106 protein-coding genes (2 of these 106 running past the window's edge) are annotated in these 115,343 nt (G+C 60.9%); 58 read left to right on the forward strand and 48 right to left on the reverse strand.

The features are described from left to right. A protein-coding gene (locus tag J5286_RS25635) for a heme ABC transporter permease (protein WP_209192798.1) crosses the window boundary here: on the reverse strand, nt 1-277 show its beginning. 482 nt of this gene lie to the left of the window's left edge; only the first 277 of its 759 coding nucleotides appear in the window; its start codon is at nt 275-277; its stop codon lies beyond the left edge, outside the window. Nucleotides 278-753: 476 nt separating this feature from the next. Between J5286_RS25635 and hemA the strand changes: the two genes are divergently transcribed. Further along, a complete protein-coding gene (gene hemA / locus J5286_RS25640) occupies nt 754-1,968 on the forward strand; it encodes a 5-aminolevulinate synthase (protein WP_209192799.1) in 1,215 nt (404 codons plus the stop codon). Between the two features lie 34 nt (nt 1,969-2,002). Here the strand turns inward: hemA and J5286_RS25645 are convergent, their stop codons facing one another. From J5286_RS25645 to J5286_RS25685, 9 genes are all read right to left on the reverse strand, one after another. After that, nucleotides 2,003-3,745 carry a putative bifunctional diguanylate cyclase/phosphodiesterase gene (locus J5286_RS25645; protein WP_209192801.1) on the reverse strand — a complete coding sequence of 581 codons (1,743 nt, stop codon included), beginning with the start codon at nt 3,743-3,745 and terminating at the stop codon, nt 2,003-2,005. A gap of 341 nt (nt 3,746-4,086) precedes the next feature. Next, nucleotides 4,087-4,521: a pseudoazurin gene (locus J5286_RS25650; RefSeq protein WP_209192802.1), complete on the reverse strand. Its 435-nt coding sequence runs from the start codon at nt 4,519-4,521 to the stop codon at nt 4,087-4,089. A gap of 114 nt (nt 4,522-4,635) precedes the next feature. Further along, nucleotides 4,636-5,634 carry an FAD:protein FMN transferase gene (locus tag J5286_RS25655; RefSeq protein ID WP_348529287.1) on the reverse strand — a complete coding sequence of 333 codons (999 nt, stop codon included), beginning with the start codon at nt 5,632-5,634 and terminating at the stop codon, nt 4,636-4,638. Beyond that, on the reverse strand, nt 5,621-6,187 hold the full coding sequence (locus J5286_RS25660; RefSeq protein WP_449090028.1) for a nitrous oxide reductase accessory protein NosL: 567 nt from the start codon (nt 6,185-6,187) through the stop codon (nt 5,621-5,623). Before J5286_RS25660 ends, J5286_RS25655 begins: the two co-directional genes overlap by 14 nt. Next, nucleotides 6,184-7,011, reverse strand: a complete 828-nt coding sequence (locus tag J5286_RS25665) for an ABC transporter permease (RefSeq protein WP_209192804.1) — start codon at nt 7,009-7,011, stop codon at nt 6,184-6,186. Before J5286_RS25665 ends, J5286_RS25660 begins: the two co-directional genes overlap by 4 nt. Then, nucleotides 7,008-7,928 (reverse strand): ABC transporter ATP-binding protein, encoded by a 921-nt coding sequence (locus tag J5286_RS25670; RefSeq protein WP_209192805.1) that lies wholly within the window; start codon nt 7,926-7,928, stop codon nt 7,008-7,010. The genes J5286_RS25665 and J5286_RS25670 overlap by 4 nt, the downstream gene beginning before the upstream one ends. Next, complete coding sequence (locus tag J5286_RS25675; protein ID WP_245206538.1) at nt 7,925-9,274, reverse strand: nitrous oxide reductase family maturation protein NosD; 1,350 nt, start codon at nt 9,272-9,274, stop codon at nt 7,925-7,927. Before J5286_RS25675 ends, J5286_RS25670 begins: the two co-directional genes overlap by 4 nt. Nucleotides 9,275-9,297: 23 nt before the next feature. Next, a complete protein-coding gene (gene nosZ / locus J5286_RS25680; RefSeq protein ID WP_209192808.1) occupies nt 9,298-11,217 on the reverse strand; it encodes a TAT-dependent nitrous-oxide reductase in 1,920 nt (639 codons plus the stop codon). Between the two features lie 48 nt (nt 11,218-11,265). Further along, complete coding sequence (locus tag J5286_RS25685) at nt 11,266-13,479, reverse strand: 4Fe-4S binding protein (protein WP_449090037.1); 2,214 nt, start codon at nt 13,477-13,479, stop codon at nt 11,266-11,268. A gap of 208 nt (nt 13,480-13,687) precedes the next feature. Here J5286_RS25685 and J5286_RS25690 point away from each other — a divergent pair, with 208 nt between their 5' ends. The 4 genes from J5286_RS25690 to J5286_RS25705 all read left to right on the forward strand — a co-directional run bounded on the left by J5286_RS25690 (nt 13,688) and on the right by J5286_RS25705 (nt 18,407). Then, entirely contained in the window at nt 13,688-14,554 is an 867-nt protein-coding gene (locus J5286_RS25690) for a ferritin-like domain-containing protein (RefSeq protein ID WP_245206539.1), read from the forward strand. A 285-nt stretch (nt 14,555-14,839) separates the two neighbouring features. Beyond that, nucleotides 14,840-16,633 (forward strand): ABC transporter transmembrane domain-containing protein, encoded by a 1,794-nt coding sequence (locus tag J5286_RS25695; RefSeq protein ID WP_245206569.1) that lies wholly within the window; start codon nt 14,840-14,842, stop codon nt 16,631-16,633. After that, nucleotides 16,633-17,589, forward strand: a complete 957-nt coding sequence (gene hemC, locus J5286_RS25700) for a hydroxymethylbilane synthase (RefSeq protein WP_209192809.1) — start codon at nt 16,633-16,635, stop codon at nt 17,587-17,589. Before J5286_RS25695 ends, hemC begins: the two co-directional genes overlap by 1 nt. Nucleotides 17,590-17,672: 83 nt before the next feature. After that, nucleotides 17,673-18,407: a helix-turn-helix transcriptional regulator gene (locus J5286_RS25705; protein WP_209192810.1), complete on the forward strand. Its 735-nt coding sequence runs from the start codon at nt 17,673-17,675 to the stop codon at nt 18,405-18,407. Between the two features lie 332 nt (nt 18,408-18,739). Here J5286_RS25705 and J5286_RS25710 read toward each other — a convergent pair whose 3' ends face one another. Beyond that, nucleotides 18,740-19,054 carry a hypothetical protein gene (locus tag J5286_RS25710; protein ID WP_209192811.1) on the reverse strand — a complete coding sequence of 105 codons (315 nt, stop codon included), beginning with the start codon at nt 19,052-19,054 and terminating at the stop codon, nt 18,740-18,742. Nucleotides 19,055-19,154: 100 nt separating this feature from the next. Here J5286_RS25710 and istA point away from each other — a divergent pair, with 100 nt between their 5' ends. The 4 genes from istA (at nt 19,155) to J5286_RS25730 (ending at nt 22,502) form a co-directional block, all read left to right on the forward strand. Further along, nucleotides 19,155-20,681, forward strand: coding sequence for an IS21 family transposase (gene istA / locus J5286_RS25715; RefSeq protein WP_209192990.1), 1,527 nt, complete (start codon nt 19,155-19,157; stop codon nt 20,679-20,681). Next, on the forward strand, nt 20,671-21,483 hold the full coding sequence (gene istB / locus J5286_RS25720; protein ID WP_209192812.1) for an IS21-like element helper ATPase IstB: 813 nt from the start codon (nt 20,671-20,673) through the stop codon (nt 21,481-21,483). Before istA ends, istB begins: the two co-directional genes overlap by 11 nt. A gap of 115 nt (nt 21,484-21,598) precedes the next feature. Continuing rightward, on the forward strand, nt 21,599-22,063 hold the full coding sequence (locus tag J5286_RS25725; RefSeq protein WP_209192813.1) for an NUDIX hydrolase: 465 nt from the start codon (nt 21,599-21,601) through the stop codon (nt 22,061-22,063). A 160-nt stretch (nt 22,064-22,223) separates the two neighbouring features. After that, on the forward strand, nt 22,224-22,502 hold the full coding sequence (locus J5286_RS25730) for a hypothetical protein (RefSeq protein ID WP_209192814.1): 279 nt from the start codon (nt 22,224-22,226) through the stop codon (nt 22,500-22,502). 12 nt (nt 22,503-22,514) lie between these two features. Here J5286_RS25730 and J5286_RS25735 read toward each other — a convergent pair whose 3' ends face one another. Genes J5286_RS25735 through J5286_RS25745 form a run of 3 tightly spaced genes read right to left on the reverse strand, consistent with a single transcriptional unit; the run spans nt 22,515 to nt 23,654 of the window. After that, on the reverse strand, nt 22,515-22,811 hold the full coding sequence (locus tag J5286_RS25735) for a hypothetical protein (RefSeq protein WP_209192816.1): 297 nt from the start codon (nt 22,809-22,811) through the stop codon (nt 22,515-22,517). Beyond that, nucleotides 22,808-23,482 (reverse strand): SOS response-associated peptidase, encoded by a 675-nt coding sequence (locus J5286_RS25740; protein ID WP_209192817.1) that lies wholly within the window; start codon nt 23,480-23,482, stop codon nt 22,808-22,810. Before J5286_RS25740 ends, J5286_RS25735 begins: the two co-directional genes overlap by 4 nt. A 13-nt stretch (nt 23,483-23,495) precedes the next feature. Then, on the reverse strand, nt 23,496-23,654 hold the full coding sequence (locus J5286_RS25745; protein WP_209192819.1) for a hypothetical protein: 159 nt from the start codon (nt 23,652-23,654) through the stop codon (nt 23,496-23,498). A gap of 163 nt (nt 23,655-23,817) precedes the next feature. Between J5286_RS25745 and J5286_RS25750 the strand changes: the two genes are divergently transcribed. Continuing rightward, the gene (locus J5286_RS25750; protein ID WP_209192820.1) at nt 23,818-23,988 is read left to right on the forward strand and encodes a hypothetical protein; all 171 of its coding nucleotides are present in this window, start codon (nt 23,818-23,820) and stop codon (nt 23,986-23,988) included. A gap of 433 nt (nt 23,989-24,421) precedes the next feature. Here J5286_RS25750 and J5286_RS31655 read toward each other — a convergent pair whose 3' ends face one another. Beyond that, a complete protein-coding gene (locus J5286_RS31655) occupies nt 24,422-25,222 on the reverse strand; it encodes a pentapeptide repeat-containing protein (protein ID WP_209215390.1) in 801 nt (266 codons plus the stop codon). Between the two features lie 524 nt (nt 25,223-25,746). On the opposite strand from J5286_RS31655, the gene J5286_RS25760 reads away from it, so the two are divergent. The 8 genes from J5286_RS25760 to J5286_RS25790 all read left to right on the forward strand — a co-directional run bounded on the left by J5286_RS25760 (nt 25,747) and on the right by J5286_RS25790 (nt 33,244). After that, nucleotides 25,747-26,130, forward strand: a complete 384-nt coding sequence (locus tag J5286_RS25760; RefSeq protein WP_209192824.1) for a hypothetical protein — start codon at nt 25,747-25,749, stop codon at nt 26,128-26,130. A 78-nt stretch (nt 26,131-26,208) separates the two neighbouring features. Then, complete coding sequence (locus tag J5286_RS31570; RefSeq protein WP_280638499.1) at nt 26,209-26,331, forward strand: hypothetical protein; 123 nt, start codon at nt 26,209-26,211, stop codon at nt 26,329-26,331. 711 nt (nt 26,332-27,042) lie between these two features. Then, nucleotides 27,043-27,765: a FadR/GntR family transcriptional regulator gene (locus tag J5286_RS25765; protein ID WP_209192825.1), complete on the forward strand. Its 723-nt coding sequence runs from the start codon at nt 27,043-27,045 to the stop codon at nt 27,763-27,765. Then, nucleotides 27,762-28,928, forward strand: coding sequence for a PLP-dependent transferase (locus tag J5286_RS25770; protein ID WP_209192826.1), 1,167 nt, complete (start codon nt 27,762-27,764; stop codon nt 28,926-28,928). Before J5286_RS25765 ends, J5286_RS25770 begins: the two co-directional genes overlap by 4 nt. Before the next feature lie 42 nt (nt 28,929-28,970). After that, complete coding sequence (locus tag J5286_RS25775) at nt 28,971-30,230, forward strand: ABC transporter substrate-binding protein (protein ID WP_018901262.1); 1,260 nt, start codon at nt 28,971-28,973, stop codon at nt 30,228-30,230. A 181-nt stretch (nt 30,231-30,411) separates the two neighbouring features. Then, nucleotides 30,412-31,347, forward strand: coding sequence for a carbohydrate ABC transporter permease (locus J5286_RS25780; RefSeq protein ID WP_018901263.1), 936 nt, complete (start codon nt 30,412-30,414; stop codon nt 31,345-31,347). A gap of 3 nt (nt 31,348-31,350) precedes the next feature. Continuing rightward, nucleotides 31,351-32,181: a carbohydrate ABC transporter permease gene (locus J5286_RS25785; RefSeq protein ID WP_047503993.1), complete on the forward strand. Its 831-nt coding sequence runs from the start codon at nt 31,351-31,353 to the stop codon at nt 32,179-32,181. Nucleotides 32,182-32,185: 4 nt separating this feature from the next. Further along, on the forward strand, nt 32,186-33,244 hold the full coding sequence (locus J5286_RS25790; RefSeq protein ID WP_209192828.1) for an ABC transporter ATP-binding protein: 1,059 nt from the start codon (nt 32,186-32,188) through the stop codon (nt 33,242-33,244). 6 nt (nt 33,245-33,250) lie between these two features. Here J5286_RS25790 and J5286_RS25795 read toward each other — a convergent pair whose 3' ends face one another. Both J5286_RS25795 and J5286_RS25800 read right to left on the reverse strand, forming a co-directional pair. Continuing rightward, the gene (locus tag J5286_RS25795; RefSeq protein ID WP_348529288.1) at nt 33,251-34,387 is read right to left on the reverse strand and encodes a calcium:cation antiporter; all 1,137 of its coding nucleotides are present in this window, start codon (nt 34,385-34,387) and stop codon (nt 33,251-33,253) included. A gap of 108 nt (nt 34,388-34,495) precedes the next feature. Further along, nucleotides 34,496-35,425, reverse strand: coding sequence for a LysR family transcriptional regulator (locus J5286_RS25800; protein ID WP_209192830.1), 930 nt, complete (start codon nt 35,423-35,425; stop codon nt 34,496-34,498). A 174-nt stretch (nt 35,426-35,599) separates the two neighbouring features. Between J5286_RS25800 and J5286_RS25805 the strand changes: the two genes are divergently transcribed. The 3 genes from J5286_RS25805 to fhuB are packed head-to-tail and all read left to right on the forward strand — an operon-like array spanning nt 35,600 to nt 40,619. Further along, the gene (locus J5286_RS25805; protein WP_209192992.1) at nt 35,600-37,729 is read left to right on the forward strand and encodes a TonB-dependent siderophore receptor; all 2,130 of its coding nucleotides are present in this window, start codon (nt 35,600-35,602) and stop codon (nt 37,727-37,729) included. A gap of 20 nt (nt 37,730-37,749) precedes the next feature. Beyond that, the gene (locus J5286_RS25810; RefSeq protein WP_209192831.1) at nt 37,750-38,655 is read left to right on the forward strand and encodes an iron-siderophore ABC transporter substrate-binding protein; all 906 of its coding nucleotides are present in this window, start codon (nt 37,750-37,752) and stop codon (nt 38,653-38,655) included. Next, nucleotides 38,652-40,619, forward strand: a complete 1,968-nt coding sequence (gene fhuB / locus J5286_RS25815; protein ID WP_209192833.1) for a Fe(3+)-hydroxamate ABC transporter permease FhuB — start codon at nt 38,652-38,654, stop codon at nt 40,617-40,619. The genes J5286_RS25810 and fhuB overlap by 4 nt, the downstream gene beginning before the upstream one ends. Nucleotides 40,620-40,622: 3 nt before the next feature. On the opposite strand, the gene J5286_RS25820 is transcribed toward fhuB, so the two are convergent. The 6 genes from J5286_RS25820 to J5286_RS25845 all read right to left on the reverse strand — a co-directional run bounded on the left by J5286_RS25820 (nt 40,623) and on the right by J5286_RS25845 (nt 47,363). Continuing rightward, nucleotides 40,623-41,684 carry an Ldh family oxidoreductase gene (locus tag J5286_RS25820; protein WP_209192834.1) on the reverse strand — a complete coding sequence of 354 codons (1,062 nt, stop codon included), beginning with the start codon at nt 41,682-41,684 and terminating at the stop codon, nt 40,623-40,625. A gap of 35 nt (nt 41,685-41,719) precedes the next feature. Further along, a complete protein-coding gene (locus tag J5286_RS25825) occupies nt 41,720-42,685 on the reverse strand; it encodes a hydroxyacid dehydrogenase (RefSeq protein WP_209192836.1) in 966 nt (321 codons plus the stop codon). Between the two features lie 74 nt (nt 42,686-42,759). Beyond that, nucleotides 42,760-43,749 carry a 4-hydroxythreonine-4-phosphate dehydrogenase PdxA gene (gene pdxA, locus J5286_RS25830; RefSeq protein ID WP_209192838.1) on the reverse strand — a complete coding sequence of 330 codons (990 nt, stop codon included), beginning with the start codon at nt 43,747-43,749 and terminating at the stop codon, nt 42,760-42,762. 30 nt (nt 43,750-43,779) lie between these two features. Then, the gene (locus tag J5286_RS25835) at nt 43,780-44,913 is read right to left on the reverse strand and encodes an iron-containing alcohol dehydrogenase (RefSeq protein WP_209192840.1); all 1,134 of its coding nucleotides are present in this window, start codon (nt 44,911-44,913) and stop codon (nt 43,780-43,782) included. Nucleotides 44,914-45,260: 347 nt separating this feature from the next. Next, the gene (locus J5286_RS25840) at nt 45,261-46,445 is read right to left on the reverse strand and encodes a sialidase family protein (protein WP_209192842.1); all 1,185 of its coding nucleotides are present in this window, start codon (nt 46,443-46,445) and stop codon (nt 45,261-45,263) included. 12 nt (nt 46,446-46,457) lie between these two features. Continuing rightward, the gene (locus J5286_RS25845; protein ID WP_209192845.1) at nt 46,458-47,363 is read right to left on the reverse strand and encodes a dihydrodipicolinate synthase family protein; all 906 of its coding nucleotides are present in this window, start codon (nt 47,361-47,363) and stop codon (nt 46,458-46,460) included. A 304-nt stretch (nt 47,364-47,667) separates the two neighbouring features. On the opposite strand from J5286_RS25845, the gene J5286_RS25850 reads away from it, so the two are divergent. The 7 genes from J5286_RS25850 to J5286_RS25880 all read left to right on the forward strand — a co-directional run bounded on the left by J5286_RS25850 (nt 47,668) and on the right by J5286_RS25880 (nt 55,229). Next, nucleotides 47,668-49,317 carry an ABC transporter substrate-binding protein gene (locus J5286_RS25850; RefSeq protein ID WP_209192847.1) on the forward strand — a complete coding sequence of 550 codons (1,650 nt, stop codon included), beginning with the start codon at nt 47,668-47,670 and terminating at the stop codon, nt 49,315-49,317. 158 nt (nt 49,318-49,475) lie between these two features. Beyond that, nucleotides 49,476-50,432, forward strand: coding sequence for an ABC transporter permease (locus J5286_RS25855; protein WP_209192848.1), 957 nt, complete (start codon nt 49,476-49,478; stop codon nt 50,430-50,432). A gap of 2 nt (nt 50,433-50,434) precedes the next feature. Further along, nucleotides 50,435-51,394: an ABC transporter permease gene (locus J5286_RS25860; RefSeq protein WP_209192850.1), complete on the forward strand. Its 960-nt coding sequence runs from the start codon at nt 50,435-50,437 to the stop codon at nt 51,392-51,394. Further along, a complete protein-coding gene (locus J5286_RS25865; protein ID WP_209192852.1) occupies nt 51,394-52,401 on the forward strand; it encodes an ABC transporter ATP-binding protein in 1,008 nt (335 codons plus the stop codon). The genes J5286_RS25860 and J5286_RS25865 overlap by 1 nt, the downstream gene beginning before the upstream one ends. Further along, nucleotides 52,401-53,393, forward strand: a complete 993-nt coding sequence (locus tag J5286_RS25870) for an ABC transporter ATP-binding protein (RefSeq protein ID WP_018901281.1) — start codon at nt 52,401-52,403, stop codon at nt 53,391-53,393. Before J5286_RS25865 ends, J5286_RS25870 begins: the two co-directional genes overlap by 1 nt. Next, nucleotides 53,390-54,451: a four-carbon acid sugar kinase family protein gene (locus J5286_RS25875; RefSeq protein ID WP_209192854.1), complete on the forward strand. Its 1,062-nt coding sequence runs from the start codon at nt 53,390-53,392 to the stop codon at nt 54,449-54,451. Before J5286_RS25870 ends, J5286_RS25875 begins: the two co-directional genes overlap by 4 nt. A gap of 19 nt (nt 54,452-54,470) precedes the next feature. After that, nucleotides 54,471-55,229: a FadR/GntR family transcriptional regulator gene (locus tag J5286_RS25880; RefSeq protein WP_018901283.1), complete on the forward strand. Its 759-nt coding sequence runs from the start codon at nt 54,471-54,473 to the stop codon at nt 55,227-55,229. Between the two features lie 56 nt (nt 55,230-55,285). Here the strand turns inward: J5286_RS25880 and uxuA are convergent, their stop codons facing one another. Further along, on the reverse strand, nt 55,286-56,473 hold the full coding sequence (uxuA, locus tag J5286_RS25885; RefSeq protein WP_209192856.1) for a mannonate dehydratase: 1,188 nt from the start codon (nt 56,471-56,473) through the stop codon (nt 55,286-55,288). A 43-nt stretch (nt 56,474-56,516) separates the two neighbouring features. Next, entirely contained in the window at nt 56,517-57,239 is a 723-nt protein-coding gene (locus tag J5286_RS25890; RefSeq protein ID WP_209192858.1) for a GntR family transcriptional regulator, read from the reverse strand. A gap of 212 nt (nt 57,240-57,451) precedes the next feature. On the opposite strand from J5286_RS25890, the gene J5286_RS25895 reads away from it, so the two are divergent. The 6 genes from J5286_RS25895 (at nt 57,452) to recX (ending at nt 62,497) form a co-directional block, all read left to right on the forward strand. Continuing rightward, entirely contained in the window at nt 57,452-58,627 is a 1,176-nt protein-coding gene (locus J5286_RS25895) for an extracellular solute-binding protein (RefSeq protein ID WP_209192860.1), read from the forward strand. Between the two features lie 57 nt (nt 58,628-58,684). After that, on the forward strand, nt 58,685-59,782 hold the full coding sequence (locus tag J5286_RS25900; RefSeq protein ID WP_209192861.1) for an ABC transporter ATP-binding protein: 1,098 nt from the start codon (nt 58,685-58,687) through the stop codon (nt 59,780-59,782). Next, nucleotides 59,779-60,657, forward strand: a complete 879-nt coding sequence (locus J5286_RS25905) for an ABC transporter permease (protein WP_047503937.1) — start codon at nt 59,779-59,781, stop codon at nt 60,655-60,657. The genes J5286_RS25900 and J5286_RS25905 overlap by 4 nt, the downstream gene beginning before the upstream one ends. 2 nt (nt 60,658-60,659) lie before the next feature. Continuing rightward, nucleotides 60,660-61,502 carry an ABC transporter permease gene (locus J5286_RS25910; protein ID WP_112981189.1) on the forward strand — a complete coding sequence of 281 codons (843 nt, stop codon included), beginning with the start codon at nt 60,660-60,662 and terminating at the stop codon, nt 61,500-61,502. Between the two features lie 129 nt (nt 61,503-61,631). Continuing rightward, on the forward strand, nt 61,632-61,847 hold the full coding sequence (locus tag J5286_RS25915; protein ID WP_112426971.1) for a hypothetical protein: 216 nt from the start codon (nt 61,632-61,634) through the stop codon (nt 61,845-61,847). 98 nt (nt 61,848-61,945) lie between these two features. Beyond that, nucleotides 61,946-62,497 (forward strand): recombination regulator RecX, encoded by a 552-nt coding sequence (gene recX, locus J5286_RS25920; protein WP_209192863.1) that lies wholly within the window; start codon nt 61,946-61,948, stop codon nt 62,495-62,497. 38 nt (nt 62,498-62,535) lie between these two features. On the opposite strand, the gene lpdA is transcribed toward recX, so the two are convergent. From lpdA to J5286_RS25955, 7 genes are all read right to left on the reverse strand, one after another. Continuing rightward, complete coding sequence (gene lpdA / locus J5286_RS25925) at nt 62,536-63,933, reverse strand: dihydrolipoyl dehydrogenase (protein WP_209192864.1); 1,398 nt, start codon at nt 63,931-63,933, stop codon at nt 62,536-62,538. Between the two features lie 5 nt (nt 63,934-63,938). Continuing rightward, nucleotides 63,939-65,198, reverse strand: coding sequence for a dihydrolipoamide acetyltransferase family protein (locus tag J5286_RS25930; protein ID WP_209192865.1), 1,260 nt, complete (start codon nt 65,196-65,198; stop codon nt 63,939-63,941). 2 nt (nt 65,199-65,200) lie between these two features. After that, nucleotides 65,201-66,214, reverse strand: coding sequence for an alpha-ketoacid dehydrogenase subunit beta (locus J5286_RS25935; protein WP_209192866.1), 1,014 nt, complete (start codon nt 66,212-66,214; stop codon nt 65,201-65,203). Between the two features lies 1 nt (nt 66,215). After that, nucleotides 66,216-67,448, reverse strand: a complete 1,233-nt coding sequence (locus J5286_RS25940) for a thiamine pyrophosphate-dependent enzyme (RefSeq protein ID WP_209192867.1) — start codon at nt 67,446-67,448, stop codon at nt 66,216-66,218. 60 nt (nt 67,449-67,508) lie between these two features. After that, the gene (locus J5286_RS25945) at nt 67,509-68,636 is read right to left on the reverse strand and encodes an acyl-CoA dehydrogenase family protein (protein ID WP_209192868.1); all 1,128 of its coding nucleotides are present in this window, start codon (nt 68,634-68,636) and stop codon (nt 67,509-67,511) included. Between the two features lie 21 nt (nt 68,637-68,657). Continuing rightward, nucleotides 68,658-69,845, reverse strand: coding sequence for an acetyl-CoA C-acyltransferase (locus J5286_RS25950; RefSeq protein ID WP_209192870.1), 1,188 nt, complete (start codon nt 69,843-69,845; stop codon nt 68,658-68,660). Nucleotides 69,846-70,205: 360 nt separating this feature from the next. Next, nucleotides 70,206-71,459, reverse strand: coding sequence for a D-amino acid dehydrogenase (locus J5286_RS25955; RefSeq protein WP_209192871.1), 1,254 nt, complete (start codon nt 71,457-71,459; stop codon nt 70,206-70,208). 184 nt (nt 71,460-71,643) lie between these two features. Between J5286_RS25955 and J5286_RS25960 the strand changes: the two genes are divergently transcribed. The 5 genes from J5286_RS25960 (at nt 71,644) to J5286_RS25980 (ending at nt 76,840) form a co-directional block, all read left to right on the forward strand. Next, complete coding sequence (locus J5286_RS25960) at nt 71,644-72,102, forward strand: Lrp/AsnC family transcriptional regulator (protein WP_209192873.1); 459 nt, start codon at nt 71,644-71,646, stop codon at nt 72,100-72,102. Nucleotides 72,103-72,464: 362 nt separating this feature from the next. Further along, nucleotides 72,465-73,283, forward strand: a complete 819-nt coding sequence (locus J5286_RS25965) for a glycosyltransferase family 25 protein (RefSeq protein ID WP_209192874.1) — start codon at nt 72,465-72,467, stop codon at nt 73,281-73,283. An 81-nt stretch (nt 73,284-73,364) separates the two neighbouring features. Then, complete coding sequence (locus J5286_RS25970) at nt 73,365-75,281, forward strand: polysaccharide biosynthesis protein (protein ID WP_209192875.1); 1,917 nt, start codon at nt 73,365-73,367, stop codon at nt 75,279-75,281. Between the two features lie 43 nt (nt 75,282-75,324). Then, nucleotides 75,325-76,260, forward strand: coding sequence for an NAD-dependent epimerase/dehydratase family protein (locus J5286_RS25975; RefSeq protein WP_209192876.1), 936 nt, complete (start codon nt 75,325-75,327; stop codon nt 76,258-76,260). Nucleotide 76,261: 1 nt separating this feature from the next. Continuing rightward, a complete protein-coding gene (locus J5286_RS25980) occupies nt 76,262-76,840 on the forward strand; it encodes a sugar transferase (RefSeq protein WP_209192877.1) in 579 nt (192 codons plus the stop codon). Between the two features lie 63 nt (nt 76,841-76,903). On the opposite strand, the gene J5286_RS25985 is transcribed toward J5286_RS25980, so the two are convergent. After that, on the reverse strand, nt 76,904-78,256 hold the full coding sequence (locus tag J5286_RS25985) for an O-antigen ligase family protein (RefSeq protein WP_245206542.1): 1,353 nt from the start codon (nt 78,254-78,256) through the stop codon (nt 76,904-76,906). Nucleotides 78,257-78,521: 265 nt separating this feature from the next. After that, nucleotides 78,522-78,722: a hypothetical protein gene (locus tag J5286_RS25990; protein WP_209192878.1), complete on the reverse strand. Its 201-nt coding sequence runs from the start codon at nt 78,720-78,722 to the stop codon at nt 78,522-78,524. 357 nt (nt 78,723-79,079) lie between these two features. On the opposite strand from J5286_RS25990, the gene J5286_RS25995 reads away from it, so the two are divergent. The 3 genes from J5286_RS25995 to J5286_RS26005 all read left to right on the forward strand — a co-directional run bounded on the left by J5286_RS25995 (nt 79,080) and on the right by J5286_RS26005 (nt 81,165). Beyond that, nucleotides 79,080-79,523 carry a helix-turn-helix domain-containing protein gene (locus J5286_RS25995; RefSeq protein WP_209192994.1) on the forward strand — a complete coding sequence of 148 codons (444 nt, stop codon included), beginning with the start codon at nt 79,080-79,082 and terminating at the stop codon, nt 79,521-79,523. Nucleotides 79,524-79,628: 105 nt separating this feature from the next. Then, entirely contained in the window at nt 79,629-80,783 is a 1,155-nt protein-coding gene (locus J5286_RS26000; RefSeq protein ID WP_209192995.1) for a YcaO-like family protein, read from the forward strand. A gap of 124 nt (nt 80,784-80,907) precedes the next feature. Beyond that, nucleotides 80,908-81,165: a hypothetical protein gene (locus J5286_RS26005; protein ID WP_209192880.1), complete on the forward strand. Its 258-nt coding sequence runs from the start codon at nt 80,908-80,910 to the stop codon at nt 81,163-81,165. 33 nt (nt 81,166-81,198) lie between these two features. On the opposite strand, the gene J5286_RS26010 is transcribed toward J5286_RS26005, so the two are convergent. Next, on the reverse strand, nt 81,199-81,666 hold the full coding sequence (locus J5286_RS26010; RefSeq protein WP_209192882.1) for a GNAT family N-acetyltransferase: 468 nt from the start codon (nt 81,664-81,666) through the stop codon (nt 81,199-81,201). 392 nt (nt 81,667-82,058) lie between these two features. Here J5286_RS26010 and J5286_RS26015 point away from each other — a divergent pair, with 392 nt between their 5' ends. The 4 genes from J5286_RS26015 (at nt 82,059) to J5286_RS26030 (ending at nt 86,071) form a co-directional block, all read left to right on the forward strand. Continuing rightward, nucleotides 82,059-82,757, forward strand: a complete 699-nt coding sequence (locus J5286_RS26015) for a glycosyltransferase (RefSeq protein ID WP_209192884.1) — start codon at nt 82,059-82,061, stop codon at nt 82,755-82,757. A 3-nt stretch (nt 82,758-82,760) separates the two neighbouring features. After that, complete coding sequence (locus tag J5286_RS26020) at nt 82,761-83,321, forward strand: acyltransferase (RefSeq protein WP_209192886.1); 561 nt, start codon at nt 82,761-82,763, stop codon at nt 83,319-83,321. After that, on the forward strand, nt 83,318-84,196 hold the full coding sequence (locus J5286_RS26025; protein ID WP_245206543.1) for a 3-deoxy-manno-octulosonate cytidylyltransferase: 879 nt from the start codon (nt 83,318-83,320) through the stop codon (nt 84,194-84,196). The genes J5286_RS26020 and J5286_RS26025 overlap by 4 nt, the downstream gene beginning before the upstream one ends. Nucleotides 84,197-84,385: 189 nt before the next feature. Beyond that, nucleotides 84,386-86,071, forward strand: a complete 1,686-nt coding sequence (locus tag J5286_RS26030; protein WP_245206544.1) for an FAD-dependent oxidoreductase — start codon at nt 84,386-84,388, stop codon at nt 86,069-86,071. Nucleotides 86,072-86,110: 39 nt separating this feature from the next. Here J5286_RS26030 and J5286_RS26035 read toward each other — a convergent pair whose 3' ends face one another. The 3 genes from J5286_RS26035 to J5286_RS26045 all read right to left on the reverse strand — a co-directional run bounded on the left by J5286_RS26035 (nt 86,111) and on the right by J5286_RS26045 (nt 89,028). Further along, nucleotides 86,111-88,024, reverse strand: a complete 1,914-nt coding sequence (locus J5286_RS26035; protein WP_209192889.1) for a monovalent cation:proton antiporter-2 (CPA2) family protein — start codon at nt 88,022-88,024, stop codon at nt 86,111-86,113. Further along, entirely contained in the window at nt 88,017-88,634 is a 618-nt protein-coding gene (locus J5286_RS26040) for an NAD(P)H-dependent oxidoreductase (RefSeq protein WP_209192890.1), read from the reverse strand. The genes J5286_RS26035 and J5286_RS26040 overlap by 8 nt, the downstream gene beginning before the upstream one ends. 88 nt (nt 88,635-88,722) lie before the next feature. After that, nucleotides 88,723-89,028, reverse strand: coding sequence for a UBP-type zinc finger domain-containing protein (locus tag J5286_RS26045; RefSeq protein WP_209192891.1), 306 nt, complete (start codon nt 89,026-89,028; stop codon nt 88,723-88,725). Nucleotides 89,029-89,312: 284 nt separating this feature from the next. Between J5286_RS26045 and J5286_RS26050 the strand changes: the two genes are divergently transcribed. Continuing rightward, a complete protein-coding gene (locus tag J5286_RS26050; RefSeq protein WP_209192892.1) occupies nt 89,313-89,921 on the forward strand; it encodes a helix-turn-helix domain-containing protein in 609 nt (202 codons plus the stop codon). 86 nt (nt 89,922-90,007) lie between these two features. Here J5286_RS26050 and J5286_RS26055 read toward each other — a convergent pair whose 3' ends face one another. Continuing rightward, nucleotides 90,008-90,904 carry a LysR family transcriptional regulator gene (locus tag J5286_RS26055; protein WP_209192893.1) on the reverse strand — a complete coding sequence of 299 codons (897 nt, stop codon included), beginning with the start codon at nt 90,902-90,904 and terminating at the stop codon, nt 90,008-90,010. Between the two features lie 104 nt (nt 90,905-91,008). On the opposite strand from J5286_RS26055, the gene J5286_RS26060 reads away from it, so the two are divergent. Continuing rightward, a complete protein-coding gene (locus J5286_RS26060; protein WP_209192894.1) occupies nt 91,009-92,226 on the forward strand; it encodes an MFS transporter in 1,218 nt (405 codons plus the stop codon). A 76-nt stretch (nt 92,227-92,302) separates the two neighbouring features. Here J5286_RS26060 and J5286_RS26065 read toward each other — a convergent pair whose 3' ends face one another. After that, nucleotides 92,303-92,548, reverse strand: a complete 246-nt coding sequence (locus J5286_RS26065; protein ID WP_209192895.1) for a DUF982 domain-containing protein — start codon at nt 92,546-92,548, stop codon at nt 92,303-92,305. A 218-nt stretch (nt 92,549-92,766) separates the two neighbouring features. Here J5286_RS26065 and J5286_RS26070 point away from each other — a divergent pair, with 218 nt between their 5' ends. The 4 genes from J5286_RS26070 (at nt 92,767) to J5286_RS26085 (ending at nt 98,083) form a co-directional block, all read left to right on the forward strand. Then, on the forward strand, nt 92,767-94,809 hold the full coding sequence (locus J5286_RS26070) for an NADH:flavin oxidoreductase (protein WP_209192896.1): 2,043 nt from the start codon (nt 92,767-92,769) through the stop codon (nt 94,807-94,809). Nucleotides 94,810-95,004: 195 nt separating this feature from the next. Next, complete coding sequence (locus tag J5286_RS26075) at nt 95,005-96,006, forward strand: ABC transporter substrate-binding protein (RefSeq protein WP_209192897.1); 1,002 nt, start codon at nt 95,005-95,007, stop codon at nt 96,004-96,006. Nucleotides 96,007-96,117: 111 nt separating this feature from the next. Next, the gene (locus J5286_RS26080; protein WP_209192898.1) at nt 96,118-97,005 is read left to right on the forward strand and encodes an ABC transporter permease; all 888 of its coding nucleotides are present in this window, start codon (nt 96,118-96,120) and stop codon (nt 97,003-97,005) included. Then, a complete protein-coding gene (locus J5286_RS26085) occupies nt 96,998-98,083 on the forward strand; it encodes a quaternary amine ABC transporter ATP-binding protein (protein WP_209192899.1) in 1,086 nt (361 codons plus the stop codon). Before J5286_RS26080 ends, J5286_RS26085 begins: the two co-directional genes overlap by 8 nt. A gap of 87 nt (nt 98,084-98,170) precedes the next feature. Here the strand turns inward: J5286_RS26085 and J5286_RS26090 are convergent, their stop codons facing one another. Further along, a complete protein-coding gene (locus J5286_RS26090) occupies nt 98,171-99,346 on the reverse strand; it encodes a hypothetical protein (RefSeq protein ID WP_245206545.1) in 1,176 nt (391 codons plus the stop codon). 370 nt (nt 99,347-99,716) lie between these two features. On the opposite strand from J5286_RS26090, the gene J5286_RS26095 reads away from it, so the two are divergent. Further along, nucleotides 99,717-100,790 (forward strand): ROK family transcriptional regulator, encoded by a 1,074-nt coding sequence (locus J5286_RS26095; protein ID WP_209192900.1) that lies wholly within the window; start codon nt 99,717-99,719, stop codon nt 100,788-100,790. Nucleotides 100,791-100,795: 5 nt separating this feature from the next. On the opposite strand, the gene J5286_RS26100 is transcribed toward J5286_RS26095, so the two are convergent. The 6 genes from J5286_RS26100 to J5286_RS26125 form a co-directional block, all read right to left on the reverse strand. Next, entirely contained in the window at nt 100,796-101,977 is a 1,182-nt protein-coding gene (locus J5286_RS26100) for an ROK family transcriptional regulator (RefSeq protein WP_245206575.1), read from the reverse strand. 183 nt (nt 101,978-102,160) lie between these two features. Beyond that, nucleotides 102,161-105,181: an alpha-mannosidase gene (locus J5286_RS26105; RefSeq protein WP_209192902.1), complete on the reverse strand. Its 3,021-nt coding sequence runs from the start codon at nt 105,179-105,181 to the stop codon at nt 102,161-102,163. A gap of 27 nt (nt 105,182-105,208) precedes the next feature. Further along, nucleotides 105,209-106,051, reverse strand: coding sequence for a carbohydrate ABC transporter permease (locus J5286_RS26110; protein ID WP_047503834.1), 843 nt, complete (start codon nt 106,049-106,051; stop codon nt 105,209-105,211). Beyond that, on the reverse strand, nt 106,048-106,980 hold the full coding sequence (locus J5286_RS26115; RefSeq protein ID WP_209192903.1) for a carbohydrate ABC transporter permease: 933 nt from the start codon (nt 106,978-106,980) through the stop codon (nt 106,048-106,050). The genes J5286_RS26110 and J5286_RS26115 overlap by 4 nt, the downstream gene beginning before the upstream one ends. An 85-nt stretch (nt 106,981-107,065) precedes the next feature. Beyond that, nucleotides 107,066-108,349 (reverse strand): extracellular solute-binding protein, encoded by a 1,284-nt coding sequence (locus J5286_RS26120; protein WP_209192997.1) that lies wholly within the window; start codon nt 108,347-108,349, stop codon nt 107,066-107,068. Nucleotides 108,350-108,839: 490 nt separating this feature from the next. Next, entirely contained in the window at nt 108,840-110,168 is a 1,329-nt protein-coding gene (locus tag J5286_RS26125; protein ID WP_209192904.1) for an aminotransferase-like domain-containing protein, read from the reverse strand. A gap of 101 nt (nt 110,169-110,269) precedes the next feature. On the opposite strand from J5286_RS26125, the gene J5286_RS26130 reads away from it, so the two are divergent. The 5 genes from J5286_RS26130 to J5286_RS26150 all read left to right on the forward strand — a co-directional run bounded on the left by J5286_RS26130 (nt 110,270) and on the right by J5286_RS26150 (nt 115,173). Further along, nucleotides 110,270-111,250 (forward strand): substrate-binding domain-containing protein, encoded by a 981-nt coding sequence (locus J5286_RS26130; protein ID WP_209192998.1) that lies wholly within the window; start codon nt 110,270-110,272, stop codon nt 111,248-111,250. A 40-nt stretch (nt 111,251-111,290) separates the two neighbouring features. Then, nucleotides 111,291-112,181: an ABC transporter substrate-binding protein gene (locus tag J5286_RS26135; protein ID WP_209192905.1), complete on the forward strand. Its 891-nt coding sequence runs from the start codon at nt 111,291-111,293 to the stop codon at nt 112,179-112,181. Next, the gene (locus tag J5286_RS26140) at nt 112,178-113,110 is read left to right on the forward strand and encodes an amino acid ABC transporter permease (RefSeq protein WP_209192906.1); all 933 of its coding nucleotides are present in this window, start codon (nt 112,178-112,180) and stop codon (nt 113,108-113,110) included. Before J5286_RS26135 ends, J5286_RS26140 begins: the two co-directional genes overlap by 4 nt. Next, nucleotides 113,107-113,886 (forward strand): amino acid ABC transporter ATP-binding protein, encoded by a 780-nt coding sequence (locus tag J5286_RS26145; RefSeq protein ID WP_112435666.1) that lies wholly within the window; start codon nt 113,107-113,109, stop codon nt 113,884-113,886. Before J5286_RS26140 ends, J5286_RS26145 begins: the two co-directional genes overlap by 4 nt. A gap of 105 nt (nt 113,887-113,991) precedes the next feature. Further along, nucleotides 113,992-115,173: a M20 aminoacylase family protein gene (locus J5286_RS26150; protein ID WP_018901630.1), complete on the forward strand. Its 1,182-nt coding sequence runs from the start codon at nt 113,992-113,994 to the stop codon at nt 115,171-115,173. A gap of 130 nt (nt 115,174-115,303) precedes the next feature. On the opposite strand, the gene J5286_RS26155 is transcribed toward J5286_RS26150, so the two are convergent. Next, nucleotides 115,304-115,343 carry the final stretch of a helix-turn-helix domain-containing protein gene (locus J5286_RS26155; protein ID WP_018901631.1) on the reverse strand. Its footprint extends 398 nt past the window's final position, so the window shows 40 of its 438 coding nt (coding positions 399-438); its start codon lies beyond the right edge, outside the window — the gene reads right to left on this strand; it ends in the stop codon at nt 115,304-115,306.

The raw sequence follows: 115,343 nt of genomic DNA on the forward strand, positions 1-115,343 counted from the left end.
CCGCAAGGGGATGCTTCCAGACAAGCGAGCCAATGGCGTTCATCGTCATGACGCTATAACAGAGCATAGCAATCCAGGCCGCCGGAACGTGGACGTACATGATCCTTACGGTTTCGCCTTGCTGATAGTCCACGTCGGTAGTGAAACTCAACCATAGCCCGAACGTGAAGGCAGCCAAAGTCGTCCCCGCCAACGCGGGGACAACACTGTCGGCAAGCGCGACGAAGCGAGAAGGCTGCGCAAGAGCGCTAAGAGATTTGGAGAACTGGAACTTCATGCAGAGACAACTAGCGTGCCTCGTCTCCGAGATAATTGACCCTGATCAAAGAAGACTGCGAAGCGCCAGTGGCCCGGAGGTTTGGACCTGCGGAAGACGGGAACGCCGCCTCCCGCTACTCATATCAGGCGGCCCGCGCCGCAGATGCAGTCATGCCTGGCCGGCGGTGCAAAGTTGAGGAATGCCGACATTAGGAGCTCAAGCCTGCTTGCCTCTTGCGAAAGAGATGCGGTCGCGCCAGTGGACTCTGCAACCATGACTGCGTTGTGCTGCGTATTGTGATCGAGCTCTGAGATCGGTTGATTCCACCGATGTTGATCCCCTTATTTAGGGTTCGGCTCCTAATTCTTCCTGGCGAGCTTTGGTGCCGCTAACGTCTTTGCGGAAGAGGAATGTTTTTTGTCTGACCTTGACGCAGATCAAATAAGATCGACGTTCAGGAGGATACTGCTGCATTAATAGCAAGGAGCACATGCATGGATTTCGAAGCGTTTTGCAAAAGCGAGCTGGATGGTCTTCACGCGGAAGGCCGCTATCGCGTTTTTGCCGATCTTGAGCGTCACCGCGGCGGTTTCCCTCGTGCGACGCGCCACACGGAAGACGGTCCGAAAGACGTGACAGTTTGGTGCTCCAACGACTATCTCGGCATGGGCCAGAACCCCAAGGTCATCGAGGCGATGAAGAACGCCATCGATCACTGTGGCGCGGGTGCGGGAGGCACCCGGAATATCTCTGGCACCAACCACTCACACGTTCTTCTCGAGCGTGAGCTTGCCGATTTGCACGGCAAGGAATCTGCGCTGATCTTCACCTCGGGCTACATTTCCAACTGGGCGGCCCTCGGCACGCTCGGCGCCAAGATCCGGGGCCTGATCATTTTCTCAGACGCGCTCAACCACGCCTCGATGATCGAAGGCATTCGCTATGCCAAGTGCGAGAAGGTGATCTGGAAGCACAACGACGTGCAAGATCTCGAAGCAAAGCTCGCGGCCGCCGATCCGAAGGCGCCGAAGCTGATCGCGTTCGAGTCCGTCTACTCAATGGATGGCGACATCGCTCCGATCAAGGAAATCTGCGACATCGCCGACAAGTATGGCGCGATGACCTATCTCGATGAAGTACATGCCGTCGGCATGTACGGCCCGCGCGGCGGCGGCATTGCCGAGCGCGAAGGCCTGATGGATCGACTGACTGTTATCGAAGGCACGCTCGGCAAGGCTTTCGGCGTCATGGGCGGCTATATAGCAGCGTCGACGGCGCTCTGCGACTTCATCCGTTCGTTTGCATCCGGCTTCATATTCACGACCGCACTGCCGCCGGCTCTTGCCGCAGGCGCGGTTGCTTCGATCCAGCACCTGAAGGTAAGCCCCTTCGAGCGTGCGCGGCATCAGGATCGCGTCCGCACGCTGCGGAACCTTCTCGACAAGCGCGGCATCCCGCATATGCCGAACCCCAGCCACATCGTGCCGGTCATGGTGGGCGATGCTGCAAAGTGCAAGTGGATCTCCGACCTGCTGCTCGACAACTGTGGTGTTTACGTGCAGCCGATCAATTATCCGACGGTTCCGAAGAAGACCGAGCGTCTGCGCATCACGCCGACGCCGCTGCATAGCGATGCCGATATCGAGCATCTGGTCGAGGCATTGCATTCGCTGTGGTCGCGCTGCGCACTCGCAAGGCAAGTAGCGTAAGCTCTCAGAAATCCGCAGCAGCGCTGCGGACTCTTCACGGTTTCGAGAGAATGTTGGCAAGGGCCTCGAAAGGCATCGGTCGCCCATACTTGTAGCCCTGCGCCGCGGAGCAGCCGAGCGATAGCAGGAACGCTTCTTGTTCAGAATTCTCGATACCTTCGGCTATCGTCTCGATCCCCATTTCGAGGCTCATCCTAATCATGGCTCGCGTGATGGCGGCGTCACGAGGCTTCGTCGATAGCTCGGAGACAAATCCACGGTCAATCTTCAAGGTTGTAAGCGGGTATCTTTGGAGCGAGCTGAGAGATGCGTAACCGGTGCCGAAGTCGTCAAAAGCGATGCCAACGCCGATGTCACGTAGCGTGTTCATCGCCTCAAGAGACCGGTCGTCGTCGGTGAGAGCGATCGTTTCCGTGACCTCTATCTCGAGCAGGTTAGCCTCGAGCCGATATTTTTCAAGAGCCTCAGAGACCTTGCGGCCAAGATATGGGGCGCGAAGCTGAGCAGGAAAGAGGTTGACGCCCATCTTGATCTGCTGCGGACTCAGGGCGTTCATCAGCGCTGCTGTTCTGCAAGCCTCATCAAGAGTCCACCATCCAATTTCAAGTGCGAGCGCGCTTTGCTCCAGCGCGGGAAGAAATGCACCAGGAAGGAGCAATCCTTTTTCAGGGTGCTGCCAACGGATCAGCGCCTCTACCCCGAAGATGGTCCCAGTTTCGATATTCACCTGCGGTTGGTAGTGAAGCGCGAGTTGGCCAGCGCGGAGGGCCAGACGGAGTTCATCTCTCATTGCGCGTCGAGCCCCAGCCTCGCTCCGCATGGCTGGTTCGTAAACCTGGAACGATCTGCCACCCATGCTTTTCGCCTTGGTAAGAGCTAGATCGGCGTTCGCGAGAAGCTCGTCTGCATCATCGCCGTCACGGGGGTATATGGCGCCTCCCACGCTTACGCTGACGTCCAACAGTTGTTCATTCACTTCGAAGGGCATTGAGAATGCCGTCATCACAATCCCGGCTAGTGACTCGACGGCCTTTTGTTCGCAGGTATTCTGCACAAAGACGGCGAACTCATCATTACCAAATCGGGCGACCTGGGCAGCGGGAGGCAGCCGATGACGGAGTCGGACTGCGATTGATTGCAGCAATGAATCTCCTGTCGTGTGGCCGTGGGTATCATTGACATCCTGAAACCCATCTATGTCGATCATCAGCACCATTGCCGATCGATGCGGAACGGTCTCTTTCAGGAATTCGACGAACCGACCCCTGTTATGCAAACCCGTAAGGGTATCCTGGCTGGCTAGTCTCAACAGCCGGCTCTCACGCTCGCGACGTTCAGAAATATCTTCTATGACGGCGCCGGCTCCCATTTCGACCCCATCGTGCCAGGCGCATAGTGTGAGCTCTATCGGGAACTCGCTTCCATCTTTGCGGATTGCGTAGACCTCTACAGCCTTTCCCCCCAGATTCAACTCGGCTCCTGCCATAGCGCGGGCGAACCCTCGCGCGTGGGCGCTACGAAGACGCTCGGGAATGATTATTTCAACCGGGCGGCCGATCATCGCCTCTCGTTCGTAGCCGAACAGATTCGCCGCAGCGCGATTGACAAACCTGATGTTGCCACGCGAGTCCACAGAGATGATAGTAAGTGTCGTGGCGTCGGCGAAGTTAGCTGCGGCGGTTGCGTCAAATCCGACGGTTCGCTTCGGTCGTGGAGGGGCCAGCGGTTCTGCGGCCGCCATTGCGTTATTGCCCAATTCCAAATCAACTAACGTCATCGTGCACCAATGCTAACTTCCGAAAATGATAGCGTGAAAGGATTAGCAAACCTTGAAATGCGGCTGCAAAAAAAGACATTGCGACAGGTGGCTACGCCCTGTTCGAAGTTCGGCCGGAAACGACTGTCACCAATCTGCAGGCATAGACACAGTGGTTTAATGGTCAGCCGACCCTGACGCCTACGACCAGCGGATGCCAAGAGTAGGCGGTGCTTCACCATAACTCACGTTTTCGCATCATCCAGTATGGACATGCGAAACCACGACAGGTCGAAATGTGAGCCGCCCAACACTGAAAAAGAACCGAGGATCCTGGGTCAGCTTGATCAAGGTGGGGAAAATCAAAGCTGCGACAGCGCCTTATCCACGCGCTCTCGAGCCTTATTGGGCAGCTTCCCCGTCTTTACGGCATCAAGATTTGTTGGGGCGTCGCCTACCGCGACCACTGCGACCATCCCCATCGGAAAGTGCGGCATGCATTTGATGACATAGACGCCCGGCGTCGAGAATGTCTCTTTGACGGTCTCGTTGGTCTTTCCCTTGAAGGCTTCAGCGCCATCTGGGATCATGCCCTTGACAGTTTCTGCATTATGACTCTTGTCGGTGGGAACAAACGTAACGGTGTCGCCAGGCTGGATTTTCGTCAGAAGTGGTTCGAACACCATGACGCCGTCGGCGCCTTTGTTTAGCATATGCACCTCGAAATCGGCAGCAGCAACCGAACCGGCAATCACTGCGATGGGCGCAGCTAAAATTACAGTTTTCAAAAAATTCATTTAGTTTTCCTCCGTGGCTTTCCTCTGCATCACCGACCGATGACTGGTTTCTTTGTGGCCACCGATCGAAACTTGGTACCCGGCTTCGAATGCAGGCTAGGTTGCGGGCAACGATTAGGCCGAGTTTCCGAACCGTGCGTGAGCGCCTTCATTACTTATAAGATCGACAATTAGGTCGGCTCCTTTTTCAAGGATCGCCCGAATTTCTCCTTCTGGCATAAGACAGAATGAGGTAGCCAAGGCGTCAGCGCGGGTCGCGTCATCTGCCACCACGGACACGCGCCGGTAGAGCCGCGGCGTGATCCCGTTCCGGGGATCGATAATGTGGCCGAAGCGGCCTGCCTCGTCGAACTCAAATCCGCTGCTGCTTGAGGTCGCAACCGCTTTGTCGACAATGCTGAGAACGTGATCGGGATGTTCGTCGTTCTCACTTTCTGCCAGACCCACCTGCCAGGCAGTCCCATCCGCACGGCTTCCGATTGCGCGATCCTCGCCCATGTCAACAAGGCAGCTCGTGACGCCAGCATTCCGCAGCAGGTCAACGATGCGATCTGTGATATACCCCTGCGCGATGCCGTTGAACGTTAACCCCGCGGCGGAGCCCAAAACGACACGGTCCCGATTGAACTTGATACGGTCGAAACCAACCACCGCGAGAACCCTGGCGATTTCGGTTTTGTCTGGACCGTTGGGAGCGGCCTCGTTAGAGGAGAAGTGATCGTAGTACAACCGCCAGATCGGTTGCACCGTCGGGTCGAACAGGCCGCCGGTGGTTTCCCAAATGCCGCGACTACTGTGAAGCAAACTTATAAGGTCCTGTGGAGGAGCAACGAGGACTCCGACCCTATTCAACTCTGACAGTGCCGAGTCGGCGCGACTGAGGCTGAATACTTTCTCTAGCCGTGCCACTTCCGCCACGACAAGCTCGATCAGGCGCGAGGCGGCAACCGGATCCGGATGGTTGAGAAGGAGACGCGCCGGCGCGCCGAGCGCTTGGCCCTCCCACGTCGTCGGAATAGCGGCTGCTTCTGCACCTCTTAGAAGAGGCAGGCCTGCCACCGCGGCGAAGATTGAAATTGCTCGACGTCGGCTGAACATCCTAACCATGGTCATGTGCCTCCGGTTTCACTGATGAGTCGCTTGGCGTCGGATCGCTTGTGTTTGATCCGTTTCCAAGTACGTAGTCGCGAGGAACGTCGTCGAATGTCACGACCTGACCACCATTTTTTCCCGCAAATTCGATAGCAGCGTCTTCCGACGAAAACGGCACCGCCTCCTCGGTTCCCATCCCTCCGCGGCGAGAGCTGCCAATCACGTAAAACGCCTTCCGGGCGTCCACCCAGTTCTCGGCACCCGGCTTTTCCCAACTCGGCGCTTTGCCCATGTCAGAGACGTAGATCGCGACAAAATCCTTCGGCTCTTCAGGAAGCATCGTGAAGGCAAGAGCATCACGTGCTGAAGAAAACCAAATGGGTTCTCCCACCTTGGCGTCCAGGATGACCTGGCCCTTTGGTCCCGCGTGTTCGAGCACGTTCATCCCGCAGTACCTGCCTATTGCGTCCTTCGTAAGCGCGAAGGGAGCCGGCGGCGGCGATTCCTTCTTTTCTTCGCAACCGCTCAGGAATAGCGACGAAAGGAAGATCATGACCGTGATGAGGTTCTTCACAGTTCTCTCCTAGAAAAGGTCAGGGAAGCCAGTGCCAGAGGACCAGCGATCCACACCGCAAGAGCAGCTACCAAGATGGTGGCGCCAAGTCCTGAGTTTTCGGCTACGCCACCCATACCCGACAATGCTCGGGCGCCTCCCGATCCGAGGTTGAGCATCCGGTAGGCGTCCGTGGGGTTAATGAGTAGAAGAGCGTCCAGTACCCCCGCTGGCAGAGCATGTCCTCCCGCGGCCACCAATGCCCCGAGCAACGCCATGTCGTAGATCACGACAAAGAGTAGCCAGACGCCAATGGCTACCCCGCCTGCAGTGCTTCGCTCGCTGACCAGACCGCTGATGAGATATCCCACCGCAATGAACACGCCGCCCAAGAGTATCGACGATCCTAGCAAAACCATGAACGCATACCAGCTTTCGGCATCAATAGTGTTTCCGGTCGCGACCAGCATGACCGCGGTCGCGCCGTAGCCGATCAGTGTTGCGAATGCGAGAATAGCGATGTGGCCGGCAAATTTTCCCAACAAGACCTGGTTTCGTCCGACGGGGTAGCTTAGGAGCAACAGCATGGTGCCTCTTTCCATCTCCCCGACTATGGCGTCGTGAGAGAGCAAGAGTGCGATCAGCGGCACGAGGAAGATCGTGAGGCTAGAAAGGCTTACGATCACGACGTCGAGACGTCCGCTGCCGACATTCCCGGTCGGAGCGCTTCCAAGCAGAGAGAGCGTCAAGGCCAGTGCGCCGAGAAGAAGCGTTGTCGCAAGGACCCATCTGTTGCGCAGCCCCTCGCGGATTTCCTTTGAGGCTATAATCAGGACGTTTCTCATGCCGCTCTCTTTCCAGCGCTCAGGAAATGAGCATAGAGGTCATCCAATGTGGGCTCGATTATGTGGAGTGCCGCGACGTCGCCAGGGACGACGGTTACGTGACGTAGAAGCTCAATCTTTTCTTCGTTGCTCACCATGGCCTCAAGCGTGCCCGGCACCGTTTCTTTCCAGCCAAAACTCTCGCTTTTAAGTCTTTCGAAAGCCCGACGGTTTGCAAGCGTGACGCGCACGTGCGTCGGCAAACGTGCCAGTCCTCGAAGATCGTCCATGGTTCCATCTGCAACGGCCACGCCCTCGTTGACGATTAACAACCGATCCGCGCGGTCTTCTAGCTCCGTAAGCGCGTGCGAGGAGAGAAGGATGGCCGCACCTTTCGATTTCAGTTCCGCCAACAGATCGTAGAACCTACGACGCGATGCCGGGTCGAGGCCGCTCGTCGGTTCGTCCAGGAGCAGAAGGCGAGGCTCGCCCAGGAGGGCTTGCGCCAGGCCCAGCCTTTGGCGCATTCCTTTCGAGTACGTCCGGACCGGTCGGGCCGCTGCCTCCGCACCAAGCCCGACGCGCTCCAGCAGACCTATGGGATCGGATCCCTGCACCTGCTTGAGCCTGCTATAGAATGCGAGAGTCTCCCGACCAGTCAACGCGTTGTGGAATGCGACGCTTTCTGGAAGGTACCCAAGTCTCTGACGCACAGCGACAGCGCCGGACGCTGGGTCTTCGCCCATCACCCTGATACTTCCGCTTGAGGGGCGAATGAGACCGAGCATCAATTTGATCAAGGTGGTTTTTCCAGCCCCATTATGGCCTACGAGCGCCACCATCTCGCCCTCGTTAAGCGCAAAAGAAACATCTCTTACCGCCTGCACTTTTCCGTAGTGCTTGGCGATTTTGGATACGACGACGGTCGGCTCTGTCATTTTACAGCTCCAGAAGGCGGGGGAGGCACCATCAAGGGGTGGTTGTCTATTACGCCGCCAGGAAGCAAGGCCGGGAACTGAGCTTGCGCCCACCGGATCAGTTGGACGGCAGGGCTGGTCGCGAGAAGCTTGGCCTGCGGCGATGTCCACAGAACCTTGTCCATCACGTCGTTGGGGCGGTAGGGATTGTCGCCAATGCCGTCGCCGTTGAGGTCGAACGCGGGATTGTCGCTCCAGTAATTGCCGCGACCGTTGGCCGACCAATCGAGGTAGCGTGTTCCGACATACTTCACCTGATTGCGATTGTTTATGAAGGAGTTACCACTCATGGTGTTCCCCTCCGAACCGGCCGTGAAGTGGATGCCGATCGCGCAGCCATTGAACTCGTTGTCGACGAGTTTGTTTTTGTTCGCATTGTAGATGAATACGCATTTTTCAGGGCCAAGGCGGAATCCCGAGATATCTCCCGCAGCAATGGGGCTCGCCGCCTCCGCAGGTATCTCGTCCGCAGACGCCCGCGCGCCTGCAGACGCCCAACGGCTTTCAGGCTGTGACCGTCCGCGTACGACGTTGCCTTCTACCAAGGAACTGTTGGCTGAATTCAGCAGGATACCGTGATCGCGATCACCATCGGAGACGTTGTCGATGATCTTAAGGCGGTTCGAAAACATGATCGCATAGCCGACAGTGTTGCCCGCCGAAACGTTGCCACTGATCTCGCTGTCGTTGGTGTACATGTAGTGAATTGCAAAACGTAGGTCGTGAAAGTTATTCTTGCTAAAGACATTCCGCTTGCTGGCGTTTGTCGCGATGCCGTCGCGCCCAAAACTGATGTCGTTCTCAACAACTTTCGCGCCAGGAGCGTTCCAGACCGTTACGCCGTTTCCAGACTCGCTGAGCCGGCCTTCCTTGATCCCGACGATCCGATTTCCGCGGGTAACGGAATCCTTCGCACCATGAATGTAAATCCCATAGAGATTCTCTGAGATCAGGTTGTTTTCAATGACAGCGCCGGTGGCCGCCTCGGTCGCAAAGACGCCAGAGTCCATCGTTTCCAGGTTCGAGCCGGATCCTCTTATCTCAAGACCGCGCAAGGTGACGTCCGCAGCATTTATGGTTACGACCGTTCCTTTGCCATTCCCGACCACGACCGCGCCTGGGGACCCTTGGAGGACCACCGGCTTGCTAAGAGTCAGAGGCCCTTCGTAGCTGCCTGATCGGAGGGTGATCGTATCGCCCGGCGCGGCCTGCGCGACAGCCTCGACTAGACTCGGACCGTCCGAGGGCGACACAAAGCGATCCGCGGCTGAGGCGGTGGCAGCGATGGCGGCCCAGAGGGCCGCCATCGTTAATGTCCTTGCTTGTCGCATCAGATCGTCTTCGGTTCCACCAGCATACGGCCCTTCATTTCCATGTGCATCGCGTGGCAGAACCACGAGCAATAATACCAGTAGACGCCTGGTTTGCTTGCCTTGAAGGTGACCGACGCAGTCGCTTGCGGCGCGACCTCCATGTTGATCCCGTAGTTGACGATCGCGAAACCGTGCGTCAGGTCTTCGACTTCGTCAATGTTCGTAACATAGACAGTGACCTCGTCTCCTTCCTTCACGGTAAAGGATTCCAAACCGTAGGCGGGGGCGGACGAGGTCATATAGACCCTCACCTTGTCGCCATCGCGGACGACCTGGGAGTCCGTCATGAGGTCGATGTTGTCTTTCTTCGCCTGCGCGACCGCGTCGGCAAAGAAGGGATCATCGCGGCTCCAGAGGCTGACTGGGTTGATCTTTGACGCATGAACAATCGTCGCATCGTGCGGTTCTGCGAAGGTCGGGTTGTCATGTACCAGAACCATCTCGTCCCCGGAGATGTCGATAAGCTGGTCGCTCTCGGGCTTGAGCGGACCTGCGTTGAGGTACCTATCCTTCGAGAACTTGTTCAGCGAAATGAGCCACTTGCCATCTGCTTCCTTGGTCTGGCCCATCGAGCTGTGGTTATGGCCCGGCTGGTAATGGACGTCGAGCTTCTGGCGGATCGGATTGACCTCTTCACCCTTGAAGGCACGCTTGGCATCTTCGATGTTCCATTTGCAAATCTGGCTGTCGATGAACAGCGTGGTATAGGCGTTGCCACGACCGTCATAGGCCGTGTGCAAAGGACCGAGACCGAGTTCCGGTTCCGCGACCACGGTGTCTCGGGGCTTGATCTTGTCGTCGAAAAGATCGTCGAACTTGCGGACGTCGAAGACTGTCACGGTTGGGGAGAGCTTGCCTGCAGCCACCGCATGGATTCCGTCGGGTGCCGTGTTCATGCCATGGGGCCCGTTCGAAACCGGAATATAGCGCGTGTACTTCGAACCATGCCGTCCATCGATAACCGGAACGCCGCTGATCTCCTTGTAATCACCGTTCTTTACGGCTTCCTCGATGCGTTTGATATTGAAGACGACCACCCAGTCCTGGTCCTTCGCCATCATCTGCTCGAGGTTCACGCCGTTTTCGGAATTGTAGCAGGTGGAGTAGCAGTATTTGCCCTGATAGTCGGCGTCGACGTTGTCGAGGTTACCGTCGACGATGACCTGCCATGCGACCTTCATGGTTTCGCCATCAACCGCGGTGAATACGGCCTGATAGGCCTTCGGATCGTCCAAGACCTTGCCGTCATTCGGAATCGGAACGCCGTCTTCACCGTTGCAGAATACGTAGCCGGTCTTCGGATACTTCTGAACACGAAGACCATGAACCGTGTGCTGGTTGGGCAGCTCGATGATCTTGTCGCACTTCATCACGTCGAGACGAATGCGGCATACGCGAGTGTTTGCCTTGTCGTTGGCGTATAGATACCGTCCATCATAGGTGCCGTCCGTTTGCGACGGATGCGGGTGGTGAAGATCTCCGTTGTGGTAGACGCCGCCCTGATCCTTCAGGAATTCCACCGTTTTGGGAAGTAGGCCTTCCGTCAGAACCTTCCGGCTTTCGTTGGTCTGTCCCCAACCTGTTGCGCTGCAGCGGTTGAATACCGGAATGCGCATGATTTCGCGCATGGAGGGCACCCCCACAATCCGAACTTCGCCGCACTGGCCGCTGGAGAAGAACGTGTAGTACTCGTCGAGCTCTCCCGGCTTCACTTCCCACGTCTGCTTGCGCCCTTCCGCTGCCATGGCCTCAGTAGCGAGCGCGCCCGAGAAGTTGATGGCTCCCCCTGCTGCTACAGCTCCGGCAGCCGCGGCCATCGCCGTGGTTCCGAGAAGCTGACGTCTGTTGAACCTCGGCTGCGTGTCTTCCGTTGACATGTTTTCACTTCCCTAGTTGAGGCCGCGACTGAAATGTCGCGCGCCGATTTAAGCTCTTTCGATAGGCTTGCCGTTATGTGTTACGACCGTTCTTGGCGGTTTCTCACCGCGCGACTCCGGCGTGGAAAGGGCCATGAACTTCTCGCGCTTCAACCGGACCTGGATCATGTGCGGGCAGCGGTGGTCGTCGTGATAAAGTTCCTGGCAATGCATGCAGTAAATGCACTCGTTCACATTGATCTGCCCTTCCGGATGAATGGACTGAACGGGACATTCCTTCGCACAGCGCTGGCACGGAGAACCGCATTCCGGATATCGCTTCAGCCATTCGAACATTCGAATTCGTCCGGGAATGGCAAGCGCAGCACCGAGCGGACAAAGGTACCGGCAGTAGAAGCGCTCGATGAACAGGCTTGCAATGAGCAGGGCGCCGGCAAAGACTACGAACGGCCAATCGCGGACGAATTTCAAGATGATTGCTGTCTTGAACGGTTCGACTTCCGCCGCCATCTCGGCGTACGAGATTGAGTAGAAGGACAATCCGAACAATCCAAGAAAGATGATGTACTTGATAGGCCAGAGCCGTTCGTGCAGCCCCCAGGGAAGCTTGACCTGAGGCACCTTTAGGCGCTTTGCGATGTTGCTGAGCAATTCCTGCAACGCGCCGAAGGGGCAGAGCCACCCGCAGAAAGGACCGCGCCCCCAGAACAGCAGGCCGGCCGCGACCGACGCCCACAGAATGAAGATCAGCGGCGCCGCCAAAAAGAACTCCCAACTGAAGTTCGTGATTAGCGCGTTGGTGAAGGTCAGAACATTGACTACGGATAGTTGGGCGTTCGCATACCAGCCAAGCCACACGAGCGTGAAAACAAGATAGCTGTTCCTCACCCACGCAAACAAAACTGGACGTTTGACTAGCCAGTCCTGGAAGAAAAAGATTGCGGTCAGGACGAGAAGGGCGGCGCCGGTGATCCCGATATTGACGCGGTTCAGATTCCAGATGCTGATCCAAAGCGGCTGTTCGTCTGACGCCTGCGTTGTTGTGTCCACCAGGGGGACGACCGCCGGGGTGGCGATCGCCGGAACCGGAGCGGCCGCCTTAGTCACCGTGACGTACTTCGATGGCAACGCATATCCAAGATTGAAGGGAACGACTGCTTTGTCGCGTGCACCGGTGCTGCTTCGCTGTGCCAGAAGCTGGAGTTCCCAAGGCTCAGTCACGTCGAATGTATATTCGGGCGCAACGACAAACAGTGCGATCTCCTTCAATGAAGGCGCGTCAACCGGTGCGAGAGCTGCGATACGAGTATGGTAGCGATCGCGGAATCGGAGCCCCTGTCCGTCCTGTAAGAGCTCGATTCGATCGAATATGCCACCGCGGACGTAACCTGAACCTTTGAAGGAATACGCACCGTCGCCAGCGACCAGGATCGCAGACTGGCCAGGCTGCAAACGGCTTTGAAGCCTAGCGTATGCTGCATCTCCTAGAAGGGTTTTCCCAATCGACGGAACGTTCACCGGTGCCACGTAAAGATCAATGAAGCGGTCGTCCGGTGTCGTCGTTTCCGGATGCGACGCTGCGTCGGGCTGGCCGGCATCATTGAAGGCCTTGGAGACCTCGCCAACAGTTAACCGAAGGCTTCGCACAGACCCGTCACCTAAGAGTGTCTGCCAGTCGCTGACGTCCGTCTTCGTCAGATCCAGGGTCTTCACGTCTGCTTGTTTTTGTACGCCTCCGGCGTCGGCGGGATTAAGTCTGCCACTTCGAATAAGCTTGACAGCGGAGCGGATGACGCTGTCGCCCATGACGAGGACTGTCACGGTTGCGCCGCTTACGATCTCGACCTGCGGTGGCCGCTCTTCGCCGGCAGCTACGCGGCCGAGATTTTTCCCGATAATGGAATTTAGTGCCGCAACCACCTTGGCCTGGGGAATGCCGATGAGCACGATCGGTTCATGGTGATCGATCAGCTTGATCCCTCGCACAACGCCTGCTGTGTCGATCCCCACGGCGATATGGATAGGCTTGCCAGAATAGCCGGTGGAATTGGTGAAGTCCGAATTTAGATAGGCATAACCAAGCACGTCAGGGCCGCGGTACACTGGCGCGATCGGAGGCTCGCCTTCTGGGTTGCCGAACCGATCAGCACCCTGAAACAGGTCGCTTGGTTGAATCTTCTCGAGATATGACGGTAGCTGGCCCGCCGACATTGCAGGCGCCGCGAAAGCTGCGAGAATACCCATTGCCGCTATGAAGAACATAGCTATGCGGCCAATGTCTGCGCCTTTTTGTATTGTTATCATCGCGTCCTTCAGCCCTTCGGTGCGTTCGCGGTGAGAACATATACGGAGAAAAACCATGTGTTATTTGATCAAGATCAACCAAGCGTGATGATTTTCCGGTGAAATGCGCAGGCTCAAAGCGTCAAACAGCAACCGCGAAAGCCGCAGGCTTGCGAGAAGAAAGGGAATGGACATGTCAACCACTCGCGAGCCATGGAAACTGGCCTCTCTCGCCGAACTGTTGGCGCTTGCGGCTCGAATGGAGCAGGAGGCGATTGACGGGTACCTTGATTTATCCCGGAGGATGGAGTCGCTGGAGCGACCAGATCTGGCACGCGTTTTTGACACTCTGGTCGCAGAGGAGCAGGGTCACCTCAGCAAGGTCGACGAGTGGCGACAAGGGCTGGGTTTCTCGACTCCTACCCAGGCACCGGAAAATCCAAACGAACTGTTTGAGGACGAAGGCGTCGGGATCGTCTCTCCCGATCTTCTAAGCGCCTATCGGGCATTTTCAATGGCGGTAAGGAATGAGGAACGCGCCTTCGTGTTCTGGACCTACGTCTCAGCACACGCGCACTCCGAAGAAATACGGGAAGCAGCCGAGCGTATGGCGCGAGAAGAGCTAGGACATGTCGCAACACTGCGACGAGAACGCAGGCGAGCATTCCACACCGAGCGGGGCCTGAACATCGACGTCACTATAGATAGCCTGCCCGACCTCGAGCGCAAACTGAAGCACCATCTTGATACGCAAGCAGCATCCGAAACCGAAGCTGGCAAGGAAACGGCATTGCGATCTTTCTCACGGCAGTCGGAATTGCGGCTGGCTTCTCTAGTAGAGGCTCCACTTGAGGGGCCTGCGTCCCCAGCAAGTTTTCCGCGATCCGCGCTTGGGTCTCCCCTCGCGCTGGGTGAACTACTGGTGGACTACTATCTCAATCTCGGAAGCCAAGCAAAGCAAGATATCGATGCTTCGCGAGGGCGCGCCTTTGCCGCGGAGTTGATCCATTGTCTGGCAACACTTCGAGATCAACCTCCGCCAAAGTTGGCTTAGGTTTGCAACGGTCGACGCCGACGCCTGATTGTATGTTGAGACGCATCCCACAGTCTGGGCTTCCGCTGAGACCTGCCGACCTTCAGTGTCGCAGTTGAGGCTTGCCCATACGTTCACCGGGTCAATAAAGGATGCTCGTTATTGATCGCGATCAAAGACGCGACGTGGATTCGACGTGAAAAGCGAACTCAACGAAACTTGGAGTTCAAGGCAATGATGATTGCCCAGCACGACCGTGTCGCCGAAGCGCAATCCCCTGCGGCGGATTCCGCTGCCAACAGTTCAATGGAGAGTAGGGGCGGCGGAGGTAGATCGCTTGGCGGTTTGAGAAGACTCGCTCCTTTCCTACGAACGCATCAATGGCTTGTTGCTGGGAGCCTGGTCTCCCTGACAGCCGCGGCACTGATCTCCCTGGCGTTGCCAACTGCAGTCCGCCGTTTGATAGACCAGGGGTTCACCCGTACCGATGGCGCGTTCGTAGACCGCTACTTCGTAATGCTTGTTGCTCTTGCCATAGCGCTCGCAGTCGCTAGCGCGTGTCGATATTACTTTGTAGCTGCGCTCGGAGAACGCCTTGTCAGTGACCTGCGGCTCGAGGTTTTCAAAAAGGTCTTGCGACTCCCTGCGTCTTTTTTCGATGCTAATCGAGCCGGCGAGATCAGTTCGCGCCTGACCGCCGACACCGCCCAGATCAAGTCGGCTGTCAGCTTGGCCGCCTCAGTTGCGCTACGCAACTCTATTCTTTGCGCGGGCTCGCTGGCGATGATGTTCATGACCAGTCCCAACTTGTCGTCGATCACCATCAGCGCCATCCCATTGATCGTCGTTCCGCTAGTAGTTTTTGGCCGATCGGTTCGACGCCGCTCGCGAGCCGCGCAGGATGCACTGGCGCAGGCGTCCGCGTTTGCGAGCGAAGTTATTTCTGGGTGCAGAACAATACAGGCGTTCAACGGCGAGAATGCTGCCGAGCAGAAATACATCAACGACGTAGAGACTTCCTACGCGAGCTCGGTGCGCGCGGCTCAATCTAGGGCTTACCTGACCGCCTTCGCGATCGCTCTGATCTTCGCCAGCGTCGTCGGAGTTCTGTGGATCGGCGCGCGTGGCCTGCTGTCAGGATCCGTGACCGCCGGAAACCTCAGTCAGTTCCTTCTTTACGCGGTCATAGCTGCGGGCTCTCTCGGATCGCTGTCCGAAGTCTGGGGCGAACTAGCACAGGCAGCGGGCGCCGCAGGCAGGCTTTTCGAGCTGTTGGGCGAAGAAGAAGGACGTCCACAGCCCGGCGCGACGGTGCCGCTGCGAACCCCAGTTGCCGGCGGCGTCGAATTCCGCGATGTCACGTTCGCCTATCCCGGCATGGCCGACCGTCAAGTGCTCCAGGGATTGTCGATGCGGGTGGCGCCGGGCGAGACCGTTGCGGTTGTCGGTGCATCAGGCTCGGGAAAAAGCACACTCTTATCGCTCTTACTCGGTTTTTATGGAACAAACGAAGGGCAGATCTCGATCGATGGGTACGATGTAACCTCCTTGTCCGCGGAGGAGGTCCGACAACAAATCGCACTCGTTCCTCAGGACGTCACTATCTTCGCCTCCTCCGTCAGGGACAACATCGCCTTGGGAAAAACGGGCGCGAGCGACGCCGAGATTGAATCCGCCGCGGCGCGGGCCCAGGCACACGAATTCATTTCCAACCTCCCGCATTCGTACCATACCGTCGTAGGCGAGCGGGGGCTCACCCTTTCCGGGGGACAGCGCCAGCGGATCGCGATTGCCAGGGCCGTCTTAAAGAATGCACCGATCCTTCTTCTCGACGAAGCGACGTCGTCCTTGGACGCCGAAAGCGAGATGCTCGTGCAGAAGGGACTCGAAGAACTTATGAAGGATCGAACCACGATCGTCATAGCACATCGACTCGCTACGGTGCTCAAGGCAGATCGGATCTTGGTCATGGACAGCGGCCGCATCGTCGAGGAAGGAACTCACGCTTCGCTGGTCCGCAAGGGTGGCGTATACGCAAAACTTGCCGAACTCCAGTTTGACGCGCCGGACTCGCACAGAGACGAACGGGATGCCGCCTGATGATCACGGAGAAATTCGGAAGACGCATCAGGATCGGCACTCGTGCAAGTCCGCTGGCAGTCGCCCAAGCGACGGAAGTCGCTTCGCGCCTTGCCGCCTGTCACGGACTGTCGATCGAATCCTTCGAGATCGTCCGCCTCACGACGAAAGGAGATCGGCTCAGCGAGCAGCCTGTTCCAGACGTCGGCGTCAAGGGGCTCTTCACCCAGGAGCTGGAAGATAGGCTCTTATCGGCAGACCTCGACCTTGCGGTTCATTCCTGTAAGGACGTCGCGACCGTTCTTCCAGACGGGCTACACATTAGCGCGTTTCTGCCAAGGGAAGACGTGCGAGACGCGCTGGTGTCGCGAAGCGGAGCTGGTTTCTGGGACCTGCCGTCAGGGGCCGTTCTCGGCACCTCCTCCGTGAGGAGAGCGGCGCTCCTTGCGATGCACAGGCCAGACCTCGTTGTCATACCATTTCGAGGCCTCGTCGGGACAAGGTTGCAGAAGCTATCGGACGGAATAGTCGACGCCACGCTGCTAGCCAAGGCAGGGTTGAACAGGTTGGATCTTGCAGGTGTCGCGACGGAGGTGCTGGATCCTCGCCAATTCCCACCAGCTCCGGCCCAAGGCGCCATTTTTATCGAAAGCGCCAAGGCAAATCGCATCGTTGCCGACTTGGTGTCGGCTCTGGACGACGCTGCCACAGCCGACGCCGTCCGTTGCGAACGGGCCTTTCTTCGTGTACTCGACGGCTCGTGCCGAACTCCGATTGCCGCTTACGCGACATGCCACGGAAGCGAGGTGATACTCCGGGGGATGACGATCGAGCCAGACGGAAGCAACCCGGTTAGGGTGGTGGTCAGAGGGGCTCGATCAGCGACGGAAAAAATCGGACTGTCTGCTGCAAATTGCATCATCTCCCGCCAAGCCGGGCGGCAGATGGAGGAGGCCGCGTTGTGTCCGCACGTCTAGGAAAATTGATCTGCGTCAAATCGTTAAGTTTCGGGTAACTCTTGCAGCCCATAAGTTGGGTGTCCCAAAACCGAGTCGCCACCATGCCAGTCAGTGCCCTGTCAGTGCTTTCGCCCGATGCCTTGGACGAATACATCGATCTCCGGTCGGTCCCCAAGCATCGGTACTTCGGTCAGCTTGACATAATCGACCGGCTTAGAAAGGCGGTTACATTCGACTATATTTTTGTCTCTGGACTGGACGTGGACCACTATCGTTTCGGAGAGGGTTTCTCTATCGACACCGATCTTCCGCCTGCATTCATCGAGGCCTACATGGCGGACAAGCTGCCCCAAACCGATCCCTTTATCCTCGCCGCTCAGTCGTCGAGAACCGTCATTGTTGAGAGCGACGTTTATGCCGGTACGGAAGTGCCACAGCGTCTGCTTTACCTGCAGCGTACGTTCGGAGTCCACAATCGCACCGTCGTGCCTATAATGCGAGATGAAACAGTATATGGAGCGGTCGGCTACACACGCGCGACGCCCTTCAACGCTGGCGAGATCGCATTTCTCGAGCTTGTTTCCGGAACAGTTCACAACGCGTTCACCAAGCCTCTCATGGAGCGATATGCCGCCGACCAGATGCGATTATCAAAGGGTGAGATGGCCTGCCTTTCGCAAGCAAGCCTCGGTTTGACGAGCGAAGGCATTGGCAAAGTCACGGGCTACCAGTTGGAAACTGTGAACAGCTATATCAAATCCGCGACGAAGAAGATCGGAGCAGCAAATCGCACACAGGCGATCGCTGAGGCAATTCGGCGCGGGCTAATTGCTTGACCTTCGACAAGGCCATGTTGGCCGGTGGTCTAAATTCGGCGATACTGACTTGGCTGAATTATCACTTCTCATGTTCGACCTCGCTGAAGTTCGGGCGCGAGGGTTGTGATCACTGCAGCCCGCAGCACATTCTTAGAGATTAAGATCGATCTCCCCACAACGCGAGTGCTCGACAACAGCGTTCGTTTCGGGTTTGAGTTCCTAGAGGCCTGCACGCTGGATTTGGCCGAGTTTCCGGACGCAAGCCAGGCAGGCAGTCAGCATCGCTGGGAGAAATGCTCTGACGCAAATTCTTGCGGCTAGGGGTGCGTTCCTGAAACGGACGCCGGTTGTCAAATGGTCGCCTGATATGGCTCCCGAAAAGCGATGCCGGACACCAGTGAGTCCTCGAAGCGAAGCAAGAAGACGGCGGCGCGAACGGTCATATACCTGCCATCTCGAAATATGAACTCTATAGATGATGCGATAGGGGCACTCCGCACTGGGCGCTTCAGCGCCCAGTCTACAATGAAACATTCGATTGGCATGTCGGTCACGTCGATGTCGAGCAGGGATCTCTGCGCACGTTGATTGGCATATGCGATAAGATCCTGGCCGTTGACTAGCAGGATTGGCATGCGCAGATCGTTAAGGGTGTTGATTTGCACTGAGAAGTGACCCGGCATTGCCGGATATTGTCATCGAGAATTGACCCATGTTTTGAACCTTGCTCCGCGTGTTTTCAGCGGGAGCTATGGAGTGATCGACATGGCGTTATTGAGCGTGATCCGACGCTGGCATTTTAGAGACCATTTATCCATCCGGGAGATATGCCGCAGGACCGGCCTATCCCGGAATACTATCCGCAAATACCTGCGCCTGAACGGCGTGGAGCCGAAGTTCAAGGTGCCGGAGCGGCCGAGCAAACTCGATCCATTCGCAGATCGTCTGTCGGCTTGGTTAAAGACGGAGTCCAAGAAGGGCCGCAAGCAAAAGCGCACCCTGAAGCAACTCCATGCCGACTTGGTGGGCCTCGGCTACGACGGTTCCTATTGCCGTGTTGCAGCCTTCGCAAGGGAATGGAAAGCAGACCGGCAGAGGGAATTCCAGACGACGGGGCGCGGCACATTTGTGCCTCTTGCATTCGAGCCCGGAGAAGCTTTCCAGTTCGACTGGTCGGAGGACTGGGCGATCATCGGCAATGAGCGCACGAAGCTGCAGGTCGCACATACGAAGCTAAGCTACAGCCGCGCCTTCATCGTCCGGGCCTATCTGTTGCAGACGCACGAGATGCTGTTCGACGCCCACAATCATGCATTCCGCGTGTTTGGCGGCATCCCCGGCCGCGGCATCTACGACAACATGCGCACGGCAATCGACAAGGTCGGCCGTGGTAAGGAGCGCGACGTCAATGTCCGCTTCCTGGCGATGGCCAGCCACTATGTGTTTGAGCCGGAGTTCTGCAATCCTGCGTCCGGCTGGGAGAAGGGACAGGTCGAGAAGAACGTTCAGGATGCACGTCATCGCTTCTTTCAACCGATCCCACGCTTTCCATCGCTGGAAGCCCTGAACGACTGGCTTGAGCTTCGGTGCAAGGAGTTCTGGGCGAAGACCCCACACGGCCAGATGCGTGGCACCATTGCCGATATCTGGGCTGAGGAGGCTCTGGCATTAATGCCGGTCTCTCGGCCATTCGACGGTTTCGTCGAGTATACAAAGCGGGTCACACCCACCTGCCTCGTGCATCTGGAGCGCAATCGCTACAGCGTCCCGGCATCGTTTGCCAATCGTCCGGTGAGTCTTCGGGTCTATCCGGATCGTGTCGTCGTCGCCGCAGAAGGTCAGATAGTCTGCGAGCATCACCGCGTCATCGATCGCTCCCACGACCGGCCGGGGCAGACGGTTTACGACTGGCGGCACTATCTGGCTGTCGTACAGCGCAAGCCCGGCGCTCTTCGCAATGGTGCGCCGTTCGTTGAGCTACCGGACGCGTTCCGGACCTTGCAGCAATACCTGCTCAAGAAGCCCGGCGGAGATCGTGAGATGGTCGACATCCTGGCGCTCGTCCTGCAGCACGATGAACAAGCCGTCCTATCGGCCGTCGACATGGCGCTGAAGTCGGGCGTTCCAACCAAGACGCATGTTTTGAACCTGCTGCATCGTCTCGTCGATGGCAAAACCTTCACGCCGCCGACGATAGACGCGCCCCAGGCACTGACACTCACCAATGAACCAAAGGCCAACGTCGAACGCTACGACACCCTGAGAAAGACGGAGGTTCGCCATGCGCCATAACCCAGCAAGCGGTGCGATCGTGATCATGCTGCGACAATTGAAGATGCATGGCATGGCCCAGGCTGTCGGGGAACTGACCGAACAGGGAGCCCCGGCGTTCGAGGCCGCGATTCCGGTCCTGTCGCAGCTCCTCAAAGCGGAGACGGCAGAAAGGGAGGTCAGATCGACAGCCTATCAGCTCAAGACGGCACGCTTTCCCGCCTACCGTGATCTGAACGGCTTCGACTTCGCAAGCAGCGAGATCAACGAGGCGCTCGTGCGCCAGCTTCATCGCTGCGACTTCCTCGACGAGGCCAACAACATCGTTCTGGTCGGCGGACCCGGCACAGGTAAAACGCATGTCGCCACGGCGATCGGCGTTCAAGCCATCGAGCATCATCATAAGCGGGTTCGCTTCTTCTCGACCGTCGAACTGGTCAACGCTCTCGAGCAGGAGAAAGCTCAAGGACGGTCCGGTCAGATCGCAAACCGGCTCATACACTCCGATCTCGTTATCCTCGACGAACTTGGATACCTGCCATTCAGCGCGTCAGGCGGTGCACTGCTCTTCCATCTGTTGAGCAAACTCTACGAGCGGACCAGCGTCATCATCACTACCAACCTGAGCTTCAGCGAATGGGCTAGCGTCTTCGGCGACGCCAAGATGACCACAGCGCTGCTCGATCGCCTGACCCATCACTGCCACATCCTCGAAACCGGAAACGACAGCTTCCGATTCAAGAACAGCTCAGCGCATGAACCCAAAACCGCAAAGGAGAAAAGTAGGAACTTGACCACCACCACCGACCCGAAACATACCTAAGAGGCGGGTCAATTCTCGGCGCAAATGCCGGGTCACTTCTCAGTGCAAATCAACATCTTCGACCAAATGGATGAAACATCGGGCTCTTTGCCTGTCCTGAACCATCGGTATCGTCATGTCCGCCCGTAGCGCAGGTCTCCTTCTGTTTCGGCGGACGTCCGACGTGGTCGAGGTTCTCCTCGTCCATCCCGGCGGCCCGTTCTGGGCGAAAAAGGACGAGGGCGCTTGGTCAATCCCGAAAGGATTGGTCGAGTCAGGCGAGAGCGACTTCGATGCGGCCGTACGCGAGACCCGAGAGGAACTGGGCGTCGACGTCGATGGAGAGTTCGTAGCGCTGGGCGAGTATCGACAGCCCAGTGGAAAGACCGTCGTCGCATGGTGTGTCGAAGCCAATCCGCTGCTCGACATGGACGATATCAAGAGTGAGACCTTCACGATGGAATGGCCGCCGAAGTCAGGACAGCAGAAGAGCTTTCCCGAGGTGGATCGCGCCGGCTGGTTTTCCATGGAAGTTGCAGGTGTGAAGATGCTCAAGGGCCAGCGGCCTATGCTTGAAGCCCTTCAGCGGCATCTGGGATAGCTATCAGAACCCCACGCCTCAATGGCCGCCATAAGGCATGCGTCCGCCTGTGAGCAGCCATGACTTGCATCCGCCGCAGCGCATCGCCATCTGCAGGTCACCGCCCAGAACTTATCAGAGCCACCGCCCGGACCCGAGGTCTGTGAGCGAGGAGATCATCATGCATGGAATTTCGAAGACCCTGACCGAGATGACGTTGGTCGAGCGCTCCAGCTTGCTCGAGACCGTCGCAGACGCCCTAGAGGCGAGCGCGGACGAAGCCGAGGAACATGGCGACGCTACCTTCGTGACGAACTCTATGTGCGTCGCGAATACGATCCGCGGCATGTCCTGCAACCTCGGCGCCGCCGATCTTGCTGCTGCTGAACTCCTGTTGGAGCAAGGCATCATGCTCATGCATGCCCACGCCAATCGAAATAAACCAACGAGCCTTCACTAGACGGACAGGTGATTACGCGTCTTCGCGATTGAGTATCCGCATGGTGCGAATTTTGTCCGCGAGCGTAAGCAGAGCCTTCGCGACCGTCTCGTCACTCATGGCTTCTATGTCCCTGGCGATCTCTTCGATGACATGCTCGTCAGACCGATCCAGTGGAGCGGCCTTGCCCGTGGTGATGAGAAGTCCTCGCAGCGCTCCTGATGCGGTGACGCCCTTCCTCAGCAGGTGCCGTCGTTCTGGCGGGGCTAGCTTGCCGACGCCGTTCGCGGCGCGAACGAGTTCGACAACGAGGTTCGTCGTAACCGTCAAAGCGGGTTGACCTCCGGCATTGGCTTGCCCTCGAACCGTGAGGAATTGACGTCGCGAGAGACACGATGGAATTCCAGCCGGTCATCAAGGTTCTCATTCAACAGCTCCTTCGCCTTCGCGGCCGGAGTCGCCGGATCAAGCCACTCCTTGTAAGCGGCCGGGTCCAATATTACCGGCTGCCTGTCGTGAAGTTTGGACATTGGCTGACCAGCGGGCATGGTGACGATCGAGCAGCTTGTTACGCCAAGCGCCGAGTTGTGCGCCCAGATTCCCGCGAACGAAAATGGGTCGTCGCCGGGCAGGTGGATGTGCCATGGATCTTTCTTCCCGTCAGCGTCGCTGACCGTCCATTCGTAGAATGCCGACGCAGGTATAAGGCACCGCTTCGACTTGAAGGCTTCGCGGAATGCTGGCGCGGTGTCGACCGTCTCGATCCGCGAATTGAACATGGCTGCTTTCGGCATCTCCTTCGCCCAAAACGGCACCAACCACCACCGCGCTTCCTCGGCGACCTGCTTCCCTTCCGGATCGTTGTGAACAATCAGGACCGTCTGGGTGGGAGCGATGTTGTACCGCGCCTGCGTGTTCCTACCGCGCTCTGTATCCCAAGCGAGATCGTAAAGATCGACGAAAGCCGGCCATTCATGCTCCAACGTAAACCTGCCGCACATGAAGGGCGATATCCTATCTCTTGAGAACCGCAAGATCGCGCGCAAGGTCACGATTTGCAAGCAGCGCAAGCATATGGTTGTCGGCCAGCTCGACGAGAGCGGCCGCAACCTCTTCTGGCTGCCAACCCACCCCAATGGCAGATGCCGCGACCGACGCGATCGCGGATTCCATGGCTTCCTGACATCTGAGGAAGCGATCGGGATGATCTTCGAAGGGAGGCGAAGGGATTACGGTCATGAGACCGAAATGTCGTCCAATTATAAACCGTCAAGGCGCCCATCTTGACTGCCGGGCCGGCATCACCATCTCAACGTCGATCCCCCGGAGCTGCGATATGGACGACATCATCTTCACGAACCTGTTCGACGACGACAAAATGGAGATCTTGCCGCCGGAGAGGAACTCCTGCCGGGAAGGAATGATGTCGCGTTGCGACTGCTGCGGACGCCCGGCCGCGATTGACGAAGACTGCTGTGGGATTTGCGAAGAATGTCTCCTACCATGAATGGAACGTCGACCACGGCGACGCCGGATTTTCAGCGGGCGCTTGCTGCGTTTCCCGCAGGATATGTCGAAGGCCATTTGAATGGGAGAAGATGGGGATCGACCGTCAAGCGGTCCGATGACGGCAGTCGTGTCTGGCTTTTCGCAGAGGAGCTAGGCGGAGGCGAGATTGTCTCCTTTAACCTGTATCTCCTCTCCAGCGATCGACCGATGCTGAGGCCCTGCGAGATGGCGTCGGAAAAGGTTACGGAATTCGTCATCGCGTTCGTGCCAGACCGGAAAATCTAAACGCAACGATAGGTGCAGACCGCACAGAGTTGAGCCGTTGGAAAGGTCTTGAAGCCCATCCGCCCATAGCACGCCTGCGCCACCGACTTCTCCTTGCCGCCGTTCCTCTTGAGCTCCAGCAAGTCCTACCACCTCGTGCCCAGGGGTCACATCGTCCAAGTACCTTCACCGTCGGCATCGGGTATGTATCCCGTCGGCCATTTAGCACCCGTGATGTTGGCGCCATCATAGTTCATCCCATCGATCTTGGCGCGGCTAAAGTCGCTGTCGCTCAGGTTGGCGCCCTCGAAGTTGCAGCCCGACAAATCAGCATCTCCAAAATCGACGTCTGACCAGTCGGAGAACGCCAAGTCCTTGCGCGGGTCGATTTTGGCAAATCGCCAGAGCTCAACTATGCTGGTTCCAGCCGGTGCCTCCACGATATCGTCAAAGACGGTTCGTTCGCTGCGGCTAGCCTTCGAGACTTCTGCTTTCTGTAAACCTTCCCTAGGCGCGTCGGACTCATAAAATCCATCGTCCGCTAAAGCGCCTACCCGCGCATGAATGCTGAGGCCGAGTTCGACCGGGTCGTAGTCGGCAGAGGGCCGCTCTGCCGCCGGCATTGCCGCCACTACCTCATCCATGGTTCCGACAAGCCTGACCTCTGGTCCGGGAGCACGGCCGACAAGGAAATGGAAGTCGTGTGTGGTATCAAAGAGCACTTCGACGACCGCGCCATGGGGATCATCTAGTTCCGAGAGAAGTCTATTTTGAACCGTTAAGACTTTGTAGATCCAGATGCCGCGCAAATGCCTGTCGGGGTTGACCTTGTCGAGGGCAACAAAAAGTCCGCTGTCTCCATCGTATACCTCGTAGTCTTCCCGAGCCCCCGTATAGTAGCGCACGATGAATCCAGGATTGGACCGATCCTTTACGATACTGATGCCAATTCCGTTCACGCCAGTCACCTCCGGTCTCTTTGCCCTGTCAACAGGACGGATATACGGGGGTCGCGTAAATTCGATATTGGCGAATTGCATCGATTTCTACCGATCGCCCGCTTTCGCGCCACAGCCAGCAAAGTGAACACCATTGTAGCAGTTTGATCGGTTGTAACGTTTCCGCGAAAATGTTACAACCGAATGAAATCATAGCGTTATGAGCGCATCTTAGCAAAAATTCGTTCCATCTGACGCCTTATCTATTGGATGAACGAGACGAGAAGCTTTTCATTTAGGCTCGCCACCGCGTGGGCGTTCACGTTCGTGCGGCCACGTATCGAAGATATAGTTCCACATCCCCATGTAGAGCGTCGGGCACTCACTTGGTCGGTTCGTGTTCGGCAGAGACATTCGCCAAGTCCTTGAGCATGCCGAGCCGTCTCCAAACCAAGCTATCCGCGCAACGTCTACATGATCGTGCCATGATGCACCTGGGTTAAGATCTTGTAGACGCCGTGGTGGTGTGCGCCTCGCTTTCACAGGAGCATCCAATGATCATCGTATTTTTCGAATATGACGCACGGCCCTACTTCTTCGGTGTCACCTCTGGAAAGCAGACGACCGGGTGCTCGTTGTCGTATAACGACGTGGCCGCCGAGCTCTTCGACCTTCAGAAAGCTGAGTGGAAGGTTGACACAATCGATGCCCAGCCAACCTATATCCAAGGCACAGCCTTACGCCGCTTCGAGTTCGTCGAGGGGCGTTGGGTGTTAGTTGACGTGGAAGACGGCATCATGACTGTCGTAGCGGACATGCACGACGGTGATGGCTGTTTCTTGATCTCGGCAAACGAGCCGAACGAGGTCTTTATCGCAGAAGCCACGGAAGTCACTGACGACCTCATCGCGCAAGCCGGTTCAAGTTACGGCGGATAAGGCTGACTTATGTTTCCGGGCCGCCTCGAGGACAGCTTCGGGATAGCGTCCGCGACTTATTCCCAACTTGACAAAGAAATGGTCGAGATTAAGCAGAGCGCCCTCGCCAAGGAGGCGTTCTCGCTGATAGTCGACCTCAACAAGCGCTGCTACTCGGTCTATTTCGTCCGCGAGATGCACCGGAGGTTGGCAACTTCTTAGCTTCTCCAGTGACGCGCGCGCGGTCACAATGTCGCCAAGCTTTTGGGACGCGCGTGCGATACCTAGGAGAGTTTCTTCTGGTGTTCTGGATGTTCTGCCAAGCTTTTTCATACAGGCAGTTTGCAGAATAACTCTGCCGGCATCAACGACCCGACGGCGGAGGTCCGGTGTCTGCGATGGGCAACGAGAATGCTCCACGATATTCTTTTACGGTCGCGGAAGGCAATGACTAGGACGTTGTCCAAAAGAATTCCGAGCTTGCCGAGATCCAAAAGGAGACCGACTTTACAGTCGCTCAGCCTCTCATCTCGTGTGGGGCAGGCCGGCTAGCGCCCGCGATCGACGCCTGTTTCGACTAGCTCGACTCCGTGCTTCCCCGACGACCTCCATTTCAGGCCCTCGGTTACCGAGAAGAGGCAGGGCTGGCTCAAATTTGAGTGGCTTAGGTCTTTTCTTGAGCTAAACCAATTGCTCTTACGAGGCGCCAAATAATATCTCACGATTTCAATCGGATAGGTCAAGGCGGTGGTTTCGGCGGCAAATCCGGGCTCTCGTTAGAGGTACATTCGTACCTTATCGGAGGGGCGTACGGCCATTGTGGGCAACCCGGATCAGCCAGTCACGACATCTTGACGAGTCACTAATCTATGTGAAATGCTAAGATGTCAGACCAATTTAAAGGTCGGCTGCCTATAAAAATATTGGGGAACCATGAAGGCACCAAACAGCGATAGGCCGGTTATCCGGCCGCTTCCGGCGATGGATCGCGCGCGTCAGGTAACGGATGCGTTGGCGGACTATGTGGAAGATGCGCGCCTGCAGGCCGGTGACCGGCTGCCGGCTGAGCGCGAGCTGATGGCGGACCTCAGGGTCGGGCGCTCGACCATTCGCGAGGCGATCCGGCACTTCCAGGCGCTCGGTGTGATCGAGACGCGCAAGGGCAGCGGGACCTATCTGCTGAAGCCGATCTCCAAGGCGACCATTCACATGCCGCTGTCGCTGCATGCGACGGACCTGCGCAACGCCCTGCTGCAGACGCTGGAAGTGCGCCGTGGCATCGAGTGCGAGGCAGGCATGGTGGCCGCGAAGAAGCGCACCGCTCAGGACCTTGTCGTCATAGAAGAGAAGCTCAACGAGATGGAGCGCGTCCATCTGGAAAAGGGCACCTCGGGTCCGGAGGATCTGGCCTTCCACCTCGCCATCTACGATGCCAGCCACAATCCGCTGTTTCGCCAGCTTCTCGAGCAGATGCGCGAGACCTTCTGGCAGTTCTGGCAGCACCCTTTCGAGCGGCAGGACTTCGCCCGCCGTTCCTTTCCCTTTCACCGCACGCTCTTCAACGCGATCGCCGCGCGCGATCCCGAGGCGGCGCGCGAAGAGACACTGAAAATCCTCGCGTTCGTCGAGGAAGACATCAAGGAAATGTCCCAATGAGCAACGGTTCAGACCCGTTCGAATTCGCGTCCCTCATCACCGCGCACGACGAAGGAAACTTCGCCGAAGCAGTGGTGCCGCCGATCTTCCAGACGTCGCTGTTCACATTCTCCGATTACGACGACATGATCGCCTCTTATCGCGGCGAAAAGGTGCGTCCGATCTACACGCGCGGCCTCAATCCCACGGTGCGCATGTTCGAGGAGATGCTGGCGAAGCTCGAGGGTGCTGAGGATGCGCTGGGTTTTGCCAGCGGCATGGCGGCGATCTCGTCGGCGGTGCTGGCCTTCGTCGAGCCGGGCGACCGCATCGTCGCCGTCAAGCATGTCTATCCCGATGCCTTCCGCCTGTTCGGTACGGTCCTGAAGCGCATGAAGGTCGAGGTGACCTATGTCGACGGCCGTGATGAGGAGGCCGTCGCCAAGGCGCTGCCCGGCGCCAAGCTGTTCTACATGGAAAGCCCGACAAGCTGGGTCATGGAAGCGCATGATGTCGGCGCGCTCGCGGCTCTGGCGAAGCAACATGGTGTGATCTCCATGATCGACAACAGCTGGGCAAGCCCAGTCTTCCAGCGGCCGATCACGCTCGGCGTCGATCTCGTCATTCACTCGGCTTCGAAATACCTCGGCGGCCACAGCGATGTTGTCGCCGGCGTCGTGGCCGGCTCGAAGGAAATGGTCGCCCGCGTCAAGGCGGAATCCTATCCCTATCTCGGCGGCAAGCTGTCGCCCTTCGATGCCTGGCTTTTGATCCGCGGCATGCGCACCTTGCCGATCCGCATGAAGGCGCACGAGGCGGCCGGCATGACGATCGCCAAGCGCCTGCAGGATCTCGATGTCGTCGAAACGGTCTGCCATCCGGGCCTGGCCAACCGCCTGCCGGCGGGTCTTAACGGCACGTCGGGGCTGTTCTCGTTCATATTCCGCGAAGGCGTCGATATTCGCGCCTTCGCCGATCACCTCAAGCTCTTCAAACTGGGAGTGAGCTGGGGTGGACATGAAAGCCTGATCGTACCAGGCGAGGTCGTCCTTCAGCAGAAGGCACAGCCCAGTTCCGCGCATACCTTCGGGATCCACGCGCGGTCCGTACGCCTCCATGTCGGCCTCGAAGGAACCGAGGCGTTGTGGAGAGACATCGAGGAGGCGCTTTCCGTCGCTTCGTAAAAGTCCAGAAACAGAGGAAAAACCTGGAAGGGGGAACTGAGCATGAAAAGACTGATAACCGCAACGCTGCTGGCCACGATGATGGCGGGTACGGCGATGGCCGACACGACGCTGAAGCTCGTCGAGGTGATCACCAGCCCCGAGCGCACCGAAACCCTGAAATCGCTTGTCGGCAAGTTCGAAGCTGCCAATCCCGGCACCAAGGTCGACATCATCTCGCTGCCCTGGAACGAAGCGTTCCAGAAGTTCGCGACCATGGTATCGGCGGGCGACACCCCTGACGTCATGGAAATGCCGGATACCTGGCTCTCGCTCTACGCCAACAACGGCATGCTGGAGAGCCTTGAGCCCTACCTCGAAAAGTGGGAATACACCAAAGGCCTGACGCCGCGCGCGCTGGAACTCGGCCGCGACGTCAAGAACACCGCCTACATGCTGCCCTACGGCTTCTATCTGCGCGCGCTGTTCTACAACAAGAACCTCTTCAAGGAAGCCGGCGTTTCCGAACCGCCGAAGACGATGGACGAGTTCGTCGCCGCCTCCGAAAAGGTCTCCAAGCTTCCCGGCAAGTCCGGCTACTGCCTGCGCGGCGGACCGGGCGGCCTGAACGGCTGGGTTATGTTCGGAGCGACGATGGCCGGCTCCAACAAGTTCTTCAACGACGACGGCACCTCGACCATGAACAGCGAAGGCTGGACCAAGGGTCTCGAGTGGGTGGTCGATCTCTACAAGAAGGGCCTGGCGCCGAAGGACAGCGTCAACTGGGGCTTCAACGAGACCGTCGCCGGCTTCTATTCCGGCACCTGCGCCATGCTCGACCAGGATCCGGATGCCCTGATCGCGGTTGCCCAGCGCATGAAGCCGGAAGATTTCGGCGTCACCAAGATGCCTGTCGGCCCGAGCGGCAAGGGCTTCACGACCATCGGTTTTGCTGGTTGGTCGATGTTCACCACCAGCCAGAACAAGGATCTGTCCTGGAAGCTGATCGAAACGCTTGAATCGCCCGAAGGCAACATCGAGTGGAACAAGCGCACCGGCGCTCTTCCGGTTCATACTTCGGCCGAGAAGGATCCCTTCTACGCCAGCGAGCAGTTCAAGGGCTGGTTCGATGAACTGGCCGACAAGAACATCGTCCCGACCGTGATGCCGACCTACCTCGAGGAATTCGCCTTCTTCAAGGATTCGCTCGCCATCAAGACGACGCAGCAGGCGCTTCTCGGCGATATCACGCCGAAGGAACTGGCTGACCAGTGGGCGGACTATCTGACCAAGGCTCAGCAGAAGTACCTCGCGAAGAAGTAAGCGGGCTTAGAGCAAGCAGCCCCCTCATCCGACCCTACGGGCCACCTTCTCCCCAAGGGGAGAAGGGAATGGAGACGTCGCGGCAAATCCCTTCTCCCCAACGGGGAGAAGGTGCCGGCAGGCGGATGAGGGGGCTACCCCCGATCGGGGTCCTATAGTCGAACCATGAAAGCCGCCCAAGATGACCATGACCGCCGATACGCTCGACAGTCGCCGTGACCGCCGGTCGTGGCTGAAGCGCGTCGCCGATGCCTCGGAACCCTATCTCTACAGCGCCCCATCGCTCGTCCTCATCATTGCCGTGATGCTGGTGCCGCTGGTGATCGGCGTGTCCTATGCGTTCCGCGATATCCAGCTTCTGAACCCCTTTTCCGGCGGCTTTGTCGGGCTGGAGCATTTTCGCGACCTCTCCAAGGACGCCGCCTTTTATGGCGCGCTGAAGAACACGCTCTGGTGGACCGGCGCGTCGGTCGTCCTGCAGTTCATCTTCGGGCTTATCCTCGCGCTTTTGCTCGACAAGCCGTTCTGGGGCAGGGGCCTCGTCCAGGCGCTGGTGTTTCTGCCCTGGGCCGTCCCGTCGTTTCTCGCCGGCCTCAATTGGGCATGGCTGTTCAACCCGGTGATCGGGCCTATCCCGCACTGGCTCTATGCGCTCGGCCTTATGAGCGAGCCGCGCAACATCCTTTCCGACCCGCAGTACGCCATGTGGGGGCCGATCATCGCCAATGTCTGGTGGGGCATTCCCTTCTTCGCCATCACGCTGCTGGCCGCCCTTCAGGCAATTCCGCGTGACCTCTACGAGGCAGCCTCGATCGACGGCGCCACTTGGTTCCAGCGGTTCCGCTCGATCACGCTGCCGTTTCTCGCGCCGACGATCGCGATCACCGTGCTGCTGCGCACCGTATGGGTGTCGAACTTCGCCGATCTCATCGTCGTTATGACCGGCGGTGGTCCGGCCGACCGTACGCAGATCGTTGCCAGTTATATCTTCACCCAGGCGTTCAAGCGGCTCGATTTCGGATACGCCTCGGCGATCGCGCTTGTGCTGCTGGTGTTGCTGCTCGCCTATTCCATGCTGATCATCCTGCTTCGGCAGACCCTGCTGAACAAGGATTGAGCCATGAGACGATCCATCATCCCCACCATCGCGCACCGTCTGGCGATCCTGTGCTACATCGTATTCGCGCTGTTTCCGCTGTTCTGGCTGCTCAAGGTCTCCGTCACGCCCAACGACCTTCTCTATTCCGAAGGTGTCCGGATGTGGCCGTCGCGCACGACCTGGGAGCACTATAGCTTCGTTCTCCAGCACAGCGCGTTCCCGACATTCTTCAAGAACAGCCTTATCGTGTCGGCCTCGACCGCCGTCGTCGTCACGATCTGTGCCTCGCTTTCGGGCTATGCGCTCTCGCGGTTCAATTTCCGGGCGAAATACTGGATCGTGGCGCTGATGCTGCTGACGCAGATGTTCCCGCTGGTCATGCTGGTCGCGCCGATCTTCAAGATCCTGACGCCGCTGCATCTGACCAACAGCCTCACCGGCCTCGTCGTCGTCTACACCGCCTTCAACGTGCCCTTTGCGACCTTCCTGATGCAGTCCTTCTTCGACGGCATTCCGAAGGATCTCGAGGAGGCCGCGATGATCGACGGCGCGACGCAGTTCACCGCGTTTCGCCAGATCATCCTGCCGCTGACATTGCCGGGGATCGCAGCCACGCTCGGCTTCGTCTTCACCGCGGCCTGGAGCGAGCTGCTCTTCGCGTTGATGTTGATCAACGGCAACGACGCAGCGACCTTCCCGGTCGGGCTACTGACTTTCGTGGGCAAATTCTCGGTCGATTTCGGACAGATGATGGCGGCGGGTGTTCTCGCGCTCATCCCGGCCGGTCTCTTCTTCCTTCTCATCCAGCGCTACCTCGTCCAGGGCCTGACGGCCGGCGCGGTCAAGGGTTAATCACATGGCATCGATCGATATCCAGAACGTCAAGAAATCGTTTGGCCATGTCCACGTCCTTCAGGACGTCGAGCTGAAGATCGATGATGGCGAGTTCGTCGTGCTCGTCGGGCCGTCCGGCTGCGGCAAGTCCACGTTGCTTAGGATGATCGCCGGCCTCGAGGATGTGACCTCGGGCGAGATCCGCATCGCCGGCAACCGGGTCAACGAGCTTCATCCGAAGGACCGCGACATCGCCATGGTGTTCCAGTCCTATGCGCTCTATCCGCACATGAATGTCGCCGGAAACATGAGCTACAGCCTGAAGCTCAGGAAGACGGCCAAGGACAAGATCGCCAGTGTCGTCGGCGCGGCTGCCTCCAAGCTCGGGCTCGATCCGCTGCTTGAGCGCCGCCCCAAGGCGTTATCGGGCGGTCAGCGCCAGCGCGTTGCCATGGGCCGCGCCATCGTGCGCCAGCCGAAAGCGTTCCTGTTCGACGAGCCGCTGTCCAACCTCGACGCCCGCCTGCGCGAGCAGATGCGCGCCGAAATCAAGAAACTGCATGGCGACCTGAAGGCGACCTCGATCTACGTGACCCACGACCAAATCGAGGCAATGACGCTGGCGGACCGGATTGTCGCCATGTATGGCGGGGTGGTGCAGCAGGTGGGTAGCCCGCTCGAGCTCTATGATCGCCCCGCCAATCTCTTCGTCGCCGGCTTCATCGGCTCCCCGGGCATGAACTTCCTCGATGCGACCTATAGAAACGGCGGCGCGCAGCTGAAGGATGGCAGCGTTGTCGCGCTGTCCAATCCGCTCAAGCTTGCAGACGGCGATAAGGTCACGCTCGGCATTCGCCCCGAGCATGTCGTCATGACGTCCGAGGAGACCGGCATGAAGGCCAGCGTCGAGCTGATCGAGCCGACTGGCTTCGGGATTATCCTGCACCTATCGCTGCATGGGTTGCCGTTCAAAATCTTCACGCTCGACCGGGCGGCGCTGGCGGCGGGCCCGGATGTCAATGTCAGCTTCCCCGCACAGCATGTTCACGTCTTTGACGCGAAAGGCGACCGGGCAAGCTGATCGCCTCTAAGTCTCGAAGATCAAGAGGACATAGGCCACGAAGAGAACGAGGTGCACCGCTCCCTGCATCAGATGCGTGCGGCCGCTGGAAAAGGTGATGATGCTCAAGGCGAGCGTCAGCACCAGCATGATCGGGCTGCTGTGTTCGAGGCCGAGTATGACGGGGTTTCCCGTGAGGTGGCTGATGACGAGCATGGCGGGGACGGTGAGGCCGATGGTCGAGAGCACCGAGCCGAGGAAGATGTTCACCGATCGTTGCAGGTGATTGGCGACCGATGCCCGCACCGCGCTGATCGCCTCGGGCGTCGCCACCAGAACGGCCATGATCACGCCGCCAAGGGCCGCCGGCGCGCGTAGCGTCTCGATGAAATAATCGATCGGCGGCGCCAGTTGCTCGACCAGGAACACGACCAGCGACATGTAAAGCGCGAGCATCACGATCGGCCACCAAAGCGGTCCTTGATGATCGTGGTGACGACTTTGAGGTAGCGCTTCTTCGGTATCGTCGATGAAAAAGCCCCGATGGCGTCCTGTCTGCAGCATCAGGAACACGCCGTAGAGCCCGACCGAGATGAACGCCAGCACCGTCTGCTGGACGGTCGAATAGCCCGGTCCGCCGCTGGGGTGGGTAAAATTCGGCATGATCATGCTGAGCGTTGCCAAAGGCACGATCACGCCGAGATAGGCGTTCGCGCCTTGCAAGTTATGCCTCTGCTCATGCCGCCGCCATGCACCGAGGAGAAGAGATAACCCCACCATTCCGTTCAGGATGATCATGACAACGGCGAAGAGCGTATCGCGGACCAGCGTCGGGTTGTTCTCGCCATGCTGCATCACGGCGGTGATGGCCACGACCTCGATCGTGGTGATCGCGAGCGTCAGTATCAGCGTTCCATAGGGTTCGCCCAGGCGCTCGGCAAGGTGATCGGCATGCCGCACCACTGCTAGTGCCGAGCCGAGCACGACGGAGAAGAGCCAGATGAAGATCAGCGTCAGCCAGAAGGGATTGGCGAGCAGCGCGAACAGCGCCGGACCGTGAAATAGGAAGGCGAGGCTTGTCAGCGCGCTGATTGCAAGGAACCACTCCCGCTGCAGCAGACTGCCGGTCGGAGGGCGGTGCAGCGTTCCCGCATCTGCTGTCACGTCGCAATTCTCCCACAGCTTTCCGCCCCAGGTGATGAAAGCACGGGCCTTGGCTGGCCTCAAGCTCAAATCAACCGAGCGTTTCGCGCGAGGCGCTTGTTTTTGGGGTCACAGGTTGCGTTTGCTGTGAGCAATGAACGCACGCACAGCCGGAGACGCCTCGGTCTTCCTGTAGGCGACGACGAGATCCGATGTCACGTTGGCATGCGGCAGCGGCACGTATCGGATGCCTGGCAGCCTGACGCATTCGAGCGATTTCGGCACGATCGCCACGCCCGCGCCGATCGCAACCATGCTGCCGATACCCGTGAAGTCCCAGGACGTGGAATTGATGTTCGGCTCGAAGCCCGCTTCCTTGCAGGCAGCAAAGGTCGTGCCGTGGAAGCCGACGTCGCGCGGTTGCTGCGGTGTCAAAAACACATCGCCAGCGAGGCCGGCAAGATTGGCGGCGCCGCGCTCCAGCGTCAGCGGATGTCCATCCGGCACCATCAGGACTAAGGGCTCGCGGCGGATGATATGGGTGGCAAGGCCATCCGGGATGGGCGCAGGGCCGCGAATGAAGGCGAAGTCGAGCAGGCCCTCGACGATGCGGGTGAGCTGCTTGCGCAGTTCCATCTCCGTCAGTTCGATCTCGACACCGGGATGATCGCGCTTGTAGGCCTTGATCGACTGCACGACCGCGCCGGAATAGGCGGCCGACGCCACATATCCGATGGAGACGCGCCCGGTCTCGCCGCGACTGACCCTGTTGACCGCCACCATCGCGACATCCGCCTGAGCGAGGATCTTCGTCGCCTCGTCGTAGAGCACCTGGCCGGACTGCGTGAGATGGACGGACCGTCTCGTGCGATCGAGAAGCGACGTTCCGAGAATCTCCTCAAGGCTCATGATCTGCTGGCTCAGGCCCGGCTGCGCGATGCCTAGCCTCGCGGCCGCGCGCTCAAAATTGCGCTCCTCGACAAGCGCCACGAAATATTTGAGGTGGCGCAGTTCAAAGGAAGCGTTGCGGGCAGGTCTTCGTGAGTCCGGGTTCGTCATGTGGGGTGCGCTTCAGAATAATTATAAACTATGAGCGTCTGAAAATATCATAAGCAAGAATGATGAAAATACCCCCTGTCATTTATTGGATGAAATAGGATAAGATGACTAAACAAGTCCAGTTTTCGGATCGTGACTGGATTGGGCGGTAGAGTGGCAAGACACCTTAGTTTCATGGAAGCGCTGGCAGCAACGGCAGTGGTGGGCGTATCGGTAACGGCTCCGGCGCAGTTGCGCGCTGAGGATGGCGACAGCGCAACGGCGCTTGCGCCGATCACCGTGCAAGCCAAGGGGGCGGAAGATCCGAAGGGCCCCGTAAAAGGCTTCGTCGCGAAGACCAGTTCGACCGCGACCAAGACGGGGACGCCGCTACTTGAGACCCAGCAATCCATTTCAGTCGTCACCACCGATCAGATCCGCGCCCAGGGCGCCGAAACGGTCGGGCAGGCGGTCGAATATACGCCCGGTGTTTCCGGCACGCCCTATGGCTCCGATCCGCGTTTCGATTCTCCGAGAATCCGCGGCTTCGACGGTCGCCAGTCGCAATATCTGAACGGCCTGAAGATGATGCGCACCGCCGGCGCGCCGGCGGTTGATCCCTACCAGCTGGAGCGCATCGAGGTCCTGAGGGGCCCGGCATCGGTCATGTACGGCCAGGGCAATCCCGGCGGCATGATCAACCTGATCAGCAAGCGGCCGGTGTTCGAGCGTTTCGGCGAAGTCGGCCTGCAGGCAGGAAGCTATGACACCTACGGCTCGTACTTCGATGTCGGCGGTCCGCTCAGCGATGGCTCCGACTTCGCCTATCGCGTCACGGGCCTGGTGCGCGCCGCCGGTGCCCAGACGGACAATCTCGATAACGATCGCTATTTCATCGCCCCGGCGCTGACATGGCAGCCCGATGACGACACCAAGCTGACGATCCTCACCAGCGTCCAGCACGACAACCCGAGCACCCCATCCAGCCTGCCGGCCCAGCTGACACTCAACGCAACGAACAATCGGCTCTCGCGCGACTTCTTCGTCGGCGACGAGAGCTTCGATCGTTCCTCGCGCACGCTGACAAACCTTGGCTACGAGTTCGAACATCGCCTGAACGACGTCTGGACCTTCCGCCAGAACGTTCGCTATTCCAATTTCGACTGGAATTACCAGGCGCTTGGCATGGCCACCTCAGGTCTCGCCGCCGACGGCCGGACCATCAATCGCAACGCGACCTTCCAGGACGAAAACCTCAACACCTTCAACATCGACAACAATTTCCTCGCCGAATTCGATACCGGCGACGTCGATCACAAGCTGCTTGTCGGCCTCGACTACCGATACTTCGCCAACGATGCCAGCACCCAATTCTGGAGCGCGACGCCGCTTGATGCGTTCAATCCCGTCTATGGTGGTCCGATCAGGCTGACGTCAAAGACGACGGACGCGCATGTCGTCTCCGACCTGCAGCAGCTTGGCGTCTACATCCAGGACGAGATGGCCTACAACAATTGGCGCGCGACGCTTGGCCTCCGGCAGGATTGGGCGAGCACGAGCGGCACCTCCTTGAATGGCAGAACCAACGTCGAGCGGTCGCTCGACAAGGATGATCACAAGCTGACCGGTCGCGCCGGGCTGGGCTATGTCTTCGACAATGGCATTGCCCCCTATATCAGCTACGCCACCTCCTTCGAGCCGGTTCCGGTGCCGACAACAGGCCAGCTGCTGGACCCGACGACGGGCAAGCAGGTGGAGATCGGCGTCAAGTATCAGCCCGAGGGCTGGAACGGCTTCGTCTCCGCCGCCGTCTTCGATCTCCGCCAGAACAACGTCTCGAACACGGTCGCTCTTCCCGGCGGCGGAACGACGATCGCGCAGATCGGTGAGGTGCACGCGCGGGGCGTGGAACTCGAAGGTGTGGCAAGTCTCGCCGACGGGCTGGACCTGCACGCCGCCTACACGTACATGGACACGGAAATTCTGGGGCGAACGGACAATGGCAATCGCCTGGACAACGTTCCGGCAAACGCCGCCAGCCTTTGGCTCGATTACACCTTCCAGGAGGGAAGCGATCTCGATGGCTTCGGCATTGGCGGTGGCGTGAGATATGTGGGACAGCGCTATGGCGATACCGCCAATACATTCGATCTCGGTGGCGTGGCGCTTCTCGACGCGGCGATCCGCTACAAGAAGGATGGTGTTACCGCGTCACTCAATCTCAAGAACATTGCGGACAAGAACTATGTCTCAAGCTGCTCCTCGTTCGGTTGCACCTATGGTGATGGCCGCACGGTCATGGCCAGGTTGAGTTTTGCCTGGTAGTTGGCAGATAAAGTGGGCGTATGATTTCAGACAATTCCAACAGGTCAGCTCTGATCGGGCGGCGGCAGGCTCTTGGCCTGCTCGCTGCCCTTGCCGTTGCATGGGATGCGAAGGCGGCGGCAAGGCCAAGCCGCATCGCGGCGATCGACTGGGCGATGCTTGAAACCCTGATGGCGCTCGGCGTGACCCCGATTGCGGCCACCGAGCTCCTGCAGTTCCGCAGCGACGCTGTCGAGCCGCAGATCCCGTCTTCCGTCGTCGATCTCGGCCTGCGCGGCTCGCCCAATTTCGAGCTGCTGCACCTGCTGAAGCCCGAACTCATCCTGATCTCGCCCTTCTACGTCAGGCATCAGCCGGCGCTGGAGGCCATCGCCCCCGTCTACTCGCTGCCTTTCTACGTTCAGGGCGAACCGCCCTATGCCAAGGCGCTGAACGCCGTCTCGCAATTGGGTGATCTGCTCGGTCGGACGGACGCCGCGGCCAAGGTGCTGACCGAGCAGGACGCATTGCTGGCGGGCCTTCGCCAACAGCTCGTTCCGTTCGCGGCACGGCCGACCTACATCATCAATATCGGCGATTCCCGTCACTTTCGCGCCTTCGGCGCCGACAGCATGTTCGGAGACATCCTGCAGCGGCTCGGTCTTCCGAATGCCTGGACGGACCGATCACGCTTCACGTTTGCAGCGCCGGTACCCATGGAAAACCTCGCCGCCAATCCCGAGGCGCGTATCGTCATCGTTTCAGATATCCCCGTCGAGGCGCGAAGCAGTCTGCGCAACAGCATGATCTGGAAGTCGCTCAAGCCGGTCAAAGAAGGGCGTGTCGTCAACATCGGCAACGTCAACCCCTATGGCGGCATCACCGCCGGGCTTCGCTTCGCGCGGCTCTTGAGCGAAGCGCTCGTCAAAGGCGGAGAGACGCTTTGACATCGCGCACAGCCTGGATCTTCTTCGCCGCCACGACAGCACTTGCGGTCCTGCTCTTCTTGCAGCAGGCACTCGCCTTCCTACCGCTCGCCGCCTGGCCATCGCTGCCGCTTGTACCCGACAGCATGACCACCGAGCAGATCATCCTGGCCTACGGGGTCTTTCCAAGAGCCGCCGTCGCCATACTGGCCGGCGCCGCTCTTGGCCTCGCCGGCGCCTTGCTGCAGCGGCTGCTCAGAAACCCGATCGCCGACCCCTCGACATTGGGCGTTTCGGCCGGCGCCCAGCTCGCCATCGTCGCGACGACGCTGTTTTTTCCGGCGATCCTCGATGGATACCGCGCGCTGGTCGCGCTCGCTGGTGCCGCCGGCGCAACGGCGCTGGTTTTCCTTCTCGGCTGGCACCGCAGCTTCGATCCGGTCACCATGGTCGTCTCCGGCCTGCTCGTCGGCATCACCTGCGGTGCATTGTCGGCTGCGATGACGCTCTCGCAGGGTGAATACCTCATGTCGCTGGTGACCTGGGACGGCGGCGCGCTCGGCCAGCAGGACTGGTCCGTCGCCTCGACGCTGGCGCTCGAACTGCTCGCGGGCCTTGCCGCCAGCATCCTGCTGCTGCGGCCGCTGGCACTGTTCGGTCTCGGCGATAGCGGCGCGAAATCGCTCGGCGTCGGGCTCGTCGGCATACGCGTGGCGGTCGCAGTGATCGCGGTGGGGCTGGCGGCCGGTGTCGCGGCGAGCGTCGGCCTGGTCAGCTTCGTCGGACTTGCCGGGCCAGCCCTGATGCGCGGCCTGGGTGTCCGGAAGCCGCATGCCATCATCCTCGCATCGCCCATCGCGGGCGGCCTGTTGCTCTGGCTGTGCGACGGTCTGGTGCAGTTCCTCGGCTCCACCACCAGCGAGACGTTTCCGACCGGCGCGATGACGGCCCTGATCGGCGGCCCGCTACTGCTCTGGTTGCTGCCGAAGGTCAAACCGGTGGAACTGCACGAGGAGCGCGCACATGTGACCGAGGCGAGGGCACCGCGCACATGGCTGATCCTGCTTCTCGCTCTCCTGCCGGCGGTCGCTCTCTTGGTGCTTTTCCTGGCGCGGACGCCCGCAGGGTTCACGCTGCTCTCGGCGCAGGACTTCACCGATTTACTGCCCATGCGCTGGCCACGGCTGCTGGCCTCGGCCGCTGCGGGCAGCCTGCTGGCAATCGCGGGTACAATCTTGCAGCGGCTGACTGGCAATCCGATGGCAAGCCCGGAGGTCCTGGGTGTCAGCGGCGGCGCCGGTGTTGGCTTTGCAGCCGCGATCACCATCGTGCCGGCTGCCGGCGTCGCCGAGCTTTTCGCCGGCGCCGGTATCGGTTCCATGATCGTGATGATCATCGTCGTCGCCTTTGCCAGCCGCCGCCAGCTGTCGCCCGAATGGCTGCTGCTCGCTGGCATCGCCGTCAGTTCGCTGACGTCAGCTATTCTGTCGGCGCTGCTTGCGATCGGCGATCAGCGCTCATGGCAGATCCTGTCCTGGCTCGGCGGCTCGTCCAACACGGCTACGCCGGCGTCGTCGATCGTGCTCGCTGTTCTGGCGGTCGTCTGCACGGGCATCGTACTCTTCTTTACACGCTGGCTGACGATCCTGCCGCTTGGCAGCGCGGTGCCGGTTGCGCTCGGCGTCCCGGTGCGCTCCGCGCGTACCGCGATGATCTGCGTCGCCGGGCTTGCGACTGGCGCGGCGTCGCTGCTGGTCGGCCCTTTGAGTTTCGTCGGGCTGATGGGACCGCATATCGCTCATCGCGCTGGTTTCATAAAGCCGGCGCATCAGCTTCTGGCGTCGTCGGCGATCGGTGCACTGCTGATGATCATCGCCGACCTCGGTGCTCGCACCGCGACTTTCCCATACGAGTTGCCGCTGGGTCTGTTCGCGGCGCTCGCCGGCGCGCCTTATCTCGTCTGGCTCATCGCCCGCAGACGGTGAACGTCAAGACAACACAGCCGGCATCGCGACGCCCAGCCGCTCGGCATGGCCACGCAGGGAGTCGATAATCCCGGGAAACAGGCGCACGCCATCGGCAAGCGCACTGCGCTTGCGTGCCAGTCCGTTTTCACCGGGCAGGCGGACGCGCTCGACGCCGGGGCGTGGCGGATTGTCGTGGCAGGCATCGACGAGCCAGCCTGTCTGGCGCAGGAAGGCTTCGCGACCACCGAACGCGGCGGGATCGAACACTTGCACCGTGACGGCAGCATTCGTGCCCTTCGGTGCATCGGCGCGGCCATAGCCTGAAAGCGCCTGCGTAAAGGCTTCGACGTGCAGCGCCATGCCGTATCCCTTCTGGCCGTGGTCCAGCCCACCTGTCGGGAGCAGTGTGCCGCCGCTTTCGATGACTTTGGGGTCGCGACTGGGGTTTCCGTCTGCGTCCATCAGCCATTCGTGCTCGTATTGACGTCCTTCTCGGATCAGGCGCTGCGCCATGTTGACCGTGGTGATCGAGGCGCTGATGTCGATGAGGATCGGATCGCCCGATGTGGGGATGCCATGTGCAACAGGATTCGGTGTATAGACGCCATTGCGGCCGCCGAATGGGGCGACCTGCGCGCCCGACGGGCTCGAGCTTGCGATACTCACCATGTAGCCCCGGTCAGTCGCGATCGACAGATAGGCGGCAAGGCAGCCGATGTGGTGGCTGTTCGCGATGGTGATTATCGCCGTGCCGTAGGTCTCGGCTCTGTCGCAGGCGAGCTTGACTGCCTCCGACGTCAGCCATGCGCCGGGCAGGCGCTTTCCGGACCAGGCAACCGCAGGTCCACGATCCGATATAACCTCGGGGCTGCCCTCGCGCGTCATCACACCGTCGGCGATGCTCTGCAGATACCAGCCGGCGAGCGCCAGGCCATGGGTCGTGTGCCCCATCAAATCCGCCTCGACGAGATAGCGGGCCACGGCCTCGGCTTTGTCCTCCTCAAGTCCGGCGGCCGCGTACAGGTCCTTGGCAAAGCTGCGCAGCGCGTCCGGCGCGTAGCGGATATCGTTGGTGTCGCTCACCAGTCTCTCCGTCGGTTGTTGAAGCTGCGATGTGCTCAGCGTGCGAGAAAGCGCGGCTCGAGCGTCTTACCATCCAGCGCATCCAGAACATTCCTTGCCGCCATCACCGACACCGCCCGCTTGGCATCGACAGTCACGCCCGCCACATGCGGCGACACAAGCGTGTTGGGTAGCTGGAACAGCGGATTGTCGGCGCCGGGCGGTTCTTGTTCGAAGCTATCGAGGCCAGCGCCGGCGAGGTGACCCTCCTGCAGCGCGCGAATAAGCGCGGCTTCATCGACGACCTCGCCACGTGCGGTGTTGATCAGCAGCGAACCACGTTTCATCAGCCCGATCCGCCGGGAATCGATGAGCTTGTTCGTCTCAGGCGTCAGCGGACAGTGCAGGCTGACGATATCCGACGAGGCAAGCAGCGTATCCAGATCTGTCTCGCGGCGGATACCTGCGGTAAAGGCGCTGTCCGGTGTATGCGGATCAAAGGCAATAGCCTCCATGCCGATCGCGCCGGCCATTTTCGCGAGCGTCTGGCCGATGAAGCCGAAGCCGACGATGCCGAGCGTCTGGCCGCGCAGCTCGCGGCCCTGGTACTGGTTCTTGTCCCACACGCCGTCACGGATCAGCGCGTCCTGTCGCGGCAGATCCTTGGAGAGCGCCATGATCATCGCGAGCGCGTGTTCGGCGACCGAATGGCCATTGCTGCCTGTGGTCATCGATACCGGAATGCCGAGCTCGATAGCGGCCGCGACGTCGATGTCGTTGGTCCCGACGCCATGCTTGGCGATATGCTTGAGCCGCCCGCCAGCCTTCATCTCCTCGGGGCCGAGCTTGTCGGCGAGCAGGCGGATGATCACAGCCTCCGGCCTGTGGGCCTTCATGATGTCGATCACGGCCTGTCGGTCGATATAGGGCTTCGTCGTCACGACCGTGGCGCCGGCTTCAACGAGCAAAGAAAATCCTTCCGGCGCCAGCTGGCCGCCGAGCACGATAACCGTCTTGTCCATTACGCATCTCCTCCCGAGAGAATGGCAGGCCGCGGCGCGCGATGGCGCCAGGGCGTTTCAGATCTCCGTTAGGATCAGGCTGCCTGACGACGCGGCGAGCGGGCCATCAGTCGGGCATAGGCGATCGCCGATAGCATGTTGACGTGATTGGCCTTGCCGGTGCCGGCGATGTCGAAGGCAGTGCCGTGATCGACGGAGACGCGATCGATCGGCAGGCCGAGCGAGACGTTGACGGCCGTCTCGAACGCCACGAGCTTGATCGGGATATGCCCCTGGTCGTGATATTGTGCGATCACCAGATCGAAGGCGCCGTTGTAAGCGCGGGCGAAGACGGTATCGGCCGAAATCGGCCCGACGACATCGATGCCCTTGGCCTGCGCCAGTTCAACGGCGGGCGCCAGGAATTCGGTGTCCTCGGTGCCGAAGAGGCCGTTTTCGCCGCAATGCGGGTTGAGACCGGCAACGGCGATGCGCGCCTTCTTTCCAAGCCGCAGGAAATGCTTGTGCCCGGCCTCGATGGTCGCCAGCACGCGCTCCGTGCGCGCCCGCTCGATCGCGCCCTTTAGCGAGATATGCGTGGAGACGTGGATGGTGTTGAGACGCTCGGAGGCGAGCAGCATGAACGAGCTCTTCGAGCCGGTGAGGTGCGCCAGAAGCCCCGTATGACCGTCGAAGTGATGGCCGGCGAGGTTCATCGCCTCCTTGTTGATCGGGGCGGTCACGATGACATCGGCCTCGCCGGACATCGCCAGATCGACGGCGCGGGTGATATAGCGAACCGAAGCGTCGCCGGCGACCGGGCTGACCTTGCCGATCTCGGGAAGGGCCGCACCCAGGTCCACTTCATCGACGGCGATCTTGTTCTCGCCGGCGGAACCGGCAGGCGCGAAGTGCAGGCCCGTCTCGGCCGAGCGGTTGGCGCGCTCAAGCGCCTCGGTGTTGCCGACGATCACAAAATCGCGGCGCTCGATTTCCGGCAACGTTGCCAGCGCCTTGACGATCACCTCGGGGCCGACACCAGCGGGATCACCCAGCGTCACCGCGACTTTTGCATTTCTGTCCATCAGTCACATTCCTTATTGGATCAAACGCACCTAGTAGGCGGCTTCGTATATCGAACGTATGTCGGCGCGCGCGAGATCGCGCGGGTTGTTGTCGAGAAGGCGACGAATGGCGAAGGCATCGTCGGCCATGGCGTCGAGATCGCTATCCGGCACACCGAGCGCCGAGAGCTTCATCTCGATGCCGAGATCGGCGCAGAAGCTATAGGCCGCATCGAAGACCGACTGTACGTCGCCCGACGTCTTGCGGCCAAGCGCGTCCATCACCGCGCGTGTCTTTTCAGGCACCGACGGCGTGTTGAAAGCCAGCACATGCGGGAAGATCAGTGCGTTCGCCGCACCATGGGCGATATGCCAGCGCGTGCCGAGCGGATAGGCCAGCGCATGGCCACCAGCCGTGTTGACCGGCCCGAGACAGAAGCCGCCGTAAAGCGAGGCGAGCGCGAGCCCGGCGCGGGCTTCCGCATCGGCGCCATCCTTGACGGCGCGGGCGAGATATTTGCCGACTAGCCGCGTTCCCTCGATCGCGTAGAGGTCGATCATCGGATGCGCCTTGCGGTTGGTGAAGGCCTCGACGCAATGGGCCATGGCATCGACACCGGTAGCCGCGGTCGTCCGGGCCGGAACCGTGAAGGTCAGCGCCGGATCGATGACGGCGATATCGGCCAGCATGTGAATGCTCTCGACCGCAAGCTTTGCCATCGTCTCGGGATCGGTGACCAGCGCGCGAATGCCCGCCTCGCTCCCGGTTCCAGCCGTGGTCGGCACCTGCGCCAGCGCGACGCGGCGGGGCCCGTGAACCTTGTTCGGGCCGACGACGTCGCGCAGCGTCTGCGACGAGCCGGCAAGAACAGCCGCCAACTTCGCAAGATCCATGGCGCTACCGCCGCCGAAACCGACGACCAGCTGCGCATCCGCAGCATTGGCGGCCGCAAGCACCTTGTCGAGATTGGCGGTGTCGGGCTCCGGCGTCACATCCGCGAAGACCGTGACTTCACCCTTTAGGCCGAGCGTATCGACGCGCGTGGCATTGAATGCGTCGGAAATGACCAGGATGCGGGCGTAGCCCTTGTCACTTGCCCATTTCCCCAGGCGCTCCGCCGTCCCCACGCCGAACTCGATGATTTCGGGCCTGATGATTGTGATAGGCGAATCCAAGCTGACCACCGGATTACTCCTCCCCCTGCGGTATCGCGGCATCTTTCGGCGCCGCCAAGATGTAAATTTGTTATACCAGCTCCGTCGGCTTGGCAAGCTTGGACATCAAGTTTGGCTGGAAAAATGCGATGTGGTGCGGATAATCGACCACTGCGCCGGCTTTTATGGTGATCTATGTAATTGATATTACTTATTTAATTGGAGCGCGTCGAAGTCTGTCGCCTGTGGCCGCGCTTCAAGCGATGCGCTCAAGCATAGGCAACGAATTTGTAAATTAAGAGCAATAAACTATCAATTCGGCGCGCCAAACGAATCCGTTGGCACGCCGAGTTGACAAGCGAAGCGCAATTCCGGCGTCAGCCGAGCGCATCCGGAGACAGCCGCACATATTTGAGTGCGCGCCGGTAGTAGGTGTAGGCGATATGCACCGTGCCATCGGTCCCTTGGGTGATCGACGGGTAGGAAAACTCCCGGTTGACGGCGTCCTTCGAGTTGTTGCTCAGGCAGTAGCCATCGCCGGTATCGAGGTCGATGCGGCGCGGAAAGCTGCGGCCGCCATCCGTAGAGAAGGCGAGGCTGAGCGGTGCGCGCGGCACGCCCCAGATCGCCTTGCGTCTCCGGCTCGGCTCGCTGGTGACGGGTGCCGCTGGCTCGTCCCCTTCGATTTCGTCGTAGAGAGACAGGCGCCGCGCATCGGACATCGAGGCGTTGCAGTGGTTGTAAACCATTGCGATTGTGCCATTTCCCAGCTTTACAGCCTGGATGGACGAATTGTTGTTCGGCAGATCGATCGGCTCCGGCGCGCTCCAGCTCTCGCCGTCGCGCGAGCGGCTGGACAGCACGAATTCGGCCAAACGGTTGCGATAGAAGGCGACGAATTCGCCATCTGGCAGGGGCACGATGTTCATGTGTACCGCGCCGATGCTGTCGGGCACCTCGGTCATCGCCCAGTTTTTGCCGGCGTCGCGCGAGATCAGCACGCCCGCGGTATCGGCGTCACCGGTCCAGCGTTCGCCAGGCAGTCCGATGCAGCGAAAAACCGGCAGTAGCCAAGTGCCGGCGCCGTTCACGACGATCGGTTGGCGCACGAATGTGCCGGGAATATCGCACAGCACGCGGACCTCGCCAAAGGTGCGGCCGCCATCCGTGGAGATCCGACATTTGACAACCGAGCCATCCTGGTTGCCGGATGTCTGCGACGTGTAAAGCAGCCAGACATCTCCGCCAGGCGCGTTGAAAATCAACGGATTTTGCTCGGATTTCGCGGGGTCGTCCGACATTTTTTCCGGCTGCGACCATTGCGTTGCACCCGGCGCCAGACGCGACATGTAAATCGAGATGTCGCCCATGCCTTCCATCGTGCCTCCAAACCAGACGCAGGTCAGCGTGCCATCCGGCAGGAAGGCCAGGTTGGCGGCGTGGTTCTGGATGCAGGGGGAGGGGAGATAGGCGTCGAAACGCCCGTCCGTGGTGGGATTGGCGATGATTTCGCCGGTCATCAGATCAGGAACGGCGTCTGGTTGCAAACCCGTGAAGGCCATGGTCGTCCTCCTTTAGGGCAGTGTCTTGTAGGCTTCGGCAAGCGCGGCGTAATCGGCGTCGCTGATCGGCATCAGCGGTGCGCGGGTGCGCTTCCAGGCCGAGTTTCCGGTCTTCAGGCCGACCATAGCCTTGATCGTCGGGATCTGCACATAGGAGTTGGAAAGCGTGCGGTAAGCGTTGATGCGCGCTTGTGCGGTCTCGACCGCCTCAGCGCCGCTTTCATCGTGAACCTTGTCATAAACGGTGCGCAGCGAATCCGCGACCAGATTGGACGTTGCGGTAATGCAGCCGGCACCACCGGCCTTCAGCAGCGGCAGCAGCAGCGGATCGGCGCCGGCGAGTACGGAGAAGCCGGGATAGGCGGCGATGATTGCCTGCATATTGTTGAAATCGCCCGCGGATTCCTTGATGCCGACAACCGTGTCTGGGAAGGCTTCGATCAAGCGGCCAATCAGCGGAACCGACAGCGGAACGCCGGAAACCTGCGGAATATGATAGAGGGTGACCTGCAGCTTGCTGTCGGCGATCTTCTCCAGAATCTGCGAATAGGCGGCAAACAGGCCGTCGTCGGAAACGCCCTTATAATAGAAGGGCGGCAGCATCACGACCTTGGTGACGCCGAGCGACAGGGCATGCTTGGTGAGATCGACCGTCTCCTGGATGGCGACGACGCCGGTGCCCGGCAGCAGCTTGTCGGCAGGGATGCCGGCTTTCAGCGCTGCCTCAAGGATCGCCTTGCGTTCGCTCGACGAAAACGAGTTTGCCTCGCCCGTGGTGCCGAGCAGCGCCACGCCGTGGCATCCCTCCGACAGCAGTCGCTGGCAATGTTCGGTGAAGAGGCCGAGATCCGGGCTTCCATCGGCATTGAGTGGGGTTGCGGCGGCGCTATAGACACCGGTGATCTTGTGCTTGTTCATGTCGTCCTCCTCGGATGAACGCCGCATATGGCGGCAAAAGGCGGGAAACCCGGCCTGCAAGATGCGGTTTTCTTCATCCTCGTCCGGCATGTTGTCAATATGACAATAAGCATTTCAATCGATCGTATTTTTCAAGCTATTGAAATCATGTAGGAAAATTTTTGTCGATTTTGTCGAAGTGTGGATGAATTAATTTTTGTTGACATATTTACATTATCGAGCGAGTGTCTGCGCCATGTCATGACGCACTTTCGGGATGGAGCGAAAGAGCCAAGCGTCATCGGTTTTGTCATGGGAGGATGGAATGACTGATCGGACGAATGAGAATAAGGGCCAGAATAACGGAATGTCGCGTCGCGAGGCGCTGAAGCTCGGCCTCGCCGCAGGCGTTGGCCTAACGGTTTTCGGCCTGAATGCACGCATCGTGCTCGCCGATGACGGCCAGGTGCTGAAGGTCGCCAACCCGGCGTTCAACCAGGATTGGTCGCCGCTGCGCGGCGGTGGCGTTCCGTTCCGCTGGAACTCGATCTGGTGGGCTTCGCCGATGTATTTCGACAGCGAAGGCAAGATCAAGCCTTACGTCTTCACCAGCTGGGAATCGCCTGACAACAAGGTCTGGACCTTCAAGATCGACCCGAAGGCAACCTTCTCCGACGGCAGCAAGATCACTTCGGCAGACGTCAAGGGCTCCTGGGAAGTCGCTTCGATGCCCAACACGAAGAGCCAGCGCGCCGACCAGGTGCTGAGCAAGGTTCAGGGTTACAAGGAAATCGGCGCGGGTTCCGGCAACGAGCTGACGGGCGTTGCAACGCCTGACGAGGGCACCGTCGTCGTCACGCTGACGGAAGCCGACCCGATCTTCTTCATGCGTCTTGCCAACCACATCGCGCCGATCACCAAGGCCGCGCAGTCTCGCGGCAGCGACGGCGAGGAAGTGGCCGACTGGTACAAGCCTGACAGCAGCGCCGTCTATTCCGGCCCGTTCAAGCTCACCAGCATCGATATCGACGCCGGCAAGCTGGTGTTCGAGCCGAACGAGAACTTCTTCGGCCCGAAGCCGAAGCTGGCGCGCATCGAGATTACCTCGATCGAAGACAACGTCACCGCGACGTCGCTCATCAAGTCGGGCGAATTCAACGCCCATACCGAGCTCGTCACCTCGACGATCATCCAGGATCTCGGTCCGGAATTCTCTGCCGGCCCGCTGATCCCGACCAGCCAGCACTTCTGGTTCAACGTCACCCGCGCACCGATGGACGATCCGAAGGTCCGCCAAGCGCTGATCATGGCGATCGATCGCGACGGTCTCTTCAAGGCCTCTTATCCTGATGGTCCGCACAAGAAGGCCGACCAGATCCTGAACTCGGTTCCCGGCGCCGACAATTCCGGCTTCGAGCCCTTCCCCTATGATCCGGCAGCCGCCAAGAAGCTGCTCGCCGAATCGAGCTATGGTGGCCCTGAACGTCTGCCGAAGATCCTCTTCGTCGGCATCTCCGCCCCGGCCATCCAGGCAGCGGCGCAGTACATTGCCGAGCAGTGGCGCCAGAATCTCGGCATCACCGCCGTCGACATGAAGCCGCAGCAGGACTCCTATGCCGGTCCGGACCAGAACGCGGTGCAGATCTTCCGCGACGACGTCGGCACCCGTGTTCCTGACGCCGTCTCCTATCTCGCCGGCTGCATCGCCTCGACTTCGTCCAACGCCCAGAACAAGCTTGGCGGATACAAGAACGAGAAGGTCGATGCCGCACTCGCGGAAGCCGCGACCAAGGCGGCCGACGATCCCGATCGCGTCAAGCTCGCCCAGGATGCCCAGAAGGCATTCCGCGAGGATTGGGCCTTCATTCCGTGGTACTCTCAGGCGATGTCGCGCTGGGCCACCAAGGAGGTCAAGGGCATGGAGAAGAACCTCGACTGGCAGGTCGTGGCGCCCTGGGACATTTCGATCGGCTGAGCCGGTCCGGAACCTACGAACAGATAGCCCGCCCGTAATCGGATTTTGGGCAACTTAGCAACCGCGCGAAGACCGCAAGGCCTTCGCGCAAGTTTCAAGAAGACATCGCATGTCCGCGTGAGCGCGGAAACGTGTCTACCAACCGGTGGGAGGTGACCTTGTTACGCTACGTGCTAACCCGGTTTGCCATCTGGATTCCGTCAGTCCTTATCGTCATGCTGGCCGTCTATGCGCTGGCTTTCTATGGCGCTGGCGATCCGATCAAGCTGATTTTTCTGCGCGCGCCCGGCGACGTCGCCTATAACCCGCAGCGCATCGAAGCCATCCGCGAAAGTGCCGGCCTGAACAGGCCCTTCATCGAGCAGTTCGGCCTTTACATCTGGAACCTCCTGCACGGACAGTTCGGCAATTCGCTGACATCGGGCCGGTCGGTCTGGGCCATGGTCTCGGCGGCAGCTCCGGTTTCGTTCAAGCTTGCGCTCTGTTCCATCATCCTCACGACGGTCATTGCCATTCCGCTCGGCATGATTGCCGCGATGAACCAGAACAGCCGCCTCGATTACACGATCCTCGGCTCGGCGCTCTTCCTCTGGGCGATCCCGGCCTATGTCGCCGGCCCGCTACTGATGGTCGGCCTAATCGTGCTGATGCCGATGATCAAGGTGCCCTACGGCTGGGGCGGCGTCTTCGACGTGCGCATCCTCTTGCCGATGATTGTTCTCTCCTTCCAGCCGATCGCGCTCATCGTGCGCCAGACGCGCGCCGCCGTCATCGAGGTGCTGTCCGAGGATTTCGTCCGCACCGCCCGCGCCAAGGGCGTGCCTGAAATGGTCGTGGCGCTGCGCCATATCCTGCGCCCGGTGCTGACGCCTGTTGTCACCCAGCTCGGCCTGATCATGATCACCATCGTCAACGGCGCGATCTTCGTCGAACTCGTCTTCGGTCTGCCCGGCCTCGGCCGCCTGACCGTGCAGGCGCTCACCAATTCCGACTATCCCGTCATTCTGGCGATCACGCTGATCGGATCCTTCCTGGTGATGATGTCGAACCTTCTGGTCGACGTTCTCTACCCGCTGCTTGATCCGCGTGCCAACGATGCAAGAAGGAGCCGCTGACCATGTCCGCCATCCTTCTCTCTCCCGTCGCCCAACAAGAAGAGGCACCCGTCAGCCTGTGGCGTGACGCGTGGTATCGCCTAAAGCGCAACAAGCTTGCCGTCTTCGGTCTCGCTGTCGTGCTCATTCTGGCCTTCGCCGCGATTTTCGGCCCCTATCTGACGCCCTATGACTATCTGAGCCAGGACCTGCAGGCCCGAAACGCCGTTCCGTCGCTGGCCCATCTCTTCGGAACCGACGATCTCGGCCGCGATGTCTTCAGCCGCGTTGTCTACGGCACTCGCACGGCCTTCCTGGTCGCGGTCATCGTCACCGTCATCGCGGTCTTCATCGGCACGCTGCTCGGCGCTATCGCCGGCTTCTTCGGCAATCCGTTCGATCGCGTCATCATGTGGCTGACCGACATGACCATGTCGGTGCCCAACCTGCTTCTCGTCGTCGTCATCAACGCGTCGCTGAAGTCGCCGATCACCAAGTGGATGGAAGCGCAGTATCTGGCGACCCTCAATCCCTTCTATCGCCAGACGATCTGGGTCGATTTCATGCTGGTCTTCGGCTCGATGGCGTTGATCTCATGGCCGCCCTATGCGCGCCTCGTTCGTGCCCAGGTCCTGTCGATCCGCAGCCGTCCCTATATCACCGCCGCCCAGGCGCTTGGTCTGTCGAATTGGATCATCATGAAGCGTTACGTCATTCCGAACGCGCTTGGCCCGTTGATCGTCTCGGTCAGCGCCGGTCTCGGCACGGCCATGGTGCTGGAAAGCGCCTTCAGCTTCCTCGGCGTCGGCGTCAATCCGCCCACGCCCAGCTGGGGCAACATGATCTCCGACGGCCTGCGTGTCTGGCAGCACTATCCGCACCTGCTGGCTGCCCCGGCCGCCGTCCTCGGCCTTGCCTCGGTCGCCTTCAGCTTCCTCGGCGATGGCCTCAACGACGCCCTCAATCCGCGGGGTTCCAAATAATGAGCACGACGCGATCCAATGAGAAACTGCTCGATGTCCGCGGCCTGACGGTCGAGATCGACGGCAGGAACGGCCCGGCGGTCGTGGTCGATGGTATCGACCTCTACGTCAACAAGGGTGAGACGCTCGGCGTCGTCGGCGAATCCGGCTGCGGCAAGAGCCTCACAATGCTTAGCCTGATGCGGCTTTTGCCAAACAAGATCAAGGTCACCAAGGGCTCGGCGAGCTTTGACGGCCACGACCTGCAGAAGATGTCGAACAAGGAACTGCGCAAGGTGCGCGGCGGCGATATCGGCTTCGTCTTCCAGGACCCGATGACCTCGCTCAACCCGGTCATGCGCATCGGGGACCAGATCTGCGAGCCGCTGATCTACCACCGCGGCATGAAGAAGGCCGAGGCGCGCACGCGCGCCGTCGAACTTCTGCGCCTTGTCGGCATCCCCGGCCCGGAAGAGCGGCTGCAAGCCTACCCGCACGAGCTCTCCGGTGGCATGCGCCAGCGTGTCATGATCGCGATCGGCCTTGCCTGCAATCCGAAGCTCCTGATCGCCGACGAGCCGACAACGGCACTCGACGTCACCATCCAGGCGCAGATCGTCGATCTGGTGAAGGACCTGCGCGCCAAGCTCGGCATGTCCGTCGTCTGGATCACCCACGACCTGGCGCTGATCGCCGGTCTCGTTGACCGCGTCGCCGTGCTCTATGCCGGCACCGTGGTCGAGGATGCGCCGGTTGACGAACTCTACGCTCGCCCGAGCCACCCCTATACGCGCGGCCTGCTCGCCTCGATCCCGAAGCTGTCGGATGCGCCCGCAAGCCGTCTGAGCTCGATCGGCGGCACGCCGCCGGAGCCTGGCCGTCGCCCCAAGGGTTGCCCCTTTGCCCCACGCTGTCCGCTGGCGGAAGCCGTCTGCCACGAGCGCGTGCCGAAACTCGAGCCGATCTCAGGCGCCGGAAACCACCGCACCGCCTGCTTCGTCGTCCAGAAAATGCAGGAGGCCGCGTGATGGGTGCCCAACCGCTGCTCAAGGTCGAAAACCTCGTCAAGCATTTCCACGTCAAGCTCGGTGCCTTTGGCGAGCGTTCGGCGACAGTATATGCGCTCGACAACGTCAATCTCGACATCATGGAAGGCGAGACGCTCTCGCTCGTCGGCGAATCCGGCTGCGGCAAGTCGACGACAGGCTTCACCATCCTCAACCTCTACAAGGCGACCTCGGGCAAGGTAGTCTACAAGGGCCAGGATCTGGCGACGCTGGATGAAAAGCAGATGCGGCCCTTCCGCCGCGACCTGCAGATCGTCTTCCAGGACCCGTATTCGACGCTCAACCCGCGTATGACGATCGGCGAGGCCGTTGGCGAGCCGATCCTCTTCCACAAGCTCTGCACCAAGGCCGAGCTGAAGGACCGCGTCGCAGCACTGCTCACCGACGTCGGCTTGCCGACCCGCTTCGCGCAGCGCTATCCGCACGAGCTTTCCGGCGGCCAGCGCCAGCGCGTCGTCATTGCCCGCGCGCTTGCCTGTCAGCCGAAGTTTATCGTCTGCGACGAGGCGATCTCGGCGCTCGACGTCTCGATCCAGGCGCAGATCATCAACCTGCTGCTTGACCTGCAGGAAAAGTATGGTCTGACCTACCTGTTCATCGCCCACGACCTTGCCGTCGTGCGCCATATCAGCACCCGCGTCGGCGTCATGTATCTCGGCCGCCTGGCGGAACTCGCGACCCGCGAGGAACTGTTCGAAAACCCGCTGCACCCCTATACCAAGGCGTTGCTGTCGGCCGTCCCGGAAACCGATCCGGAACTCGAGCGCACCCGCACCCGCCAGATCCTGCAGGGCGACGTGCCGAGCCCGCTCAACCCGCCGAGCGGCTGTCGCTTCCATTCGCGATGCCCGATCGCCATGGATGTATGCAGCAAGGTCGTGCCGGAGTGGAAGGAAGCAAAGCCCGGCCATCTCGTCGCCTGCCACGCGGTGAACACGGGACAGGCTGCATGACGTTGAAGGTCGCGATCATCGCTGACGATCTGACCGGCGCGCTCGACACGGGGACCCCGTTCGTCGATGCCGGTCTTTCCGTTGCCGTGGCGATCGAGATAGAAGCCATCGACGATGCTCTGGCGACCGGTTGCGAGGTGGCAGTTGTTAACACCGCCTCGCGCGCCCTCCCGGAGGGGGAAGCGGCGAGAAGGGCAGGCCTCGCGGCCAGCGCTCTTCTTGCCGCACACCCCGATATCGTCCTGAAGAAGATCGATTCCCGGCTGAAGGGCAATGTGGCGGCTGAAAGTGCCGCCATCGCGGCCATCTTCGGCCATCGCGAAATCACCATCGCCCCGGCCATTCTTGACCAGGAACGCTTCACTCGCGGCGGCCATGTGGTCGGGCGCGGCGTTGAAACGCCGTTGCCGGTGGCCGCCCTTTTCGAGGGTCGTGAAGATAGGGTTGTTGTCGTCGATGCCGGCAGCGATGCGGACTTAGACCGGCTCGTCTCTGAGCATGATTGGCAGACGGCGCTCGCGGTCGGTGCGCGTGGGCTCGGCAGCGCTATTGCCCGTCGCCTTCGCCGGGGACGCGATGCGACGACTGTATTCGAACCCGCGCGCAACACGCTCTTTGCATTCGGCTCCCGCGACCCGATTACCGCCGCGCAGATGGCCCAGCTCGAGGCATCGGGCGCTTTGCGTGCGTCGATTGCTGCGCCGATGGGCGCGCTAAATGAGACAGAAACACTGGGCTTGCCGGCGCTGCTGTGCTGCACCGGGGAAATGTCGGAGGACGCGGTCGCCGTCGCGGATCGTTTCGCTGAGGGCGTAAAATCGGCGATCAAGCAGACGCGGCCAGATATGCTGATGGTCGGCGGTGGTGATACGGCGCTGGCGGTGTTTCGCGCGCTTGGCGTTCGCACACTTTTGCCCAAGGGGGAAATAGAGGCGGGGATTCCCTGGTTCGACGTAACCGATGTAGATGGCCGCCATTTCCGTTGTGCGGTAAAATCCGGGGGCTTTGGGAATTCCGATAGTTTGCTAAGACTGATTCCTCAGAATCAGGCGGCGTGAGATAATGCCGGCGGGGAGAATGGACGTGGATGAAGCAAACGGTGCGCCGGCAACCCCGGCGCCGAAGCCGGAGCGCGGCAAGCCGATGAAACTGGTGGACCGTGTGTTCGATCAGTTGCAGGAGCGTATTCGTGCCGGAAACTACCCGCCGGATTCGCGGTTGCCCGGCGAACATGAGCTTGCGTCCATGCTTGGCGTTTCCCGGCCGATCGTTCGCGATGCGCTGGCCAAGCTGCGCGACCAGGGCATGGTCTATGCCCGTCAGGGCGCAGGAACCTTCGTCAGCGCCAACAGCTCGCCGACGACGCATCTTTCCTATTCGCCGGTCAAGACGATCGCCGATATCCAGCGCTGCTACGAATTCCGCCTGACGATCGAGCCGGCCGCCGCCTATTTCGCCGCCAAGCGCCGCGACGAGGCCGCGATCCAGAAGATTGCCTCGGCGCTGGCCGATCTCCGGGAAGCGACGAGCCATCAGCTGCACCGCACCGACGCGGATTTCAATTTCCACCGCGCCGTGACCGAGGCCGCCAACAATCATTATTACACCGCCTCGATCGATGCGCTCAAAGCCCATATCGCTGTTGGCATGCATCTCCACGGTCTGTCCCTGCTGGGGCCGAGACCCGGCCTAGAACAGGTCTTCCAGGAGCACAACACCATCTACAAGGCCATCGCCGAAGGCCGGGCCGAGGAGGCGCGCGACCTGATGCAGTCGCATCTCGAAGGCTCTCGGGATCGATTGTTCGAGGGCAGGGCGCTCGATCTCTCCTTCTAGATCACGTCGGTGCCGCAAAAGCTTGCAGCGGTTTTGCTGCACCGACATGCGATCAATCAGCTCGGCGGCGCGCCCAATGCGTGCAGGATGCCGCGAAGCTCGGCAAGCCCTCTCAATCGACCGATCGCCGGATAACCCGGCGTGGTGGTCTTGGTGAGATCGTCGAGCATGCGGTGGCCGTGGTCCGAGCGGAAAACGATCGTCCCGTCGGCCTTGCGGTTACGATCCTCGGCGACCAGTTCTTTCAGCACGGCGACCATGTCGACATCGCCTTCCAGGTGGGCGCTTTCGTGGAAGCTGCGGCCGTCGCCTTCGCGTTTGGTCGCTCGCAGATGCGCGAAATGAATACGGGACGCGAACCGTCGTGCGATGGCGGGCAGGTCGTTATCAGCACGTACGCCGAGACTGCCGGTGCAATAGCACATCCCGTTCGCCGGCGACGGGACAGCATTGAACAGCGCCGCATAATCCTCGGCGGTGGAGGCGATGCGCGGCAGGCCGAACAGCGAGCGCGGCGGGTCGTCTGGATGAAGCGTCAGCTTGACGCCACGTGCTTCGGCCACCGGCGCAACCGCCTCAAGAAACTCGATCAGATGCTGGCGCAGGCGGCCGGCATCGATGCCGGCATAGGCGGCGAGACGGTCGCGAAATTCCGGGATGGTCAGCGGTTCGGTTGTCGATCCCGGCAAGGCCGAGGTGATGTTGCGGGTGATGTCGGCAATGTCGCTCTCCGACATGGCGTCGAAGACCTTGCGGGCGCGCGCCTTGTCTTGCGCCGAGTAGGCCGCATCGGCGCCGTCGCGCTGAAGAATGAAGAGATCGAAGGCTGCGAACTTCTCGTGGTCAAAACGCATCGCCGTCGCGCCGGTGTCTATCTCGTGGTCGAGATCTGTCCGGGTCCAGTCGACGACAGGCATGAAGTTGTAGCAGACGATCGGGATGTCGCAGGCAGCAACCGCTTCAAGGCTTGCGATCCACGCCTCGATCTCCGCCTTCGCCTGCCCACCCTTGCGCTTCACCGCATCTGGAATCGGAATGCTCTCGACGACCGACCAGGTGAGCTGCGAGCGCCCTGGGGGCGTCGTCTCGATCATCGCCTGGCGCTCGCGCACCTCGGCCTCGGTCCAGGCGCGGCCGATCGGCACTTGGTGCAGCGATGACACGATGTTGGTCGCTCCGGCTTGCCTGACTTCGTCGAGCGCGACCGGCGCATCCGGTCCGAACCATCTCCAACCCTGCCGCATCTGTTTCCTCCTTCAATGCCTTTTGTTTTGGTGTCGCCGTTCGTCAGCAGAAATAATCGGGGTAGCGCGTGCGCAGCTCCGCCACATCGGGGATGACGGCGCTCAGATGATGCGTCATTGCGGCGCGCGCGGCCTCCACATCATGCGCGGCGATCGCGTCGCGGATGATCGCGTGCTCGCCGACCACATTCTCCATGCGGCCGAGCACCGGTAGCGTCAGCCGTCGAGCGCGGTCTATCTGGACCTTGACGGATTTCAGGATACCCCAGATGCCTGGATAGCCGGCAATCTGCGCGATCGCCTCGTGAAAGGCCTCATCCTCTTCGTGAAAGCCCGAGGTGTCGCCCAGAATGGAGAGCGCCCGCTGGCGCGTGATGATGGCGTCGAGGCGGGACAGATCAGCCGCCGAGGCGATCTCCGTTGCGCGCTCGACCGTCGTTCCCTCCAGTGCCTTGCGCACCACGACGGCCTCGGGGATCGCCGATACCGGTACACGCGACACGACGGTGCCCGACTGCGGATAGATGTCGACCAATCCGCCTTCCGACAGCCGGAGAAGAGCCTCGCGAACGGGCGTCCGGCTGACCGCGAAATCCTCGGCGATGCGCTTTTCCTGCAGCGCCATGCCGGGCGGCATCTTCAGCGAGACGATGTCGTTGTAGAGCCGCTCGAAAATGGCGTCCGCCGTCGTCACGCGCCGCAGCTTTGCCGGCCGCTCGGCCTGCGCCGAGAGTTCGGGAATGGCGGTGGCAGCGGCTGGATGCATGTAGGGCCCTAACGTTGACTTGAATGTGCATACTAGTATATCAATTCTACATTGCTGCCAAGATACACCGCGGAGGAACGGTGTTTCTGGCAAGAAATTCAGGAGGTTCCAAACAAAGCCGGCCAGAAAATCCGACCGCATAAATGGATCAGGATACGCACGTGCACGGATTTGGTGTGCTCTGTGCGGCCAAAAGAGGAGGAGAGAACAGCATGAAATTTACCCGCAGAACATTCGTCGGGACCGCAGCCAGCGCTGCCGTTGCCGCCATGCTTCCCGTCAAGGTTTGGGCGCAGGCCAAGAAGCCCGCAAGCCCCGTGACCATCACCATCGCTGACGTCGCCGGCAACCTGGCGCTGACGCAGGGCATGTTTGAAGCCTATGCATCCGAAAAGGCCGATTGGGTTTCGAACTTCGCCTTCACCAAGGCGCCGGCCCCTGAATTTCCCGGCAAGATCAAGGCGCAGCAAGCGGCCGGGAAGGTCGATATCGACCTCGTGCTGACAGGCACGGACGCGCTCTCGGCCGGTCTTGATCAGGGCCTCTGGCTCGACCTCGCCGCGCACAAGGCGGATTTGCCCGACATCCAAAAGATCCTGCAGCCGCAGGCATTCAAGATGCAGGCGCTCGCCAAGGATCAGGGCATCGTCATCACCTATTATCCCTCGGGCCCGCTGATCGAATACATGCCTGACAAGGTCGCCACGCCGCCGAAATCGGCGCCGGAGCTGCTGGAATGGGCAAAGGCCAACAAGAACCGCTTCATCTACGCCCGCCCTGCCAATTCCGGCCCCGGCCGCACCTTCCTGATGGGCCTGCCCTATCTGCTCGGCGACAGCGATCCCCGCGATCCGGTCAAGGGTTGGGACAAGACCTGGGAATATCTGGCAGCACTTGGCGAACACATCGAATACTACCCGACCGGCACCGGTCAGGTGATGAAGGAGCTCGGCGAGGGGACGCGCGACATCGTCGTTTCCACCACTGGCTGGGACATCAACCCGCGTGCGCTCGGCATCGTTCCCGCCGAGGCGAAGGTGCAGAAGCTGGAAGGCTTCCATTGGGTAACGGATGCGCATTACGCCGTGATCCCCAAGGGCGTCTCCGACGAGAAGATCGCGGTGCTGATCGACGTCTTGAACTACATCCTGCAGCCGAAGCAGCAGGCGATTGCCTATGACGCCGGCTATTTCTATCCGGGCCCCGCCGTCAAGGACGTGACGATCGAGATGGCGCCGCAGGAAAGCCAGGACACGATCAAGGAGTTCGGCCGGCCTGAATATGCCGACTGGATCGCCAACAATCCGCTGGAAGTGCCGCTCGAGCCAAAGCAGCTCGTCGAGGCCTTCCGGATCTGGGACGAAAAGATCGGCTCCAAGAAGGGCTGATCCCTGACATTGCCGGCGCCGGTTGTCATAGCCGGTGCCGGCCATTTTCGGCGTGACATGGAGAGTGGTTTGAACTCGGTAGCGAATACGGTGGCCTCTTCGCGCGGCACCGCGCGTCTTGAACTCGATGGGCTGAGCCGCTCCTTCGGCGCCTACAACGCGCTCGATGGCATCGATCTTGCGATCGAGCCCGGTGAATTCGTGGCGCTGCTCGGTCCATCCGGCTGCGGCAAGTCCACGGCGCTCAACTGTATCGCCGGCCTTCTGGGGCTGTCTGGCGGGGAGATCCGTCTCGGGGGCAAGCGCATCGACCAGCTTGAGCCGGAACGCCGAGGGTTCGGGATGGTGTTTCAGAGCTACGCGCTTTTCCCGCATATGAGCGTGCGCAAGAACGTCGGCTTCGGGCTGTCGATGCAGGGCATCAAGGGACCGGAGGCCGACAAGCGGATCAATGACGCCTTGGCGCTGGTGCGCCTGGAAAGCCAGGCTGACAAGCTGCCCGGGCAGCTCTCCGGCGGTCAGCAGCAGCGCGTGGCGATCGCCCGCGCCATCGTCATCCGCCCGCCTATCGTGCTCATGGACGAGCCCTTGTCCAATCTCGACGCCAAGCTGCGCCTGGAGATGCGCGCCGAAATCCGCGGCATCCACGACCAGATCGGCTCGACGACCATCTACGTTACCCACGACCAGGACGAGGCGTTGTCGCTGGCCGACCGTATCGTCGTCATGAGCCAGGGACACATCGAGCAGATCGGCTCGCCGCAGGATCTCTATCAGCGGCCCGTCAATGTCGGCGTTGCCGACTTCATGGGCTTTCGTACCCGCGTGCCCGGCAAGGTCGTCTCGGTCTCGGGCGATGAGGCCGAGATCGACGTTGCCGGCGCCCGCATCACCGGCACGATGCGCACGCCGCTCAAGCCCGGCGACGCCGCTATCTTCTCGGTGCGCCCCGAGGACTTGGTCGCCGCCGACGAGGGGATCGCCGCCATCGTATCGAGCATGGAGTATCGCGGCCGCGCCTTCTTCGGACTGGCGCGCTCGGCCGACGGATCCGACCTCTATTTCCGCGCCGACGACGCGTTGCCCCGCGGAACAGCAACGCGGCTGAAGCCGATCGCGGGCAGGGCGCTGGTCTTCGGAGGCAGCGCACGATGAGCGCGCCGTCGCTTCGAACGCGGCTGGCGGCCCGGGGCTTCGACGGCACCACCATGCTGATCCTCCCCGGCCTTGCCTTCATGATCGCGCTGTTCGTCTATCCGTTTCTCTACGGCGTCGTGGATTCGCTGACGCCGAAGGATGGCGCGTGGTATGCCAACTATGCCAAGTTCTTCAGCGATCCCTTTCAGTACAACACCATCGGCGCGACGCTCTGGCTGGCGCTGCCGGTGACGATCATCAACCTCGCCTTCGCCGTGCCCGTCGCCTTCCGTGTCCGCCTGATGCACCGCCAGCGTTTGCTCACGACCATCCTGGTACTACCAATCACGCTCGGCACGGTTTTCGTCGCCGATGGCTTGCTGACGTTCCTCGGACCGCGCGGCTGGTTCAACCACACGCTTCTGATGATCGGCATCATCGACAATCCGATCAAGCTGACCAACAACTACTGGGGCGTCTTCGCGTCGCTGCTCATCACCGGCTTCCCCTTCGCCTTCCTGCTGACGCTGTCTTACATCACCGGCATCGATCCGGCGATCGAGCAGGCAGCCGCCACGCTTGGGGCCGGCCCGAGGCAGCGTTTCATGCGCGTCTTCCTACCCTTGCTGGTGCCGGGGCTTGCGGTAACCTTCTGCCTTGCTTTCGTGCAGGCGTTCGCGGTGTTTCCATCCGCCGTGCTGTTGGGTGCACCGGCAGGCCCGACCCGCGTCATCTCGATTGCCGCCTATCAGGCCGCGTTCGAGCAATATGATCACTCGCTGGGCTCGGCGATCGCGCTCATCATGGGCGGCGTTGAACTGGCTGTGGTGCTCGCCGTTCTCGGCGCACGCTCATTCTTCTACCGCGGCCCCGCCGGCGGCACGAAAGGCTGACCATGATCCGCGACCAAGGCCTCACCTCGAAGATTTGGCGTTTCGCCATATGGGCGCTCGCCACGCTCTTCGTCCTCAATCTGCTTGCGGTCATCGCAGCCGTCGTCGTCAACTCGTTCGCGACACGATGGCTCGGCACATGGCTGCCGGCTGGCTGGACAACGAAATGGTATTTCAGCGCCTGGAAGGAATTCCAGCTCTCCAGCGTCGTCCTCGTCACCTTCGAGATCGTTTTCACCGTTGTCATCATTTCGGGCATTCTCGGCGTGATGACCGCCTATGCCCTGGCGCGACGCGATTTCGCCGGCAAGCGCGTGGTCATTCTGCTCTTCCTTCTCCCGCTGCTTATTCCGCCGCTGACCTACGGCATCCCGCTTGCGACGGTGCTCTATCAGCTTGGGCTGGGAGGAACCTTCTGGGGCGTCGTTCTCATCAACGTCGTGCCGTCGCTTCCCTTCGTGGTTCTGGTGATGATCCCCTTCATCGAACAGATCGACCCGCGCATCGAAGCCGCTGCCCGTGTCTTCGGCGCAGGCACCACCAGCCTGTTCCTGCGCATCCTGTTGCCGCTGCTCTTGCCCGGCATGCTGGCGGCGCTGCTGCTGGTGCTGGTTCGCACCATCGCGATGTTCGAACTCACCTTCCTCATCGCCGGGCCGACCACGCAGACCCTCGTCGTGTCGCTCTATTATGCCGTGTTTGCCTCCGGCGTTCGGGCTGGCCAGTCGATCGATGCCATGGCGGTTGTCTATATGGTGACGACGCTGTTCTGGCTGGTGATCGCGCTGCAGTTCGTCAACCCGACGCAGATCGTCGCGAGGGCAAAGCAGCAGCCCGCGCACTAAGCCGGGCTGCTCGCTGCACTAATCCTTCTGTTAACAGAAAACTTATTGAGTAGGGCGGGTGTTCTTGACTATCGGCAGGTGGCTGCCAAGTATTGTGGGCGTGACGGTCATTTCTTGAGGAATTTGATCATGGCGCAGTACAAAGAGACCAACCGCTTTCACTGTGAGAGCAGTTCGGGCGCGCATTACGTTGTTATCGAGCAGATCCTGACATCGCGCTTGGCGCTTGATGTCGGCGCAAGCCCGCGCACCGATTACGTTACCGACACCGGCGAGATCGCCGAGCGGCTGGATGACGATACCTTCCTTTTGCTTCTGTCGGCGGAAGTCCTGCACGTCGCTTGAGGCGGCTTAGACGGGAGAGTGCTGGAAATCCCGGCCGGATGGCTTTAACTGGCTGAAACGACCTGCTCCAGGCGATTCTGGATGCGATCCGGAACGCCATGGCTGACGAAGACACGCAATCCGACATACCGACCAGCCGCATGCAGAGCTGGGCGCGCAACTCGACCATCTACCGTCTCGGACGGCAGATGATGACCGAGAAGCAGTTGGCTGACGCGATCTCGCGCAAGGCCAAACAAAAGTTCGAGGATATATCCGAAGCTCAGGTCAGGGCGCTCGCCGATCTCGCGGTCAAGTTCGGCCACGAGCAGGGCGGGTTGAACGATGTCGCCTACGCCGAGATCAGCGTGCGCTCCGGCGTGCGCAGCGGTCGATCGAAACGGATCATGGCGCAGAAGCTCGCGATCAAAGGCATCGACAGCGAGACCGCCGTCATCGCGCTCGAGGAGAGCGACGACCTCGTAGCCGCGATCAACTTCGCCCGCAAACGTGGCTTCGGCCCCTTTCGGCGCGAGGAGGCCGATGAGAAGCGCTACAACAAGGAAATGTCCGCCTTCGCCCGCAACGGCTTCGGTTTCGAATTGGGACGCTCGGTTCTCGGCATGAGCCGTGATGAAGCCGAGACGGTGCTCGACGAGCGACGGTCGTAGACGCAGGCTGCAGAACTCGAATTTCTGCCGTGCCGGCCTCACATGTGCAACGCATGGCCAAGCGCTTTGAGCGCCGCTTCCTGAACAGCCTCGCTGCGCGTCGGATGAGCGTGGATCGTGCCGGCGAGATCCTCGAGGCGAACGCACATCTCGATCGCCAGCGCAAACGCCGCCGACAATTCGGAGACGCCGCGACCGACCGCCTGCAGGCCGAGCACGAGATTGGTATCCGCCCGCGCCACGACACGCACGAAGCCATCCTCGGACTGCATGGTCATGGCCCGTCCATTGGCCGAGAACGGGAACTGGCCAACACGGATATCATAGCCCTGCGCGCGGGCTTCATCGGGCGACAAGCCGGCGCTGACGATCTCCGGGTCCGTGAAGCAGACGGCTGGAATGCAGCGCTTGTCCCAGCTCCGCGGACGGCCGGCGATGATTTCCGCCACCATCTCGCCCTGTGCCATTGCCCGGTGCGCAAGCATCGGTTCGCCGGTGAGATCACCAATGGCGTAGACCCCGCGCATCGAGGTGCGGCACCGGTCATCGATGCGCAGATATGGCCCGGCGCGATCGAGATCTAGCTCCTCCAATCCCACGCCTGTTGTTCGTGGCCTGCGCCCGACAGTGACGAGTATCCTGTCAGCCGGCAGTTTGACCTCGCGGCCATCGGCCTGCTCGATGATCAGGCTTTCGCCGGCATCGGACAGCGCCTTTGCCTTAGCTCCGAGGTGAAGATCAATGCCGCGCTCCTTCAGCGCCTTAGCAACAGGTTTGACAAGCTCGGCGTCGTATAGCGGCAGGATCTGGCCCGTCGCCTCGACGATTGTGACCGAAGAGCCAAGCTTGGCGAAGGCTGTGCCGAGTTCCAGGCCGATATAGCCGGCGCCGACAACCACCAGTCTTTCCGGCACGCTCTGCAGCGCCAGCGCCTCCGTCGAGGAGATCACCCTTCCGCCGAACGGAAGCCCCGGCAGCTCGACCGGCTCGGAGCCCGTCGCGATCACGATATTCTCTGCGCGGATGAGTTGCGCGCCGGTCTCCGTCTCGACCTCCACCGTCTTTCCGTCGCGAAATCGCGCCCGGCCATGGACCTGCTTCACCCTTGCCTTCTGCAGCAAGGCTGCAACGCCACCAGTGAGGCGCCCGACAATCCCATCCTTCCAGGCGATCGTCTTGGCGAGATCGATCGCCACGCCTTCGGCACGGATACCAAGCGAGTCTCGACCGCTCGCCATCCGCCGCGCGGCATCGAATTCGTCGGCGGCATGGATGAGCGCCTTCGATGGAATGCAGCCGATATTGAGGCAAGTGCCGCCGGGCTTCTCCATCTCGACGATCACCGTGTCGATGCCCAGCTGACCCGCCCGGATGGCGCAGACGTAACCGCCGGGCCCAGCGCCGATGACCAGCAATTTGCAGATGATCTCTTTCATGGCCCTCAGCCTTCGATGAAAATCAGCGCCGGCGTTTCAAGCAGCACGCGGACGCGCTGGATGAAGGTCGCGGCATCCCAGCCGTCGATGATGCGATGGTCGAAGCTGGAGGAAAGGTTCATCATCTTGCGCGGCACGAATTGCGTCCCATCCCAGGCGGGGCGGGTGGCGATCTTGTTGACGCCGATGATCGCGACCTCCGGGTGGTTGATCACGGGTGTCGAGACGATGCCGCCCAATGCGCCCAGCGAGCTTATCGTAATGGTTGAGCCTGTCAGCTCGTCACGCGTCGCGGTTCCGTTGCGCGCCGCCTCCGCCAAGCGCGCCATTTCGCCGGCGCAGTCCCATATCGTGCGGGCCTCGGCGTGACGTACGACCGGTACCACGAGGCCGGCAGGCGTCTGTGCGGCTATGCCAATGTGAACGCCGCCGGAGCGGGTGAGGATGCCGGCATCGTCGTTGAATGTGGCGTTTATATCCGGCTGGTCGGCGACAGCCTTGACGATCGCCCGCATCAGGAAGGGAAGGATCGTCAGTTTCGGATGCTCCGGCTTGCGGTCCCGGTTCATCGTCGCCCGCAGATCCTCCAGCGCTGTCATGTCGATTTCCTCGACATAGGTGATATGCGGGATGCGCGAGGTGGAGAGCGACATCTTTTCGGCGATCCGCCGCCGCATCCCGGTCAGTTTGACCTCTTCGGTCGTCGTATTTCTGGCGAACGGGGCAGGCGCAGCAAGCGAAGACGCCCCGCGCGCGAGATATTGCTCGACGTCTTCGCGCAAAATGCGTCCGTCTGGACGGTTTGGCGATACCTGTCTGAGATCGACACCGCTTTCGCGGGCAAAGAGGCGCACAGAAGGCGATGCCAACGGCTTCTCCTGCGGTAGGCTTGTCGGCTGGGACAACGCTTGCTTAGCTTGCGCCGGCTGCAGCCGAGCAGGCGCTTCGCTTTCACTGGCTGCGGCGGATGGCTTATCTGTCGCCAAGGGCGCGGGCCGGGCGGGCGCCGACACTTCATCTCCGCCCGCCGTCTCTATCCTCACCAGCGGCGCCTTTACGGCCACGGTGTCTCCCACTTCCGCGCCGAGCCAGGTCACCGTGCCGCTGACCGGTGACGGGATCTCGACCGTTGCCTTGTCGGTCATCACGGCCGCGATCACCATGTCCTCGCGAACCGGATCGCCGGCCTTTACGTGCCACTCCACCAGCTCCGCCTCGGCCACGCCTTCACCGACATCCGGCATCTTGATCGTGAACTCGCCCATCTTCACGCCTCCATGACTTCGCGAAGCGCCCGTCCAACGCGCGCGGGGCCGGGGAAATAATCCCACTCCTGCGCGTGCGGATAGGGCGTATCCCAGCCCGCGACCCGCACGATCGGCGCCTCCAGATGGTAGAAGCAATGCTCCTGTATCAGCGCCACGATCTCGGCCCCGAAGCCCGACGTCAGCGTTGCCTCATGAACCACGACGCAGCGACCGGTCTTCGATACGGATTGCACGATGGTATCGAGGTCGAGCGGCAGCAGGCTGCGCAGATCGATCACCTCGGCATCGACACCGGTATCCTCGGCCGCCGCGAGCGCCACATGCACCATTGTTCCATAGGCAATGACCGTGACCCCGCTTCCGGCGCGCCGGATCTCCGCCTTGCCGATCGGGATCGCATAGTGGTCTTCAGGCACTTCGCCGAGCTCATGCTTTGACCATGGCGTCACCGGGCGCTCGTGGTGGCCATCGAAGGGGCCATTGTAAAGCCGCTTGGGTTCGAGAAACATCACCGGATCAGGGTCCTCAATCGCGGCGATGAGCAGTCCCTTGGCGTCATAGGGGTTGGAGGGGACAACTACCTTGAGGCCGCAGACATGGGTGAACAGCGCCTCCGGGCTCTGGCTATGCGTCTGCCCGCCGAAGATCCCGCCGCCCGTCGGCATCCTGAGCACGATCGGGCATGTGAAATCGCCATTCGAGCGATAGCGAATACGCGCCGCCTCCTGGGTGATTTGGTCGTAGGCCGGATACATGTAGTCCGCGAACTGGATCTCGACGCAGGGTTTCAGCCCGTAGGCCGCCATGCCGATCGCCGTGCCGACGATGCCGGATTCGCTGATCGGCGTATCGAAGCAGCGGGTCTTGCCGTATTTCGCCTGAAGCCCCTGAGTGCAACGGAACACGCCGCCGAAATAGCCGACGTCCTCGCCGAACACGACGACGTCCTCGTCGCGGGCCATCGAGATATCCATGGCGCTGCGCACCGCCTCGATCATGGTCATGCGCGCCATATCAGTACCCCGCTTTCTGCCGCTGGCGGCGAATGTGCGGCGGCATCTCGGCATAGACGCCCTCGAAAATGTCCCGTACCGAAGGCTTGCCGCCGGCATGCAGCGTTCCGTGTTCCTCGGCGCGCCTTTGCGCATCGATCACCTCGTCCAGGATCTCGGCCTCAGCCTGCACGTGGCGCTCCTCGGACCAGACACCCTTGAGGATCAGGTGTTTTTTGAGCCGCAGCACGGGATCTCCGAGCGGCCAGGCGTCGGATTCGGTTTTCGGTCGATAGGCGCTCGGATCGTCGGAGGTCGAGTGGGCGCCGACGCGGTAGGTGACATATTCGATCAGTGTCGGCCCCAGATTGCGCCGCGCCCGCTCCGCCGCCCAGCGGGCGACCGCATAGACGGCCAGATAGTCGTTGCCATCGACACGCAGCGCCGGGATGCCGAAGCCGAGCCCGCGAGCGGCGAACGTGCCGGAGCCGCCGCGCGCGATGCCTTGAAAGGTAGAGATCGCCCACTGATTGTTGACGATATTCAAGATGACAGGCGCCCTGTAGGTCGAGGCAAAGACGAGCGCCGAGTGAAAGTCGGATTCAGCGGTCGAGCCGTCGCCGATCCAGGCGGCGGCGATGCGTGTATCGTTCTTGATCGCCGACGCCATCGCCCAGCCGACGGCCTGGACATACTGGGTGGCGAGGTTGCCCGAGATAGTGAAGAAGCCGTGCTCCTTCGAGGAATACATGATCGGCAGCTGCCGCCCCCGCAGCGGATCGTTCTCGTTGGAGAAGATCTGATTCATCATCTCGACCATCGGATAGTCGTCGGCGATGAGGAGGCCTGCCTGCCGATAGGTCGGGAAATTCATGTCCCCCTTGTTCAGCGCCTTGCGCACGGCGCAACTGACTGCCTCTTCGCCAAGGTGCTGCATGTAAAAGGACGTCTTGCCCTGGCGCTGTGCCATCAGCATGCGCGCGTCGAAGGCGCGCAGCTTCATCATGTTGCGCAGCCCGGTCAAAAGAGCTTCATCCGAGAGCAACCCCGCCCAAGGGCCGACGGCCTCGCCCTCCTGGTTCAGCACGCGGATGATCGAATAGGCGAGATCGCGGATGTCTTCGGATGCGACATCCACCTCCGGGCGCGGCACGGCGCCGGCCTTGGCGATCTTGACGTTGGAGAAATCGGGAAGACCGCCAGGGCGAACGGCGGGTTCGGGGACGTAGAGGCTCAGTCGTTGACTGTCTGGCATTTCCTGTGTTCCTCCTCCGCTCGCATCGATCCTCTCCTCAGGAACGACGCGGCGTATTCCCTATAGATTGCGGGCGATCACCATGCGCTGAACGTCACTCGTTCCCTCGTAGATCTGGCAGATGCGGACATCCCGGTAGATGCGCTCGACGGGGTAATCACTCATGTAGCCATAGCCGCCATGGATCTGGATCGCATCGGAACAGACGCGCTCGGCCATTTCAGATGCAAAGAGCTTGGCCATCGACGCCTCGGAAAGACAGGGCAGCCCCGCCTCGCGCAGGCTCGCTGCATGAAACACCAGCTGCCGCGCCGCCTCGATTTGTGTCGCCATATCGGCAAGACGAAAGGCGACGGCCTGATGCTCGATGATCGGCTTGCCGAACGCCGCACGCTCGCGGGCGTAGTCGCGCGCTGCCTCGAAAGCCGCACGCGCCATGCCGACCGCCTGCGCCGCGATCCCGATCCGGCCGCCTTCCAGATTGGCAAGCGCGATCCTGTAGCCATCGCCTTCCTCGCCGAGGCGAAGATCCGCGGCGATGCACATGTCGTTAAAGGCGATCTGGCAGGTGTCGGAGGCGTGCAGGCCCAATTTGTGCTCGACGCGAATGACCTCGTATCCCGGCGTGTCCGTCGGTACGATGAAGGCGGTTATCCCCTTCTTGCCGGCCGTCGCGTCCGTGACCGCGAAGACGATGATCACCTGTCCGTTCTTGCCCGATGTGATGAACTGCTTGGCGCCATCAAGCACATAGTGATCGCCGTCGCGGCGCGCGCGGGTGCGCAGATTGGAGGCGTCGGAGCCGGCCTGCGGCTCCGTTAGCGCGAAGCCGCCGATCCATTCGCCGGTAGCGAGCTTCGGAAGAAAGCGCTGTTTCTGCTCCTCGTTTCCGAATTTGAGGATGGGAACGCAGCCGACGGAACTATGGACGCTCATGATCGTCGAGCAGGGGCCATCTCCGGCGGCGATCTCTTCGAGTGCCGCCGCGTAGGCAACCGTTCCCGTGTCGGAGCCGCCATAGGCCTCCGGCACCAGCATGCCGAGAAGGCCGAGTTCGCCCATCTCTTTCAGTTCATCGCGTGGGAAGCTGTGTGTGCGATCCCGCTCGGCGGCGCCCGGCGCTAGTCGTTCGCGTGCGAAATCTCGCGCGAGGTCCCGGATTTGCTGCTGCGTGTCGGACAAGATCATCAGCGCGCCTCCTTTTTCCGCTCACTGCCGCTCGATGGCGATAGCGGTCGCTTCGCCGCCACCGATACAGAGCGCCGCCATGCCGCGCTTCAGCCCGTATAGCTCCAGCGCCGCCAGCAGCGTGACGATGACACGGGCCCCGGACGCACCGATCGGATGGCCGAGCGCGCATGCGCCGCCGTGGACGTTGACCTTGTCTTGGGGGATATCGAGGTCGCGCATGGCGGCCATCGGCACGACGGCGAAGGCTTCGTTGATTTCGAAGAGATCGACGCTCGATAGCGGCCATCCCGTGCGCTCGGAGAGCTTTCTCAAAGCGCCGATCGGCGCCGTGGCGAATTCGCCGGGTGCCTGCGAGTGCGTGGCATGACCGACGATTGTCGCGCGCGGTGCGATGTCGTGTTGGTCGGCCCGTGAGCGTCGCATCAGCACCAGCGCGGCGGCGCCATCGGAAATCGAGCTCGCATTGGCGGCCGTCACGGTGCCGCCTTCGCAGAATGCCGGCTTCAGTCTGGGGATCTTGTCGATGCTGGCCTTGCCGGGCTGCTCGTCCTCGCGGATCGTCGCTTCGCTTTTGCCTGACATGACCGATACCGGCACGATCTCGCGATCGAAATAGCCGGCCTCTATCGTCTTCTGTGCCCGCGTGAGCGATGTGATGGCATAGGCGTCCTGCGCCTCGCGCGTGAATTGATAGGCCTCGGCACAGTCTTCCGCGAATGTCCCCATCAAGCGCCCCTTGTCATAGGCATCCTCGAGCCCATCGAGGAACATATGATCGACCACGCGCCCATGGCCGAGCCGATAGCCGCCGCGAGCACGATCAAGTAGATAGGGCGCATTCGTCATGCTTTCCATGCCGCCCGCGATCACCACCGAGGCGCTGCCGGCGGCGAGCAGATCGTGGCCGATCATCACGGCCTTCATGCCGGAGCCGCACATCTTGTTTACGGTGCTGGCGGCAGTTAAGAAGGGGAGGCCAGCGCCAATCGCGGCCTGTCGGGCCGGAGCCTGACCCTGGCCAGCGGCGAGCACACAGCCCATGATGACCTCGTCGACACTCTCAGCTGGGACGTGACTTTGCGAGAGCGCCGCTGTTATCGCAGATCCACCCAGCTGCGGTGCGGCCAGCGGCGCGAAGGCTCCCTGAAACCCACCGATCGGCGTGCGGGCGGCGCCTGTGATCACAATCGGATCCTGCTTCGTCATCGCGACCTCCTCCTCGAAGCCGGCATCGGGATCTACCGTAGGCCATAACGCAAGTGCCCCTCCCGCGACCGGGAAGAACAAACACCGTCAAGCTGCACGGTTCTCCTCCCATGCGTGATCTCGTGGATTGCACTTCGCCGCATCAACCTCCCGCGGCACTTCAGGCAATCAAGACAATGCAAAGTCTATGCGCGCTCTTCGTTGAAAGCGATGGCAAATTGTTGCGATGTTTATCCGCAGCAGGCAACGAAGTTGCCGCATGCGTGGCTGCGTCAGACCGATCGTTGCGGCTCGGCTCGGCCGCGCTGCTGGACCGGGTTGCGCCCCGGATCCAGCACCATCGTGCGGCGATTCCGCCCTCTATCGGCCGTAACGGGCGAGCGACAGGTCGCTGACGTCGATATCCGCCTTTTTGCCACTGACGACATCCGTCAGCACCCGCGCGGAGCCGGTGCTCATGGTCCAGCCGAGCGTGCCGTGCCCAGTGTTGAGGAAGAGATTGCGGATGTTGGTCGCGCCGATGACAGGCGTGCCATCCGGCGTCATAGGCCGCAACCCCGACCAATAATTCGCGGCCTTCAGATCGCCACCGGGGAAGAGATCGCTGACCGAATGCTCCAGGGTTCTGCGTCGCGCGGGGCCGAGGTCATTCGTGTAACCGGAAATCTCCGCCATGCCTCCAACGCGGATGCGGTCGCCGAGGCGCGTGATGGCGATCTTGTAGGTCTCGTCCATGACCGTGGACTCAGGTGCGCGCGACGCATCGGTGATCGGGATGGTCAGCGAATAGCCCTTTACCGGATAAACGGGGAGCTTGATCCCGAATGGCTTCAATAGCAGCGGCGAATAGCTGCCGAGCGCCACGACGACGGCATCTGAAAAGACGGTGCCGGTATCGGTGACGACACCCTTGGCCTGTCCGCCCTCGACCACAAGCCCCTTGATCTGGCGTCCATAGTCGAATGTCACGCCCATCAACACGCATTTGGCGGCAAGGGCGTTGGTGAACTTGAAGCAATCGCCGGTCTCGTCCTTGGGTGTCTGCAGACCGCCGACGATCTTGTCGCTGACGTGGCGCAACGCCGGCTCCATGCGGATGCAGCCCTCACGGTCCAGCACTTCATACGGAATGCCGTCAGCAGCCAGCGCCTTCACGTCCTTGGCCGATGCGTCGAGCTGCGCCTGTGTGCGGAAGAGCTGCAGCGTGCCCTGCATGCGCTCGTCATAGGCGATATCGGTCTCACTGCGCAGTTCGGCGAGCGACTGGCGGCTGTAATCGGCAAGGCGCAGCATGCGCGACTTGTTGACCGCGTAGCGTTCCGAGGTGCAGTTGGCGAGCATCCGGAACATCCATGACAACATGGCGTAGTCCACCTTAGGGCGGAGAACCAGCGGCGCATGCTCCATGAACAGCCACTTCAGCGCCTTCTGCGGAATACCGGGTGCCGCCCAGGGAGAGCAATAGCCGAAGGACACCTCGCCGGCATTGGCAAAGCTGGTCTCGAGGGCCGGACCGGACTGGCGATCGATAACAGTGACCTGATGTCCCGCCTTGGCCAGATAGTAGGCGCTCGTGACCCCGATGACACCGGCGCCGAGAATGGTCACTTTCATGATTGCCCCTTTTATCTATGCTTTTTTTGCCTGGTGTATCGGCGCTTGCGACGTCGAGCGTGGCCCTTGATGGCTGCTTTAAAATAGCGAAACAATCGAACAATTTCCTGCTGATCAGTATGCTGATATTGCAGTCGATTACGAAGTACGAAATTATCAGGCGTCAAAAGAGGAATTATTGCGCATGATCCTTGATGCGATCGATCGTAACATTGTCCGGCAACTCAGGCTGAACGCGCGCATCGCCAACACGGCCCTTGCGGCGGAAGTCGGCCTTTCGCCCTCTGCATGTCTAAGGCGCATCGCAAGGCTGGAGAAATCCGGCCATATCAGGGGTTACACTGCTCTGATCGGCACCTCGGATAGTGACGATGCGCTGGCGGTGATCGTCAACATCACGCTCGATCGGCAGACCGAGGAACATCTGAACAGGTTCGAGGCCGCCATCCGGAGATATCCGGAGATCCAGGAATGCTTTCTGATGACCGGCGGTTCGGATTACATCCTCAAGGTCGAGGTCGAGAGCGCACGCGATTTCGAGCGAATCCACAAGGATATCCTATCGACTTTGCCTGGCGTCGCACGGATTCACTCGAGCTTCTCGATCCGGGACGTGCTGAAGCGTGGACCACGAAAAAGCTGATCTGGATGCCGTCCCTAGGTTGCAAGGCCAGCTTGCCGCGAGGGTGTCGGATTGATGCGTCTTAGGAAGCGATGGCAGTTGAGGAAAAGTGCCACTCCGCAGTGTGGCTGCACGCGAAAACAATTGTCGCGGATGCCGAGAGATGGCTGAGTTGCTATCCTTCGGCGAGATGCCGTCCAGTTTGTCTGCGAGCGTTGGTTGACGTTTGAGCCACTCTCCCGGTGAAAACGCTTTGCCCGTTTGGGTAGATCCTTGCACGTGCCTCGCATACATACTAATGGCTGTCGCGGTTCGTCGAGACGTTTGTCCAGCGAAGAAACCTGTAGCAAGCTTGGCGCCCGATGGATGCCCAGGAGACCACTGTGCGTGAACGCCAGCAGACAGAAAGCACGGCTGACTTCAGCGAAGCGCGCCGATCTGGAACGGGCGAGACCCTGTCTCGACGGGGAATCGTGTCCTACGTGATCAACCTCGATCGCTCACTCGACCGCTGGCAACATATCAAGAGCCAGGCTGACGAATTCGGCCTCGATGTTCAGCGTATCCCCGGAGTCGAGATCGATGCCGCGAAGAATACGCAATGGCCGGATTATGACCGTGCGGCGTTCATGCGTGGCAATGGTCGCCCGATGCTGCCGCAGGAATATGGCTGCTATCTCGCCCATGTCAAAGCGCTCAACGCTTTTCTGGAGAGCGCAGCGGAATGCGCCGTCATCATGGAGGACGACGTCAATCTCAGCGCCGACCTCGTCTCGCGGGCTTACGGCGCCCATCAGGCTGCGCCATTCGCGGAAGTCATCAAGCTGCTGAACCACCGCGTCGTCTGGTTTCGGCCAATCGCGCGGTCGAGCAACGGCGATGTGATCGGAAAATGTCTGTTCGGGCCACAGGGCTCAGCAGCCTGCTACCTCGTGACCCGCGCCGGCGCGCGCAAGCTTGTAGATGCCCTCAAGGTGATCACATGTCCCTACGACATTGCTCTCGAGCGTGGTTGGGCGACCGGCGTCAAGATCTATACGCTGAAGGACGATCTGATCACCTTGTCGGTTCGGTCCAAGGAGAGCCAGATCGCCGATCGCGCGCGGTATCGTTCGATCAAGCTGCGCGGACTGCGCAAAATTCCAACGCACATTTGGCGTATGGTGGAACTCTTTCGCAGGGTGCGGTACGCAGTCTCATGAGCCATGTTTTCCGAGCTATTTTTTGCCATAGCATCGAGTGTCGGCCGCTATTGCTAAATTCGTCACGATCGAGGCAGCGCTATGTTTGACAATTACGTTCAACACGTTCTTGCCTTGCCGCGGCCAGCGAAGCGGGTCATCGCTCTGCTCTTCGATGCCTGCCTGTGCATCCTGACGGTCTGGATCGCGTTCTGCTTTCGCTTCAATGACTGGTATCTGCTCACGGGTGTGCAGTTCTGGACGATCCCGGTATCGCTCGTCATCGCGCTGCCGCTGTTCATCACCTTCGGGCTTTACCGCGCCATCTTCCGCTTCATGGGCTGGGCCGCCTTTTCGACGGTCATCAAGTGCGTTCTGATCTACGGCGCCGTCTACATGGTGATCTTCACGGTTATCAGTGTGCCGACCATACCGCGAACCGTCGGCATACTGCAGCCGATGCTGCTCCTGCTTGCTGTTGGCCTGTCGCGTTTCGTGGCGCGCTATTTCCTCTACGATGCCTATAGCGAAATCCTCGGCGAAGCCGCGCCCATCCGCACGCTGGTCTATGGCGCCGGCACGCAGGGGCGGCAGCTGGTGAGTGCTTTGGGCCATTCGGCAGAGTTCAAGGTCGTCGGCTTTCTTGACGACGATAAGGGTCTGAAGGGCATGTCCCTCAACGGCGTGAAGATCTACAGCCCTCTCAACATCGAGAAGGTGTGTGCGGATCTTGAGGTCAAGACCGTTCTTCTTGCTCTTCCACAGATCGATCGTGGTCGACGCAACGAGATCATCGAACGCTTGCGTTCAGCACGGGTCGCCGTTCGCACGGTTCCCGATATCAGCGCAATCGCGACAGGGCAGGCGCAGCTGACCGACCTTCAGGAACTTGATGTCGAGGACCTCTTGGGCCGCACCGCCGTCCTGCCAAACACCGCGTTGCTGGAACAGAACGTTCGCGATCGCGTCGTTCTCGTCACGGGCGCGGCTGGATCAATCGGGAGCCAGTTGTGCCGCGAGATCGCCAGGCTGGAACCGAAGGCACTGTTGCTGCTCGACCAGAACGAATTCGGCATCTACTCGCTGCAGAGCGAACTCGGGGGAGATGACGCAGAGTCTCTCTTTCCCATCGTCCCACTTCTTGCCGATGTCTGCGATGAACACCGCATCGGCACCATTCTTCAGGCCTGGAAGCCGGCCACGGTCTATCATGCCGCGGCCTACAAGCATGTGCCACTGGTCGAACAGAACCCCGCCGAAGGCGTCAAGACCAACGTCTTCGGGACGCTGACGGTGTCCAGGGCCGCATTGGCTGCCGGCGTCGAACGCATGATCCTTGTCAGCACCGACAAGGCTGTCCGCCCGACCAATGTCATGGGCGCCACGAAACGCCTGGCCGAAATGATACTGCAGGCGCTCTCTGAGGAGCGCAAGAACACGACCTTCTCCATGGTCCGCTTCGGTAACGTGCTTGGCTCATCCGGCTCGGTCGTTCCTCTCTTCCGTCAACAGATCAGCCGCGGCGGGCCGATCACGCTGACACATGAGGAGATCACGCGCTTCTTCATGACCGTGCCGGAAGCAGCCCAGCTCGTTATCCAGGCGGGTGCGATGGCGACCGGCGGCGATGTCTACCTGCTCGACATGGGCGAGCCGGTGAAGATCATCGATCTCGCGCGTCGGATGGTCGAACTGTCGGGTCTGACTGTCCAGGACGAACAGAACCCGAGCGGTGACATCAGCATCGTGACAACCGGATTGCGCCCGGGGGAGAAGCTCTACGAAGAGCTGCTGATCAACGACAATCCCGAAGTGACGGACCATCCGAAAATCCGCCGCGCCCGCGAGCAATTCCTTGGCTGGCCGCAGCTGTCGGCCAAACTCGATGAGCTTTCTGATCTCGCGCGTGATGGCGATGCAAGGCGGCTGAAGGCAGCGTTGAGTGAACTTGTGCCGGGATACAGTCCGATGGAGCGCGTCGTCGATCTTGTCGCGCTCAGGCAGGAAGTATCGCAATGACGATTTCCGCAGTGCGAGAGAACACGTGCCGCTGGGGGCTGATATGTTCCTGGTAACCGGCGCCTCAGGATTTGTCGGCCAAGGGCTTGCGCGCACATTGCAGCAACGTGGGATTCCGTTTCGTGGCACGAGCAGAAACGGGAGTGGCCAGCTTCTTGCTATTGGAGATATTCACGGCGCGACCGACTGGTCTGTCGCCCTTGATGGCGCCGATGTCGTCGTCCACCTAGCCGCCGTCAACCAGAATGTCGTCGAAGGGTCACCGGCGGTGCTCGCCGAGTATCGATCGGTGAATGTCGAGGGAACGATCAACCTGGCGCGTCAAGCTGCCGCCGCGGGTGCAAGACGGTTCGTGTTCTTGAGTTCGATCAAGGCAAGCGGCGAGGCGACGACCAACGGCAAGCCATTTAGGGCGGCGGATGTGCCTGCTCCCGAGAGTGATTACGGCCGGACGAAGCTCGAAGCCGAGCAATTGCTGCACGCGCTTGGCAACAGCACGAAAATGCAGATCGTCGTCATTCGATCGCCGCTGGTCTATGGCCCGGGCATGCGCGGAAGTTTCCAGGCGCTGGTGCGGCTTGTGCAACGCGGCTTACCGCTGCCCTTCGCGTTGATCGATAATCGCCGGTCGATGGTCTATCTCGAGAACCTGACTGACCTGATCGTGACCGCTGCAAACCACCCGGATGCCGCTGGCAAGACGTTCATGGTTGCCGATAGCAAGAGCCCATCGACACCCGAACTCGTGCGCATGATCGCTGCGGCAACCGGCTCATCGGCCCCGCTGCTGCCGTTTCCGCCGGCGTTGTTGGAGCTTGCTGGAAAGTTGACTGGAAAGGCCGAGCTGATTCACCGCTTGACGCGCTCGCTTGAAGTCGACATCTCGGAAACCAGCCGCCGGCTGGGCTGGACACCACCATTCGAGATGACCGACGCACTGTCGCGAACACTTGGCCCCGCAAAACCCACTAAGGACTGATATGACAAGCAAGCTCAACCAGGGGATCAAGAGGGCGTTCGATCTTTGCGCGGCGTCGGGTGGCCTGGTCGTATTGTCTCCCGTGTTGCTTGTGCTCACCATCATGGTCAGGCGTTCGTCGCCGGGTGGCGCCTTTTTCCGTCAGCAGCGGGTGGGCCGAGACGAGGTTCCATTCACCTGTCTGAAGTTCAGGACGATGGCGGCCGGCACGCCTGATGTCGGTTCCCACGACGCAGCCGAGGCCTGGATTACACCGATCGGCAAGACGCTTCGCGCCTATAAGCTTGATGAACTGCCGCAGCTTGTGAATGTACTGAAAGGCGAGATGAGCCTGGTAGGCCCTCGCCCATGTCTGCCGAGCCAGCCGGAAGTCATTGCCGCACGTAGAACCAAGGGCGTGTTTGCTGTTCGCCCGGGCATAACCGGTCTGGCGCAAATCGCCGGTATCGACATGTCGACCCCGGAGAAACTTGCCACGGCGGATGCCGAATATGTCAAGACGGCCAGCCTCTGGAACGACATCGCCATGATCCTCGGCTCCGTCATGGGCAAGGGAAAAGGCGACGCCGCGCTAAAGTAAGCGCGGGGCTCGCCCACTGATGCACAGGTCACTCGGCGAGCATTAGGTCGCGCTCGCGAAATGCTAGCGGATCGCGGGTTGCAAGTCCGGAACATCGGCCTGTGCTGGCCGCAAACGAAGATTGCACCAACATGCAAACGCGGATGTCACGAGGGCAAGGCTTTCGCCAATCGCCAGTCTATTGTTGGAATTGCTGAGAAGCGTTAGCGCAAAAAAGAAAATGCAGACAAGATAGGCATGCATTGCCGCGCGTGGAATGATGCCCTGGCGGTAGGCCTTGCAGACAAAGACGATGAAGCTCGCCAGGATTAGCCCCATGACGAAGGCTCCAAACAGGCCGAACCGGACCAGTATTTCCAGATATCCGTTGTGCAACAGCGTATAGGAAACATTAGCGTAGTGCGTGTGCTTCCAGCGCTCCAGCCACTCGTTGCCCCACCCGAAAACCGGAGCGGACGAGAAGAGTTCCCATCCATTCGACCATAGCTGAAGACGCTCATCCATCGCGACAGGCGTGTTGCCCGATTGAATGGTCTGGGTGATCGTGTCTGCTCCGTTCGAACTGCCGACGATGCCGCTGAACATCGAAGCGGTCGCCTTGATCGTCGGACCGGCCGTCTGGTCGAGGTTATGGCGAACAGCGTATATTCCGACACCAAGCAGTGCGACCGCGCCGGCGATCACCAATCCACCGCGCGCGCGCACCTTTATGTAGCGCATGCCTATGATGGCGAGAACTGGTAGCGTGAAGGCCATGGCGAGCCACACCCCCTTGGACTTTGCGCCATAAATCGCAATCACGCACAGAGCCAGAATAAGCGGCGACACCACGTAGGCGAGATGCGCAAACCGACGATCGACATCGGGAGTCGTAAGATAGTGCAGAAGCCAGAAGGTTGACATCACAAAAATGAGGCCGCAGGCGACCGCGCCATGGATCTGATTGTTCATGATGAGCGGGCGAACAGCAACGCCGGTGGCGATCGTGCCGATCGTCAAAGTCACCGTGACAGCGAGCATGACAAGTGCAACGACAAAGAACGCAGCGATGATCTTCTCCATCTCGCCTTCATAGATCGCGAAGGCGATCCCGAGGATCGGGAAAAATAATGGGAAGGCGAAGAGCCAGTCGGACCCGCCAACATCATGATGTTCGGTCGTGATGTAGAGGAACGCGAAGCGTGCCAGAACATAGATCGCCCAGCCCATGCAGAGCCAGCCAAGCCAATTTGTGCGCGGACGTACCGGCTCCCTTGTGTAATAAACTAGCGCGATGATGGCCAGAATGGCGCATGCGTAGCGATAGGTATCGCTCTCCACCAGCAAGGCTGATGAAGCGAGCAGCCACAGAAGACAGCCGAATATTCTGAGCGTAGGGCTCATGGTGGCGCTGGCGGCGCGGAACGAATTGTTCAAGATGTCTACTTCTGTTCGCGCGCGTGTTCCTGCGTCAATGCCGATGGCCGCTCTCATCGAAAACATGACGCGCACCAGAACTCACTGTGAGTTCGGCGCGGTAGTCTACCAATTCGATATTTACGAAAATAGTGTGGCCGACAAGGCCGCCTCGACCACTGTTCACCGCAAAATGTTGTCACAGAGCAAAACGCGCGTCGACTTGCGGCATTAACAGTGGAGATAGCGGGAGAGGCGCCGGATACCGGACCTTGACCTCTGATGCTTAGTGCGTCGCCGCCCGGTTCTGCTTGGAGAGGCTGAGGATATAGTCGTCGGCAATATCGGCGATGGCCATCGCTATCTCAGCCGGGGAGAAATCCACCCGCTTTTCGCCAAAAATCAGCTGGTGAACGGCTTCTTCGATCTGCTGACGGCAAGCCAACAATCGATCAGCATGACTAATTTCAATGGCAGGTATTTGCATGGCGTTTGTCCCCAATGTGCTGCGCCTGAAACGAAGGTCCGTGTCCAGATTACTCCGGCGCGAATAGTCGCCGACGCGACCATGGCCACACGCATGCCCCGATCTTCACATAATAGTATAGAGGGTAAGCCTCGCGGTTCCCGTGAAATCGGTGTGACACTATTTAAAGTGGCCTTAACGCCAAAACTCTCTCAATGAGGTAGTGGGCGTGCGGCGTCAGAGACTGAATATTGACGGCTTGTGCAACGCTTGGGACGGCGAGTAAAGATTTTTTGCCACGTCTTTACTTTTAGTTGCATTTTTTCGCAGTGGCTTCATTATGCGTCAACATTCCTAATATTGCAGGCGAGGGACGCCATGAAGGCGAAATCGACGAACGCGATCGACGGCTATGTCGGGGAACGAGTAAGGCTGCGCCGCAAGATGCTCGGCATGAGCCAGGCTAGCCTCGCAGAAGCGTTGGGCATAACGTTTCAACAGATTCAAAAATACGAGAAAGGCATCAACCGCATCGGCGCCAGCCGGCTTTTGCGCATGGCGGAGATATTCGGCGTAACCGTCGGCTATTTCTTCGAAAATGGCGTTGCCAGCGCCGGTGACGACGGCAACCGCCCGGAGACCGATGCTGTCGCTGCGTTCATGGCCTCGAAGGAGGGGCTTGCTCTCGGCAAGGCGTTCATCGCCATCGAAGACCCAAACGTCCGCCAAAAGCTGTTGGCCTTGACGCGCAGCCTTGGCTCTTCTGGCATCGTCATAAATGATCGCGACGGCGCGGATCAGGCGGAGCTCGAAGGCAACTAGAAGAATGGCGCCATCCGGCTGGAAGTACGAACCGTCGTCGATTCGCCTGTTTCACAAGGCCAGGTGACCGCTATTCTCGAACAATCACGCTATTCGGATCGGATCATGCCGGCATCTGAGACGCTATCTCGCGTCACGCCGCTTCTGGCACAATTCGGCATAACGCGCGTGGCCCGCCACACGGGCCTCGATCATATCGGCATGCCCGTCTGGTGCGCCTACGCGCCCAACGCGCCATCCGCCGTCGTGGCGCAGGGCAAGGGAGTATCCGACGACGATGCCAAAGTCTCGGCAATCATGGAGGCGCTCGAGCGAGCCGTGGCGAGCCGGCCGGCGGCGTCAACATTACGGGCAACCGCGCGCGATTTGCAGGACGAAGGGCATAGGCTGACGACGGTTGCTTGTCTAACTGGATTGCATAAGGCGGATATAGGTCTGGACGAGCCGGTGGACTGGGTGATCGGGCGCGAACTGATATCAGACGTCCCAATTTATGTCCCATTCGAGGCTGTTGTCCTGAACCGCACACGAGAGTCGCGCTTCTGGATGTCGTCCGATGGACTGGCGTCGGGAAACAGCCACGACGAAGCGATCTTGCACGGCATGCTCGAACGCATCGAACGGGACGCATATGTGCTCTGGCAGATAGGCGATGACTGCTCCAGGCGGTCGAGATGCGTGGCTCCCGCATTGTTCGGCGACGATGTTCTCTTTCGACTGGTGGAAAAGATCGCAGCCGCCGGTCTTGTCCTTAAACTATTCGACATAACCAGCGATGTCGGCATTCCGTGCTTCACCGCCTTGCTGGGGCCGCGAGGTATCCTGTCGGACTCGTCCGTCCGTTTCCTGGAAGTGACGGGTGGAAGCGGCGCGCACCCCTCTCCTGTCCGTGCAGCCATTCGCGCGATAACCGAGGCTGCACAATCGCGGCTGACATTTATCAGCGGCGCGCGTGACGATATCGCGCCCGAAGCTTTTCGAGCGCTGTTGCCTGCACAGCTGCGCGACAGCTTTTTGAGCGAACCTGTTGCGCCTGCACCATTTTCCCATCCCGCAGGGCAGTCACTGCAGCAGTATTTGAGCCATACGTTGGACAGGCTGCGTGCAGCAAGCATAAACACGGTGGCTACAGTGAAGCTAAGCGCCCCGGATCTTCCGTTCGTTGTGGTAAAGGTGCTGATACCGGAGTTGGAAAATCCGGATGGAAAGCGGGCGCGGCGGTTCGGAAGCCGGGCCCTTTCAAAAGCGTTTCAATTCTAGCGAGCCTATCCCACTGGCTGCAAACGATCGGCGTGTGATACCGCCCCCAAGTTGTTTCACACTTTATTCACGGGCGCCGCACGCGTCGCAAGCCTATGCTGCCTTTAGTTGGCGGAGAAGAAACATGAGTGCGAAGCCTAAAGACCACGGGGATGATCACGGCGACAACACGAGATCGCCAGAGGATATCAAGGAGCTCGCGGCACTCGCGCGGCTGATTAGCTATGCGCGCTACGCGGCCGAGGATGTCGAGCTTGTCGGCGCCGTCCATTGGCTCGAACTCGCGATACAAGCGGTAAATCGGGAGATTCTCGCCTCGCCGAACATGGAGATCGTTGCGCCCTATCTCGCGACGACGACGGACAGCCGCAGCACGCACTGATTTTGTGAGCCCGGCGCGATCGGCGACCCTGAGCTACATGTCTTGCAAGACAGTCGCGCCGAGCATTTTGGAATAGACACACAAAGCGTTGGATCGGCTGTAGCCGTTCGTCTTGTAATAGTCTGCGACACCGCCCACCTGGCGCGAGACCAACCATAATTGCGGATAGCCTAGTTGAATCGCGGTGCGCTCTACATCAGAGAGCAGGGCGGTTCCAAAACCCATTCTTTGATGCAATGGCGAGATGGCAATCTCCGCGACATATAGGCCAGTGCCGATTGCCGACGTATGCGGCGATGCGAATACGAAGCCGACGAGTTGCCCCTGATAAAAAGCCCCAAGGTTGACGGCGTCCGATGGCGAACACAGTTCGACCAGCCGCCTTCTGGCATTCTCCATTGTCCAAGCCTCTTCCCAAGGGGGCTCGGCGTAGGCCTGAACTAGGATATTCGCGCCATACAGCGCCTCTGCCTGATCAATTCGTCTTACGCTGAACGTCATACCGAACCTGCTGCTGATCGATGCTCTTGTTGCGGCGACCGGACCAACTAAGCACAGACGCGCCTTTGGGTGTTGTGACTTCGACGTGACACAGCCATTGCGCGAACCTGGGATTCGTGCTGAATATTGCTACGATGGGGTGAGCTAGAGTAGGCAGGCGCATGCGCGCCAATATTGCAGACATCGCGCCATCAGTGATTGCATTTCGACAAATCGGCCGTCGCTTTGAGCTCGACGTGGCAATGGTCACGGGCTCAATTGAGGGATCGCCGGCAGCGATGGAGTGAAATTGAGCCTCGGGGCGCTGCAATCGCCTTCAGATGTTGACTTTAGCATTCAGCATTCCAAATCCTTAACTTCGACTGTTTCGCGCTGACGTTTGGAGGAAATGCATGGCGGATTTAGCAGTTTATATTGGATGGGATTCCCGCGAAGATATTGCCTACCAGGTTGCCAAGGCCACGTTGCTCAAAAACGCATCCATTGATGTCGAGGTTCACCCCATAAAGCTGCAGGAACTCGTCGATCAGGGTGTCTACACCCGCGAAGTCGACCCTCTGGCTTCGACCGAGTTTACCTATTCCCGCTTTTTCACGCCGTGGCTTGCCGACTACAAAGGCTGGGCGTTGTTTTGCGACTGCGACTTCCTGTTCTTCGGCGATGTTGCCGAGTTGCTGCGCTACAAGGATGACAGCAAGGCCGTGGCCTGCGTCCATCACGACTACACTCCCAAGGAGGGCGTGAAGATGGATGGCAAGGTGCAGACCAATTATCCCCGCAAAAACTGGTCCTCGTTCATGCTGTTCAATTGTGAGCACCCGTCCACCCGCCAGCTGACACCCGAGCTCGTCAATTCACAGACCGGCGCCTATCTTCACCGCCTGCAATGGGCGAAGGACAGCGAGATCGGCGAAATCCCCGAAGAATGGAACTGGTTGGAGGGCTGGAGCACGAAGCCAACCCAAGGTCTCCCGAAGGCCGTCCACTATACCAACGGCGGCCCGTGGTTTCACAATTGGCAGGACGTCGAATACGCGGATGTCTGGCTTGAGAAGGCACGCGCGCTCGACCCGCATTTCGCACCCGTGTGACCCGTGAACCTCGGTTTTCTCGTCAGCCTCCGGGCCGCCTTGTCGGGCGGGGCGCTCCGGATCGGGACGAGACCGAATATGCGGTATTTGCCAGAGCTTCGCTATCGGCACGGCGAAATCGAAATCGGTGACCGGCTCTTCACTCAATGTGGTGTGGTCCTCGATGCGCAGAGCGGCAAGATCGAGATCGGAAACGATGTCTCGCTGAACGATTACTCGATTGTGCTGGGACATGGCGGTGTCAGGATCGGCGACAGTACCAGGATCGCGGCACATGCCGTCATCGTCTCGTTCGAGCACAGCTACGAGGACGCCACGGTCCTTATCAAAGATCAGCCGATCAAAAAGGGCAGGGTGGAAATCGGCAGGGACGTCTGGATCGGTGCGGGCGCCAAGGTGCTTGCCGGCAGCAACATCGCCGACGGCTGCGTCATCGGCGCGAATAGCGTCATCAAGGGAGCGACGGAGCCGTTTGGTGTCTATGTGGGCTCGCCCGCGCGCTTGGTCAAAAAGCGTGCCCTGCCCGACACAAGAGGGGCCGACATGACAGGGAGGGAACGATGATTGACAGGGATGGAAATCCCGAATTCAAGACGACCAACCCTGCTGCGGCTGCCGCGGAGGAATGGAGGTCGCTGCTGGCGGACTATAGCGATGTCGTCTTGGTCGCAAACAGCGATGAAGTGGATATAGAGGAGCTGAAAAAGCGCTTTCCTGACACAACGCTCTTCATCTTCTTCAACAAGGTCTTCAAGGTTCTGAGCGAGCCTTTCACCCGCCATTCCATGCTCTTCTCAAGAAGCGGAACGCTAGGCGCCAATCTCGTCAAGAGCGGCAAGGTCGATAAGGTGCTGCCCTATTTCGACACGCGCACCTTCCACGGTGTCGTGAATATCAAGGCCGGGTCCGAGGAGCAGCTGAGCCCGGCATCGGATTTCGGCGACGTTCATGTCAGGCACCTCGATCTGACGGATGTCTTCACTCCGTTCTACCCTCGCGCCAGCGTGCCAACGACGGGATTTGCGCTCTGCTTCTGGCTGACGACGCTCAATCTTGGCACCAGGATCACCCTGGCGGGTTTTTCGTCGAAGCGAAGCGAGCGCTACAAGGTTCTCGATGTTCACGACTGGACATTCGAGCAGGTGCTGCTGCGCCTGATGTTCCGCAAGGGGAAGATCAACATTGTCGGGCGCGAGGCGTCCAACCCCTATGCGGATCTCTCCGCGCACTTTCCCGAATTCACACCCGCCGATATCGAGCTCACCGCCAATGAGATCATCGACGAACGGCTCGGCAACCTGAGTTCGATCGTCGATCGCCTGATGGATGTCACCCGCTTCCTTCGCTTCCTGGATCGGACCTGGAAGAGCTTGAAACCAAAGTCACGCAAGCAGCGCCGGTGGGAATCGATGGAGCCGAAAGGCGACGACAAGGGCTGATCCGCCAAGACCTGTGTCGGCAGTGCCCGCAATGGCGCATTATGTCCCGATCCTTGCAAAGACGATCCATTCGTTCAATCCTGCGGCGGCAATCTCTTTATGCTGCATGGCGGCGGCCGATGAGCCACTGCCTGAATGGAAGCCGCGGCATCCCGTCAACGGGGATGTCCATCGCGACGGAGACGGATGATGATTGCCACGCCCATCGACCCGACTGATCCATGGCTGCGCCAGGCGCAGACATTCCCGGTCCTGTCCGTCGAGATGATCGAGCGCGCCAAGGCATACGGTCGAGAAGAGGTGGTGGCCGAGGACACATTCGTCTTCGAGCGCGGCCAGCGCGGCATCGATTTCTTCCTGGTGCTGGAAGGAGAGATCGAGCTGTTCATCGATGATGTCAGACGCGGTCGCCGCCTAGTCTTCACCTATCATCCCGGCCAGTTCTCCGGCGAACAGAACATCTTCACAAAACGACCCATGCTCCTGTCGGGGCTGGCAAAATCCGGTTCGCGCCTGCTGCGGATCACCAACCGAGATTTTCATGCCTTCATCACAGGCGAACCCGATATCGGCGAGACGATCATCCGCGCCTATATCCTGCGCCGCGCCGGCTTCGTGCGTCATTCGGAGGGTGGCGTCCTGTTGATCGGGGACCGGCATCATGCCGACGTTCTCCGCATCCAGCGCTTCCTGACGCGTAACCTCTATCCTGTTGCCGTCGTCGATCCCGCGGCTGTGCCGCTGATGCAGAGCCTGGCGGTGACAGCGGATGCGCTTCCTGTCGTGGTGACGCCCGACAGGAAGGTCTGGTCGCGTCCTTCCAACGCCGCACTTGCGGATCTGCTTGGGATCAACGAGCCGCCGGAGAGAGACACGGTCTACGACGTCGCCGTGGTCGGCGCTGGCCCGGCGGGCCTCGCCGCATCGGTCTATGGCGCATCCGAGGGCCTAAGCACCATCGTCTTGGAAACGCTCGCCCCGGGCGGGCAGGCCGGAACCTCGTCCAAGATCGAGAATTACCTCGGCTTTCCCACCGGCATTTCCGGCCAGGCGCTCGCCGGCCGGGCGCATATTCAGGCGCAGAAATTCGGCGCGAGGATTTCGGTCTCGCACGAGGTCATGAAGCTCGATTGCTCCTCGCACCCCTATCGCCTCTTTCTCGATGACGAGACGTCGCTGCGCGCGCGCTCGATCGTGATCGCAACAGGTGCGCGCTATCGAAAGCTCGATGTCTTGAACTACGACAAGTTCGAAGGGCAGGGCATCCACTATGCGGCTACGGCCATGGAGGCCCAGGTCTGCGCGGATGAAAACATCGTCGTGGTCGGCGGCGGCAATTCCGCGGGCCAGGCTGCCGTCTTCCTGTCGCGAACGGTCAAGCACGTACATATGCTGATGCGCAGCGGCATCGCCTCGACGATGTCCGACTATCTGGTCCAGCGCATTCAAAGATCGCCGCGCATCAGCCTCTACCAGCAGGCCGAGATCACGGCGCTTCATGGTGGCAAGACGCTGGATGGCGTGACGTGGATCGATCACCTCACCGGCGAGAGCCACGAACTGCCTGTTACCAGCATCTTCGTCATGATCGGCGCGTCCCCGAACACGGGCTGGCTCGACGGCTGCCTCGATCTTGACCAGCACGGCTTCGTCAAAACCGGCATGGCTACTGTGGGCGACACGCCGCCTTCACCCTATGCGAGCTCGAAGGACGGCATCTTCGCGGTCGGCGATGTCCGCGCCGGTTCGGTCAAGCGCGTTGCTTCCGCTGTCGGCGAAGGTTCGGTAGTCATCGCCGCGATCCACCAGTTCCTTGAACGCCAGCGCCATGCCGAACATGACGAACCGGAACTCAACGCCACCACCGCGCGATGAGTATGGCGAGGCCGGCTCAAACGCCGGCTCGCTGATCGCTCAATCGATGTTCTTTTCCAGTTGTTCCGCCGCGATATCGGGCGGCGTCCAACCGCGTTCGGCCTTTTCGCCCAGCGCGCTGCGGTCGCCCATCATCGCCTGCTCCAGCAGGTCGGCGATTTCCTTGGCCTTGACGATATATTCCTTGTTGTCGAACACCTCGACCTCTTCTCGCCACAGAGGCGCGAGTTGACGAAGGCCTCGGACATCCTGGCGGACGAACACGGCCTTGCTCTTTTCGACATCGTAAGGATGCATGCCGAGGCCCTTCAGCGCGTAGCCGGCGGCACGCACGGAGCTGTCGAACACCTCGCGGACGATATCGTGCGCGCCCGCCTCATAGAGCCGGTAGACGGTGGTGCGGTCGAAGGCGCGGGCAATGATGTGGATATGCGGGTTCTCCCGCCGCGCATGCTTGACGATCTCGATCGCCCGCTCCGGATCGTCGATCGCGACGACAAGTACCTTGGCCTCGTGAAGCCCCGCCGAATGCAACAGGTCCGGCCGGCTGGCGTCGCCGAAGAAGGAGCGGACGCCGAACTTGCGCAGGCCGTCGATGACATCGGCCTGGTGGTCGAGCACGATGGTCTTGTAGCCATTGGCGAGAAGCATGCGGTTGACGATCTGCCCGAAACGGCCGAGGCCGGCAATGATGACGGAGCCCGGCTCGGCGATCTCGTCAGCCTCGTCCTCCTGCCGGCGATCGAAGCGCGGCACGATCAGCCTGTCGAAGATGATGAAGAGCGCCGGCGTGAACAACATGGAGACCGCGACCACGAGCAAAAGGATCGCCGCAAGATCGGGCGGCAGCACGGCGCTTTGGACGGTGAACGAGATCAGCACGAAGCCGAACTCGCCCGCCTGCGCCAGCCCCAGCGCGAAAAGCCAGCGGTCGGTGCCGCGCAGCTTGAAGACGAAGGCGAGCGCCATCAGCACGATCGCCTTGAGCACCATCACGCCAAGCGTGATCCCGAGCACGGCCCAGACCTGTGCATAGAGCAGCGAGAAATCGATACTGGCGCCGACGGTGATGAAGAACAGGCCGAGCAGCAGTCCCTTGAACGGCTCGATATCGCTCTCGAGCTCGTGCCGGAATTCGCTGTTGGCGAGCACGACGCCGGCCAAGAACGTGCCGAGCGCCGGCGAGAGGCCGACTACGGTCATCAGCAGCGCGATGCCGATGATCAGGAGGAGTGCGGCAGCGGTGAAGATTTCGCGGAGCTTCGAGCGGGCGATGAGGCGGAAGATCGGGCGCGACAGATAGTGGCCGGCGGCGATGACGAAGGCGACGGCCACGATCGTCACCAGCGTCACCTGCCAGCCCGGCAATCCCTCGACGAGGCTGAACGAGTGGTGGCCGCCACTCTCGGCATTGCTGCCGAGCGGATGGCGCACAAGCTCCGGCAGCGCCAGAAGCGGGATGAAGGCCAGCATGGGAATGACGGCGATATCCTGGAACAGCAGCACCGAGAAGCTTGCCTGTCCACCCGACGAGCGCAGTAGCCCCTTTTCACCCAGCGTCTGCAAGACGATCGCAGTCGAAGACAGCGAGAAGATGAAGCCGATGGTCAGCGCGACGCTCCAGACCTGACCGAGAAGCATGGCGCAGCCCATGACAACCAGCGAGGTGACGATCACCTGCAGCCCACCAAGCCCGAGCAGCTTGGCACGCATCTCCCAGAGCGCGCGCGGCTGCAGCTCGAGGCCGACGAGAAACAGCATCATCACCACGCCGAACTCTGCAAAATGCTGCAGATCCTGCGTCTCGTTACCAACAAGATGCAGGGCCGGGCCGATGACGATGCCGGCGATGAGATAGCCGAGCACGGAGCCGAGCCCCAGCCGCTTGGCGATCAGCACGGAGACGACGGCGGCGAGCAGATAGATGAAGGCCTGGAAGATGAAGCTATTCATGGGGCGTGCTCTCACGAAGCGGAAGCGTCTCGGCGCTCAGCAATTCCATGCCGGCGGCGGCGTCGATGTCGAAGGTTTCATCGCGCAGAGCCTCCAGCAGCCGTCGGTAGCCCTCCAGATGCGGCTCTGCCCGGCCATCGCCACGCGCATCGTGCGCGGCAAACAGTGCGTACGGAGCGACGAAGCGCATCCGGCACAGATTTGCCGTCTGCTCCAGTGGCGACAGCAGCGCCCGAAGACGGAAATGGTTGCTACCCTGTTCGCTATAGGCGTGATCCGGGCCGCCGGCGGTGATGACAGGCAGGAAGAGCTTGCCCGCCAGTTTGTCTCCGGTGTGGCCGTAGGCGAAGCCATATTCCAGCACCAGATCCTGCCACTCCTTCAGGATTGAAGGGGTCGAGTACCAGTAGATCGGAAACTGGAAGATGATCACGTCGTGCTTCAGCAGCCGGGCCTGTTCGACGTCGATGTCGATATCGAGCTTGGGATACTCGGCGTAGAGATCAACGAAAGTCACGCCTTCGATGCCGCCGGCAATCTTGGCCATCAGGATATTGACGCGCGAATGGCGCTGTCCGGGGTGGGCGAAAAGCACGAGCACCTTGGCCATGTATGGGCTCCCATCTGAATTCAAAATGCGTGAGATCCAGGGGCGGATCGGTCTGACGTGCGCGGGATCCGCACGGCCTTGGCAAGACCTAGTAGAATTGCGGGATCGGCCCTACCTGTTCGGTTTGATCAGGCAAGTCAACCATGATTTCATCCACATAGCACCATCCCCATCCCTCCGGCGGATCATAGCCTTCCATGACGGGATGACCGGTTTCATGGAAATGGCCGGTGGCGTGTCGGCCGATCGACTGATCGCAGCAGCCGACATGGCCGCATTCCCGGCACAGTCGCAGATGCACCCAGGCCTGACCGATCGCCAGGCACTCTTCACAACCGCGCGTCCTTGGGCGGACGTCGCGGACCAGGCGAACATGCTTGCAAGTATGCGACATGGTTCTTCCTCTCGTTTGCTGAATTTATGCGGGCGACTTCGGCTGTTGGCAATCGCTTCCTGCGAGCCCGCGATCAGGGGCTTCCCGCGCCTGGCATGGGGGATTCGATGCGTCCTCACGAGACTTATGCAGTCGTTCCGTGCGCGGGCAACTATACCCAGGTATGCCCCCACAAGACCCAGGTCTATGCAAACTTGATCATAGTAGGATTTCACCCGCGCGTTCCCGTCACCAGAATGAACCCAGAAAATCACACTTCAACGGTTTCAGGACGGAGATTGACGATGCAGGCGACGGCTATGATTGCGATGGACCACCACGAGCCGAACATCGGCGCCCTCGGCGTCATTCAGCAGGCCTCCTCCGAAGTATCGCGGCTCCTCGCACGCGCCATCCATTGCGTCGATCAGGACGAGGCGATCGCCATCGATCTCGTCAAACGCGCCTCGATGCTGCTGAAGCCAACCCCAGCCGTCTCGGCCAATGCGGTACCGCGCGAAAGAGCGGCATCGGGCGGCTTGGCGCCGTGGCAGGTGGCACGGGTCAAGCGGTACGTCGAAGATAACATGTCGCGGACCGTGGCGATCGACGAACTGGCGGAACTGGCACGGCTCAGCACCAGCTATTTCTCGGCCGCCTTCAAGACGAGTTTCGGTCTGTCGCCGCACAGCTATGTTATCGCCCAGCGCGTCGAGCGCGCCAAGCAGCTGATGCTTTCCACCGATGCGCCCCTGTGCGAGATCGCGCTCGATTGCGGCCTTGCCGATCAGGCGCACCTCTCGCGGATTTTCCGCCGCGCAACCGGCACGACCCCCAGCGCCTGGCGCCGCTTCCGCCTTCGCCCGGCCGCCAAGCGCGAAGCTGTGGGATACGAGGTTGCGCTGACTGTTTGACCGCGGCTTCTAACGCACGAGCGGGACGGGGATCTATGATGTGCGCGGCACCAGCGCCACCGATACCGGAGCATCCGGCAACTGGATCAGGCGGTCTGTTCGGCAAGCGCCGATCGGATTGCGGAGATGAAAACCCGTACCTTTGGCAGGATCAGCCGGGTCGTCGGGTAAACCGCCCAGATCGCGTTGGTTTCGGGTACAGCGTCCTCGAGCGTGATGCGAACCAGGCGGCCGGCGCGGATATCGTCTTCGACATTCCAGTCGGACAGCAGCGTAATGCCGCCGCCGGCAAGGCAGGCGGCGTGGCAACCGGCGATGCTGCTCGACGAGAAGCGGGCATTTAACCGTACATGCGCTTCCTCATCGCCTTGCATGCCGCTGCCCATAAATGTCCAGTGCGTGACGCCGGTCATCGGAAGGCAATCGTGCTCAAGCAGATCGTGCGTGTTCACCGGTGCGCCGTGCCGCTCAAGGTAAGCGGGTGCGGCGACCAGCGACCGCGCATTGTCGGCGAGCTTTTGGGCGATCAGGCTGCTGTCCTTCAGCCGCGCGATCCGGATCGCGAGATCGGTGCCGGAGGCAACGAGATCAGGCAGACCGTCATTCATGTCGACGGAGATCCTGAGATCCGGATTGTCGTCCAGAAGCTTCGGCACGAGCGGCATGACGAGTTTCAGGCCGAAGGCGATGGGCACCGAGACGCGCAACAATCCCGCTGCGCCCTCACCATCCGTCCGCAGGCGGGCCTTGGCCTCATCCTCGTTTTCCACCAGCGCCTGGGCGAACGGCAGGAAGGTCTCGCCCTCCGGCGTCAGCGAAAGAGACCGCGTGGTTCGATGCATCAGCCTTACGTCCAGCACCGCCTCAAGCGCAGCGAGACGGCGGGTCGCCACCATCGGCGCGATCCCAAGGCGCCGCGCTGCTTCCGAGAGACTGCCCGCGGCTGACGCAACGACGAAAACCCTGACGTCCTCGGTATTCATTATATCGACTTTCGATATTCAGGCTGAACATTTTCGATCAGTACCGCGAGATGCGAGAAAATAATAGATAGATCCCATCTTCTGAAGCCAGAAAGGCAAACAGCATGACCACCGTCACCACAATCGAAAGGCCGGGGGGTGCGACATCGGCCGGCATAGGCCAGATCGGCCTTCTCGCCATGGCCGCGGCCAGCGGCATCGCCGTCGCCAACATCTATTATAACCAGCCGATGCTCGGGATCATCGAAGCCGATTTTCCGGGCCAATCCGCCACCGGACTGATCCCCACCGCAACCCAACTCGGCTACGCGCTCGGGCTGCTTCTGTTGCTCCCGCTTGGCGATCTCGTTCACCGCCGGCGTCTGATCATCGGCCAGTTCCTGATACTCGCCGTCGCGTTGGTGCTTGCGGCGATCGCGCCCACGGCCTGGACACTGGTTGCGGCGTCTCTCGTCGTCGGCGCGAGCGCAACCGTCGCCCAGCAGATCGTACCTTTCGCGGCCTCGCTGGCATCGCCTGAAAAGCGAGGTGCCACGATCGGTACTGTGATGGCGGGCGTGCTCTCGGGCATCCTGTTCAGCCGCACCCTGTCCGGTTTCGTCGGAGAGCATGCCGGCTGGCGCGAGATGTTCTGGATCGGCGTTCCGATGGCACTCGTGGCCGCAGTCATGATGTTTGCGGCCCTGCCGAACCATCGCCCGACCTCGCGCATGCGCTATCACACCGCGATCCGTTCGCTCGCTCATCTGTGGAAGCAGCATCCGGCGCTGCGCACGGCAACCTTCGTGCAGGCAGCTCTCTTCGCGTCGTTCACCAGTTTTTGGACGATCCTGGCGCTCTACCTGCAAGGCCCACGTTTCGGCCTTGGCGCTGATGTCGCGGGTCTGTTCGGTATCGTCGGCGCGGTCGGCGTCTTTGCGGCGCCGGTGGCGGGCCGTATTGCTGACAAACGCGGCCCGCATTTCGTAGTGTGGCTCGGTGCTCTCTTAACGCTCGTCGCCTGGATCGTCTTCGGCGTGTGGTGGTCGATCGCAGCGCTGATCATCGGCGTCATCGTGCTCGATTTCGGCATTCAGAGCGCGCTGGTCTCAAATCAGCATATCATCTACGCGCTGGACCCCGAGGCCCGCAGTCGGCTGAACACGATCTTCATGACGGGCATGTTTCTCGGCGGTGCCGCCGGATCAGCGCTTGCGACGTTTGCTTGGGGCTATGGCGCATGGCCGGCCGTGACCGTTCTCGGCGGATTGCTCGCCATCGTGTCGCTCGGCGTCAGGCTGCTCGATCATCGTGCGCAGCCAAAGACGGCCGGACGTCACTAAGCGAGACGCCAACTCGCAAAGAAAAAGCGCCAGCCGTGTTTTCGGCTGGCGCTTTCGATTCAATTAAACGTGAAAGTCAGCCTTCGATCTGAAGGTTGGCATCTCGCGCTGCGGCGATCAGGGCCTGCCTCGCGTGGCCGACACCACGCTTTCCTTCCAGCACAGCGGCGCAGGCCTTGAGCGCGCGAACAAAGGATTCACCCGTCAAAACCGGCCATTTGTCGGCCAGCAGCCAGGCCGCGTCGCGCGTGCTTTTCACCACGTATTTCACGGAGCCAATCGCGATTGTGAGTGGTCTCTTCCAGAGCTTTTCATCAGTCATGCATCACCTCATCGGCGGCCTTAACGCGGGCCGTAAGATTTGGTTCCGCTGATAATTTCAGATGAGGTGATGCTCATATAGTGACCAGCCGACGACCAACGCGTCGCGCAAAAAACACCGCGCGACGCATTGGGGGTGTTTCATGGCGTTTTTGTTCATCGCACCCGGCGTCGTTTTGAGGGAAGATCGGCCTTTCTCTTGTTTGGTGGTGCAGATCGATGGCTTCGCAGGATCCCCTACTTCAACCATTCCAATTGAAGCATTTGACGCTGAAGAACCGGCTGATGTCGACCGCGCACGAGCCGGCTTATTCGGAAGACGGCATGCCGACCGATCGCTATCGGCTCTATCATCTCGAAAAGGCCAAGGGCGGCATCGCGCTCACCATGACGGCGGGCTCGGCGGTCGTCTCGCCGGATTCGCCGCCGGCCTTCGGCAACCTGCACGCCTATCGCGACGAGATCGTACCATGGCTGAAGCGGCTTTCCGACGACTGTCATGAACACGGCACGGCCGTGATGATCCAGCTTACCCATCTCGGCCGCCGCACCGGCTGGAACAAGGGCGACTGGCTGCCGGTGCTGGCGCCAAGCCCGATCCGCGAACCCGCCCACCGCGCCTTTCCCAAGGAGGCGGAAGAGTGGGACATTGAGCGGATCGTCGACGATTATGTCTCGGCTGCGCAACGCATGCAGGCCGCCGGCCTCGATGGCATCGAGTTTGAAGCGTATGGCCACCTGATGGATGGCTTCTGGTCACCGGCCACCAACGTCCGCGAGGACGAATTCGGCGGCGGGCTCGAGAACCGCATGCGCTTTTCGACGATGGTCACGGAGGCCGTGCGCAAGGCCGTTGGTCCTGATTTCATCGTCGGCATCCGTCTTGTCGCCGACGAGCAATGGGACAAGGGCTTGTCGCGCGAGGAGGGCGTGGAAATCGCGAGACGGCTCGTCGCCGGCGGGTCGATCGATTTTCTGAATGTCATCCGTGGCCATATCGATAGCGACGCGGCGCTCAACAACGTCATCCCCATCCAGGGCATGCCGTCCGCGCCGCATCTGGATTTCGCCGGCGATATCAGGGCCGCGACGAAATTTCCGGTCTTCCACGCCGCCCGTATTTCCGACGTCGCGACCGCGCGGCACGCGATCGCCGAGGGCAAGCTCGACATGGTCGGCATGACGCGGCCTCATATCGCCGATCCGCATATCGTGAGAAAGATCGAAGCCGGCGAGGAAGCGCGCATCCGCCCCTGCGTCGGCGCGACCTACTGTCTCGATCGCATCTATGAGGGCGGCGAGGCGCTCTGTATTCACAATGCGGTGACGGGCCGCGAAACGGAACTGTCGCACGAGATCGCTCGAGTCGCGTCGCAGCGACGGGCGGTGGTCGTGGGCGCCGGGCCGGCCGGGCTTGAAGCCGCCCGCGTGCTGGCCGAGCGCGGCCACACGGTCGACATTCTGGAGGCGAGCGGCGAGGCTGGCGGCCAGATCAATCTACTGGTCCGCAATCCAAGGCGGCGTGAGATGGTCGGGATCATCGACTGGCGCCTGGAGGAGCTCGAACGGCTCGGTGTCACGATCCACTACAACGTCTTTGCCGGCGGCGACGATGTCCTGGCCTTCGAGCCTGATCTGGTGGTGGTGGCGACTGGCGGCATTGCCCAGTCGCCTGCGCTCGACGCCGGCGATGAGCTGGTCACCTCGACATGGGATATCCTGGCCGGCTCGACGAAGCCGGGCGAGACCGTGCTTCTGTTCGACGACAACGGCGCTCATCCGGGCATGTCGGCGGCCGAAGTCATTGCCGGTGCAGGCGCCGAGCTGGAGCTTGTATCGCCGGAGCGCTTCTTCGCGCCGGAGATCGGCGGCATGAACCATGTGCCCTATGCCAAGGTCTTCGCCGAGAAGAACGTCAAGGTCACCATCAACACGCGGCTGAAATCCGTGCACCGCGATGGCAACCAGCTGGTCGCCGTTCTCGGCTCCGATTATGCCGAAGCGACCGCGTGGGAGCGCCGGGTGTCGCAGGTCGTCGTCGAGCACGGAACGATGGCCAATGCCGATCTCTATTTCGAGCTGAAGCCGCTGTCGCGCAATCTGGGGGCCGTCGATTACGGCGCCTTGATCGCAAGACGAGCGCCGTTGCGGCAGCGCAATCCGGAGGGCCGCTTCGATCTCATTCGAATCGGTGACGCGGTGGCGAGCCGCAATATCCACGCGGCGATCTACGAAGCCTTCCGCTTCGCATCACTTCTTTGAGATCAGGTGCGACAAGGATGATCTTATTGCGACTGACGTTACATGAGAACATTGAAAGAAAGCTCCAATGCGCCATTTTTTGACGCAATCGGAATGGCGCATGCCGGGCCAATGACGGCTCAATGGGGAGGCTGGCGGACGCGGTGCTGCTGGCGCCCGGGTTCACGTTGCACCGCGACCAGAGGGAACAAGAAAATGAAAATGCTTTTGGCTTCCACCGTCCTCGCCGCCGGCCTGCTTGGCCTTGGCGGTGCTGCATCCGCCGCCGAATGTGGTGATGTCACCATCGCCAACATGAACTGGCAGTCCGCTGAAGTGGCGGCAAACATCGACAAGCTGATCCTTGAGGCAGGCTACGGCTGCAAGGCCGAACTGGTTGTCGGCGATACCGTCCCGACGCTCACCTCCATGGCCGAAAAGGGCCAGCCCGATATCGCGCCCGAGGCCTGGGTCAGCCTGCAGCCCGAGATCGTCAACCGCGGCCTGACCGACGGCAAGTTCATCAAAGCGGCGAAGATTCTCTCCGATGGCGCCATCCAGGGCTGGTGGATTCCGAAGTATTTCGCCGACGCGCATCCTGACGTGAAGACGATCCCCGACCTGATGAAGCATCCGGAGCTTTTCCCGGCGCCTGAAGACAAGAGCAAGGGCGCCGTCTTCAACGGCCCGCAGGGCTGGGGCGGCACTGTCGTGACCGCGCAGCTCTTCAAGGCCTACGGCGGCGACAAGGCCGGTTTCACGCTCGTCGACACCGGCTCTGCCGCCGGCCTCGACGGCTCGATCGCCAAGGCCTACGAAGCCAAGCAGCCATGGGTCGGCTACTACTGGGCGCCGACGGCACTTCTCGGCAAGTACGAGATGGTGAAGCTCGGCTACGGCGCCGAATATGACGCCGCCGAATGGAAGCGTTGCACCTCGGTTGCCGATTGCGCCGATCCGAAGGAAAACGCATGGCCGGCCGATAATGTCGAGACGCTGGTCACCAAGACCTTCGCCGATCGTGCCGGCCCCGATGTCGTCGGCTACCTCAACAAGCGCGCCTGGACCAACGACACCGTCAACAAGCTGATTGCCTGGATGTCGGACAACCAAGCCAGCGGCGAAGAAGGTGCGAAGTACTTCCTGAAGAACAACGAAGCGATGTGGACCACCTGGGTTTCGCCCGAGGTTGCCGCCAAGATCAAGGCTTCGCTCTAAGCGCCGCATCGACAGCGGGCGGCCCGATTACGGGATGGCCGCCCGCTTACACACCGGCGAGACGGCCAACAATAATCAAAGCCGCCGCCGATTTTGTCATGGGGAACCGACATGGATTGGCTCTGGAAATTTCCGTCGATGGACGAGGATATGCTGCGCGCCTTGAAAAAGAGCGTGGACGAGGGCTTTCGCGCCTTCACCCGCGGCTACGGCAGCGGCATCGAAAATCTGTTCAGCCCGCTGCAAAGCTTTCTGATCTGGGCTGAACGCCTGATGACGGGCATGCCATGGCCGCTGGTGATCGCGCTCATCGGCGCAATCGCGTGGCTGGCGACGCGCAGCTGGCGGATCGTCGTCGGCTGTATCGTCACGCTGCTGCTCATCGGCTATTTCGACATGTGGGAAGACACGATGAAGACGGTCTCGATGATCTTCGTCTGCACCGTGCTTTCGATCGCGATCGGCATCCCGATCGGTATCGTCATGTCGCGCTCGGACCGGCTGCAGAAGATCGTCAACCCGATCCTCGACGTCATGCAGACGATGCCGAGCTTCGTCTATCTCATTCCCGTCGTCATGCTGCTCGGTATCGGCCGCGTGCCCGGCGTCATCGCCGTCGTCATCTATGCACTGCCGCCGATGATCCGGCTCACCAATCTCGGCATCCGCATGGTCGATCGCGACGTGCTCGAGGCAGCCGACGCCTTCGGGTCGTCGAGCTGGCAGAAGCTGCGCAATGTCCAGCTGCCGCTGGCGCTGCCGACGATCATGGCCGGCATCAACCAGACGATCATGATGGCGCTCGCCATGGTGGTCATCGCCTCGATGATCGGCGTGCAGGGTCTCGGCCAGCCGGTGTTGAAGGCCATCGCCAACCAGTATTTCACGCTCGGCGTCTTCAATGGCCTCGCCATCGTCGGCATCGCCATCATCTTCGACCGCATCAGCCAGGCTTACGGCCTGCGTCTGCAGAAGCACCGGGAGGTCGTCCATGGCTAGCCAGTCGATCGATATTCGCAGCCTTTACAAGATCTTCGGCCCACGCGCTCGCGATTTCGTCGAACCCGTCATGCGGGGGATGTCGAAGACCGAGCTCAACAGGGAGCACGGCCATGTCCTTGGCCTGAAGGACATCAACATCACCATCCCCGGCGGCGGCATCACCGTCATCATGGGGCTATCGGGCTCGGGCAAATCCACGCTGATCCGCCACATCAACCGCCTGATCGACCCGACCTCAGGCGAGGTTCGTTATGGCGATGTCGATGTCTGTCGCATGGACAAGGAGCAGCTGCGCCAGTTCCGCCAGAAGAAGACCGCGATGGTCTTCCAGAAGTTCGGCTTGCTCCCTCATCGAAACGTGTTGCAGAACGCCGTCTACGGCCTTGAAATCCAAGGCGTGGGGAAGGGCGAACGCGAGGAGCGCGCGCAACACTGGATCAAGCGCGTTGGTCTTGACGGCTTTTCCAACCACTATCCCAATCAGCTCTCGGGCGGCATGCAGCAGCGTGTCGGCCTTGCCCGCGCGCTGACCAACGATGCCGAAATCCTGCTGATGGACGAGGCCTATTCGGCGCTCGATCCATTGATCCGCGTCGACATGCAGACGGTGCTGCTCGACCTGCAGAAGGAGCTGAAGAAGACCGTGGTCTTCATCACCCACGACCTAGACGAAGCATTGCGGCTCGGCGACCGCATCGCGATCCTCAGGGACGGCGAGGTGATCCAGCAGGGTACCTCGGCCGATATCGTGCTCAGGCCCGCCGACGAATACATCACCGCCTTCGTCAAGGAGGTGAACCGCGCAAGAGTGATCCATGTCGATGCGGTCATTGCGCCGCCGTCAGTGTCGGTGAAGTCCGGCGTTCGTATAACCACTGGCACGACCGTCGAGGAAGCGCTGCGGCAGCTATCGGCCGCCAACGCGTCCGTGGCCGCTGTCGTGTCTGGAGACGGTCAGGAGATCGGCAGCGTCAACATGGGCGAGCTGATCCGCTGCCTCGTCGGTCAGGAGCCGGGCACATCGCAAACGGCGTCGCCTGCGGCCGTGGCCGAAGCGATGTCGGCGATCCCGTGATCGGCGGGCAAACAGCGTTGCATTCAGCTTGAAACATGCGTGGCCGAACAAAGTATCGGCAACGCATTTTTCTTTCGGAACAATCGGTTACGCCTTCGGCATCCAGTTCTGGTCGAAGTCGGCGAAGGAGGCGGCGGGAAGCGGGCCGGCGGTTATCAGCGTGAAGTCGAAGGCGGAACGCAGATCCGAGCCCAGCACATACTGCCGATGCACGCGGAGGAAATCGCGACGGATCTTGCGGTAGTGCTCGCCCGTCAGCATGTGGCGCATGCGGATCGTGGCGATCGAGGCCTGCGGCGCGTCGGCATGTCCGCAGAGCGCCACGACGCGCGACTTGTAGAAATGGATCACGTCGGTCAGACAGTGGATCTCCAGCCAGAAGATCTGGCGTGTGCGCGCGATCGCGCCAACCCGTGCCCGCAGGCTCTTCGCAGGTCGCAATAACGCGCACTGCAGGATGGCGCCGCCGAGCGTGACGAAGACCACCTGCTTGTTGGCGAAAAGCCCGGGTTCTTCCTCGACCAGCATGCCGATGACATGGCTGGCGACGCTCGATCCCATGCTGTGCGAGGTGATCAGATATTCGTCGGCATCCTCGCGCAGCGCGTCGCGCACCCGCGCCTTGCACCGGTCGAGCCATTGCACGATGGCGGGATCGTCGAGCTTTGCCAGCGCCACGGCCAGATCCCAGTCCGCGAAGAGATGCAGCGTGTGGAAACGCGCGGCGAAGGGCAGGAAGACGAAGCGGAAGAACATCACCCCAAGCAGCACGCTCCAGAGAAAGTTCCAGCGCTGAAGGCCGAGAAGATAGGGAGCGGCCGCAATCGTGGCGCTGAGGAGAAGTGCCAGCAGAACCAGCGCGAACGGAAACACGAAGAACAGACCGAAGCGCCAAGCGTGGTTGAAATAGCCGACGAAGCCGCCTTGGACGATGACGCTGGCGGCGCTGGCATAGCCGGAGGCGAGGCGCTTTAGAAGGCTCTTGTCGCTATATTTGCGCACGAGCTCGTTGTGGTCGAAGACGAAAACGCGGCTCGACGTTCTTTCCCCTTGAGAGCCACAGTTGACGTCGAAGGAACCGCCATCCTTGAAGGCGCCGACATCGAGGTCGAGATTCCAGGCCTTGGCGCTCAGCTTCGCGGACCGTGCATAGCGCGCATGGTGGGCTTTTGAATCAAGCGGCTCGAAACCAGGGAAATGCAGAACGACGCGTTTTTCCACCAGCGGATTGGCCACGGGGTTGATGGCAGCTCTTTGACTCAATGTTTGTGACCCTGGCAGCAAATCGAAATGCGACGACCGGCCCTTGTCGATGGGCCTTGTCGTTCTTTACGGACGATGGTGGACGGCAGACCACTGACATTCTCGGGGTGCGCACCAGTCCAGTCGCAAAGACTGAAACAGAAAACCCTTAAAAAATGAGTGGTCGTTTCGGAAGCTCATCTATGAGCCGACTATGGAAACAACAAGGCCTCTCACCTTTCTTTTCGTCAAAAGCGGTGTATTGCGGCATATCGGAGACAGCTTTCTTGCTGCGCATGGAAAATTGCGCGATATTTCAACGGACTGGATTGCGCACAAGAGGGAGGCTGTTGGTGACCTGCGCCAAGAACATGGTTCGAGGATATCGGGGTTGAAGACGGCGCGGCGGCTTTCAGTTTCCGGCTCTCCAAGGGCGCGTGATCCGTCGGACGCACGTCCCGGCATCAGCCCCGTCGATATCGCCGATCACAACTCACGAACGACACTCGGCCTTCTGCGCCGCCTCGGCCCGCTGACCCGGCAGGAATTGTCGCGACGCCTCGGGCTCACGGAACCGGCGATCGCGGGGATCGTGCAGCGTCTGGCGAATGCCGGCTTGGTCACTGGGCGCAAGCGCGCCAGCACGACACGCTATGCGGCGCTGGAGTTCGCGCTCTGTCCCGACGCTGCTTGCTCGCTCGGAATCTCGATAGCTCCGGACGGAGGGGAGATCGTCGTCATCGACCTTTCCTGTGCAATCCGCGCACGCATCGGCTTCACCGCTGTCGAGGAGATTGGCGAGGCGATCGGGAGCATCCAGAATATCGCGTCGGGCAAGCTCGTCGGCTGCGGCGTGGCCATCGCGCCAGGAGCGTCCATCGACCGCATTAGCCTTGAGGAGCGCATCGGCGAGATGGTGGGGCCGCTCTACGTTCTCGACGACAGCGAGGCGGCGATCGGCGCGGAACGCGCGCTCGGGATCGGCGATCCGGAAGGCGGACTGGTCACCATCCTGATCGACGAGACTGTTCGCGCGGGGCTTCTCATCGGCGGCCGGCCGTTTCGCGGCATTCATGGGCTCGCCGGCCAGATTGGCGACATGCGATCGGGCGTGGATGGCGCGACGCTGAACGAGGTTGCGACGTTGTCGTCGCTTGAGCGTCACATGGCCGCCGGACACGCTTCGGCGGATGCGTGGATCACGGTTGCCGCCCGCCACCTTCACGAAGCGGTTCTGGCGATCTCCGGCTTCATCGCGCCGGGCGCGATCCTTATTGGCGGATCGTTGCCCGATGACATTCTGGCCTCGGTGATATCGAGCATGGCGCGGGAGCGGGAAGAGAAAATCCGCGATCTGGTGATCGCCCCCTGGATCCCGGTGGTGCAACCGGCAACTCATCCGAAAGACGGCGTGGTGCTGGGTGCTGCCCTTCGGCCTTTCAACGAGACGCTGTTTCCCGCCTGAGAGCGTCAGCCGGCCAAGACTGCTGGCCATCTCTCCAAGCTGTTCGCGAGACCACCGATCGGATTGCGGAACCGCTGCGCCGGTTCGGCCGATGGCAGGCCAAGACGATGCGCCAGCGGAATGGCCGCCGCGCCGAGCGCTGCTGCATCCTCCGAGCCGGCCGCGCGATGCAGCGATGGCGCCTTGGCGCCGAGGCGGCTGATCTCCTCGTGAACGTAGAGCAGCAACTCATCGATGATGCGGACGGGAAAACGACCGCCGATGAGAACACCCTCGGGATCGACGATCATGCCGATATGTACGATCGCCTGCGCGATCTTGACGCTGACCTTGCGCAGCCATGCACTAACGATCGCGCGCCCCGCCGCATCGAGCGTCAGCAGGTCGGCGGGCGTGGACGCTTCGACGCCATTCCGCTTCAGGTGATCGAGCAGGATGAACAGCGAAAACATCTCGCCAAGCGGCTGGGTGCTACCGGCGAAGGGGCCGTCGTCGAACAGCACCGGCAGCCAGCCGATTTCCCCGCCAATCCCGCTGGCGCCCTTGTGACGGATGCCGTCGATCACAAGACTGCCACCCAGGCAGGCGTTCGCCAGGATATAAAAGAAGCTGCCGATCTCGGTGCCGAGCCCGTATTCGATCTCCCCCAGAGCCGCCGCGTTGGCGTCGTTGTCGATGAACACGGGGTGGTCGGAGATCGCCTCCAGCGCACCGCGCACATCGTATCCGCTCCAGCGCCGGTATTCCGGTGGAAAGCCGATAACGGGCACTTCGCCAAGCCAATCGGGAATGGCGAGTCCGATCCCGGCCAGTCGGCTTTCCTCGATGACTTTGCGTCGCCTGAACGAAGAGAGCGCATCGGCCATCAGCGCGACGAAATCATCCGGCAGCAGAAAGCGTGCCTCGTGGTGAATGCGGCCGCGCACCGTACCGACGGCGTCGACAGCGACGATGGTCAGGTGATCGCGGTCGATATTGGCGCCGATCGAGAACACGCCTTCCGGATCGATCTCCAGCTCGATCGCCGGCTGCCCGCGCAGCCCATGCCGCCGTCGCGCCTCCATGACGAGGCCTTCATCGAGCAGCCGATCGACGATCCGTGTCACGGCCTGCTTGGTCAGCCGCGATCGCGCCGCCAATTCGGTGCGCGAAATCGGCCCGCCGCGATGGATCGCGCTCAGGATCATGGCCCGATTGGCCGCCGCCGCCTGCTCAGGATTGGAGCCCGAAACCTGCAACTTGCGTCTTCTCCTCTTAGGTGTCTGGTATGTTGAACCGCCACAAGACCTATCGAGTCTAAGTCATTGTGTCGTAAACGGAAAGAGCCCAGCCACCGCGTGACCGGGCTCCAACCATTCGTTGACGTCGACTTAGCGCGAAATACGCCAGCTCTTGACCTGGAACGGCATCAGTCCCTCGACCGGCACATCGCGCATCGGCTCTTCCAGAATGCTCACTGTTCCCTCGTTGTGCCATCCCTGCGGCAGCGTCAGACCGAAGGCGCCACGGCGGCCGGCGGGCTCGTAGACGCGCAGGATCAGGCCATCGCCATCCTCGCACGGCTTGATCGCCGAGAGCGCCGCGTCGATGCCCTCAGCCTTGATCGGCTGCCACGCCCCGACGGCGCGGTCGGAGACGGCCATCGCCAGCAGCGGCTGGTTGAGGTCGTCGGCTTCCTCGCGCACGCCCCCCTCGTACCAGGAGCCCTCATGCGGCATCAGCGAGTAGGTGAAGCTCTGCAGCCCCTCATCGGCCAGCGGGTCCGGGTAGATGGGCGAGCGCAGCAGCGAGAGGCCGAGCACGTTGTCGCGGATGCTGTGCCCATACTTCGCGTCGTTGAGGATCGCGACGCCGAAGCCCGGCTCCGAGAGATCGGCGAAGCGATGCGCCGGCGCCTCGAACATCGCCGCGTCCCAGGAGGTATTGGCGTGAGTGGGTCGTTCGACGACGCCATAGGCGCATTCGCAAGTTGCGCGCGCATTGCGCACGGCAACATCAGTCAGCGTGCGCAAGAAGGCGCGTCGGTCGTGCCAGTCGAGCTCGGTCTGGATATCCAACCGACGGGCATTGGCGCCTAGCGACAGGATCTGCGTGATGCGCGAGTGGCGCCAGGTGCGCACGATCCTGATCGCGGCGCGGTGCGCCGTGTTTTCGATCAGCTCGATGCTATCAAGCGCGGTGATCTCCTCGCCGCGCGCGGCATAATCCTCCTCGACGTCCCAGGCGTCCCAGTTGCGCGGCTTGTCGGCCGGGTAGACGAACAGTCGGTTGCCGGCGCCTTCGAGCGCCTCGCGGCCGCTCGGCTTGTGCAGGATGCTCGCAATCGAGCCGTCCTTCGCCAACGTCACCTTCAGTGTTTCGTTCTCGAGATGGCTGCTGCTCGCCGAAAGGCCCGGCTGCGCCTTCAGCGATGCAATGTCAATGACGGCGATGGCGAGTGGGGCGATGCTGTCGCGTGTGGACACATGGCTGCCATCGGCCAGCGTCAACCGTACTGGCCGTTCGTCAAGCGACGGGTTGACCACCAGCACGTTGCTGCCGCTTCCTGATGGCAACTGTTTGGCGATGGCCGCGAGCGCGCTTGCCTGCGCGGCCTGGCCATCGGCGATCACGCCGTCGAGTTCTTCCGCGCTGTCGGCATAAACCTCGGCGATCGAGGAGCCCGGCAGAATGTCGTGGAACTCGTTCTTCAGAACGACGCGCCATTCGTTTTCCAGCGAGGCCGGCTTCTCGCCGCCCATGAGATGCGCCAGCCCGGCAAGGGTTTCCGCGGTGATCAGGCTGCGCTCGGCCTTGCGGTGCAGGCGCTTGACGACGCTCTGGCTGGTCAGCGTCGCGCGATGCAGCTCGAGATAGATCTCGCCCTGCCACGTCGTGAGCTCCTTTTCGGCGGCACTCTTGTGCGCCCCCTCGAAGAAGTCGTGCACCTTGGTCCAGCGCGCGGCCGGCAGTGCCGGGAAGGCGCGCAGCTGCTCCTCGCGTGCGATCATCTCCGGCGTCACGCCGCCGCCACCGTCACCATAGCCGACGGCCAGAAGCGTCGTTTCGTGCTTGTCCTTCTGCTGGAAGTTCCGCCAGGTGGGCACGAAACAATCCGGCTGCACGAAGCCGTTATAGCCATGCATCGGGTTGTCGAAGGTGTGGGTCAGCACCCGGCTGCCGTCGAGGCCTTCCCACCAGAAGAGGTCGGCCGGGAATTTGTTGGTCTCCGACCAGTTCACCTTGATCGTGAAGAAGCTCTTCATCCCGCCCTGGCGCAGAAGCTGGGGCAGGGCGCCGGAGAAGCCGAAGCAATCCGGCAGCCAGCACACGGTGTGGCGAACGCCGAAGGTCTTTTCGAAATATCGCTGGCCGTAGAGGATCTGCCGGCTGAGGCTTTCGCCCGTCGGCATGTTGGTGTCGGGCTCGACCCACATGCCGCCGAGCGTTTCCCATTGCCCTTCCTTAACGCGCTCGACGATGCGCTTCAGAAGCTCGGGATCATCCTCGGCGATCTGGTTGTAATAATGCGCCGTCGACTGGTTGAAGCGGAAGTCGGACGACTGTTCCATCAGCGAGAGCGCGGTGTGGAAAGTACGGCGCATCTTGCGGCGGGTCTCGCGGTAGGGCCACAGCCAGGCAAGGTCGATATGCGCGTGACCTGTCAGCGCGATCTCGCCCTGCGGCGGGAAGCGTTCGCGCAGTTGCTTCAGCTCCTTGATCAGCGTGTCGTAGGCCGCGACCACGCTGGCGCGCTGTCCCTGGTTGAGACCTTCAGGTGCGGTTTCGAGGTCGGGCAGCTGCCAGATCTTCTGCTGGCCGACCGATGGCGACATGCGGGCGATATAGGCTGCGGTCGATGACGGCCAGTCGAGCCCGCGCATAGCGGCTTCGGCGATATCGATCAGATGCGGAATGACCTCATGGCCCTCCAGCGTATCGACCGCCTCGGAGATCTGGCGCAACAGAAGCCACAACCGGTCGACCGGCCCGTCCAGCCACAAGAGGTTCGCCCGCTCGAGCCGGGGCGCGCGGACCGGCTCGCCGAACGGCAGGCGTGCGACCGTCTCCGAGGAGACTTTGATCCGGCGCGACGTCAGGCGGAATTCCTGGTGGTAGGGGTCGAGACCAAGCCGCGTTTCGTTGCCGGCCTCGTCGGTGATGGTGATCAGGCTTTCGCCGCCGAGATTGAGGCTGAGGCGCGCCTCCTCGACCGGCCAATGCTCCGGCACGCGCGCCGAGGCGGCGAAGCTGACCGTGCCATCCTTGCGCGGCCATGCGGCACCGATCGCTATCGGTTCGCCGTCGAAGGTCCAATCGCTGATCTGGACGGTTTCACGGGCGCGCCAGTGTTCGAGTTCCGACATGCGGACGCGGATGCGGTCGAGGCGTTGGGCAAGCGTAAGCGACATGATCATATCCTGAGGTTTGAAAAGACATCAGCCCTTGACGGCACCGGCCGTCATGGCGCCGAGAATGAGGCGTTGGAGCGAAAGAAATGCGACGATGGCGGGCACGACAGACACGAGGCAGGCTGCCGCCAACAACTGGATGGAGCTATCGTTCTGGGTTCCTGCATACTGGAAGATGCCGACGCCGATCGGCATCAGTGCCTCCTTGCTGATCAGCAGGAAGGGCACCAGGAATTGCGACCAGCCGGCAATCACGGAGATGATGAAGGCGGAGGCGATCCCCGGCGTCGAGAGCGGCAGAATGATCCGCCAGAAGACGCCGAAATGGCTGCACCCGTCGATCAGCGCCGCCTCGTCGAGGCTTCGCGGGATGCCGTCGATGAAGCCCTTGAGGATCCACGTCACCATCGGCACGGCAAGCGCGATATAGACCATCGTCGCGCCGAAATGGCTGTCGGTGAGGCCGATCTTGGCCATGTAGCGGTAGAGCGGCACCATGATGACGAGCGGCGAGATCATCTGGAAGGCAAGCAGCACCATCATCCACGGCCCCTTGCCGCGGAAAGGAAAGCGCGAGAAGGCATAGGCAGCCGGCAATGCCACGATCAGGCAGCCGATCGCGCTCGACGCCGACAGGATGAGCGCGTTCCAGAGATAGCCCGCGAATTTATCGGAGGAGAGGATCGCGATGAAATTGTCGAGCGTCGGCGACTTGGGGATCAGCCTGGAGACGCCGAGAAACACCTCCTTGCGGGTGCGCAGCGCCAGCGACAGCAGCCAGACCAGCGGCCATGCGAAGAAAAGGAAGGTGATCAGCATGAAGAGATAGCTGAAGAGATCGCCGATACGTTCCTGTCTCGAATTGATCATTGGGGTTCTCCCTTCGGCAGGAAGCGGGCATAGACGAGCGCCAGGCTGAGGCTGATGACAAGCATCAGGATAGACAGAACCGCGCCGGCCGCCAGATCGTAGTTCCTGAAGACGACGTTGAACGTATAGAGCGACAGGACCTCCGTCGCCCGGCCAGGTCCGCCACCGGTCAGCGAGATGATCGCATCGAAGGTATTCAGCGTCTGGATGGTGATGAGGATCATGTTGACGAGGATCGCCGCGCGCAGTTGTGGAAGCGTGATGTAGATCATCCGCTGCCAGGGATTGGCGCCGTCCATCTCGGCGGCCTCGTAGAGTTCCGGATCGATCGCCTTGATGGCGGCGTACATGACGACCATTGAAAAGGCCGTTCCGCGCCAGACGTTGGAAATCACGACCGACCACATGACCATGTTCGGGTCGGACAGCCACTGGACTGGCGAGGCGCCGAGCATCCTAAGCAGGCTGTTGAGGCCGCCGAAAGGCGCCTCGTTGAACAGCATCTTCCAGATGATGCCGCCGGCGATCCCGGGCACAACCCAGGCGACCAGCGCCGTGGTGCGCACGATGGTGGAGCCGAACAGGCCGCGTTTTTCGCTGCGCACGACCACCTGCGCAATGAACAGGCCGAGCACCTGCTGAGCAACGACGCTGGAGCCGGTGAAGACGAGTGTCACCCAGAGGATCTGCAGCAGCTCCGGCTTCGAAAGTGTGTTGGCAATCGTCCGCAGCGTGTATTCCTCGTCGTTGCCGACGATCGATATGTTGGTGAAGGCAAAGCGGAAGACGTCGATCAGCGGATAGAGATAGAAGATCCCGAGAACGAGGATCAGCGGCATCAGCCAGGGCGCGGGCGAGGGGTAGAACTTTCGCGCGGCAAGCCTGCTTCCGGTAGGCGCAGTCTCGGCCGCAATGCTGAGATTGGTCATCGATCCGTCCGGTCATGTGTCATTGAGATCAGGCAGTCGGCATCGGTGGCGCGGGTGAGGTTACCCCGCGCCACCGATCATCAGCTCAGCTCCGTTTGAAGGCGCTGAGCGAGGCGCTGAAAGCCTCGTCGACGGCGGCTTCCGTCGCCTGCGTGCCTGTTAGCACCTTGCCCATCATGATCTGGATCTGGTTGGATATCTCCGGATAGACCGCAGCCCCTGGCCGCGCCTGCCCGACCTTCAGGGCTTCGGCGAAGGTCTTGTTCGCCGGTGTCGAGAAGACCTCATACTTGTCGTAGAGGTCGGCGCGCGTCGGCAGCTGCTCCTGCAGAGCGTTGGCCGGCCCCATGTAGACTTCGCGGGCAAGGTCGGCGCAGACCTTCACCTTGGCGGCATCCTTGCTGAAGGCGGCAACGGTCCACCCGCCGGTGCCGGTCGAGCGCTCATTGGCGGTCGGGCCGGGAAGGGGAGAGAAGGTCCACTTGGCGAACTCTTCCTCGTCGAGCGCGGTCTTCAGCTGCGCATACTGCCAGTTGCCACCAACGAAGAGCGCCGTGGTTCCGGCGGCCGCAGCGGCATTGAAGTCGTCATAGCTGCCCAGCGTCGCGACACGCTTGGGAGCAGCACCCGATTCCACCAGATCACGATAGTAGTTCACCGCCTTGATGAACTTCGCGCGGTTGTCGCCCTCTCCGAAGATCGGCTTGCCCTGATCGTCGACCAGCTTGCCGCCCTGGCCCCAGAAGTTGGCGAGCCAGTCGAAGGTTGTGCCCTCGTAGCGGCTGCCGTTGAAGAGAATGCCCTCCATGCCCTCGTCGACGGAATGCAGCGCGGCCTTCTTCAGGTCGTCCCAGGTCTGAGGCGCGTCGGGCACGATTTCCTTGTTGCGGTAGAGAACGCGCAGGTCGGTCGACCACCACCAGGCATAGATGTTGCCGTCATCGCCGGTGATGCCCTCGCGGATGAAGGGGAATAGCTGGCCGATCTCTTCCTTGCTGAAGTAGGGCGAGAAGGATTGCAGCACGCCGGATTTCTTGAAGAGCGGCAGCACGAAGGAATCGACCGCGGCGCAATCGGGCGCAGAACCGGACTTCGCCTGCTCAAGCATGCGCGCCTGCTCCTGGCCAATATCACCAGACATCATCTGCAGCTCGATTTGCCAGTCAGGGCGCTTGGCGATGAAATCGTTGAAGAGCTTGCTGTAGCCCTCGGCATAAACAGGCTCGTTGTTGCGCGGCCCGTCTGTCGTCATGCGGAAAATGAGCTTGTTGGGCGCATCGGCCTTGCCGACGATGTCGCCCGTGATCAGATCCTGAGCCGCCGCGATAACAGGCGCGGCCAGGAACGAACCCGCCAGAAGGGCGAGCATGATTGCCTTGTTCTTCACCAGTATTTCCTCCCGATTCAGGATCCCATCCGAGCCGCTGCCTCCACAACAACGGGTCTCCTCCGATCCGTCGACTAGATTAAGTCACTTTTCTTTTGTGTCAAGCAGGTCGCAATACGGACACCATTGCACGCTCAAGATAGTGGGGAACCGCATGGCTTGGGTGTGCTGGGGAGAACTCAATTGGCCTTGCATCTGCCGCATCGGCACAGCATCCTCCGATGGAGGAAAAGTCACCGGGGGAGGTCTAATGGACGCAGTTCACAGGTTCGCAACTGCCGGAATAGTGGCAATTCTGGCCGCGCTGACGTCCGCATGCACGACGGGCTCGAACCATAATCCGGCCGATAACTTTTATAATCCTCGAACGTCAGCCAACCCGGCATGCGACGCTGGATTTAGGCCGACCAACAACTGGACGTGCAGTTATTGAGTTTCACGCCAAGCTGACCGGCATCGCAACTCGGGCAAATCAATCATGCGATGCCGCAAGCGCGATCGAATCCGCGACCTCGATGCAGCGGTCGGACAGCGTGGCGGTCGCCACGCGCAGGTAACTGCCCGGCAACAGCGAGAATTTCGCGCCCGGATGCACGGCGATCCCGCGTGCGGCAAGCGTGACCATCGCGAAGGGCTCCGAGGACACCGGCACCCAGGCCGACAGCCCAGCGCCATGCGCGGCGTTTATGTTTCGGTCGCGCAATGCCTGCACCAGATCGTAGCGGCGCTGCGCATAGATCGCGCGCGCCTTGCGCACAGTCTCTTGCGTGGCGGGATCGCGAATCAGCCACGCGCCCGCCGCCTGCAGGATGCGGCTCGTCCAGCCGGCGCTGAAGCTGCGGAAGGACTGGATCTGCTCAACGATCGCCCGCGAGCTGGAAAGGGCCGCCAGCCGCAGGTCCGGCCCATGGGTCTTGGAGAGGGAGAATATGTGGATCACCCGATCGGGGAAGATATTCCCCATCGATTGCCTCGGCGCATCGGAGATATCGCCAATGCCATCATCCTCGACGATCAGCGTATCGGCACCGCGCAGGACGTCGGCCAGGCTTTGCATGCGCGCGGCAGTCACGGTCTGGCCGGTGACTGAATGGATGCGCGGTTGGAATATGAAGGCGACGGGACGATAGGCCATTGCCTGGCGCAAGGACGAGGGCAGTGGACCCTCATGGTCGCATTCGACCGGAATGATGCGCGCGCCGCGATCCTCGAGAATATCAAGAAGGCGCATGGCAGTGGGGTTCTCGATTGCGACTGCCGCGCCGGGCATGACGAGCGCGTTCATCAGCGTGTATACCGCGTTGTAGCCGCCGTTGGTGGCGAGAAACGCCTCGGGCTCATAGGGCCAGGTCTCCCTGACCGCTGCCTCGAGCTCGGGCAGAATGCGGTTGCGCTCATAGCTGTTGAGATTCTCGGCTGATGCGCCGTAGGCCATGGCTGTCTCGAGCTTCGGCAGAAGCGTGACGTCGGGAACGGCCGCAGTCAGGTTCAGCACGTCCTCGCCGTAGTTGCCGGAACTCGCCAAACGCTCCGGCTTGGCGACGAAACGGTCGCCGCTCACCCATGTTCCATTGCGCCCACGGCCGCTGATGATCTTCTGGCGACGCAATTCGCTCCACGCCTCGGAGATCGTCGCCGGACTGATACCAAGCGCAAACGCCAGATCGCGAATGGCCGGTAGCTTGGTGCCGACAGGCAGCGCACCACCCCGGATGAGCGCGCTGGTCTCGAGCGCGATACCGCGAATCGTCCGATCGGTTATTTTTTGGGCAAACCACGCCGCATCCCGACTATCGCTCATTTTCGCACCATAATTAATGTTCAATAACGTAATAACATTTGATCAGTATTATTTGAACATTTAACGATGCGCCAGACAAGAAATTTTGAGAGTGAATGCAGATGCCGATCACACTTCGCCTTGCCCTTCGCGACTGGGACTACATGACCCCTCTCATTCTCGGCGACGTCTCGTCGTCGAAGCTCGACGTCAAGGTCGAGCGCATCGGCACCCTTGTTTCGCATGTCGGTAAGAGCGACACCTGTGACGCAGCCGAAATGTCCTTCAGCCGCTACACCCAGCTGCGCTACGATGGTGATCACAGCGTCGTCGGCATTCCGAACTTCATCATGCGTGGCTTCCGCCATCGCTGCGTCATCACCATGAAGGACAGCCCGATCACCGAGCTGTCGCAGCTTGCAGGCAAGCGCATCGGCGTTACCGGCTGGCGCGACTCGGGCAACACCTGGACGCGCGCCGCCGTGCGCCGCGAAGGCGTTCAGGTCGAGGACGCGATGTGGTATGCCGGCCGCCTCACGGAAGCGCATCCTGTTGTCGATCGGCTCGACGGCTTTGGCCGCCCCGGCCTCATCGAAGCCGCCCCCGGCGAACGTCCGATGGTCGACCTGTTGCGTGAAGGCCAGCTCGACGCGATCTTCACGCCGTTCATGCCGGATGGCTATTTTGCCAATGGTTCACCTTTCCGGCAGGTTCTTTCCGACTTCCGTGGCGCTGAGCGTCGATATTTCGACGAGGTGGGATATGTACCCGGCATGCACCTCATCGGCATCAAGGCTGAGATCGTGGAAGAGAATCCTTGGATCATTGCCGAACTCAGCCAGCTGATCGAGGAATCGCAGCGCATGTGGCTGAACAAGCGCCGCAAATATGCCGACACGTCGCCGTGGATGTTCGACGAGCTCCTGAAGACCTCTCTCGAACTCCCTGCGAACTGGGATGAAAACGGCCTTGCCGCCAACGAGAAGATGATCGCCGACTTCTCGGCCGAGCTGCACGCTCAGGGCATTCTCGCTCGCGAGATGACCCCTCTGGAACTCTTCCCGTTCGACACCGACGGCAGCCGGACCGGTACCACCGCCTAACCGCCTACCACTACAAACAGCATTAATAAGGGGAATGAACATGTTGCTGAAGAAAATGACCTACCTCGTCCTGGCAAGCGCCGTGGCCACCAGTGCTGCGATGGCAGAGGACGCGGCCTTGCCGAAGCCGGCGCTTAACGCCGCGCTGCATGACAAGCTTCCCGACGCGATCAAGACCTCGGGCAAGATGATCTCCGTCAACAACGGTTCGTTCCCTCCCTATGAAATCGTCACCGGCACCGTCATGACCGGCGCCAGCGCCGATCTGACCGAAGCGCTGGGCGCCGTCCTCGGCGTCAAGATCGAACATGAAACGGTCGGCGGCCTGCCGGCGCTGCTCGCCGGCGTCAACTCCGGCCGCTACCAGTTCGCTTTCGGTCCCGTCGGTGACTACAAGGACCGCGAAGCAGCCAACGACTTCGTCGACTGGGTTCAGGAATTCGTCGTCTTCGCGACCGTGAAGGGCAACCCGAAGGGCATCACCTCGCTCGACACGGCCTGTGGCCAGCGCATCTCGGTCATGGCCGGCGGCTCCGCCGAGCGCGTGATCAAGACTCAGTCGGACAAGTGCAAGGCTGATGGCAAGAGCCCGGTCGAAGTGCAGTCCTACACCGATCAGCCAAGCTCGATCCTCGCCGTGCGCTCAAAGCGCGCCGATGCCTTCTTCTCCTCGCAGGCGCCGCTCACCTATTTCGTCAGCCAGGCCAACGGCCAGCTCGAACTGACCGGCGTCGGTCAGAAGAACGGCTTCGAAGACATTTTCCAGGGCGCCGTCGTTCCCAAGGGCTCGCCGCTCGGTCCTATTCTGATCGACGCCATCAAGGTACTGATGGCCGACGGCAGCTATGCCGCGATCATGAAAAAGTGGGGCCTTGAGAACAACATGATCAAGGAACCCGGCCTCAACCTCGGCGGACAGCTTCCCAAATGAGCACCAACACCACGACCAATGCACCGCCTTCGGGCGGTGCTGACTTCCGCGACGTCGTTACCGCGCATACGCCGTTCAGAACGGGACGCCTCGTTCTCTGGGCGATCATCGCCATCGTCGTCATCGATTTCGTCTGGATCGTCGCCAACAACGAGAATTTCGGTTGGCCGGTCGTTGCCCAATACTTCTTCGACCCGACCGTCATCAGCGGCCTCTATGTCAGCCTTGGCCTGACTGTCATCGCCATGATCCTCGGTGTCGCGCTCGGCCTGATCATCGCGATCATGCGCATGTCGAACGACCGGTTGGCGAAAGGCTTTGCCTCGCTGTTTATCTGGTTCTTCCGTGGCACGCCGCTGCTGGTACAGCTGATCTTCTGGTACAACATGTCGACGCTGTTTCCGCAGTTATCGATCGCCATCCCCTTCGGCCCATCGCTCATCAGCTGGGACACCAATGCTGTGATCACGCCGATGACGGCGGCCATTGTCGGCCTGGCGCTCAACGAAGCGGCCTACATGGCCGAAATCATTCGCGGTGGCCTTCTGTCGGTCGATCGCGGCCAGGCTGAAACCGCCGAAGCCTTCGGCATGACCAAGGGCAGGGCGCTGCGGCGGATCATCATTCCGCAGGCGATGCGCTCGATCGTTCCGCCGACGGGCAACCAGCTGATCAGCATGATCAAGGCGACCTCGCTCGTCAGTGTCATCGCCATGGCCGATCTGCTCTATTCCGTGCAGTCGATCTACAACCGCACCTTCGAGATCGTTCCGATGCTGCTGGTCGCCGTCATCTGGTACCTGCTCATCACCTCGGTCTTGAATATTGGCCAGAGCTACATCGAAGCCTATTACGGCCGCAGCGAACGCCGCAATGGCGCAACGGCCAAGCCGGCCACTGTTGCCGCTGCAGAGGAGGCAAGCCATTGACCGCCGTCTCCAATACTAAGCCGCTGGTTCAGGCGCGCAATGTCCACAAGTCCTTCGATCATCTCGAAGTGCTGAAGGGCATCGACCTCGACATCATGCCTGGCGAAGTCGTCGTCGTTCTCGGTCCGTCGGGCTCGGGCAAATCGACCTTCCTGCGCTGTATCAACCACCTCGAGTCCATCCAAAAGGGATACATCGAGGTGGATGGCGAGCAGATCGGCTACCGGGTGCGCAAGGATCGGCTGGAGCGACTTTCGCCCAACGGCATTGCCCGCCAGCGCCGCAAGATCGGTATGGTGTTCCAGCAGTTCAATCTCTATCCGCACATGACGGTGCTGCAGAACATCATCGAGGCGCCGGTCGGCGTCCATGGTGAGAACCGCAAGGATGCGATCGAAAACGCCAAGCAGCTTCTGCAGCGTGTCGGTCTGTCGGAGAAGGCGAATGCCTATCCTCGCCAGCTCTCCGGCGGCCAGCAGCAGCGCGTGGCGATCGCCCGAGCGCTCGCGATCAAGCCGAAGCTGATGCTCTTCGACGAGCCGACCTCGGCACTCGATCCGGAACTCGTCGGCGAAGTGCTGTCGACGATGCGTGATCTCGCCAAGCAGGGCCTGACGATGATCGTCGTCACCCACGAGATCGGCTTTGCCCGTGAAGCGGCCGACCGGGTGGTGTTCATGGATGGCGGCGTCGTGGTCGAGCAGGGCAAGCCAGAGGATGTGATCGGCAATCCGCAGCATCCGCGCACGCAGGCCTTCCTGTCGCGCTTTCTCTGACGTCAGGCTCATCCGGCCGAGCGCCGCTCATGATGCAATCGAAGACCCGGCCGGCCCTCTCATGGGGCCGGTAGCGGACCACGCATGCAAAGAATTGGAACGGACATGACCATCGACAACGATTTCGCCCGCCTTTCGGATTTCGAGCCCATGGACGCCGAACTGCGCGCCATCCGCCAGCATCTGCACGCCCATCCCGAACTGTCGTTTGAAGAAACGGAAACCGCACGCTTCGTCGCCGAAAAGCTCGAGGGCTGGGGCTATGAAGTGACCCGCAACGTCGGCGGCAACGGCGTCGTTGCCCGCATGACGCAGGGCGCCGGCAAGAAGAGCATCGCGATCCGCGCCGACATGGACGCGCTCCCGATCACCGAGCAGACCGGCAAGCCCTATGCCAGCCAGGTGCCCGGCAAGATGCATGCCTGCGGCCACGACGGCCACACGACGGTGCTGCTGGGTGCTGCCGAATATCTGGCGCGCACCCGCAAGTTCAACGGCACGGTCAACCTGATCTTCCAGCCGGCCGAAGAGGCCGGCGGCTTCAGCGGCGCTCAGGCGATGATCGATGACGGCCTGTTCGAGCGCTTCCCGTTCGACGCCATCTTCGGCCTGCACAATCACCCCGGCGCGCCTGAAGGCAGCTGGCTGATGCGCTCGGGTCCGCTGATGGCGGCTGCCGATACGGTCGAAATCAAGATCACGGGCAAGGGCGGCCACGCGTCGCGTCCGCACCTGACGATCGATCCCGTCGTCGTTGCCTGCAACCTCGTCGTCTCGCTGCAGACGGTCATCTCGCGCAATGTCGATCCGACGCAGACGGCTGTCGTCACGGTTGGCGCCATCCATGCCGGCGAAGTTGCCAACGTCATTCCGGAAAGCGCGAGCATGCTTTTGACGGTGCGCTCGTTCGATCCGAAGGTCCGTGAGATCCTCGAGAAGCGCATCCGGGCGCTGACGACGTCGCTGGTCGAAGGCTTCGGCGCCACCGTCGAGATCGACTACGCCTACGGCAACCCCGTCGTCGTCAACTCCGAGAAGGAAACAGAGTTCGCCCGCATGGTGGCCGAGGAACTGGTCGGCGAGGGCAATGTCGCGCTTTGCCCGCTTATCCCCGGCAGCGAGGACTTCTCGCACTTCCTGCAGCACAAGCCCGGCAGCTTCCTGCGCCTGGGTAACGGCATGAACTCGGCGATCCTCCACAGCGCCAAATACGACTTCGCCGACGACAGCCTGACGGCGGGTGCCGCAATGTGGGCGCGTCTCACAGAACGCTATCTCGACGAATAATCGTCCGGTATCGAACTCTCCCAAGAAACGAAGAAGGGGCGCCCGCAACAGGCGCCCCTTCTTTCATGTCATGCAGGCTTTTATATCATGCGGGCCGCGGCGCGGATGCGCCGTCGGCCGGTAAGTCCAATTACTGGTTGGACGAGGCGGCGGATTTGTCCGCGGCAACC

It is taken from the genome of Rhizobium sp. 16-488-2b (assembly GCF_017741815.1).
In the GTDB taxonomy this organism is placed as follows: Bacteria; Pseudomonadota; Alphaproteobacteria; order Rhizobiales; family Rhizobiaceae; genus Rhizobium.

Bases quoted from the DNA above. Each gene is read 5' to 3' on its own strand.
- hemA (WP_209192799.1), top strand. From the start codon at position 754: ATGGATTTCGAAGCGTTTTGCAAAAGCGAGCTGGATGGTCTTCACGCG.
- J5286_RS25645 (WP_209192801.1), bottom strand. From the start codon at position 3,745: ATGACGTTAGTTGATTTGGAATTGGGCAATAACGCAATGGCGGCCGCA.
- J5286_RS25650 (WP_209192802.1), bottom strand. From the start codon at position 4,521: ATGAATTTTTTGAAAACTGTAATTTTAGCTGCGCCCATCGCAGTGATT.
- J5286_RS25655 (WP_348529287.1), bottom strand. From the start codon at position 5,634: ATGACCATGGTTAGGATGTTCAGCCGACGTCGAGCAATTTCAATCTTC.
- J5286_RS25665 (WP_209192804.1), bottom strand. From the start codon at position 7,011: ATGAGAAACGTCCTGATTATAGCCTCAAAGGAAATCCGCGAGGGGCTG.
- J5286_RS25670 (WP_209192805.1), bottom strand. From the start codon at position 7,928: ATGACAGAGCCGACCGTCGTCGTATCCAAAATCGCCAAGCACTACGGA.
- J5286_RS25675 (WP_245206538.1), bottom strand. From the start codon at position 9,274: ATGGCGGCCCTCTGGGCCGCCATCGCTGCCACCGCCTCAGCCGCGGAT.
- nosZ (WP_209192808.1), bottom strand. From the start codon at position 11,217: ATGTCAACGGAAGACACGCAGCCGAGGTTCAACAGACGTCAGCTTCTC.
- J5286_RS25685 (WP_449090037.1), bottom strand. From the start codon at position 13,479: ATGTTCTTCATAGCGGCAATGGGTATTCTCGCAGCTTTCGCGGCGCCT.
- J5286_RS25690 (WP_245206539.1), top strand. From the start codon at position 13,688: ATGGACATGTCAACCACTCGCGAGCCATGGAAACTGGCCTCTCTCGCC.
- J5286_RS25695 (WP_245206569.1), top strand. From the start codon at position 14,840: ATGGAGAGTAGGGGCGGCGGAGGTAGATCGCTTGGCGGTTTGAGAAGA.
- hemC (WP_209192809.1), top strand. From the start codon at position 16,633: ATGATCACGGAGAAATTCGGAAGACGCATCAGGATCGGCACTCGTGCA.
- J5286_RS25705 (WP_209192810.1), top strand. From the start codon at position 17,673: ATGCCAGTCAGTGCCCTGTCAGTGCTTTCGCCCGATGCCTTGGACGAA.
- istA (WP_209192990.1), top strand. From the start codon at position 19,155: ATGGCGTTATTGAGCGTGATCCGACGCTGGCATTTTAGAGACCATTTA.
- istB (WP_209192812.1), top strand. From the start codon at position 20,671: ATGCGCCATAACCCAGCAAGCGGTGCGATCGTGATCATGCTGCGACAA.
- J5286_RS25725 (WP_209192813.1), top strand. From the start codon at position 21,599: ATGTCCGCCCGTAGCGCAGGTCTCCTTCTGTTTCGGCGGACGTCCGAC.
- J5286_RS25730 (WP_209192814.1), top strand. From the start codon at position 22,224: ATGCATGGAATTTCGAAGACCCTGACCGAGATGACGTTGGTCGAGCGC.
- J5286_RS25740 (WP_209192817.1), bottom strand. From the start codon at position 23,482: ATGTGCGGCAGGTTTACGTTGGAGCATGAATGGCCGGCTTTCGTCGAT.
- J5286_RS25745 (WP_209192819.1), bottom strand. From the start codon at position 23,654: ATGGAATCCGCGATCGCGTCGGTCGCGGCATCTGCCATTGGGGTGGGT.
- J5286_RS25750 (WP_209192820.1), top strand. From the start codon at position 23,818: ATGGACGACATCATCTTCACGAACCTGTTCGACGACGACAAAATGGAG.
- J5286_RS25760 (WP_209192824.1), top strand. From the start codon at position 25,747: ATGATCATCGTATTTTTCGAATATGACGCACGGCCCTACTTCTTCGGT.
- J5286_RS31570 (WP_280638499.1), top strand. From the start codon at position 26,209: ATGGTCGAGATTAAGCAGAGCGCCCTCGCCAAGGAGGCGTTCTCGCTG.
- J5286_RS25765 (WP_209192825.1), top strand. From the start codon at position 27,043: ATGAAGGCACCAAACAGCGATAGGCCGGTTATCCGGCCGCTTCCGGCG.
- J5286_RS25770 (WP_209192826.1), top strand. From the start codon at position 27,762: ATGAGCAACGGTTCAGACCCGTTCGAATTCGCGTCCCTCATCACCGCG.
- J5286_RS25775 (WP_018901262.1), top strand. From the start codon at position 28,971: ATGAAAAGACTGATAACCGCAACGCTGCTGGCCACGATGATGGCGGGT.
- J5286_RS25780 (WP_018901263.1), top strand. From the start codon at position 30,412: ATGACCATGACCGCCGATACGCTCGACAGTCGCCGTGACCGCCGGTCG.
- J5286_RS25785 (WP_047503993.1), top strand. From the start codon at position 31,351: ATGAGACGATCCATCATCCCCACCATCGCGCACCGTCTGGCGATCCTG.
- J5286_RS25790 (WP_209192828.1), top strand. From the start codon at position 32,186: ATGGCATCGATCGATATCCAGAACGTCAAGAAATCGTTTGGCCATGTC.
- J5286_RS25800 (WP_209192830.1), bottom strand. From the start codon at position 35,425: ATGACGAACCCGGACTCACGAAGACCTGCCCGCAACGCTTCCTTTGAA.
- J5286_RS25805 (WP_209192992.1), top strand. From the start codon at position 35,600: ATGGAAGCGCTGGCAGCAACGGCAGTGGTGGGCGTATCGGTAACGGCT.
- J5286_RS25810 (WP_209192831.1), top strand. From the start codon at position 37,750: ATGATTTCAGACAATTCCAACAGGTCAGCTCTGATCGGGCGGCGGCAG.
- J5286_RS25825 (WP_209192836.1), bottom strand. From the start codon at position 42,685: ATGGACAAGACGGTTATCGTGCTCGGCGGCCAGCTGGCGCCGGAAGGA.
- pdxA (WP_209192838.1), bottom strand. From the start codon at position 43,749: ATGGACAGAAATGCAAAAGTCGCGGTGACGCTGGGTGATCCCGCTGGT.
- J5286_RS25840 (WP_209192842.1), bottom strand. From the start codon at position 46,445: ATGGCCTTCACGGGTTTGCAACCAGACGCCGTTCCTGATCTGATGACC.
- J5286_RS25845 (WP_209192845.1), bottom strand. From the start codon at position 47,363: ATGAACAAGCACAAGATCACCGGTGTCTATAGCGCCGCCGCAACCCCA.
- J5286_RS25850 (WP_209192847.1), top strand. From the start codon at position 47,668: ATGACTGATCGGACGAATGAGAATAAGGGCCAGAATAACGGAATGTCG.
- J5286_RS25860 (WP_209192850.1), top strand. From the start codon at position 50,435: ATGTCCGCCATCCTTCTCTCTCCCGTCGCCCAACAAGAAGAGGCACCC.
- J5286_RS25865 (WP_209192852.1), top strand. From the start codon at position 51,394: ATGAGCACGACGCGATCCAATGAGAAACTGCTCGATGTCCGCGGCCTG.
- J5286_RS25870 (WP_018901281.1), top strand. From the start codon at position 52,401: ATGGGTGCCCAACCGCTGCTCAAGGTCGAAAACCTCGTCAAGCATTTC.
- J5286_RS25875 (WP_209192854.1), top strand. From the start codon at position 53,390: ATGACGTTGAAGGTCGCGATCATCGCTGACGATCTGACCGGCGCGCTC.
- J5286_RS25880 (WP_018901283.1), top strand. From the start codon at position 54,471: ATGGACGTGGATGAAGCAAACGGTGCGCCGGCAACCCCGGCGCCGAAG.
- uxuA (WP_209192856.1), bottom strand. From the start codon at position 56,473: ATGCGGCAGGGTTGGAGATGGTTCGGACCGGATGCGCCGGTCGCGCTC.
- J5286_RS25890 (WP_209192858.1), bottom strand. From the start codon at position 57,239: ATGCATCCAGCCGCTGCCACCGCCATTCCCGAACTCTCGGCGCAGGCC.
- J5286_RS25895 (WP_209192860.1), top strand. From the start codon at position 57,452: ATGAAATTTACCCGCAGAACATTCGTCGGGACCGCAGCCAGCGCTGCC.
- J5286_RS25900 (WP_209192861.1), top strand. From the start codon at position 58,685: ATGGAGAGTGGTTTGAACTCGGTAGCGAATACGGTGGCCTCTTCGCGC.
- J5286_RS25905 (WP_047503937.1), top strand. From the start codon at position 59,779: ATGAGCGCGCCGTCGCTTCGAACGCGGCTGGCGGCCCGGGGCTTCGAC.
- J5286_RS25910 (WP_112981189.1), top strand. From the start codon at position 60,660: ATGATCCGCGACCAAGGCCTCACCTCGAAGATTTGGCGTTTCGCCATA.
- J5286_RS25915 (WP_112426971.1), top strand. From the start codon at position 61,632: ATGGCGCAGTACAAAGAGACCAACCGCTTTCACTGTGAGAGCAGTTCG.
- recX (WP_209192863.1), top strand. From the start codon at position 61,946: ATGGCTGACGAAGACACGCAATCCGACATACCGACCAGCCGCATGCAG.
- lpdA (WP_209192864.1), bottom strand. From the start codon at position 63,933: ATGAAAGAGATCATCTGCAAATTGCTGGTCATCGGCGCTGGGCCCGGC.
- J5286_RS25930 (WP_209192865.1), bottom strand. From the start codon at position 65,198: ATGGGCGAGTTCACGATCAAGATGCCGGATGTCGGTGAAGGCGTGGCC.
- J5286_RS25935 (WP_209192866.1), bottom strand. From the start codon at position 66,214: ATGGCGCGCATGACCATGATCGAGGCGGTGCGCAGCGCCATGGATATC.
- J5286_RS25940 (WP_209192867.1), bottom strand. From the start codon at position 67,448: ATGCCAGACAGTCAACGACTGAGCCTCTACGTCCCCGAACCCGCCGTT.
- J5286_RS25945 (WP_209192868.1), bottom strand. From the start codon at position 68,636: ATGATCTTGTCCGACACGCAGCAGCAAATCCGGGACCTCGCGCGAGAT.
- J5286_RS25950 (WP_209192870.1), bottom strand. From the start codon at position 69,845: ATGACGAAGCAGGATCCGATTGTGATCACAGGCGCCGCCCGCACGCCG.
- J5286_RS25955 (WP_209192871.1), bottom strand. From the start codon at position 71,459: ATGAAAGTGACCATTCTCGGCGCCGGTGTCATCGGGGTCACGAGCGCC.
- J5286_RS25960 (WP_209192873.1), top strand. From the start codon at position 71,644: ATGATCCTTGATGCGATCGATCGTAACATTGTCCGGCAACTCAGGCTG.
- J5286_RS25970 (WP_209192875.1), top strand. From the start codon at position 73,365: ATGTTTGACAATTACGTTCAACACGTTCTTGCCTTGCCGCGGCCAGCG.
- J5286_RS25975 (WP_209192876.1), top strand. From the start codon at position 75,325: ATGTTCCTGGTAACCGGCGCCTCAGGATTTGTCGGCCAAGGGCTTGCG.
- J5286_RS25980 (WP_209192877.1), top strand. From the start codon at position 76,262: ATGACAAGCAAGCTCAACCAGGGGATCAAGAGGGCGTTCGATCTTTGC.
- J5286_RS25990 (WP_209192878.1), bottom strand. From the start codon at position 78,722: ATGCAAATACCTGCCATTGAAATTAGTCATGCTGATCGATTGTTGGCT.
- J5286_RS25995 (WP_209192994.1), top strand. From the start codon at position 79,080: ATGAAGGCGAAATCGACGAACGCGATCGACGGCTATGTCGGGGAACGA.
- J5286_RS26000 (WP_209192995.1), top strand. From the start codon at position 79,629: ATGCCGGCATCTGAGACGCTATCTCGCGTCACGCCGCTTCTGGCACAA.
- J5286_RS26005 (WP_209192880.1), top strand. From the start codon at position 80,908: ATGAGTGCGAAGCCTAAAGACCACGGGGATGATCACGGCGACAACACG.
- J5286_RS26010 (WP_209192882.1), bottom strand. From the start codon at position 81,666: ATGACGTTCAGCGTAAGACGAATTGATCAGGCAGAGGCGCTGTATGGC.
- J5286_RS26015 (WP_209192884.1), top strand. From the start codon at position 82,059: ATGGCGGATTTAGCAGTTTATATTGGATGGGATTCCCGCGAAGATATT.
- J5286_RS26025 (WP_245206543.1), top strand. From the start codon at position 83,318: ATGATTGACAGGGATGGAAATCCCGAATTCAAGACGACCAACCCTGCT.
- J5286_RS26030 (WP_245206544.1), top strand. From the start codon at position 84,386: ATGATTGCCACGCCCATCGACCCGACTGATCCATGGCTGCGCCAGGCG.
- J5286_RS26035 (WP_209192889.1), bottom strand. From the start codon at position 88,024: ATGAATAGCTTCATCTTCCAGGCCTTCATCTATCTGCTCGCCGCCGTC.
- J5286_RS26040 (WP_209192890.1), bottom strand. From the start codon at position 88,634: ATGGCCAAGGTGCTCGTGCTTTTCGCCCACCCCGGACAGCGCCATTCG.
- J5286_RS26045 (WP_209192891.1), bottom strand. From the start codon at position 89,028: ATGTCGCATACTTGCAAGCATGTTCGCCTGGTCCGCGACGTCCGCCCA.
- J5286_RS26050 (WP_209192892.1), top strand. From the start codon at position 89,313: ATGCAGGCGACGGCTATGATTGCGATGGACCACCACGAGCCGAACATC.
- J5286_RS26055 (WP_209192893.1), bottom strand. From the start codon at position 90,904: ATGAATACCGAGGACGTCAGGGTTTTCGTCGTTGCGTCAGCCGCGGGC.
- J5286_RS26060 (WP_209192894.1), top strand. From the start codon at position 91,009: ATGACCACCGTCACCACAATCGAAAGGCCGGGGGGTGCGACATCGGCC.
- J5286_RS26065 (WP_209192895.1), bottom strand. From the start codon at position 92,548: ATGACTGATGAAAAGCTCTGGAAGAGACCACTCACAATCGCGATTGGC.
- J5286_RS26070 (WP_209192896.1), top strand. From the start codon at position 92,767: ATGGCTTCGCAGGATCCCCTACTTCAACCATTCCAATTGAAGCATTTG.
- J5286_RS26075 (WP_209192897.1), top strand. From the start codon at position 95,005: ATGAAAATGCTTTTGGCTTCCACCGTCCTCGCCGCCGGCCTGCTTGGC.
- J5286_RS26080 (WP_209192898.1), top strand. From the start codon at position 96,118: ATGGATTGGCTCTGGAAATTTCCGTCGATGGACGAGGATATGCTGCGC.
- J5286_RS26085 (WP_209192899.1), top strand. From the start codon at position 96,998: ATGGCTAGCCAGTCGATCGATATTCGCAGCCTTTACAAGATCTTCGGC.
- J5286_RS26100 (WP_245206575.1), bottom strand. From the start codon at position 101,977: ATGATCCTGAGCGCGATCCATCGCGGCGGGCCGATTTCGCGCACCGAA.
- J5286_RS26105 (WP_209192902.1), bottom strand. From the start codon at position 105,181: ATGTCGCTTACGCTTGCCCAACGCCTCGACCGCATCCGCGTCCGCATG.
- J5286_RS26110 (WP_047503834.1), bottom strand. From the start codon at position 106,051: ATGATCAATTCGAGACAGGAACGTATCGGCGATCTCTTCAGCTATCTC.
- J5286_RS26115 (WP_209192903.1), bottom strand. From the start codon at position 106,980: ATGACCAATCTCAGCATTGCGGCCGAGACTGCGCCTACCGGAAGCAGG.
- J5286_RS26120 (WP_209192997.1), bottom strand. From the start codon at position 108,349: ATGCTCGCCCTTCTGGCGGGTTCGTTCCTGGCCGCGCCTGTTATCGCG.
- J5286_RS26125 (WP_209192904.1), bottom strand. From the start codon at position 110,168: ATGAGCGATAGTCGGGATGCGGCGTGGTTTGCCCAAAAAATAACCGAT.
- J5286_RS26130 (WP_209192998.1), top strand. From the start codon at position 110,270: ATGCCGATCACACTTCGCCTTGCCCTTCGCGACTGGGACTACATGACC.
- J5286_RS26135 (WP_209192905.1), top strand. From the start codon at position 111,291: ATGTTGCTGAAGAAAATGACCTACCTCGTCCTGGCAAGCGCCGTGGCC.
- J5286_RS26140 (WP_209192906.1), top strand. From the start codon at position 112,178: ATGAGCACCAACACCACGACCAATGCACCGCCTTCGGGCGGTGCTGAC.
- J5286_RS26150 (WP_018901630.1), top strand. From the start codon at position 113,992: ATGACCATCGACAACGATTTCGCCCGCCTTTCGGATTTCGAGCCCATG.